The 86013-nt window shown below is 72.7% G+C and carries 75 protein-coding genes, 1 tRNA gene and 1 pseudogene (1 of these 77 cut by a window edge); 55 read left to right on the forward strand and 22 right to left on the reverse strand.

Annotation, left to right across the window (positions count from 1 at the left end):
• The 5 genes in view from fmt to EUS26_RS10735 are tightly spaced (at most 15 nt apart) and all read left to right on the forward strand, a layout consistent with a single transcriptional unit that may run on beyond the window.
• A protein-coding gene (gene fmt / locus EUS26_RS10715; RefSeq protein ID WP_130013835.1) for a methionyl-tRNA formyltransferase crosses the window boundary here: on the forward strand, positions 1–300 show its 3' end. The gene continues 642 nt to the left of window position 1, outside the view; 300 of the gene's 942 nt are visible here — the last part of the coding sequence; its start codon lies off the left edge, out of view; it ends in the stop codon at positions 298–300.
• Complete coding sequence (locus EUS26_RS10720; RefSeq protein ID WP_130013836.1) at positions 293–1816, forward strand: RsmB/NOP family class I SAM-dependent RNA methyltransferase; 1524 nt, start codon at positions 293–295, stop codon at positions 1814–1816. The genes fmt and EUS26_RS10720 overlap by 8 nt, the downstream gene beginning before the upstream one ends.
• A 4-nt stretch (positions 1817–1820) precedes the next feature.
• Positions 1821–2510 carry a ribulose-phosphate 3-epimerase gene (rpe, locus tag EUS26_RS10725; protein WP_130013837.1) on the forward strand — a complete coding sequence of 230 codons (690 nt, stop codon included), beginning with the start codon at positions 1821–1823 and terminating at the stop codon, positions 2508–2510.
• A gap of 15 nt (positions 2511–2525) precedes the next feature.
• Complete coding sequence (gene pnuC, locus EUS26_RS10730) at positions 2526–3251, forward strand: nicotinamide riboside transporter PnuC (RefSeq protein ID WP_130013838.1); 726 nt, start codon at positions 2526–2528, stop codon at positions 3249–3251.
• A complete protein-coding gene (locus EUS26_RS10735) occupies positions 3248–3697 on the forward strand; it encodes a PH domain-containing protein (protein ID WP_130013839.1) in 450 nt (149 codons plus the stop codon). The genes pnuC and EUS26_RS10735 overlap by 4 nt, the downstream gene beginning before the upstream one ends.
• A gap of 40 nt (positions 3698–3737) precedes the next feature.
• On the opposite strand, the gene EUS26_RS10740 is transcribed toward EUS26_RS10735, so the two are convergent.
• Both EUS26_RS10740 and EUS26_RS10745 read right to left on the reverse strand, forming a co-directional pair.
• Positions 3738–4895 (reverse strand): FUSC family protein, encoded by a 1158-nt coding sequence (locus tag EUS26_RS10740; protein WP_130013840.1) that lies wholly within the window; start codon positions 4893–4895, stop codon positions 3738–3740.
• 46 nt (positions 4896–4941) lie between these two features.
• Positions 4942–5589, reverse strand: coding sequence for a TIGR03085 family metal-binding protein (locus EUS26_RS10745; RefSeq protein WP_130013841.1), 648 nt, complete (start codon positions 5587–5589; stop codon positions 4942–4944).
• Positions 5590–5683: 94 nt separating this feature from the next.
• On the opposite strand from EUS26_RS10745, the gene EUS26_RS10750 reads away from it, so the two are divergent.
• The 12 genes from EUS26_RS10750 (at position 5684) to EUS26_RS10805 (ending at position 16812) form a co-directional block, all read left to right on the forward strand.
• On the forward strand, positions 5684–7519 hold the full coding sequence (locus EUS26_RS10750) for an ABC transporter ATP-binding protein (protein WP_165368590.1): 1836 nt from the start codon (positions 5684–5686) through the stop codon (positions 7517–7519).
• Positions 7516–9321 (forward strand): ABC transporter ATP-binding protein, encoded by a 1806-nt coding sequence (locus EUS26_RS10755; protein ID WP_130013842.1) that lies wholly within the window; start codon positions 7516–7518, stop codon positions 9319–9321. Before EUS26_RS10750 ends, EUS26_RS10755 begins: the two co-directional genes overlap by 4 nt.
• A complete protein-coding gene (locus EUS26_RS10760) occupies positions 9294–9965 on the forward strand; it encodes a hypothetical protein (RefSeq protein WP_130013843.1) in 672 nt (223 codons plus the stop codon). The genes EUS26_RS10755 and EUS26_RS10760 overlap by 28 nt, the downstream gene beginning before the upstream one ends.
• An 18-nt stretch (positions 9966–9983) precedes the next feature.
• Complete coding sequence (locus tag EUS26_RS10765; protein ID WP_130013844.1) at positions 9984–10196, forward strand: HGxxPAAW family protein; 213 nt, start codon at positions 9984–9986, stop codon at positions 10194–10196.
• 45 nt (positions 10197–10241) lie between these two features.
• Entirely contained in the window at positions 10242–11075 is an 834-nt protein-coding gene (gene trpC, locus EUS26_RS10770; protein ID WP_202865119.1) for an indole-3-glycerol phosphate synthase TrpC, read from the forward strand.
• Complete coding sequence (trpB, locus tag EUS26_RS10775) at positions 11072–12346, forward strand: tryptophan synthase subunit beta (RefSeq protein ID WP_130013845.1); 1275 nt, start codon at positions 11072–11074, stop codon at positions 12344–12346. The genes trpC and trpB overlap by 4 nt, the downstream gene beginning before the upstream one ends.
• Complete coding sequence (trpA, locus tag EUS26_RS10780) at positions 12343–13128, forward strand: tryptophan synthase subunit alpha (RefSeq protein WP_130013846.1); 786 nt, start codon at positions 12343–12345, stop codon at positions 13126–13128. The genes trpB and trpA overlap by 4 nt, the downstream gene beginning before the upstream one ends.
• Positions 13125–13634: a MauE/DoxX family redox-associated membrane protein gene (locus EUS26_RS10785; RefSeq protein ID WP_130013847.1), complete on the forward strand. Its 510-nt coding sequence runs from the start codon at positions 13125–13127 to the stop codon at positions 13632–13634. Before trpA ends, EUS26_RS10785 begins: the two co-directional genes overlap by 4 nt.
• Before the next feature lies 1 nt (position 13635).
• Positions 13636–14367, forward strand: a complete 732-nt coding sequence (locus tag EUS26_RS10790; protein ID WP_130013848.1) for a DsbA family protein — start codon at positions 13636–13638, stop codon at positions 14365–14367.
• 53 nt (positions 14368–14420) lie between these two features.
• Entirely contained in the window at positions 14421–15881 is a 1461-nt protein-coding gene (pyk, locus tag EUS26_RS10795; protein WP_130013849.1) for a pyruvate kinase, read from the forward strand.
• A gap of 64 nt (positions 15882–15945) precedes the next feature.
• Positions 15946–16031: transfer RNA gene (locus EUS26_RS10800), tRNA-Leu, on the forward strand.
• A gap of 52 nt (positions 16032–16083) precedes the next feature.
• Positions 16084–16812, forward strand: coding sequence for an ANTAR domain-containing response regulator (locus EUS26_RS10805; RefSeq protein ID WP_130013850.1), 729 nt, complete (start codon positions 16084–16086; stop codon positions 16810–16812).
• Between the two features lie 3 nt (positions 16813–16815).
• On the opposite strand, the gene EUS26_RS10810 is transcribed toward EUS26_RS10805, so the two are convergent.
• Together EUS26_RS10810 and EUS26_RS10815 are read right to left on the reverse strand one after the other, a co-directional pair.
• On the reverse strand, positions 16816–17577 hold the full coding sequence (locus EUS26_RS10810) for a DUF554 domain-containing protein (RefSeq protein ID WP_130013851.1): 762 nt from the start codon (positions 17575–17577) through the stop codon (positions 16816–16818).
• An 11-nt stretch (positions 17578–17588) separates the two neighbouring features.
• Positions 17589–18023, reverse strand: a complete 435-nt coding sequence (locus tag EUS26_RS10815; RefSeq protein WP_130013852.1) for a PaaI family thioesterase — start codon at positions 18021–18023, stop codon at positions 17589–17591.
• Positions 18024–18041: 18 nt separating this feature from the next.
• Here EUS26_RS10815 and polA point away from each other — a divergent pair, with 18 nt between their 5' ends.
• The 5 genes from polA to EUS26_RS10840 all read left to right on the forward strand — a co-directional run bounded on the left by polA (position 18042) and on the right by EUS26_RS10840 (position 24878).
• Positions 18042–20762, forward strand: a complete 2721-nt coding sequence (gene polA / locus EUS26_RS10820) for a DNA polymerase I (RefSeq protein WP_130013853.1) — start codon at positions 18042–18044, stop codon at positions 20760–20762.
• Between the two features lie 109 nt (positions 20763–20871).
• On the forward strand, positions 20872–22191 hold the full coding sequence (locus tag EUS26_RS10825; RefSeq protein ID WP_130013854.1) for a branched-chain amino acid ABC transporter permease: 1320 nt from the start codon (positions 20872–20874) through the stop codon (positions 22189–22191).
• Positions 22192–22202: 11 nt separating this feature from the next.
• Complete coding sequence (locus EUS26_RS10830; RefSeq protein WP_130013855.1) at positions 22203–23192, forward strand: branched-chain amino acid ABC transporter permease; 990 nt, start codon at positions 22203–22205, stop codon at positions 23190–23192.
• The gene (locus tag EUS26_RS10835) at positions 23182–24114 is read left to right on the forward strand and encodes an ABC transporter ATP-binding protein (protein WP_202865120.1); all 933 of its coding nucleotides are present in this window, start codon (positions 23182–23184) and stop codon (positions 24112–24114) included. Before EUS26_RS10830 ends, EUS26_RS10835 begins: the two co-directional genes overlap by 11 nt.
• Positions 24115–24161: 47 nt before the next feature.
• Positions 24162–24878 carry an ABC transporter ATP-binding protein gene (locus EUS26_RS10840; RefSeq protein WP_130013907.1) on the forward strand — a complete coding sequence of 239 codons (717 nt, stop codon included), beginning with the start codon at positions 24162–24164 and terminating at the stop codon, positions 24876–24878.
• A 136-nt stretch (positions 24879–25014) separates the two neighbouring features.
• Here the strand turns inward: EUS26_RS10840 and EUS26_RS10845 are convergent, their stop codons facing one another.
• Both EUS26_RS10845 and EUS26_RS10850 read right to left on the reverse strand, forming a co-directional pair.
• Positions 25015–26367 carry an ABC transporter substrate-binding protein gene (locus EUS26_RS10845; protein WP_238148930.1) on the reverse strand — a complete coding sequence of 451 codons (1353 nt, stop codon included), beginning with the start codon at positions 26365–26367 and terminating at the stop codon, positions 25015–25017.
• Between the two features lie 134 nt (positions 26368–26501).
• Positions 26502–27338, reverse strand: coding sequence for a class I SAM-dependent methyltransferase (locus EUS26_RS10850; RefSeq protein ID WP_130013856.1), 837 nt, complete (start codon positions 27336–27338; stop codon positions 26502–26504).
• A gap of 164 nt (positions 27339–27502) precedes the next feature.
• Here EUS26_RS10850 and rpsA point away from each other — a divergent pair, with 164 nt between their 5' ends.
• From rpsA to EUS26_RS10870, 4 genes are all read left to right on the forward strand, one after another.
• Entirely contained in the window at positions 27503–28972 is a 1470-nt protein-coding gene (gene rpsA / locus EUS26_RS10855) for a 30S ribosomal protein S1 (RefSeq protein ID WP_130013857.1), read from the forward strand.
• 162 nt (positions 28973–29134) lie between these two features.
• Positions 29135–30961, forward strand: coding sequence for a BCCT family transporter (locus EUS26_RS10860; RefSeq protein WP_130013858.1), 1827 nt, complete (start codon positions 29135–29137; stop codon positions 30959–30961).
• A gap of 73 nt (positions 30962–31034) precedes the next feature.
• Positions 31035–33146: an excinuclease ABC subunit UvrB gene (gene uvrB, locus EUS26_RS10865; protein ID WP_130013859.1), complete on the forward strand. Its 2112-nt coding sequence runs from the start codon at positions 31035–31037 to the stop codon at positions 33144–33146.
• 172 nt (positions 33147–33318) lie between these two features.
• Entirely contained in the window at positions 33319–34458 is a 1140-nt protein-coding gene (locus EUS26_RS10870) for a TerC family protein (RefSeq protein WP_130013860.1), read from the forward strand.
• 75 nt (positions 34459–34533) lie between these two features.
• Here EUS26_RS10870 and EUS26_RS10875 read toward each other — a convergent pair whose 3' ends face one another.
• The 4 genes from EUS26_RS10875 to gltB are packed head-to-tail and all read right to left on the reverse strand — an operon-like array spanning position 34534 to position 42176.
• Entirely contained in the window at positions 34534–35433 is a 900-nt protein-coding gene (locus EUS26_RS10875) for an EamA family transporter (RefSeq protein ID WP_238148932.1), read from the reverse strand.
• Positions 35427–36113: an MBL fold metallo-hydrolase gene (locus tag EUS26_RS10880; RefSeq protein ID WP_130013862.1), complete on the reverse strand. Its 687-nt coding sequence runs from the start codon at positions 36111–36113 to the stop codon at positions 35427–35429. Before EUS26_RS10880 ends, EUS26_RS10875 begins: the two co-directional genes overlap by 7 nt.
• Before the next feature lie 23 nt (positions 36114–36136).
• On the reverse strand, positions 36137–37597 hold the full coding sequence (locus tag EUS26_RS10885) for a glutamate synthase subunit beta (protein WP_130013863.1): 1461 nt from the start codon (positions 37595–37597) through the stop codon (positions 36137–36139).
• Positions 37590–42176 carry a glutamate synthase large subunit gene (gltB, locus tag EUS26_RS10890; protein ID WP_130013864.1) on the reverse strand — a complete coding sequence of 1529 codons (4587 nt, stop codon included), beginning with the start codon at positions 42174–42176 and terminating at the stop codon, positions 37590–37592. Before gltB ends, EUS26_RS10885 begins: the two co-directional genes overlap by 8 nt.
• Positions 42177–42379: 203 nt before the next feature.
• Between gltB and uvrA the strand changes: the two genes are divergently transcribed.
• The 11 genes from uvrA to EUS26_RS10945 all read left to right on the forward strand — a co-directional run bounded on the left by uvrA (position 42380) and on the right by EUS26_RS10945 (position 54714).
• Positions 42380–45331 carry an excinuclease ABC subunit UvrA gene (gene uvrA / locus EUS26_RS10895; protein ID WP_130013865.1) on the forward strand — a complete coding sequence of 984 codons (2952 nt, stop codon included), beginning with the start codon at positions 42380–42382 and terminating at the stop codon, positions 45329–45331.
• A complete protein-coding gene (locus EUS26_RS10900; RefSeq protein WP_130013866.1) occupies positions 45328–45795 on the forward strand; it encodes a Rieske (2Fe-2S) protein in 468 nt (155 codons plus the stop codon). Before uvrA ends, EUS26_RS10900 begins: the two co-directional genes overlap by 4 nt.
• Positions 45788–47701, forward strand: a complete 1914-nt coding sequence (gene uvrC, locus EUS26_RS10905; RefSeq protein ID WP_130013867.1) for an excinuclease ABC subunit UvrC — start codon at positions 45788–45790, stop codon at positions 47699–47701. Before EUS26_RS10900 ends, uvrC begins: the two co-directional genes overlap by 8 nt.
• A 52-nt stretch (positions 47702–47753) precedes the next feature.
• Complete coding sequence (gene rapZ / locus EUS26_RS10910) at positions 47754–48677, forward strand: RNase adapter RapZ (protein ID WP_130013868.1); 924 nt, start codon at positions 47754–47756, stop codon at positions 48675–48677.
• On the forward strand, positions 48674–49636 hold the full coding sequence (locus EUS26_RS10915; RefSeq protein WP_130013869.1) for a gluconeogenesis factor YvcK family protein: 963 nt from the start codon (positions 48674–48676) through the stop codon (positions 49634–49636). Before rapZ ends, EUS26_RS10915 begins: the two co-directional genes overlap by 4 nt.
• A 92-nt stretch (positions 49637–49728) precedes the next feature.
• Complete coding sequence (gene whiA / locus EUS26_RS10920) at positions 49729–50709, forward strand: DNA-binding protein WhiA (protein WP_130013870.1); 981 nt, start codon at positions 49729–49731, stop codon at positions 50707–50709.
• Positions 50710–50835: 126 nt separating this feature from the next.
• Positions 50836–51840, forward strand: coding sequence for a type I glyceraldehyde-3-phosphate dehydrogenase (gene gap, locus EUS26_RS10925; protein WP_130013871.1), 1005 nt, complete (start codon positions 50836–50838; stop codon positions 51838–51840).
• The gene (locus EUS26_RS10930; RefSeq protein ID WP_130013872.1) at positions 51840–53069 is read left to right on the forward strand and encodes a phosphoglycerate kinase; all 1230 of its coding nucleotides are present in this window, start codon (positions 51840–51842) and stop codon (positions 53067–53069) included. Before gap ends, EUS26_RS10930 begins: the two co-directional genes overlap by 1 nt.
• Entirely contained in the window at positions 53066–53869 is an 804-nt protein-coding gene (tpiA, locus tag EUS26_RS10935; RefSeq protein ID WP_130013873.1) for a triose-phosphate isomerase, read from the forward strand. The genes EUS26_RS10930 and tpiA overlap by 4 nt, the downstream gene beginning before the upstream one ends.
• A 110-nt stretch (positions 53870–53979) precedes the next feature.
• A complete protein-coding gene (gene secG, locus EUS26_RS10940) occupies positions 53980–54222 on the forward strand; it encodes a preprotein translocase subunit SecG (RefSeq protein ID WP_130013874.1) in 243 nt (80 codons plus the stop codon).
• 129 nt (positions 54223–54351) lie between these two features.
• Positions 54352–54714, forward strand: coding sequence for an RNA polymerase-binding protein RbpA (locus EUS26_RS10945; protein WP_130013875.1), 363 nt, complete (start codon positions 54352–54354; stop codon positions 54712–54714).
• 52 nt (positions 54715–54766) lie between these two features.
• Here EUS26_RS10945 and EUS26_RS10950 read toward each other — a convergent pair whose 3' ends face one another.
• The 5 genes from EUS26_RS10950 to tkt are packed head-to-tail and all read right to left on the reverse strand — an operon-like array spanning position 54767 to position 62460.
• Positions 54767–55897, reverse strand: a complete 1131-nt coding sequence (locus tag EUS26_RS10950) for a glucose-6-phosphate dehydrogenase assembly protein OpcA (RefSeq protein ID WP_130013876.1) — start codon at positions 55895–55897, stop codon at positions 54767–54769.
• Positions 55894–57447 (reverse strand): glucose-6-phosphate dehydrogenase, encoded by a 1554-nt coding sequence (zwf, locus tag EUS26_RS10955; RefSeq protein ID WP_130013877.1) that lies wholly within the window; start codon positions 57445–57447, stop codon positions 55894–55896. Before zwf ends, EUS26_RS10950 begins: the two co-directional genes overlap by 4 nt.
• The gene (locus EUS26_RS10960) at positions 57444–59075 is read right to left on the reverse strand and encodes a glucose-6-phosphate isomerase (protein WP_130013878.1); all 1632 of its coding nucleotides are present in this window, start codon (positions 59073–59075) and stop codon (positions 57444–57446) included. The genes zwf and EUS26_RS10960 overlap by 4 nt, the downstream gene beginning before the upstream one ends.
• On the reverse strand, positions 59072–60217 hold the full coding sequence (gene tal / locus EUS26_RS10965; RefSeq protein ID WP_130013879.1) for a transaldolase: 1146 nt from the start codon (positions 60215–60217) through the stop codon (positions 59072–59074). Before tal ends, EUS26_RS10960 begins: the two co-directional genes overlap by 4 nt.
• 41 nt (positions 60218–60258) lie before the next feature.
• Complete coding sequence (gene tkt, locus EUS26_RS10970) at positions 60259–62460, reverse strand: transketolase (RefSeq protein ID WP_130013880.1); 2202 nt, start codon at positions 62458–62460, stop codon at positions 60259–60261.
• A gap of 220 nt (positions 62461–62680) precedes the next feature.
• Between tkt and EUS26_RS10975 the strand changes: the two genes are divergently transcribed.
• The 13 genes from EUS26_RS10975 (at position 62681) to EUS26_RS11035 (ending at position 73783) form a co-directional block, all read left to right on the forward strand.
• Positions 62681–63649, forward strand: a complete 969-nt coding sequence (locus EUS26_RS10975; protein WP_130013881.1) for a heme o synthase — start codon at positions 62681–62683, stop codon at positions 63647–63649.
• Positions 63646–64680: a COX15/CtaA family protein gene (locus tag EUS26_RS10980; protein WP_130013882.1), complete on the forward strand. Its 1035-nt coding sequence runs from the start codon at positions 63646–63648 to the stop codon at positions 64678–64680. The genes EUS26_RS10975 and EUS26_RS10980 overlap by 4 nt, the downstream gene beginning before the upstream one ends.
• Complete coding sequence (locus tag EUS26_RS10985) at positions 64677–65414, forward strand: ABC transporter ATP-binding protein (protein WP_130013883.1); 738 nt, start codon at positions 64677–64679, stop codon at positions 65412–65414. Before EUS26_RS10980 ends, EUS26_RS10985 begins: the two co-directional genes overlap by 4 nt.
• Complete coding sequence (locus EUS26_RS10990) at positions 65411–66187, forward strand: ABC transporter permease (RefSeq protein ID WP_238148934.1); 777 nt, start codon at positions 65411–65413, stop codon at positions 66185–66187. The genes EUS26_RS10985 and EUS26_RS10990 overlap by 4 nt, the downstream gene beginning before the upstream one ends.
• Before the next feature lie 70 nt (positions 66188–66257).
• Positions 66258–67076 carry a helix-turn-helix transcriptional regulator gene (locus EUS26_RS10995; protein ID WP_238148942.1) on the forward strand — a complete coding sequence of 273 codons (819 nt, stop codon included), beginning with the start codon at positions 66258–66260 and terminating at the stop codon, positions 67074–67076.
• Between the two features lies 1 nt (position 67077).
• Positions 67078–68499, forward strand: coding sequence for a Fe-S cluster assembly protein SufB (sufB, locus tag EUS26_RS11000; RefSeq protein ID WP_130013884.1), 1422 nt, complete (start codon positions 67078–67080; stop codon positions 68497–68499).
• Positions 68499–69713, forward strand: a complete 1215-nt coding sequence (gene sufD, locus EUS26_RS11005; RefSeq protein WP_130013885.1) for a Fe-S cluster assembly protein SufD — start codon at positions 68499–68501, stop codon at positions 69711–69713. Before sufB ends, sufD begins: the two co-directional genes overlap by 1 nt.
• The gene (locus EUS26_RS11010) at positions 69710–70048 is read left to right on the forward strand and encodes a non-heme iron oxygenase ferredoxin subunit (protein ID WP_130013886.1); all 339 of its coding nucleotides are present in this window, start codon (positions 69710–69712) and stop codon (positions 70046–70048) included. The genes sufD and EUS26_RS11010 overlap by 4 nt, the downstream gene beginning before the upstream one ends.
• A 49-nt stretch (positions 70049–70097) precedes the next feature.
• Entirely contained in the window at positions 70098–70856 is a 759-nt protein-coding gene (sufC, locus tag EUS26_RS11015; protein ID WP_130013887.1) for a Fe-S cluster assembly ATPase SufC, read from the forward strand.
• A gap of 20 nt (positions 70857–70876) precedes the next feature.
• Entirely contained in the window at positions 70877–72214 is a 1338-nt protein-coding gene (locus EUS26_RS11020; protein WP_130013888.1) for an aminotransferase class V-fold PLP-dependent enzyme, read from the forward strand.
• Positions 72215–72231: 17 nt separating this feature from the next.
• Positions 72232–72720 (forward strand): Fe-S cluster assembly sulfur transfer protein SufU, encoded by a 489-nt coding sequence (gene sufU, locus EUS26_RS11025; protein ID WP_130013889.1) that lies wholly within the window; start codon positions 72232–72234, stop codon positions 72718–72720.
• A gap of 38 nt (positions 72721–72758) precedes the next feature.
• On the forward strand, positions 72759–73082 hold the full coding sequence (locus EUS26_RS11030; RefSeq protein WP_010148516.1) for a metal-sulfur cluster assembly factor: 324 nt from the start codon (positions 72759–72761) through the stop codon (positions 73080–73082).
• 17 nt (positions 73083–73099) lie between these two features.
• Positions 73100–73783: an acVLRF1 family peptidyl-tRNA hydrolase gene (locus EUS26_RS11035; RefSeq protein ID WP_130013890.1), complete on the forward strand. Its 684-nt coding sequence runs from the start codon at positions 73100–73102 to the stop codon at positions 73781–73783.
• A 117-nt stretch (positions 73784–73900) separates the two neighbouring features.
• Here EUS26_RS11035 and EUS26_RS11040 read toward each other — a convergent pair whose 3' ends face one another.
• Positions 73901–75256, reverse strand: coding sequence for a dicarboxylate/amino acid:cation symporter (locus EUS26_RS11040; protein ID WP_130013891.1), 1356 nt, complete (start codon positions 75254–75256; stop codon positions 73901–73903).
• Between the two features lie 95 nt (positions 75257–75351).
• Positions 75352–76230 (reverse strand): KPN_02809 family neutral zinc metallopeptidase, encoded by an 879-nt coding sequence (ypfJ, locus tag EUS26_RS11045; RefSeq protein ID WP_130013892.1) that lies wholly within the window; start codon positions 76228–76230, stop codon positions 75352–75354.
• A gap of 164 nt (positions 76231–76394) precedes the next feature.
• Here ypfJ and EUS26_RS11050 point away from each other — a divergent pair, with 164 nt between their 5' ends.
• Both EUS26_RS11050 and EUS26_RS11055 read left to right on the forward strand, forming a co-directional pair.
• Positions 76395–77993, forward strand: a complete 1599-nt coding sequence (locus EUS26_RS11050) for an ABC-F family ATP-binding cassette domain-containing protein (protein ID WP_130013893.1) — start codon at positions 76395–76397, stop codon at positions 77991–77993.
• A gap of 32 nt (positions 77994–78025) precedes the next feature.
• Complete coding sequence (locus tag EUS26_RS11055; RefSeq protein ID WP_165368591.1) at positions 78026–79879, forward strand: ABC transporter ATP-binding protein; 1854 nt, start codon at positions 78026–78028, stop codon at positions 79877–79879.
• Positions 79880–80010: 131 nt separating this feature from the next.
• Here EUS26_RS11055 and EUS26_RS11060 read toward each other — a convergent pair whose 3' ends face one another.
• Genes EUS26_RS11060 through EUS26_RS11070 form a run of 3 tightly spaced genes read right to left on the reverse strand, consistent with a single transcriptional unit; the run spans position 80011 to position 81540 of the window.
• Positions 80011–80907 (reverse strand): SURF1 family cytochrome oxidase biogenesis protein, encoded by an 897-nt coding sequence (locus EUS26_RS11060; protein WP_130013895.1) that lies wholly within the window; start codon positions 80905–80907, stop codon positions 80011–80013.
• A gap of 1 nt (position 80908) precedes the next feature.
• On the reverse strand, positions 80909–81130 hold the full coding sequence (locus EUS26_RS11065; RefSeq protein WP_130013896.1) for a hypothetical protein: 222 nt from the start codon (positions 81128–81130) through the stop codon (positions 80909–80911).
• On the reverse strand, positions 81127–81540 hold the full coding sequence (locus tag EUS26_RS11070) for a DUF3099 domain-containing protein (protein ID WP_130013897.1): 414 nt from the start codon (positions 81538–81540) through the stop codon (positions 81127–81129). The genes EUS26_RS11065 and EUS26_RS11070 overlap by 4 nt, the downstream gene beginning before the upstream one ends.
• A gap of 28 nt (positions 81541–81568) precedes the next feature.
• Here EUS26_RS11070 and fabG point away from each other — a divergent pair, with 28 nt between their 5' ends.
• Complete coding sequence (gene fabG / locus EUS26_RS11075) at positions 81569–82303, forward strand: beta-ketoacyl-ACP reductase (RefSeq protein ID WP_165368592.1); 735 nt, start codon at positions 81569–81571, stop codon at positions 82301–82303.
• Positions 82304–82359: 56 nt separating this feature from the next.
• Positions 82360–83115, forward strand: coding sequence for an enoyl-ACP reductase FabI (gene fabI, locus EUS26_RS11080; RefSeq protein ID WP_130013898.1), 756 nt, complete (start codon positions 82360–82362; stop codon positions 83113–83115).
• Between the two features lie 43 nt (positions 83116–83158).
• Here the strand turns inward: fabI and glgC are convergent, their stop codons facing one another.
• The gene (glgC, locus tag EUS26_RS11085) at positions 83159–84415 is read right to left on the reverse strand and encodes a glucose-1-phosphate adenylyltransferase (protein WP_130013899.1); all 1257 of its coding nucleotides are present in this window, start codon (positions 84413–84415) and stop codon (positions 83159–83161) included.
• Between the two features lie 64 nt (positions 84416–84479).
• On the opposite strand from glgC, the gene glgA reads away from it, so the two are divergent.
• The gene (gene glgA, locus EUS26_RS11090) at positions 84480–85727 is read left to right on the forward strand and encodes a glycogen synthase (protein WP_130013900.1); all 1248 of its coding nucleotides are present in this window, start codon (positions 84480–84482) and stop codon (positions 85725–85727) included.
• A gap of 45 nt (positions 85728–85772) precedes the next feature.
• On the opposite strand, the pseudogene EUS26_RS16970 reads toward glgA, so the two are convergent.
• A pseudogene (locus tag EUS26_RS16970) lies at positions 85773–86013 on the reverse strand (hypothetical protein); the annotation flags it as partial.

Raw genomic sequence — 86013 nt, forward strand, 5'->3', positions numbered from 1 at the left:
CTGCCGGCCTTCGCGGTGGACCGGCTGGTCCGCGCCTGCACGCCGGACCCCGGCGCCTGGACCACCCTGGGCGCCGACCGGGTCAAGCTCGGCCCGGTGACCCCGGCGGACGATGCGGGCGCGGAGGACCCGGCCCTGCAGCCGGGGCAGATCAGCGTCGGCCGGCGCGCCGTGCTCGTCGGCACCGGCAGCTCCCCGGTGCGTCTCGGCGAGGTGCAGGCCCCCGGCAAGCGGGCCATGCCGGCCACCGACTGGGCCCGCGGCGCCCGGCTGCAGCCGGGGGCGGTCTTCGATGCCTGAGCCGCGACGCCGGCCCGGCGGCGACCGGCAAGGGCGCTCCGGTGGCTCCGGTGGGTCCGGACAGCGGCGAGGCCCGCGGCGCCGCTCCGCGCAGACCCCGGCCCAGCGGGCACGGCACGCCGACCCGGCGCGGGCCGTCGCGTTCCGGGTGCTGCGCCAGGTCGACACCGACGAGGCCTTCGCCAACCTGGTCCTGCCCGGGGCGCTCCGCTCGGCCGGGCTGGGGGGCCGGGACGCTGCCTTCGCCACCGAGCTGACCTACGGGACCCTGCGCCTGCAGGGGCTCTACGACGCGGTCGTGGAGAGCGCCGCGAGCCGGCCGGCCGCGGAGATCGACGGACCGGTGCTCACGGTCCTCCGGCTCGGCGCGCACCAGCTGCTCGGCATGCGGGTGCCCGACCACGCCGCCGTCAGCGCCACCGTCGCCCTCGCGCGTGAGCAGGTCGGTCAGGGCGCGGCCGGTTTCGTCAACGCCGTGCTGCGCAGGGTGAGCGAGCAGGACCGGGACGACTGGGTGGCCCGGCTGGTCGAGCCGGTCGACGACCCGGTCGCCCGGCTGGCCCTGGAGCACTCCCACCCCGAGTGGGTCGTCCGGGCGCTGCGGGCGGCGCTGGTGTCGTCCCGGGGGGCGGAGGTCGGCGACGCCGAGCTGGGGCGGCTGCTGGCCGCGCACAACACGCCGGGTCCGCTCACCCTGGTGGCGCGGCCCGGGCTGGGGGCCGACGGCGAGCTGGGGGAGGTCGGTGCGCGGCCCGCCCCGGTCGCGCCGACCGCGTGGGAGCTGCCCCAGGGCGACCCCGGCGCGCTCGCCGCGGTCCGGGAGGGGCGGGCCGCCGTGCAGGACGCCGGCTCCCAGCTCCTCACGCTCGCCCTGGCCTCCGCGCCGCTGGACGGCCCCGACGAGCAGTGGCTCGACCTGTGCGCCGGGCCCGGGGGCAAGGCGGGGCTGCTCGCGGCCCTCGCGGCCGGTGCGGGGGCGTCGCTGCGGGCCAACGAGGTCAGCGAGCACCGGGCCGAGCTGGTGCGGCATACCCTCGTCGGGCCGGTCCACGCGGGCGCCCGGGTCGAGGTCACCGTCGGGGACGGCCGGGAGGTGGGTGCGGCGCAGCCGGGGACCTACGACCGGGTCCTCGTCGACGCGCCGTGCACCGGGCTCGGGGCCCTGCGGCGGCGCCCGGAGGCGCGGTGGCGGCGCAGCCCGCAGGACCTCACGACCCTCGGGCCGCTGCAGCGCGAGCTGCTCGGCTCGGCCCTCCAGGCCACCCGGCCGGGCGGCCTGGTCGCCTACGCCACCTGCTCGCCGCACCTGGCCGAGACCGAGCTCGTCGTGCGCGACGTCCTCAAGCGGCATCCCGGCGTGGAGCAGGTCGACGTGCGCCCGCTGCTGCTCGACCGCGCGGGGGAGCCCCTCACCGGCCTCGGGCCCGGGCCGTCGGCCCAGCTGTGGCCACACCTGCACGGCACCGACGGGATGTTCGTGGCCCTGCTGCGGCTGCCCGGGCGCTCGTTAGGCTGACGCCATGTCCTCGCCATCGTCCACGTCCCTCGTCCCGCGGATCAGCCCGTCGATCCTCGCCTCCGACTTCGCCCACCTCGCGGACGAGCTGGGTCGGATCGAGACCGCGGACTGGGCGCACGTCGACGTCATGGACAACCACTTCGTGCCCAACCTCACCCTGGGGCTGCCGGTCGTGGAGGCGCTGGCCGCGGTGAGCCCGGTGCCGCTGGACTGCCACCTCATGATCGAGGACCCCGACCGCTGGGCGGCGGACTACGCCGAGGCCGGCGCGGGCTCGGTCACCTTCCACGTGGAGGCGGCGGCGGACCCGGTCGCGACGGCGCGGTCCATCCGTGCCGCCGGTGCCCGGGCCGCCGTCGCCATCAAGCCCGACACCGCGTTCGCGCCCTACGAGGAGCTGCTGGGCGAGGTGGACATGGTGCTCGTCATGACCGTGGAGCCCGGCTTCGGCGGCCAGTCCTTCATGGCCGACCAGCTCGCCAAGGTGCGCGCCGTGCGCGAGGCCGTCCGGCGCCGGGGGAGCGAGATCTGGGTGCAGGTCGACGGGGGCGTGTCCGCCGAGACCATCGGGCGCTGCGCGGAGGCGGGCGCCGACGTGTTCGTCGCCGGCTCGGCCGTCTACGGCGCCGACGACGTGCCCGCGGCGATCGCCGACCTGCGGGACCGCGCCCGGAGCCACCTCTGTGGCTGACGGGGGCCGCTGACCGTGGACACCTGGAACGACCTCTTCTACGCCGAGCTCACGGTCCTCGGCCAGAGCGTCGCCTGGCGCGAGGTGGTCGGCAACGGCTTCGGCTTCGCCTCGGCCGTGCTCGGGATGCGCCGCACCGTCTGGGCCTGGCCGGTCGGCATCATCGGCAACCTGCTGCTCTTCACCGTCTTCATGGGCGTCTGGTTCGCCAACCCGCAGGAGCACAGCCTCTTCGGCCAGGCCGCCCGCCAGGTCTTCTTCATCGCGACCAGCGTCTACGGCTGGTGGCGCTGGCAGCGCTCCCGCCGCGGTCGCGCCAAGGGTGCCCCCGCGATCACCCCGCGCTGGGCCACGCGGGCCGAGCGGACGGCATACCTGCTGGGCGCGGCGCTGCTCGTCGTGCTCGCCCAGGGGGTCTTCGCGCAGGTGGGCGCCGGCTGGCCGGCCCCCCGCTGGTACTACTGGACCGACGCGTGGATCTTCGTCGGGTCGATGCTGGCGACCTACGCCATGGCCCGCGGCTGGGTCGACTTCTGGCTGGTCTGGATCGCGGTCGACCTCGTCGGGGTCCCGTTGCTGTGGCACTCCGGCTACTACCCGTCCGCGGTCATGTATGCGGTGTACGGAGGGCTCGTCCTGTGGGGGTTCGTCGTCTGGCGGGCCGCCGCCCGGGACGAGGCACCACAGGAGGCGGTCACCGGGGGCGGCCCGCCCCCCGAGCGGCAGGAGGTGCCGTCGTGAGCGCCCAGCAGGACCCCTACGCCCCCTTCCGCCCGGTCACCGGCGCGCGGGTCGCCCGGGCGGCCGCGATCGCCTCGGTCGTGGTCTTCGGCCTCATCGCCGTGCTCGGCCCGTCCTACGCCGGCTCGGGCGCCGCGATGTCGGTGCTGAACCGTGCCTTCATCGCCGGTTTCGGGCTGGCCATGGGCGCCTTCCTGTGGCGGTACGCCCTCATCCGCGCGGTGCCGAGCCCCTCCGGCCTGCTCGTCGTGAACCTGGTCCAGCGCCACCAGCTGGACTGGGCGCAGGTGGTCAATGTCGGCTTCTCCGGCGGCTCGCCCTGGGTCGTGCTGGAGCTCGACGACACCGACGAGCTGGCCGTCATGGCGATCCAGCGTGCGGACGGCGCCCGGGCCCGGCGGGAGGCGGCCCGGCTGGCCGCGCTCGTCGAGCACCACCACCGCTGAGAGCTGGTCCGGTCGCGGTTCCCCGGTCGTCGACCTCGGCTCAGCCGGTGGGGTCGATCTCGTCGCGGGTGGGGGGGACGCGGCGCCGGGCCTCCTGCACCGTCATGCCGGAGAGCACGAGCAGGTCGACGACCGTGGAGCGCACCTGGGCCCGCAGCACCTCGGCCGACAGGCCGGCCCGGGAGTGGCCCCAGGTCGACTGCCGGGCCAGGTGCACCAGGTCCTCCTGAGCCGCACCGAGCGGCGCGCGGCGGGCGAGCTGCTCCTGCAGCACGGCGGCCGCCTCGGCCAGACCCTCCACCATGTCGGTGTAGGAGTCGGGCACGAACTCCCGGTTGCCCACGGCCGACTCGGCCCGGCGCGCCAGCACCCGGACGTTGCGGATGGCCAGGTCCAGGGGCTGCAGCAGCCCCTGGATCTCGAGCACCTCCGCGCGGTGCGCTCCGGAGAGCAGGGGGGCCAGTCGGGCCGCCGCGGCCGCCTCCGCCGTCGCGTCCTGCAGCGCCTTCATCTCGGCCGAGAGGCCGCGGGCCGTCGCCAGGGCCCGGGTGGCCCGGCCCTCGTCCCGGTTGCGCAGGGCCTGCGCGGTGTCGGTGAGGACCTCCGCCAGGTGGCCCACCAGGGCGATGATGCGCTCCCGGGGTCGCTGCGTGGTGGAGCGGACGGGCGCCAGCATGGCGATGGTGAGGGCGACGGCCCCGCCCACCGCCGCGTCCAGCCACCGGCTGAACGCCTCGCCGTCGCCCGCGACGAGGGTGGTGATGATGACCCCCTGGATGCCGGCCTGCATCATGAGCAGCTGGCCCGCCCCGGCCAGGACCGCCAGCGACATGGCCACGACGCAGACCGCGAAGATCTGCCACAGGCCGGTGCCGAAGGCGTGCACGAAGACGTCACCGATGGCGACCCCGATGGCGACGCCGACGGTGAGCTCGGCGATGCGGCGCACCCTGTCCCCGTAGGTGATACCCAGGCAGACCATCGCGGTGATGGGGGCGAAGAAGGGCAGCGGGTGCCCCAGCAGGTCGTGCGCGATGAACCAGGCGAGGACCGCGCCGGTGGCGGCCTGCAGGATGAGCCAGGCCCGGGCCCGCAGACGCCGGAGGCGGGTGCGGGTGGCGCTGGTGCTGATCTCCTCGCGCAGCGGGTCCAGCACGACGTGGCCCGCGGCGCGGGCGTGCTCGCGGGCACTGCTCATGGGTCCAGTGTGACCGAACCCGGGCCCGGGCGCCCGCGCTCGGCGGTCAGGCGCTGCGCCGGTGCCGGGCGAGGGCGTCCAGGTCCCGCTCCGCCCCCTCCGCCTCGACCCGCGCGACCCGCTCGCGCCCGAAGGCGTGCAGCAGCAGCTCCAGCGGGGCCCCGGTGAGGACCACCGATCCGGTGCCCTCGGGGGGCCGCCGCAGCGGCACCCGCCCGTGCCCCGGTGCGACGGCGACGACACCGCAGGGCGCCGAGCGGTAGAGCAGGCGGCCGGTGCCGCGCAAGGTCCCCCACAGCTGCTCCTGGGTCGCGGCGGGCAGCGGGGTCGGCTCCCAGCCCGGCTGCGCCCGGGCCATGTCCTCGAGGTGGATGCTGAGCTCGGCGGTGTTGACCGCACGGTCGACGGCCCGCAGCCGGGTCGGCCACCAGGGTGCAGGGCCGCCGCGCACCGTCTCGACGAGCTCGTCGAAGGGTCGCCCGGCGGCCCGGTCCTGCAGCCGCTGGGTGTGCCGCTGCAGGGCCGGCACCGGCAGACCGACGCCGGGGAGCGCGTCGACCCGCGACTCGCGGACCACGAGGTGGCCGAGCAGGTCCCGGACCGTCCACGGGTCGCACAGGGTGGGGGCGTCCGGGCCGAGCCGGGTGGCGGTGGTCGCGACCAGGTCGCGCAGGACGTCGGGGGAGTGCGGCATACCTGTCATCGAACCACGGGAAGGTCTGTCGGGCACGCGTGGTTGGATGGGTGAGTTCACTCCCTTCCCCCCTCTCCCAGGAGGCCCCTTCTCCATGTCCGCCACTGCCTCCAGCGCGCCGGTGCCCCGTCCTGTCGCGGACCGAGCCGTGCTGCGCCGGGGCCTGCGGGTCATCTGGGGCGGGATGGTCGCCCAGAAGCGCCCGGTGGGCGTCGCGGTGGTGGGCTCGGTGCTGTGGGCCGGGGCGACGGTGGCCACCGCCGGGGCCATCGGCTGGCTGACCTCCGAGGTGGTCGAGCCCGCGGTCGGCGCGCGGCGGATCGAGGCGGCGGGCCTGTGGACGATCTTCGGGGTGCTCGTGGCGGTGCTCGTGGTGAACGTCACCGGGGTCATCCTGCGCCGGGTCTACGCCACCGTCGCCGGGTTCAACCTGCAGGCCGACTACCGCCAGCGGGTGACCCGCCAGTACCTCCGGCTGCCGCTGTCGTGGCACCACGCCCACCCCTCCGGGCAGCTGCTGTCCAACGCGCACGCGGACGTGGAGGCCACCTGGCAGGTCTTCAACCCGTTGCCGATGGCGATCGGCGTCATCTTCATGCTCGTCATCGCGGGCACGATGATGGTGCTCGTCGACCCGCTGCTGGCGATCCTGGGTCTGCTCGTCTTCCCGGGTCTGTTCGCCGCCAACCTGGTCTTCCAGCGGGTCATGTCGCCGCGGATCACCCGGGCCCAGCAGCTGCGCGCCGAGGTCGCCGAGGTCGCGCACGAGTCCTTCGAGGCCGGGCTGGTCGTCAAGGCCATGGGCCGGGAGGACCAGGAGACCGAGCGCTTCCGCGCCAAGACCTACGAGCTGCGGGACGCGCTCATCCTCGTCGGCCGCACCCGCGGGGTGTTCGAGCCGGTCATCGAGGCGATCCCCACGCTGGGCACGCTCGCCGTGCTGGGGGTCGGCACCTGGCAGGTGTCCCGGGGCGAGCTGGACGCCGCGGAGGTCGTGCAGATGGCCTACCTCTTCTCCATCCTGGCCTTCCCGGTCCGCGCGCTGGGCTGGGTGCTGGCGGAGATCCCGCGCTCGGTCGTGGGGCACGACCGGGTGCAGCACGTCCTGCAGGCCGAGGGGGGTATGGCGTACGGCACCTCGGCGCTGCCCCGGCGCGCCCCCGCCTCCTCGCGTCTCGCGGGGGTCACCTACGCCCACGCGGGGGAGGAGCGCCCGACGATCCGCGGCGTCACCCTCGACATCCCCTCGGGTGGCACGGTGGCCCTCGTCGGCCCGACCGGGTCGGGCAAGAGCACCCTGGCCAACCTCACCCTGCGGCTCGTCGACGCCGACAGCGGGTCGGTCCGCCTCGACGGCGTCGAGGCCCGGGAGCTCGCCCGGGGCCAGCTGCCGGCCAGCGCCGCGCTGGTCGCCCAGCAGACCTTCATGTTCGACGACACGGTCCGCGGCAACATCACGCTGGGTGCGGACGCCGAGGACGCCGAGGTGTGGGAGTCGCTGCGGATCGCCCAGGCCGACGACTTCGTGCGGTCCCTGCCCGCGGGCCTCGACACCGTCATCGGCGAGCGCGGGGGCAGCCTGTCCGGCGGGCAGCGGCAGCGCATCGCGCTCGCCCGGGCCATCTGGCGCCGGCCGCGGCTGCTGGTGCTGGACGACGCCACCAGCGCCGTCGACCCGTCCGTGGAGCAGGCCATCCTGGCCGGGCTGCGGGAGGCGCGCGGCGGCATGACCGTCCTGGTCGTCGCCTACCGGCTGGCGACCATCCTGCTCGCCGACGAGGTCGTCTACGTGGAGCACGGCGCCGTCGTGGACCAGGGGTCGCACGAGCTGCTGCTGGGCCGGTGCCGGGGCTACGTCGACCTGGTCCAGGCGTACTCGAGGGAGGCGGCCGAGCGGGCCGCCGTGACACGGCAGGAGGAGCCGTCATGAGCACGGCCGCGGCGAGGGAGTCCAGCCGGATCGACGCGCAGTCCGAGCTCGGCGTCGGGGCGACGCTGCGCCGGGGGTTCCAGCTGTCGCCGGAGCTCAAGGTCGGCCTGTGGCTGACCGTCGCGCTGGCCCTGGTCGCGACCGTGGGGCGGGTGGTCATCCCCTTCGTCGTGCAACAGGCCACCGACAACGGCATCCAGGCCGAGGGCGGGCCCGACGTCGGCTTCGTGCTCACCGCGATCGCCGCCGCCGCCGGCGTGGTCGTCGTCACCTCGCTGGCGCAGTTTGCCGTCAACGTCCGCCTCTTCCGCTCGGCCGAGTCGGGGCTGGCCACGCTGCGGCTCAAGGCCTTCCGCCACATCCACGACCTGTCGGTGCTGACCCAGAGCACCGAGCGACGGGGCGCGCTGGTCTCCCGCGTGACCAGCGACGTCGACACCATCTCCATGTTCGTGCAGTTCGGCGGGCTCATGCTGCTCGTCAGCTCGGCGCAGATCGTGCTGGCCACGATCCTCATGGTCGCCTACAGCCCCGTCCTGGCCGGGGTCGTCTACCTCTGCCTGCTCCCGTTGATGCTGCTGGTGCGCCGTCTGCAGCCGGTGCTGGGCCGTGCCTACGGCACCGTGCGGGAGCGGGTCGGCGACCTGCTGGGCGCCATCAGCGAGGCGATCGTCGGCGCCACGACCATCCGCGCCTACGGGGTCGAGGACCGCACCGCGACCCGCATCGACGGGGCGATCGAGGCGCACCGCCGGTCGGCGATCCGGGCGCAGGTGCGCTCGGTCCTGGCCTTCGTCTCGGGGCAGACCTTCGCCGGCGTGACCACCGCGGTCGTGCTCGTCGTGGGCACCGTGCTGGCGGCCCGGGGCGACCTGACGCTCGGCCAGCTGCTCGCCTTCCTCTTCCTCGTCAACCTCTTCACCCAGCCGGTGCTCATGGCCACCGAGATCTTCACCGAGATGCAGAACGCCGTGGCCGGCTGGCGGCGCGTCATCGGCGTCATCGACACCCCGGCCGACGTCTCCGACCCGGGTGCCGACGGCGTCGTCCTCGACCGGGGGCCCATCACCATCGACTTCGACGGGGTGTGGTTCTCCTACCCCGGTGGGGAGCCGGTCCTGCGGGACGTCGACCTGCGCATCGAGCCGCACACCCGGGTCGCCGTCGTCGGCCAGACGGGCTCCGGCAAGACGACCCTGGCCAAGCTGCTGACGCGGCTGATGGACCCCAGCGACGGCGTGGTGCGGCTCGACGGCACCGACCTGCGCGACGTGAGCTTCGCCAGCCTGCGCCAACGGGTCGTGCTCGTCCCGCAGGAGGGCTTCCTCTTCGACGCCGACCTGGCCGACAACATCCGGTTCGCCCGCCCGGAGGCCACCGACGAGGAACTGCGCCTCGCGGTCACCGAGCTCGGGCTCGACGCGTGGGTCGAGGGGCTGCCGCACGGCCTGGCGACCCAGGTCGGCCAGCGGGGCGAGTCGCTGTCGGCGGGGGAGCGCCAGCTGGTGGCCATCGCCCGCGCCTATCTCGCCGACCCCGACCTGCTGGTGCTCGACGAGGCGACCAGCGCCGTCGACCCGGCCACCGAGGTGCGGGTGCAGCGAGCCCTGGAGGGGCTGACCACCGGCCGGACCTCGGTGGCCATCGCCCACCGCCTCTCGACCGCGGAGGCGGCCGACCTCGTGGTCGTGGTGGACGCCGGGCGCATCGTCGAGCTCGGACCGCACCGGGAGCTCGTCGGGCAGGACGGCGTCTACGCCCGGATGCACCGGTCGTGGGCCGCGCAGCAGAGCACGGGCTGAGCGGCGTCGACGTGGCCGCGTCGGGCAGCCGTCGGGCGAGAGGCCGTCCCTCACCCGAGCGCCGTGGGCGCACCGCGGTGGTCGTCCTGCTCGGTGCCAGCACCGGCCTCCTGGCGTCCGGGCAGCCCTGGTCGGTCCGGGCCGGGGTGGACCCGGCCGGGGTGGCCACCCGCGAGACCTGGACCGGGCAGGAGCTGGCGCCCTCCGTGGCGGCCGTCCTGCTGGTCGTGGCCGTGGCCACGCTCGCCGGCGTGGCGTGGCCCGGCCGGCCCGGGACGGTCGGGCGGGTGCTGGCGGGGGTGTCGGCCGCCATGGCCCTGGGTCTGACGGTGACGGCCCGCCCGCCGGACCCGACCTCCTGGTGGTGGGTCGGCCTCGGCGGCGCCGTGGTGGCCTGCGGCGGCGCCCTCACCCTGCTGCTGCCCGCCCGACGGGGCCGCCGGGTGACCGGCGCCCGCCGCGCGCGCCCGGGGCGGACGGCATACCCGTCGGTCGACCCGCACGAACGGGCCCGACGGACCGACAAGGCGTCCTGGTCCGCGCTCTCGCGGGGCGAGGACCCGACGGCCGCGCCTGGTCGGCCGGTGGACGGGACGGCTGGCACAATGGGCCCCGAGGGTCAGGACGACCCGCCCCACCGCTGAGTCGAGGAGCACAGCCACATGCACGAGGACAGCCACGGTCACAGCGTCGCCGCCTGGGTGGGCGTCGGCATCATGCTGCTCGCCAGCGTCATCGGCAGCTGGGGCGTCGTGTTCTCCCCGGACTGGCTCCTCTACGTCGGCCTCGCCCTCGGGGTGGTCGGCGCGCTCGCGTGGTACCTCCTGGACCGCTTCGGCATGGGCGACCCGCACCAGCACGCCACCGAGCACTGACCCTCCCCGTCCTGGGGCGTCCGGGGCGGCGACTACGCTGGAGGCGTGTCCACCGTGCTCGAGGAGATCGTCCGCGGGGTCCGCGAGGACCTCGACCACCGTCGCCTGTCCACGCCCCTGGAGGAGCTGCAGGAGCGTGCCCGGCGCGCCCCGACCTGCCGTGACGCCTGGGCCGCGCTGACCGGGCCGGGCACCCACGTCATCGCCGAGGTCAAGCGCAGCAGCCCGTCGAAGGGGGCGCTCGCGGCGATCGCCGAGCCGGCCTCGCTCGCCGCCGACTACGAGGCCGGCGGCGCGAGCGTCGTCAGCGTCCTCACCGAGGGCCGTCGCTTCGGTGGCTCGCTGGCCGACCTGGACGCCGTACGTGCCGCGGTCGACATCCCCGTGCTGCGCAAGGACTTCGTCGTCGACCCCTACCAGGTGTGGGAGGCCCGGGCGCACGGGGCGGACCTCGTCCTGCTCATCGTCGCCGCGCTGCCGCAGGAGGTGCTGGTCGGGCTCCTCGAGCGCACCGAGGCGCTGGGGATGCAGGCGCTGGTGGAGGTGCACGACGAGCCCGAGCTGGAGCGCGCCCTCGTTGCGGGGGCCCGGGTCATCGGGGTCAACAACCGCAACCTCAAGACCCTCGAGGTCGACCGCGACACCTTCTCCCGGCTCGCCCCCGCCATCCCCGCCGACCGCGTGGCGGTCGCGGAGTCCGGGGTCAGGGGGCCGCTCGACGTCGTCGAGCTCGCGGAGGCCGGGGCCCAGGCCGTGCTCGTGGGGGAGGCGCTGGTCACCGACGGCGCCCCGAGGGAGGCGGTCGCCCGCATGGTGGCGGCCGGATCGCACCCGGCGCTGCACGCCGGCGCCGGCTCAAGGGCAGGAGGACGTCGATGACCGCGACACCCCGCACCACCACCGACCGGTTCGGTGACTTCGGCGGGCGCTACGTGCCGGAGGCCCTCGTCGCGGCCCTGGACGAGCTGGACGCCGCCCGGACCGAGGCCATGGCCGACCCCGACTTCCGGGCCGAGCTGGACCGCCTGCAGCGCGACTACACCGGGCGACCCAGCCCGCTCACCGAGGTGCCGCGCTTCGCCGCGCACGCGGGGGGCCCGCGGATCTTCCTCAAGCGCGAGGACCTCAACCACACCGGCTCCCACAAGATCAACAACGTCCTGGGCCAGGCGCTGCTCGCGGTGCGGATGGGCAAGCGCCGTGTCATCGCCGAGACGGGGGCCGGCCAGCACGGCGTGGCGACGGCCACCGCAGCGGCCCTGCTCGGTCTGGAGTGCACCGTCTACATGGGCCAGGTCGACACCGAGCGCCAGGCCCTCAACGTCGCCCGCATGCGGCTGCTCGGCGCCGAGGTGGTGGCCGTCCCCACGGGCAGCGGCACCCTCAAGGACGCCATCAACGAGGCCATGCGCGACTGGGTGACGAACGTCGGTCACACCCACTACCTGCTCGGCACCGTGACCGGGCCGCACCCGTTCCCCACCATGGTGCGCGACTTCCACGCCGTCATCGGGCAGGAGGCCCGCAAGCAGCTGGACGACGTGGTCGGCGGCCTGCCGGACGCGGTGTGTGCCTGCGTGGGCGGCGGGTCCAACGCGATCGGCATCTTCCACGCCTTCCGCGACGAGCCGTCGGTGGCCCTGTGGGGCTTCGAGGCGGGTGGCGACGGCATCGAGTCGGGCCGCCACGCCGCACGGTTCTCCGGCGGCCAGCCGGGCGTGCTGCACGGCGCCTCGACCTACGTGCTCCAGGACGCCGACGGGCAGACCCTCGAGACCCACTCGGTGTCGGCCGGTCTCGACTATCCGTCCATCGGCCCCGAGCACGCCTTCCTCCACGACAGCGGGCTCGCGCGCTACGCCCCGGTCACCGACGACGAGGCCATGGAGGCCTTCCGGCTGCTCTGCCGCACCGAGGGCATCATCCCGGCCATCGAGAGCGCGCACGCGCTCGCGGGTGCGCTGCGGATCGGTCCCGAGCTCGGCGAGGGCACGGTGCTGCTCGTCAACCTGTCCGGCCGCGGTGACAAGGACGTCGACACCGCCGCCCGGTGGTTCGGCCTCGTCGACGACGAGGGGCAGGCGCGGGTGGACGGCGAGGCCGGACCCGGCGACGCGGACGCGGACCACGAGCAGGGGCCGGACGCATGAGCGTCCTGGACGACGTCTTCACCCGCTGCGGTGAGGAAGGGCGCTCCGCCCTGGTCGGCTACCTCCCGGCCGGCTACCCCGACCTCCCGACCTCGCTCGAGGCGGTCCGCACCCTCGCGAGGGCCGGGGCGGACGTCATCGAGGTCGGGGTGCCCTACACCGACCCGCTCATGGACGGCCCCGTCCTCGAGCGCGCGGCCAGCACCGCGCTGCGGGCCGGCTTCCGGCTGAAGGACGTCTTCACCGTCGTCGAGGCCGCCCGGGACGCCGGGGCGGTGCCGGTCGTCATGACCTACTGGAACCCCGTGCTGCGGTACGGCGTGGACCGGTTCGCCCAGGACCTCGCCGACGCCGGCGGTGCCGGGCTCATCACCCCCGACCTCATCCCCGACGAGGCCGGGGCCTGGCGCTCGGCGGCCGAGGAGCGTGGGCTGGCGCCCGTCTTCCTCGTCGCACCCAGCTCCACCGACGACCGCCTGCGGTCGACCACCCAGGCCTGCCGCGGCTTCGTCTACGTCGCCTCGACCATGGGGGTCACCGGGGTGCGTGCCTCGGTCGGGTCGGACGCCGAACGGTTGGTGGAGCGCACCCGCGCCGTGACCGACCTGCCGCTGTGCGTCGGACTGGGGGTCAGCACCGGCGCCCAGGCGGCGCAGGTCGCCGCCTTCGCCGACGGCGTCATCGTCGGCTCGGCGCTCGTCCGGGCGCTCGGCGGCGAGGACGGCCTGAAGGACCTCGAGCACCTCACCCACCAGCTGGCGGAGGGGGTCCGCGGGGTATGACCGTGGCGCCCGCCGCGCCCGCCACCGGCTCGCGGTCCCGCCGGACCGACGCACTCGACGCCGCCGGCCTCGTGCTGCGCGTCGGTCTCGCCGGGGTCCTGGGCTACGCCGGGTGGACCAAGGTCGTCGACCTCACCGGGTCGGTCCAGAACGTCCTCGCCTACCAGCTGTTCGGCTACGAGGTCTCCCGCGCCGTGGGGATCCTGCTGCCGGTCGTGGAGCTCGCGCTGGCCGCGCTGCTCCTCCTCGGCCTGCTCACCCGGGCCGCCGCGGCGGCCACCGCGGTGCTCATGCTGGTCTTCGTCGCCGGCATCATCTCCGCCTGGGCACGGGGCCTCAGCATCGACTGCGGCTGCTTCGGCACCGGGGGCCAGGTCGCCCCCGAGGAGACGAGGTACCTCGCCGAGATCCTGCGCGACGCGGGCTTCCTCGCCGTGGCGCTCTGGCTGTCCGTCCGGCCGCGCTCCCTGCTGTCCGTCGACCACCACCTCCAGCGAAGGACCTGACATGCCCCGTCCACCCGCTCCCACCGTCACCCCCGTCCCGGCAGGGGGACCCTCGACGGCGCTCGTCGCCGGGGTGGTGCTGCTCGTGGTCGCCCTCGTCGGGGGTCTGGTGCTGTGGGCGGTGTCCCGCGGCGGAGGGCTCGACGGCGAGGGCAGCGCCAACGCGCTGCCGGAGGGCGGCGGGGTCCACGTCGGCGCCGAGCCGTCCGCGGACGTGCCGCAGGTGCACGTCTACGAGGACTTCCAGTGCCCGTTCTGCGGCGTGCTCGAGGAGTCGGTCGGCGACGAGCTGGCCCAGCGGGCGCAGGCCGGGGAGATCGGGCTCACCGTGACGATGATGTCCTTCCTCGACGGCTCGCTGCGCAACGACTCCTCGCACCGGGCGGCCAACGCCGCCCTGTGCGCCGACGACGAGGGGGCGTTCCTGGGCTACCACTCCGCCGTCTTCGCTGGTCAGCCCGCGCAGGAGGGGCAGGGGTGGACCGACGAGCAGCTGCTCGCCTTCGGCTCCGAGGCCGGTCTGGACGGGGCCGGGCTCGAGTCGTTCACCGCGTGCGTGCAGGGCGACGCCTACGGCGACTACGTCGAGGCCATGCAGGAGCGGGCCAACCGCGACGGGGTCACCGGGACACCCCGGCTGCTCGTGGACGGGGAGCAGGTCGACGAGGACCAGATGCGCGCCCTCATGACCGGCCCGGAGGCGCTCGAGGACATCCTGGGTCCGATGCCCTGACCCGGCGGCAGGTGATGCACGAGCGGAGCTCCTCGCCCACTAGGGTGGAGGTCATGCGTCGCGCCAAGATCGTCTGCACCCTCGGCCCCGCCACCGACTCCTACGAGCAGATCGAAGCGCTCGTGACCGCCGGTATGGACGTGGCCCGGCTGAACCTCTCGCACGGCTCCTACGAGGAGCACCACGACCGCTACATGCGGGTCCGTCAGGCCAGTGACGCCACCGGTCACGCGGTCGCCGTGCTCGCCGACCTCCAGGGCCCCAAGATCCGCACGGGCACCTTCGCCGACGGCCCGGTGAAGCTGTCCGCCGGCGACCGCTTCACCATCACCACCCGGACCGTCGCCGGGGACCGCGACGTGGTGGGCACGACCTACCCCGGCCTGGCCGGGGACGTCCGCGCGGGGGACGACCTGCTGATCGACGACGGCAAGGTGCTCCTGCGGGCCACCGAGGTCACCAACACCGACGTGGTCTGCGAGGTCGTCGTCGGTGGCGCGGTCTCCAACAACAAGGGCATCAACCTGCCCGGCACGGCAGTCAGCGTGCCCGCGATGTCGGACAAGGACGAGGAGGACCTGCGCTGGGCCCTGCGCAGCGGCGTCGACTTCATCGCGCTGTCGTTCGTCCGCTCCGGCAGCGACATCGAGGGCGTCCACCGGATCATGGACGAGGAGGGGCGCCGGCTGCCGGTGATCGCCAAGATCGAGAAGCCGCAGGCGGTCGACAACCTCGCGGGCATCGTCGACGCCTTCGACGGCATCATGGTCGCCCGCGGCGACCTGGGGGTCGAGCTGCCCCTGGAGCAGGTGCCGCTGGTGCAGAAGGACGCGATCCAGCTGTGCCGGGAGAAGGCCAAGCCGGTCATCGTCGCGACGCAGGTGCTGGAGTCCATGGTGGACAACCCCCGGCCGACCCGCGCCGAGGCCAGCGACTGCGCCAACGCGGTCCTGGACGGCGCCGACGCGATCATGCTCTCCGGCGAGACCTCGGTGGGGGCCTGGCCGATCCGCGCGGTCGAGACCATGGCCAGCATCATCTCCAGCACCGAGGAGCACGGGCTGCACCGCATCGCGCCCATCGTGCGCAAGCCGAAGACCCCCGGTGGTGCCGTGACCCGCGCGGCCATCTCGCTCGCCGACGCGCTGGGCGACCAGGTGAAGTTCCTCGTGACCTTCACCCAGAGCGGCGACACGACCACCCGTATGGCCCGGGTCCGTCCCGGGACGCCGATGCTCGCCTTCACCACCGAGCAGGCCACCCGCTCACGGCTGGCGCTCACCTGGGGGGTCGAGACCTTCCTCGTGCCGTTCGTGTGGCACACCGACCAGATGGTCAAGCAGGTGGAGGAGACCCTGCTGCGCGAGCGGCGGTGCGAGGAGGGCGACGTGGTCGTCATCGTGGCCGGGTCGCCCCCCGGGGTCTCCGGCACCACCAACGCCCTGCGGATGCACCGCGTCGGTGACGCCATCCTCGGCCAGGCCCCGGCCTACACCCGGGACCCGGAGGTCTGAGGGCCGGCCGAGCCGGTAGACTGACGCCGTCCCCGGTGCGGCCTGGCCCCGTACCGGCACGCCCGCCGGGGTGGTGGAACGGCAGACACGGAGCACTCAAAATGCTCTGCCCGCGAGGGCGTGCGGGTTCGAGTCCCGCTCCCGGCACCAGGTCCCGCGCCGGTGAGGTGCCGATGCGGGTGGACGCGACGAGAGGCTGAGCGTGAGCGAGACGACACCGCAGGACCCGCAGGCAGCACCCGCCGAGCCGGGCGGGCCCGCGGCACAGGACCCGGGCACGACGGGGTCGGCCGCGGCGGGTGTCGACCCCGACACCGGCACGTCGGGTGCTGACCCGGGGCGGGAGAGCGGTCTGCGGATCCTGCTCGCCGAGGACGAGGCGCTCATCCGCATGGACCTCGCCGAGATGCTCACCGACGCCGGCCACACCATCGTCGGCCAGGCCGCCGACGGCGAGCAGGCGGTCGCGCAGACCCAGGAGACCACGCCCGACCTCGTGGTCATGGACATCAAGATGCCCGGGATGGACGGCATCACCGCCGCGGAGCAGATCGGCCGCGAGGGGCTGGCGCCGGTCGTCATGCTGACCGCCTTCAGCGACAAGAACCTCGTCGAGCGAGCCCGCGACGCCGGCGTCATGTCCTACGTCGTCAAGCCGTTCAGCGCCGCCGACGTGCTGCCGGCCATCGACATCGCCCGGGCCCGCTGGGCGGAGCGCAAGGCGCTGGAGGCCGAGGTCGCCGACCTGGGAGAGCGGTTCGAGACGCGCAAGCAGGTCGACCGCGCCAAGGGTCTGCTCATGGCCCAGCTCAAGCTGAGCGAGGCGGACGCCTTCCGGTGGATCCAGAAGGCGGCGATGGACCGGCGGCTGTCCATGCGCGAGGTCGCCGAGGCGGTCATCTCCGGTATGCCCGCGGGCAAGAAGGGCTGAGCCTCACCGCAGCGCGGCGAGCACCGTCACGAGCAGCGGGGCCACCGCCAGGGCCGGCAGCAGGTCACCCACCGGGACCTGCCGGACCGAGAGCAACCGCAGCGCGATGCCCAGCAGGAGCACCCCGCCGACGGCGGTGAGGGCGGCGACCTGCGCCTCGGAGACCACGGCTCCGAGCGCATACCCGGTGACCGTCAGCGCTCCCTGCACCACGGCGACGGAGACCGCGGAGAGCAGCACACCCACCCCGAAGGTGGACGCGAAGGCGAGGGCGGCGAAGAAGTCGAGCGCCGACTTGAGCACCAGCTGGTCGATGCCGCGGCCCAGGCCGTCGGACAACGCCCCCAGGATGGTGAGCGGGCCGACGCAGAAGAGCAGCGAGGCCGACAACCAGCCCTCGACGAAGCGCTCCCGGGCCGCCGACCCGGTTCCCCCGGCGCGCTGCACCAGACGTTGGATCCGCCCGGCCAGCGCCTCCAGCCGCTCCTCGATGCGCAGCAGCGACCCGATCACCCCGCCGAGCACGACGCTGCCGAGCACGACCAGCACGGGAGCACCGGTCCCGACGGCGGCCGCGAGCTCGGGGCTGGTGACCTCCAGCGCCGACAGCAGGGCGACCACCACCGTGACCAGGCCGAGGCAGTCGGTGACCACGGCGCGCACGCGCGCGGGCAGCCGGTGGCCCGCGACGATCCCCAGCCCGGCACCGAGGAGCACGGCGACGACGTTGACGACGGTGCCGGCCCCCGGGAAGAGTCCCTCCATGGGCCGACAGGCTACGTCGTGCCGGGTCGGTCCCGGAGTGCGCAGGTCAGCCGGGCGGTGCAGACGCGTCGGCCGCGGTCGTCGGTGATGGCGATGTCGTAGCTCGCGACCGTGCGCCCGAGGGAGAGCGGCGTGGCCACCGCGGTGACCTCGCCCTCCCGGACGGGCCGGTGGTGGGTCGCGCTGAGGTCCACGCCGACGGCGATCCGCCCCTCGCCGGCGTGCATCGCCGCGGCGACCGAGCCGACGGTCTCCGCCAGCGCCGCGGACGCACCGCCGTGGAGCAGGCCGTAGGGCTGGGTGTTGCCCGCCACCGGCATCGTCGCGACGGTGCGCTCGGGGGAAGCCTCCACGAGCCGCATGCCGAGGCGGGCGGCCAGCGCGCCGCGGGTGTCGTCGTCGTGGGCGGCCGGGGGAGAGGGGCTCGGGGTGGTGTTGTCGGTCATGGGACATAGGCTGCCACCGTGAGTCGCTTGCTGCTGCTGGACGGACATTCGCTGGCCTACCGCGCCTTCTTCGCGCTGCCCGTGGAGAACTTCTCCACGAGCACCGGGCAGAGCACCAACGCGGTCTACGGCTTCACCTCGATGCTCATCAACGTGCTGCGCGACGAGGCGCCGACCCACCTCGCGGTCGCCTTCGACGTGTCCCGGCAGACCTTCCGGACGCAGGAGTACGCCGAGTACAAGGCGGGGCGCTCGGCGACCCCGAGCGAGTTCGTGGGGCAGGTCGACCTCATCAAGCAGGTGCTCGACGCCCTGCGCATCACCCACGTCGAGGTCGACGGCTACGAGGCCGACGACATCATCGCCACCCTCACCGGGCAGGCCCGCGCCCAGGGCATGGAGGTGCTCATCCTCTCGGGCGACCGCGACGCCTTCCAGCTCGTCGACGACAGGACGCTGCTGCTCTACCCGGTCCGGGGGGTCTCCGAGACCTGGCGGATGACCCCCGAGAAGGTCGAGGAGAAGTACGGCGTGCGCCCCGAGCGCTACAGCGACCTCGCCGCCATGGTGGGGGAGAGCTCGGACAACCTTCCCGGGGTCCCGGGGGTCGGCCCCAAGACCGCGGCGAAGTGGCTGGCCGCGCACGGCGACCTGTCGGGCATCGTCAGCGCCGCCGACCAGCTCACGGGCAAGGCCGGTCAGGCCCTGCGCGACCACCTGGACCAGGTGCTGCGCAACCGCCGGCTCAACCAGCTCGTGGGCGACGTGCCCCTCGAGGTCGGCGTCGAGGACCTGCAGGCCAGGGGGTGGGACCGCGAGGAGGTGCACCGCGTCTTCGACGGGCTCGAGTTCCGCGTCCTGAGGGACCGGCTCTTCAGCACCCTGGAGTCGGCCGAGACCGAGGCCGAGGACGGCATCGAGGTCGCCGGGACGCTCCTCGAACCCGGTGCGGTCGCCGCCTGGCTGGAGGAGCACGCGACGCAGGGACGCGTGGCCCTGGTCGTCGACGCCGAGCCGCGGACCGCGGCCGGTCCCGGGGAGGCCACCGGGCTCGCCCTCGCCGGCGCCGAGGACGCGGCATACCTCCCCCTCGCCGGGATGGAGCCGGAGGACGAGGGTGCGCTCGTGGCCTGGCTGGCGGACGGGTCCCGGCCCAAGGCGCTGCACGGGGGCAAGGAGCAGGTCGCCTCGCTCGAGGCGGTCGGGCTGCCCGTGGAAGGTGTGGTGAGCGACACCGCCCTGGCCGCCTACCTCGCCCGCCCGGACCAGCGGTCCTACGACCTGGCCGACCTGGCGCTGCGCTACCTGCGCCGCGAGCTGCGCCTCGACGCCGGCGACGCCTCGTCGGCGGCGTCGCAGGGGGAGCTGGACCTGGGTCTGGACGACGGCGACCAGGACGCCCGGGGTGCCGCGGCGCGCTCGGCCATGGTGCACGCCCGGGCCGTGCACGACCTGGCCGACGCCCTCGACGAGGAGCTGGCCGACGAGCAGGAGCGGCACCTGCTGCGCGAGGTGGAGCTGCCCCTCGTGGGGGTGCTCCGTCGCATGGAGCGCGCCGGCATCGCCGTGGACGTGGACGCGTTGGAGGCCCTGGAGCGGGAGTTCGCCGACGGGGTGGCGCAGGCCCAGCAGGACGCCTGGACGGCGATCGACGACGACACCGTCAACCTCGGGTCGCCGAAACAGCTGCAGACGGTGCTCTTCGAGCGGCTCGAGTTGCCCAAGACGCGGCGGACCAAGACCGGCTACACCACCGATGCCGACGCGCTGGCCGGGCTCTACGCCCAGACCGAGCACCCGTTCCTCGAGGCGCTGCTGCGGCACCGTGACGCCACCCGGCTGCGGGTCACGGCCGAGGGGCTCATCAAGTCGGTCGCCGACGACGGGCGCATCCACACCACCTTCCAGCAGACCATCGCCGCCACCGGGCGGTTGAGCTCGACCGAGCCCAACCTGCAGAACATCCCCATCCGGACGGCCGCGGGGCGGCGCATCCGGGAGATCTTCGTGGTCGGCTCCGACGCCGCCTCCGGCACCCGCTACGCCTCGCTCATGTCGGCCGACTACAGCCAGATCGAGATGCGCATCATGGCGCACCTCTCCGGCGACGACGGTCTCATCGAGGCCTTCCGCGCGGGGGAGGACCTGCACCGGTTCGTGGGGTCCCGCGTCTTCGGGGTGGACCAGGCCGACGTCACGGCCGAGATGCGGTCCAAGGTCAAGGCGATGAGCTACGGGCTGGCCTACGGGCTGTCCGCCTTCGGGCTGTCCAAGCAGCTGGGCATCTCGACGGCCGAGGCCAAGGAGCTCATGGAGGAGTACTTCGAGCGCTTCGGCGGGGTGCGGGACTACCTGCGTGACGTCGTGGCGGAGGCCCGCCGGACCGGTTTCACCGAGACCATCCTGGGCCGTCGTCGCCACCTGCTGGATCTCAGCAGCGACAACCGTCAGCGGCGCGAGATGGCCGAGCGGATGGCGCTGAACGCGCCCATCCAGGGGTCGGCTGCCGACATCATCAAGGTGGCCATGCTGCGGACCGAGGGCGCCCTGCGCCAGGCCGGCCTGGCCTCGCGGATGCTCCTGCAGGTGCACGACGAGCTGGTGCTCGAGGTCGCGAGCGGCGAGGAGGCCCAGGTCGAGGAGCTCGTCCGGCGGGAGATGGGGGCGGCGGCCGAGCTGTCGGTGCCGCTCGACGTCAGCGTGGGGCTCGGGCACAGCTGGCACGAGGCGGCCCACTGAGGGGTCACGCCACCGGGCGCGGGCGACACCCCGGGCCGTGGCACGGGCCCTGCTAGGCAGGTGACCTGACGTGTGCTTTACTCCCGGTGTCCGCGTCGAAGGAGATCCCGTGACCGCCCGCCTGTGGGCAGCGATCGCTGCCGTCCTGCTGGGGATGCTGGTGCTCGCGGCCCCCGCCGGCGCCACCCAGCACCCCGCCCGCCTCGCGGTGCCCGCTGGCGCCTCGGAGGAGGCTGCCGAGTCGGTGCAGGGCACCGTGCGGGACCCTGACCGGGAGCCGCTGGAGGGCATCACGATCACGGTGACCCAGGACGGCGAGGAGGTCGGGTCGGCCGTCACCGACGCCGAGGGTGCCTGGGCGGTCCCGCTGCCCGGCCCGGGGTCCTACACCGTGACGCTGGACGTCGCCGGGCTGCCCGAGGGTGTGGCGCCGCGCGCCGAGGGCGGAGAGGTGCTGGACGACGTGACCGTCCGCCCCGGGGCCTCGCAGGGCGTGATCTTCCAGCTCGGGACCGGTGAGGTGGAAGAGGGCGGTGCCGGCATCCCGGTCGCCCGGGTCCTGCAGCTCGTCGTCGACGGCATCAAGTTCGGCGCCATCATCGCCATCACCGCCGTGGGTCTCTCTCTCGTGTTCGGCACCACCAAGCTCATCAACTTCGCGCACGGCGAGTTCGTCACCATCGGCGCGGTCACCGCATACTTCCTCAGCACCGCACCGGGGAACCTGCCGATCGTCCTGGCCGCCGTCCTGGCCATGGCGGTCGGGGGAGCGGTCGCGGGTGGCGTCGAGGTCGGTCTGTGGCGGCCGCTGCGGCGCCGGGGGGCGGGGCTGATCCAGATGTTTATCGTCGCGATCGGGCTGTCCCTGCTGCTGCGGCACCTGGTGCTCATCGTCTTCGGGTCACGGCGCCAGCAGTACGACGAGTACTCGCTGCAGACCGCGTGGACCCTCGGCCCGGTGCGGATCACCCCGCGCGACCTCGTCATCACCGTGCTGGCCTTCGCGATCATGATCGCGGTGGCCGTGATGCTGCAGCGCACCCGGATCGGGACCGCGATGCGGGCGGTCAACGACAACAAGGACCTGGCCGAGGCGTCCGGCATCGACGTCCAGCGGGTCATCCTCGTCGTCTGGGTCCTCGGGGGTGCGCTGGCCGCGATCGGTGGCGTCTTCTTCGGCCTGACCCAGGCGATCTACAGCGAGATGGGCTTCGAGCTGCTGCTGCTGATGTTCGCCGGCGTCATCCTGGGCGGTCTCGGCAGCGCCTACGGCGCCATGCTCGGGTCGCTCGTCATCGGCCTGGTCTCGCAGCTGTCCACCCTCTGGTTCCCGGCCTCGCTCGCCTACATGTGGGCACTGCTCGTCATGATCATCGTCCTCCTCGTCCGGCCACAGGGGCTCCTGGGCCGTCGCGAGCGGGTCGGCTGAGGAGAGGAACGATGGACGTCCTGGCAGTGCTCTCCGTCGCGATCCGCGGCGCACTCGGCCCCGAGGCCGCGATCTACGCCCTGGCCGCGATCGGGCTCAACATCCACTTCGGCTACACCGGCCTGCTCAACTTCGGGCAGGTGGGCTTCATGCTCGTCGGCGCCTACGGCACGGCCATCTCCGTGCTGTCCTTCGACGCCCCGCTGTGGGTCGGCGTCATCGTGGGTATGGCGTGCGCCGTCGTGCTCGCGCTCATCCTCGGCATACCGACGCTGCGGCTGCGGGGGGACTACCTCGCCATCGCGACGATCGCCGCCGCCGAGGTGCTGCGCTACGTCTACCGGTCCTCCTTCGCCGAGCCGGTCACCGGTGGGGTGTTCGGGCTCGTCCAGTTCGCCGACGGCTTGTACGCGCTCAACCCGTTCAGCGGGCCGCTCGAGCTCGGTCCGCTGCGCTTCAGCGACCGCGCGCTGTGGCTGATGACGGTCGCCTGGGGCACCACCTTCCTCGCGGCCGCGCTCGTCTGGCTGCTGGTGCACAGCCCCTGGGGGCGGGTGCTGCGGGCCGTGCGGGAGGACGAGGACGCCGCCCGGAGCCTGGGCAAGAACGTCTTCGCCTACAAGATGCAGGCCCTCGTGCTCGGCGGTGTCCTGGGTGCGCTGGCAGGGTCCCTGCTCGCGATCAACAGCCAGGCGATCACCCCCGACGCCTTCATCCCCATCATCACATTCTACCTCTGGACCATCATGATCCTCGGCGGCGCGAGCCGGGTGCTGGGCCCGATACTGGGCTCCATCGTCTTCTGGTTCCTGCTCACCTTCCTCGACGCCTTCCTCCGCAGCGCCATGTCGGCCGGGTGGATCCCCGGCACCCTGCTCGTCCCCAGCGACATCGGCGCGGTGCGCTTCGCCGCCGTCGGGCTCGGGCTGATGCTGCTCATGATGTTCCGGCCCGCCGGGCTCATCGGCAACCAGAAGGAGCTGCGTCTCGATGTCCGATGACAGCCACGAGGAGCTGCTCGCCCAGCGCGAGACCGCGCACGACGAGGAGCGTCAGCGCGAGGCGGAGCCCTCCGTCGGCGCCCGGCGCGCCGCCGCAGCACTGGCCGGGGTCGCGAACGTGCCCGGCGTCGCCAAGCCCGACCCCATCCTGGTCGCGGACGACATGTCCCGACGCTTCGGGGGGGTCACGGCGGTGGAGGTGGAGCACCTCGAGGTGCAGCGCGGCACCATCACCGCCCTCATCGGTCCCAACGGGGCCGGCAAGTCGACGTTCTTCAACCTCATCACCGGCTTCGACAAGCCGAACTCGGGGCGCTGGTCCTTCGACGGGAAGGACATCAGCGGCGCCCCCTCCTTCCGGATCGCCCGGCACGGGATGGTGCGGACCTTCCAGCTGACCAAGGCACTGACCCGGCTGACGTCGCTGGAGAACCTCATGCTGGGGGCCACCGGCCAGCGGGGGGAGCGCCTGCTCGCCTCGCTGCTGCGGCCCTCCTGGGCCCGGCAGGAGGCGGACATCCGCGCCCGGGCCGAGGAGCTCCTGGGCCGCTTCAACCTCACCCACATGCGGGACGAGTTCGCGGGCACCATGTCCGGAGGGCAGCGCAAGCTGCTGGAGATGGCCCGTGCCCTCATGGTGAAGCCGGACATGATCCTGCTGGACGAGCCCATGGCGGGAGTCAACCCGGCGCTCACCCAGTCGCTCCTCGGCCACATCGAGGCGCTGCGCGACGAGGGGATGACCATCGTCCTCGTCGAGCACGACATGGACGTCATCATGTCCATCAGCGACTGGGTGGTGTGCTTCGCGCAGGGCCAGGTCATCGCCGAGGGTCGGCCGGACGACATCCGCCGGGACACCGCCGTCATCGACGCCTACCTCGGCACCCATCGATCCCTGCAGGAGGAGGACCCGTCGTGAGCGACGAGACCAGCCCCAGCCCCGGCCAGCCGGGGCACGAGAGGGTCCTGTGGACCGAGGAGCTCGTCGCGGGCTACATCCCCGACGTCGACATCCTCCGCGGGTGCACGGTGGAGGTACGGACCGGCGAGCTGGTCGGGATCATCGGACCCAACGGGGCCGGCAAGTCCACCCTCATCAAGGCGATGTTCGGCCTGGTCCCCATCCGCTCCGGCCGGGTGCTGCTCCAGGGCGACGACATCACCGGCCGGCCGGCGCACAAGCTCGTCGCCGACGGCCTGGGCTACGTCCCGCAGAACAACAACGTCTTCCCCTCCCTCACCGTGGAGGAGAACCTGCAGATGGGTCTCTACCTGAGGCCCAAGGAGTATGCCGAGCGCTTCGGCGAGGTCAGCGACCTCTACCCCCTGCTCGCGGACCGGCGGGCGCAGCGGGCCGGTTCGCTGTCCGGCGGTGAGCGGCAGGTGGTCGCGATGGGGCGTGCGCTCATGACCGGCCCACGCGTGCTCTTCCTCGACGAGCCCTCGGCGGGGCTGTCCCCGCTCATGCAGGACTCCGTGTTCGAGGCCGTGTCCCGGATCAACGAGGCGGGGGTCTCGGTGCTCATGGTCGAGCAGAACGCCCGCCAGTGCCTCGACATCTCGGACCGCGCCTACGTGCTCGACCAGGGCCAGGACGCCTACACCGGGACGGGTGCGGAGCTGGCCCGCGACCCCAAGGTCATCGAGCTCTACCTCGGCACCCTGGCCCGTCTCGACGGCTGAGGGGCGGGGTCTCACCGGCGCCGACGGCCCCGTGCAGGGTCTGTCCCCATCGCGGGTCTCGTGGTCCCGGGGGTCGTGGCGGGCCGGGCCGGTGCGGCGGGTGGCCGGGCGCCGACGCGCCCGGCCACCACCACGCTCACTCGGCCGGGTTCGCCTCGACCGTCTCGACCGACTGCAGCTCGCCGGCGTCGTCGAACTCGTAGACCTCGATGGTGGCCGTCCCGGGCTCACCGGCGTCGGTGAAGTCCAGCGGGCCGCTGGCACCGTTGTAGTCGATGTCCTCGCCGTCCTCCAGCAGGCCCTTGCACTCCTCGAAGGAGGTGCACTCGGTGCCCTCGCTGGTGATGCCGTTCACCTCGGCCTTGAAGTCGGCCGCGTTGACCGAGCCGGCCGCCTCGGCGGCCAGGGCCATGGTCACGGCGCAGTCGTAGACCTGCGGGGCGAACTGGGTCTCCTCCAGGTCCGGGGCGTACTCCTGCAGCCTGCTGATGAAGTCCGGGTTGTCGGCCGAGGCCGGTGCCGTGCCCTTCATCCCGGCGATGACGCTCGGGTCGGACTCGTTGACGATGCTGCCCAGGTCGGCGGACCGCAGACCGTCGGCGCCGTAGACCCCGATCGAGTCCGGGGTGAGGCCGGCCTCGAACATGCCCTGGAGGATCTGGCCGCCCTCCTCGAAGGCGATGACGACGACGGCGTCCGGGTCGGCCGACTCGACGGAGGACACCACGGCGTTGAACTCACGCGCCAACGGGTCGTAGGTCTCGTTGAGCGCCACGGTCGCGCCGGCGTTCTCGAGGGCGGTCGCGGTGGCCTCGGCGAGACCCGAGCCGTAGTCGTCCGCCCGGGCGACGATCGCGACGTTGCTGTAGCCGTCGTTGACGATCGTGTTGGCCAGCACCGGGCCCTGCAGGGCGTCCGAGGGCGCCGTGCGGATATAGAGCCCGTCGTCCTCGTAGTCGGTGAAGGTGGGTGCGGTGTTCGAGCCCGAGCACTGCATGACGTTGGCCCCGGTCACCCGGTCGATGATGGCCAGGGACATGCCGGACGCCGCGGCGCCGACGATGGCGCTGGGCTGCTCGGCCAGGATGCGGTCGGCCGCCTGCTGCGCGGCCGCCTCCTGCCCCGCCTCGTCACCGGCCACCGGCTCGGGGACCTCCTGGTCCAGCACGCCGCCGGCGGCGTTGATGTCCTCGATCGCCAGCCCGAGGGCCTCGATCTGGGGCGGACCGAGGAAGGCGAGCTGCCCCGTCTCCGGGAGCACGTAGCCGAAGGTGAAGGTGTCCGAGGTGTTGCCGTCACCACCGGCGGTGTCGCCCTCGGTCTCCATGGACTCGTCCGAGGTCTCACCTCCCTCGTCCTCGTCGGCGGCGCTCTCCTCCGCGGCGGTCTCCTCGGTGTCCGTCTCGTCGGCGGCGTCGCCTCCGCAGGCGGCCAGCAGGGCCACGGCCGACAGGGCGGCCACGCTCCTCAGGTGCGTCTTCACACGCATGTGTCACCTCTCTGGTGTTCGGGGGGCATCGTTGCCCGGTCCTCGGGACCTCACCCTAGGCTGCGCGGGGGACCGAGGCGCCCATCGTCACCAAACTGTGACCTGCGGGTATACGGGCGACGGACCAGCAGCCCTCAGGCGTCCACCTCGGGCCGGTGCGTCACCAGGATCGCGGTCCCCGGCACGACCCGCCCCCGGACCGGCCCCCAGCCACCCCACACGCGCGTCGACCCCGGTGGCCATCCCGGCTCGACGAGATCCTCCAGGACCAGCCCCGCGTCGTGGACCGCGCGCACCAGCTCACCCACCGTGCGGTGGTGCTCGGTGTAGGTCGCCACCCCCTCGGCGGTCTCCTCCACGTAGGCCTCCTGCGTGAAGTAGGGGTACCGCGCCACGAGGCCCTCCTCGTCCGGAAGGTCCGGGAACACCCAGCGGAACGGGTGTGGCAGGGAGAAGACCACCCGCCCCCCGGGCCGCACGACGCGCGCCCACTCGCGCAGCACGGCGCCGGCGTCCGGGACGAACGCCAGGACGCCGTGGGCCGTCACGACCAGGTCGACGCTCTCGTCGGCGAAGGGCAGGAGCGCCCCGTCGCACTGGACGTAGCCGAGAGGACCCGGGCGGGACGACCGCTCGTCGACCCTGCAGGCCACCCGCAGCATGGCCGCGCTGAGGTCCGTGCTCACCACCCGGGCGCCCTGGCCGGCGCACCAGCGTCCTCCCTGCGCCGCGCCCCCGCCGACCTCAAGGACGTCGCGCCCCCGCAGCTCGCCCAGCAGGCCGAGGTCCTGCTCCGTCCACCCCTCCGGCCCCCACGTCAGCTCCGCGTCGCCCAGGTCGTCCCCGTGCTCGGCGTAGTAGCGGTCGGCCTCCGCGTCCCACCAGGCCCTGCCCGCCCGCACGGACTCGTCGTGGGTGGCCGGCCGACGGACCGCGCGGTCCGGGCTGGGGGAGAGGTCGGAGTCGTCCATCGGGCCAGCATGCCCGTTTTTGACCTGCCTGAGGTGCACCGATAGTCTGTCAGGGCTCGTCACGCGCGCTCATCGTGCCCGGAGTTCTCCGGGTGCCGCAGCGGTCAGACGGGTGCCGCACACATCCATCCATACCTGCTGTCCACAATCGGAGTCCCTACTACATGACTGCCACCACGGCCGAGAAGGCCACCTCCCAGATCGCCGTCAACGACATCGGCTCTGAGGAGGAACTGCTCGCGGCCATCGACGCCACGATCAAGAACTTCAACGACGGCGACATCGTCGAGGGAGTGATCGTCAAGGTCGACCGCGACGAGGTCCTGCTCGACATCGGCTACAAGACCGAGGGTGTCATCCCCTCCCGTGAGCTCGCCATCAAGCACGACGTCGACCCCTCCGAGGTCGTCACCGTCGGTGACGAGGTCGAGGCCCTGGTCCTCCAGAAGGAGGACAAGGAGGGTCGCCTGATCCTGTCCAAGAAGCGCGCCCAGTACGAGCGTGCCTGGGGCTCGATCGAGCGGATCAAGGAGGAGGACGGCGTCGTCACCGGCACCGTCATCGAGGTCGTCAAGGGCGGCCTCATCCTCGACATCGGTCTGCGCGGCTTCCTGCCGGCCTCGCTGGTCGAGATGCGCCGGGTGCGCGACCTGCAGCCCTACGTCGGCAAGCAGATCGAGGCCAAGATCATCGAGCTGGACAAGAACCGCAACAACGTGGTCCTGTCCCGCCGCGCCTGGCTGGAGCAGACCCAGTCCGAGGTGCGGACCACCTTCCTCAAGGAGCTGGCCAAGGGCCAGGTCCGCTCCGGGGTCGTCAGCAGCATCGTCAACTTCGGGGCGTTCGTCGACCTCGGCGGTGGCGTGGACGGCCTGGTGCACGTCTCCGAGCTGTCGTGGAAGCACATCGACCACCCGGGCGAGGTCGTCGAGGTCGGTGACGAGGTCACCGTCGAGGTGCTGGACGTCGACATGGACCGCGAGCGGGTCTCCCTGTCGCTGAAGGCGACGCTCGAGGACCCGTGGCAGACCTTCGCCCGGACGCACGCCATCGGTCAGGTCGTGCCCGGCAAGGTCACCAAGCTGGTCCCCTTCGGCGCCTTCGTGCGGGTCGAGGACGGCATCGAGGGCCTGGTCCACATCTCCGAGCTGGCCGAGCGCCACGTGGAGCTGCCCGAGCAGATCGTCACCGTCGGCGCCGAGGTCTTCGTCAAGGTCATCGACATCGACCTGGAGCGTCGCCGCATCTCGCTGTCGCTCAAGCAGGCCAACGACGCGGTCGCCAACGAGTTCGACCCGACGCTGTACGGCATGGCCGCCGAGTACGACGACCAGGGCAACTACAAGTACCCCGAGGGCTTCGACCCGGAGACCAACGAGTGGCTCGAGGGCCACGAGGAGCAGCGGGAGAAGTGGGAGAAGGAGTACGCCGACGCCCACGCCCGCTGGGAGGCGCACAAGGCGCAGGTCGAGGCCGCCTCGGAGGCCGACTCCACGGCCGGTGTCGAGGTCGCCCCGGCGTCCACGTCCTACTCCTCGGACAACACCACCGGCTCCGACGGCGGCGCCGGCACCGGCACGCTGGCGTCCGACGAGGCGCTCGCCGCCCTGCGGGAGAAGCTCACCGGCAACTGACCCGTCACCCCGGGTCCCCTGACGACGGTCCGTCCTGCCATCCCGGCAGGGCGGACCGTTCGTCGTCCGCCTGCCGCCCGGAAGGCGGATGATACGGTGCCTGGGCCGAGAGCGCGCACTGACACGACACGAGTCCGACGTCAACGAACGAAACCGGAGATCATGGACGACACCGCCGCACGCACCGACCAGGCCTCACCGCCCGGTCCCGCATCCTCGTCCGTGGAGCAGCAGCTGCTGCACCACGGTGTGAAGCTCGGCCCCGGGGGGATCGCCCCGCGGGTCTTCTGGCCGGCGCTCGTGATCGTCGCCGTCGTGGCGGTGTTCTCGGCCGTCTTCACCGACACCGCCGGCACGCTCTGGAACGCCCTCCAGAGCGGGATCGTCACCAACTTCGGCTGGTTCTACACCCTGGCGATCGCCGGCTTCGTGGTGTTCGCCCTGTTCCTCGCCTTCAGCCGGTTCGGCGACATCACGCTGGGGAAGGACGGTGAAGAGGCCGAGTTCGGGCTCATGTCGTGGTTCGCCATGCTCTTCGCCGCCGGCATGGGCATCGGCCTGGTCTTCTACGGGGTGGCCGAGCCCCTGACGTTCTTCACCTCCCCGCCGCCCGGGGTACCGGCCGACGCCTCGAACGCGCAGCTGGCCGAGCGCGCCATGGCCCAGACCTTCATGCACTGGGGCTTCCACCCCTGGTCGGTCTACGCCATCATCGGCCTGGCCCTGGCCTACGCGATCCACCGCAAGGGGCGCCCGGTCTCGATCCGGTGGGCGCTCGAGCCCCTGTTCGGTGACCGCGTCAAGGGCACGGTGGGGGACGTCGTGGACATCCTGGCGATCGTCGGGACGGTCTTCGGGGTCGCCACCTCGTTGGGGCTCGGTGTCACCCAGGTCGCCACGGGTCTGAGCGAGCTGGGCATCGTGGAGGAGAGCTCTGACCGTCTGCTCGTCATCCTCATCGTCGGGATCACCGCTATCGCCGTGGTCTCCGTCGTGAGTGGGGTCGGCAAGGGCATCCGCTACCTGTCCAACGCCAACCTCGTGCTGGCCGGGGTGTTCCTGCTGGCCGTCCTGCTGCTCGGACCCACCCTGTTCCTGGCCCGTGACTTCGTGCAGTCCCTGGGTGCCTACGCCTCCAGCATCATCCCCATCACCTTCGAGGGTTTCGCCTTCAGCGGTGAGGAGGGCATCAGCTGGGCCAGCGGCTGGACCATCTTCTACTGGGGCTGGTGGATCTCCTGGGCACCCTTCGTCGGGGTCTTCATCGCCCGCATCTCGCGCGGCCGGACGGTCCGCGAGTTCGTCACCGGCGCGCTGCTGGTCCCGACGCTGGCCAGCTTCGTGTGGTTCACCGTCATGGGGGGCACCGCCATCATGCGGCAGATCGAGGTCGGCGACCTCGTGGGGGAGGACGGCGTCACGGCCGAGGTGGCGCTCTTCGACACCCTCAACACCCTCCCGCTCGGGACCGTCCTGTCGGGGATCGCGATCATCCTGGTCGTCATCTTCTTCGTCACCTCCTCCGACTCCGGGTCGCTCGTCGTGGACATGCTCGCCTCCGGCGGCCATCCGGACCCGCCCACGTGGAGCCGCGTCCTGTGGGCCTGCCTGGAGGGGCTGGTGGCCATCGGGCTGCTGCTCGCCGGCGGATCGGCCGGGCTGAGCGCGCTGCAGGCGGGTGCGGTGGCGACCGGCTTCCCGTTCGCCGTGGTCATGGTGCTCATCTCCATCTCCCTCTACAAGGCGCTGGCGACCGAGCACCACAAGATCGTCCGGGCGGAGCTGCGGCTGCGGACCCGGGAGCTGGCCGGGGAGCTGCACGAGAACTTCGACGACGTCTTCGGTCCCAAGGTCGACGACCGCATCGACTACGCCCTGTCCCAGACACACGGCGTCAGGTGGCGTCCCGGGCGCCGACGGGGGACCCCGGCACCGGACGGCAACGGTGGGCAGAGCAGGGTGCCGGAGCAGGAGCACCCACGAGCCTGACCGTCGTCCGACGACGGTGGCCCGGCCGACCGGCCGGGCCACCGTTGTCAGACCCGGGGGATACCGTGGGGGTATGCGTCCGACCACCGACCTGCAACGCACGGTCAACCCGTTCCGCGTCGTCTCCGACTTCCGCCCCAGCGGTGACCAGCCGCGGGCCATCGACCAGCTGGCGCAGCGGGTCCAGTCCGGGGAGGAGGACATCGTGCTGCTCGGTGCCACCGGCACCGGCAAGTCGGCGACGACCGCGTGGATGATCGAGCAGGTCCAGCGCCCGACGCTGGTCATGGCGCCCAACAAGACGCTGGCCGCTCAGCTGGCCAACGAGTTCAAGGAGCTGCTCCCGCACAATGCGGTGGAGTACTTCGTCAGCTACTACGACTACTACCAGCCCGAGGCCTACGTCCCTCAGACCGACACCTACATCGAGAAGGACTCCTCGATCAACGACGAGGTGGAGCGGCTGCGCCACTCCGCCACCAACTCCCTGCTGACCCGCCGGGACGTCGTCGTGGTCGCCTCGGTGTCGTGCATCTACGGCCTCGGCACGCCGCAGGAGTACGTCGACCGGATGGCGCGGCTGCGGGTGGGGGACACCGTCGAGCGGGACGAGCTCCTCCGCCGGTTCGTCACGATGCAGTACACCCGTAACGACATGGCCTTCTCCCGCGGCACGTTCCGCGTGCGCGGCGACACGGTGGAGATCATCCCGCAGTACGAGGAGCTGGCGGTGCGGATCGAGTTCTTCGGGGACGAGATCGACCGCCTCTACACCCTGAACCCGCTCACCGGGGAGGTGGTGCGCGAGGAAAAGGAGATGTACGTCTTCCCTGCATCCCACTACGTCGCCGGCCCGGAGCGGATGGAGCGGGCCATCGGCAGCATCGAGGCCGAGCTCGCCGGCCAGCTCGAGACCTTCGAGAAGCAGGGCAAGCTGCTCGAGGCGCAACGGCTGCGGATGCGGACCACCTACGACATCGAGATGATGCGACAGGTCGGCTCCTGCTCCGGGATCGAGAACTACTCCCGCCACATCGACGGGCGCTCTGCCGGCTCCGCCCCCAACTGCCTCCTCGACTACTTCCCGGAGGACTTCCTGCTCGTCCTGGACGAGTCCCACGTCACCGTCCCGCAGATCGGGGCGATGTACGAGGGTGACATGTCCCGCAAGCGCACCCTGGTGGATCACGGCTTCCGGCTCCCCAGCGCGATGGACAACCGACCGCTGAAGTGGGAGGAGTTCCTCGAGCGGATCGGTCAGACCGTCTACCTGTCCGCGACGCCGGGTGACTACGAGATGGCCAAGAGCGACGGCTACGTCGAGCAGATCATCCGGCCCACCGGGCTCGTCGACCCCGAGGTGGTCCTCAAGCCGACGAAGGGGCAGATCGACGACCTGCTGCACGAGATCGGCGAGCGCACCGCGCGCGACGAGCGGGTGCTGGTGACGACGCTCACCAAGAAGATGGCCGAGGACCTCACCGACTACCTCCTCGACAAGGGGGTGCGGGTGCGCTACCTGCACTCGGAGGTCGACACCCTGCGCCGCGTCGAGCTGCTGCGGGAGCTGCGACTGGGGGAGTACGACGTGCTGGTCGGCATCAACCTGCTGCGCGAGGGGCTCGACCTGCCCGAGGTCTCGCTGGTCAGCATCCTGGACGCGGACAAGGAGGGGTTCCTGCGGTCCGCCCGCTCGCTCATCCAGACCATCGGCCGCGCCGCCCGCAACGTCTCGGGGCAGGTCCACATGTACGCCGACACCATCACCCCGTCCATGGAGCAGGCGATCGAGGAGACCAACCGGCGCCGCGACAAGCAGCTGGCCTACAACGCCGCCCAGGGCATCGACCCGACGCCGCTGCGCAAGCGGATCGCCGACATCACCGACATGCTGGAGCGCGAGGACGCCGACACCGAGACGCTCATGGGCAGCGGTCGCAGCCAGTCCCGGGGCAAGGGCGGTGGACGCGGCAAGGGGGCGGCGGTCGCCGTCGGCACGGGCGCTGTCGAGCGGCGGTCGGGTGAGCAGCTCCCGGCGACCGAGCTGGCCGACCTCATCCACGAGCTGACCGAGCAGATGCACCAGGCCGCCACCGACCTGCACTTCGAGCTCGCCGCCCGCCTGAGGGACGAGATCGGGGATCTCAAGAAGGAGCTGCGTCAGATGCGGGAGGCCACCGGGTGACGTGACATCATGAAGGCGTTCGCCGCAGGGGCACGACACCGCCTCGCGGCCTCACCGGCCCCGTCCCGATCACGGCGCCGCTGCGCTCGGCAGGGCACGACCAGTTTTGGTCTCCCTCCCGCGGGACGGTCCGAGCCGTCCCGCCCCCTCGACCGGAAGGTAGTACCTGTCCATGGACGTGCCCGGCTGGGTGTGGATCGTCACCCTGCTCCTCATCACCGTCGTCTTCGCCTTCGACCTGCTGGTCCTCGGGCGCCGACCGCACGAGCCGTCCCGCCGCGAGGTCGGCATCGCGTTGTCCATCTACGTCGGTCTGGCCGTCCTGTTCGGCCTCGGGGTGCTGGTGGTGTCCGGAGGGCAGCTGGCGGCGGAGTTCTACGCCGGCTGGTTGATGGAGTACTCCCTGTCCGTCGACAACCTGTTTATCTTCCTCATCATCATGGCGAAGTTCGGGGTGCCCCGGAAGTACCAGCAGTTCGCCCTCATGGTCGGGATCGTCATGGCGCTGGCCATGCGGGCGGTCTTCATCCTCGTCGGGGCCGCCGCCATCGAGCGCTGGTCCTGGGTGTTCTACGTCTTCGGCGCCTTCCTTATCTACACCGCGTTCCGCCTGGCGCTGGAGAACCTCGGCCACGACGAGCAGGAGGACGACTTCCAGGAGAACGCCCTGCTGCGCTGGGTCGAGAAGCGCTTCCCCGTGACGCAGTCGTGGGACGGCGGGACCAAGCTGCGTGTGGTCGAGAGCGGCAAGCGGGTCCTCACCCCCATGGCGGTCGTGGTGCTCGCGCTCGGGACCACCGACCTCCTCTTCGCCCTGGACTCCATCCCGGCGATCTTCGGGCTCACCCAGGAGCCCTACCTCGTGCTCATGGCCAACGTGTTCGCCCTCATGGGGCTGCGCCAGCTCTACTTCCTCCTGGGTGACCTGCTGAAACGGCTGGTCTACCTCGGGCTGGGGCTCTCGGTGCTGCTGGCCTTCATCGGGGTGAAGCTCGTCCTGCACGCGATGCACGAGAACGAGCTGCCGTTCATCAACGGGGGGGAACACCTCGGGGTGCCCGAGGTGCCGATCTGGCTCTCGTTGACCGCGATCGTCGTCATCCTGGGCGTCACCGCCGTCACCAGCCTGGCGAAGTCGCGGCGTGACGCCGCCCAGGGCCTCGACGTCGAGAGCGAGGACACGCGCCCGCACCCCGACGAGGTGAACGTCCTGGGGAGCTCGCAGCGGGGCTCGTCGTCCTCGGACGAGGCTGCTCCGCGCCCCGGCCGCCCGGAGAACGGACCGGGCGACCCCGGCGGCCGGTCGTCCTGACCCTCCTGACCGGCCGTCGCGACGCGGAGGCCGGCCGTGCCCGCCCCGGCGAACGCGCCGGGTCGGGCCGGGCCGTCAGCTGACCTCCCCCGCGACCTGTGGGGAGCGGCGGCGTCGCACGGGGCGTCCCAGGACGACGATGCTGGCCGTCACCACGAGCACCATCCCCGCCAGCTGCGGCACGGACAGCACCTGACCGAGCACCAGGAGACCCGCCAGCGCGGCCGCGGCGGGCTCCAGGCTGAGCAGGACGCCGAAGGTGCCGGAGCGCAGCCGGCGCAGCGCGAGCAGCTCCAGGCTGTAGGGGATGGCCGAGGAGAGCAGCGCGATGCCCAGCCCGCGCAGCAGGACGTCGGTGGACCACAGGTCCGCCCCTGCCGTCAGCAGCCCCGCCGGCAGCATGACCACGGCGCCGAGGGCCATGCAGATCGCGATCCCGTCGAGCCCGGCGAACCTCTCACCGGTGCGGCGGCTCAGCACGATGTAGGCCGCCCAGCAGGCCCCGGCGGTGGCGGCCAGCAGGATACCCAGGTGGTCCAGCTCGCCCCACGGCGTCGTGAGGGCCTCCGAGATGAGCACCACCCCCACGAGGGCGGCCACCACCGCCACGCCGTCGCGCCACCGCCGGGAGAGCGCTGCCGCGAGGGCCAGCGGCCCGAGGAACTCGATGGTGACCGCCACGCCGATGGGGAGGCGGGCGAGCGAGCCGTAGAACGCGAGGTTCATCGCGGTGAGCGCCACGGCGAACGAGCCGACGACGGCCCAGTCCATGGTCGTCCGTCCCCGCAGGCGCGGGCGGACGACGACGCCGAGGATGAGCGCGGCCAGCACGAGCCGCAGCCCCACCGACCCGACGACGCCGACCACGGGCAGAAGGGTCGCCGCGAGCGCCCCGCCGAACTGGACGGAGACGACGGCCAGGAGGACGAGCAGGACCGGGTGACCGGCTCCGGGTGGGCGGGGGAGGGTCACCACCCGCGTTCGCGCCACTCCGGCAGCGAGCCCCGCTCCGCACCCAGGGTGGTGTTGTCCCCGTGGCCGGGCAGCACGAGGGCGTCGTCGTCGAAGACCGCGAAGACGCGGGTCTCGAGATCATCCATGAGCAGGGCGAAGTCGGCGGGCGAGGTGGTCTTCCCCGGTCCGCCCGGGAAGAGGCTGTCGCCGGTGAAGAGCAGGGTGGTGGTGGAGTCGGCAGCCGTGCTGAGCGCCAGCGCGACCGAGCCGGGGGTGTGCCCGCGCAGCTGGACGACGTCGAGGACCAGGTGCCCCACCCGCAGCGTGTCGCCGTCCCGCAGGCGGTGGTCGACCGGCACGGGGAGGCCGTCGGCGTCCGCCGACCCCGCCAGGGTGACGGCGCCGGTGCGCCCGACCACCTCCGGCAGGGCCCGGTGGTGGTCCCAGTGCCGGTGGGTGGTGAGGACCTGACCGAGCTCGCCCCCACGCGCGCGCCCGTCCTCCTCGAGGAGCCGCAGGATCCGGTCGGCGTCGTCCGCCGCGTCGACGAGGAGCCGGTCGCCGGTCGCCGTGCACGTGATGAGGTAGACGTTGTTGTCCATCTCGCTCACGCTGCACTTGCGCACCACGACCGACCCGAGGTCGTAGGTCCAGCTGTCGCCTCCGGGGGTGACGTGTCCGTGCAGGTCTGTAGGTCTCACCCGCCGAGTCTAGGTGGGCCTCCTCACACCACCAGCGGCCGGTCGGTCGCCTTGATGGGGGCCGGGAGCGTCGTGCTGCCGGAGAGGTAGCGGTCGACCGTGGCCGCGCAGGCCCGACCCTCCGCGATCGCCCACACGATGAGCGACTGGCCGCGCCCGCAGTCGCCCGCCGCGAAGACCCCGGGCAGCGGCGTGGCGAAGCTGTCGTCGCGCTCGTAGGTGTTGCGTGCCGACCGGGGCAGGACGTGCTCGGGGGCGGCCTGGTCGTCCGGGCCGACGAAGCCCATGGCGAGCAGCACCAGCTCGGCCGGGATCTCGCGCTCGCTGCCCTCCGTGGGGACGAAGCGGCCCTCGGTGAACGTCCCGTCCACCATGACCAGGCCGCGCACCCGGCCGTCCTCGTCACCGAGCACCTCGACCGTGGAGACGCCGTAGCTGCGGTCCCCGCCCTCCTCGTGGGCCTCGCTGACCTTGTAGAGCATCGGGTAGGTGGGCCACGGCTGGTTCTCCGGCCGCTCCTGCGGGGGCGTGGGCATGATCTCCAGCTGGAGCACCGACGCGGCGCCGTGCCGGTGGGCCGTCCCGAGGCAGTCGGCGCCGGTGTCGCCGCCACCGATGATGACCACGTGCTTGCCGGCGGCGTCGATGCCGCGCTCGCCACCCAGCGCCTCCTTGTTGGCGGGCACGAGGAAGTCCATGGCGGGATGCACGCCCTCCAGGTCGGCGCCCGGCACCTGCAGCATGCGGGGCACGGTCGACCCGGTCGCCAGGACCACCGCGTCGAACCGCTCGCGCAGCTGGTCCAGCGACAGGTCGTCCGGGCCGGCGCCGCCGACGGTGACGCCGGTGACGAACCGGATGCCCTCACCGCGCAGCTGCACCAGCCGGCGGTCCAGGACCGACTTCTCCATCTTGAACTCGGGTATGCCGTAGCGCAGCAGACCCCCGACGGCGTCGGACCGCTCGTACACGACCACCGTGTGCCCGGCTCGTCCCAGCTGCTGGGCGGCGGCCAGCCCGGCCGGGCCGGACCCGACGACGGCGACCGTCCTGCCGCTGAGCCACTCCGGCTCCTGCGGGGTCACCCGGCCGTTGGAGAAGGCCCGGTCGATGATCGAGACCTCGATCTGCTTGATGGTGACCGGCGGCTGGTTGATGCCGAGCACGCAGGCGGTCTCGCACGGGGCCGGGCACAGACGCCCGGTGAACTCCGGGAAGTTGTTGGTGGCGTGCAGCCGCTCGATGGCCTCGGCGAAGTTGGCGCGCCGCGTCTGGTCGTTCCACTCCGGGATGAGGTTGCCGAGCGGGCACCCGGTGTGGCAGAAGGGGATGCCGCAGTCCATGCAGCGGCTGGCCTGCCGCTGCAGGACGGACGTCTCCTGCTCGCCGTGCACCTCCTGCCAGTCCATGATGCGGACGGGCACCGGCCGTGAGGGCCGGTTCTCCCGCTCGCGGTGGGTCAGGAAGCCTTTGGGGTCAGCCATGGGAGTCCTCCAGGATGAGCTGCCAAGCGTGGGGTCCGTTGGGGTCGTCCCCGCGTTCCTCCGCCTCGCGGCGGATGCGCAGCACGCTGGCGTACTGACGGGGGGTGATGACGGTGAGCCGCAGCGCCCAGTCGGGGTCGGCGAGCAGCGCCTGGGCCACCGTGCTGCCGGTGAGCTCGGCGTGCTCCTCGACGAGGTGTCGCACGGTCTCGACGTGCTCGGTCTCGGCCAGCGGGCTGAGCAGCAGGTCGCCGTTCGCGACGGCGAGCGGGTTGAGGGTGCCGCGGTCCAGGTCCAGCACGACGGCGGTGCCGCCCGACATACCCGCGCCCAGGTTGCGCCCGGTCCGCCCCAGGACGAGCGCCAGCCCGCCGGTCATGTACTCCAGCGCGTGGTCGCCCACCCCCTCCACGACGGCGGTGGCTCCCGAGTTGCGGACGCAGAAGCGCTCACCGACCAGGCCGCGCAGGTTGACCTGCCCGGACGTCGCGCCGTAGCAGATGACGTTGCCGGCGATGACCTGGTCGGTGGCCACGAACGGGGAGTCCTCCTCCGGCCGGACCACGATGCGGCCGCCGGACAACCCCTTGCCGACGAAGTCGTTGGCGTCCCCGACCAGCCGCAGGGTGACGCCCCGGGGCAGGAAGGCGCCGAGGGACTGCCCGGCCGACCCGGTGAGGGTGAGGTCGATGGTGCCGTCGGGCAGCCCGTCCGGCCCCGCCGCGAGCGTGACGTGATGGCCCAGCAGGGTGCCGACGGTGCGGTTGACATTCGTCACCGGGAAGGAGCCGGTGATCGCGGTCCCGTCCTCGAGGGCCGGGGCCGCCAGCTCCACGAGCTGGTTGTCCAGGGCGGCCGCCAGCCCGTGCTCCTGCGTCGTGGTGCACCGGCGGGAGGCGCCCTCGGGGACCTCGGTGAGGTGCAGCACGGGGGAGAGGTCCAGCCCGTCGGCCTTCCAGTGCTCGACCGCCCGGGAGGTGTCGAGCAGGTCGGCCCGGCCGATGACCTCGTCGAGCGACCGGTACCCCAGGCTCGCGAGCAGCTCGCGGACCTGCTGGGCGATGAACTCGAAGAAGGTCACGACGAACTCGGCCTTGCCGGTGTAGCGCTCGCGCAGCTCGGGGTTCTGCGTGGCGATCCCGACGGGGCAGGTGTCGAGGTGGCAGACCCGCATCATGATGCAGCCCGAGACGACGAGGGGGGCCGTCGCGAAGCCGTACTCCTCCGCGCCCAGGAGAGCGGCCACGAGGACGTCCCGTCCGGTCTTCAGCTGCCCGTCGCACTGCACGACGATGCGGTCGCGCAGCCCGTTGAGCAGCAGCGTCTGCTGGGTCTCGGCCAGCCCCAGCTCCCACGGCGTGCCCGCGTGCTTGAGCGAGGTGAGCGGGCTGGCGCCGGTGCCGCCGTCGTGGCCCGAGATGAGCACGACGTCGGACTTGGCCTTGGAGACGCCGGCGGCCACCGTCCCGACGCCGATCTGGCTGACCAGCTTGACGTGGATGCGGGCCCGCGGGTTGGCGTTCTTGAGGTCGTGGATGAGCTGCTTGATGTCCTCGATGGAGTAGATGTCGTGGTGCGGGGGCGGCGAGATGAGGCCGACCCCGGGGGTGGAGTGCCGGGTGCTGGCCACCCAGGGGTAGACCTTGCCCGGTGGCAGCTGGCCGCCCTCGCCCGGCTTGGCGCCCTGCGCCATCTTGATCTGGATGTCGTCGGCGTGCACGAGGTAGGGCGAGGTCACCCCGAAGCGCCCCGAGGCCACCTGCTTGATGGCCGAGCGGCGCTCGGGGTCGAGCAGCCGCTCGACGTCCTCCCCGCCCTCACCGGTGTTGGACTTCCCGCCCAGCCGGTTCATCGCGACGGCCAGCGTCTCGTGCGCCTCCTGCGAGATCGAGCCGTAGCTCATCGCGCCGGTGGCGAAGCGGCGGACGATGGCGCTGACCGGCTCGACCTCGTCGATGTCGACAGGCTCACGGTCCGGCCGCAGCCGGAAGAGGCCGCGCAGCGTCATGAGGCTCGCCGACTGCCCGTCCACGAGGTCGGTGTACTCGGTGAAGACGTCGTAGCGGCCCTGGCGGGTGGCGTGCTGGAGCCGGAACACCGCCTCGGGGCTGAAGAGGTGCGGAGGACCCTCGCGACGCCACTGGTACTCGCCGCCGATGTCCAGGGTGCGGTGGTAGGGCGGGATGCCGGACAGCGGGTAGGCGACCGCGTGACGACGGGCGACCTCCTCGGCGATGACGTCCAGGCCCACCCCGTCGATCTGGCTGGTGGTCCCGGTGAACCACCGGGTCACGACGTCCTGGGACAGGCCGACGGCCTCGAAGGTCTGCGCCCCGCGGTAGGACGCGATCGTCGAGATGCCCATCTTGGACATCACCTTGAGCACCCCCTTGCCGAGCGCCCTGATGAGGTTGCGGATGGCGGCGTCAGGGTCCAGACCGTCCAGCACCTTGCCCGCGGCGCAGAGGTTCTCCACCGTCTCCATCGCGAGGTAGGGGTTGACGGCGGCGGCGCCGTACGCGACGAGCAGGGCGACGTGGTGCGTCTCGCGGACGTCCCCGGCCTCGACGAGCAGGCCGACGCGGGTCCGGGTGTTGTTGCGGACGAGGTGGTGGTGCACGGCGCTGGTGAGCAGCAGCGAGGGGATGGGCGCCCGCTCCCGGTCGGCGTGCCGGTCGGAGAGCACCACGAAGAAGGCGCCCTCGGCGATCGCCGCGTCGACCTCGGCGCAGATCTCCTCGAGCCGCTGCTCCAGGGCGACCGCGCCGCCGTCGACCCGGTAGAGCCCACGGACCACCACGGCGTCCAGCCCGGGGTGCTCCCCGTCGGCGTTGATCCGGCGCAGCTTGGCGAGCTGGTCGTTGTCGATGACGGGGAACGGCAGGACGACCTGCCGGGCGTGGGCGGCTGTCTCGTCGAGCAGGTTCGGCTCGGGGCCGCTCGAGGCCTCCAGCGAGGTGACGATCTCCTCGCGGATGGCGTCGAGCGGCGGGTTGGTCACCTGCGCGAACGCCTCGACGAAGTAGTCGAAGAGCAGCCGCGGCCGGTCGGAGAGGACCGCGATGGGGGTGTCGGTGCCCATCGCGCCCAGCGGCTCCGCACCGGCCTGCGCCATCGGCGCCAGGATGATCCGCAGCTCCTCCTCGGTGTAGCCGAAGATCTGCTGGCGGCGCGTCACCGAGGCGTGGGTGTGCCGCACGTGCACCTGCGTGGGCAGCGAGTCCATGTGCACGAGCTCCTCGTCGAGCCACTGCCGGTAGGGCTGGCGCGCGGCGAGCTCCCGCTTGACCTCGGTGTCGTCGAGGATCTCCCCGCGCGACAGGTCGACGAGGAACATCCGCCCGGGAGCCACCCGCCCCTTGCGCACCACCTTCTCGGGCGGCAGCGGCAGCAGGCCCGTCTCCGACCCGAGCACGACGAGGCCGTCATCGGTGACCCAGTAGCGCGAGGGCCGCAGCCCGTTGCGGTCGAGCACGGCGCCCACCTGGGTGCCGTCGGTGAAGACGAGGTTGGCCGGCCCGTCCCACGGCTCCATGAGCATCGAGTGGTACTCGTAGAAGGCGCGGACGTCGGGATCCATCGTCTCGTCGTTCTCCCACGACTCCGGGATCATCATGAGCACGGCGTGGGGGAGGGACCGGCCACCGAGGCTGAGCAGCTCCAGCACCTCGTCGAAGGTAGCGGAGTCGCTGGCGTCGGGGGTGCAGATGGGCAGGGCGTCGGCGAGGTCGCCCGGGAAGAGGTCGCTGCGCAGCTCGGACTGCCGGGCCCGCATCCAGTTGCGGTTGCCCTTGACGGTGTTGATCTCCCCGTTGTGGGCGATGACCCGGTAGGGGTGCGCCAGCGGCCACGAGGGGAAGGTGTTGGTGGAGAAGCGGGAGTGCACCACGGCCAGGGCGCTGGTGTAGCGCTCGTCGGTCAGGTCAGGGAAGTAGGCGGGCAGCTGGTCGGTCGTCAGCATGCCCTTGTAGGTGATGGTGCGCGTGGAGAGGGACACCGGGTATGCCGGCGTGCGCCGCTCGATGCGCTTGCGGGCGAGCCAGACCCGCCGTTCCAGCTCCAGCCCGGACTCCTGCGGCGCCGCGTCGCCCGCCGCGACGATGAGCTGACGCATGACCGGCATCACCGACAGCGCGGTGGGTCCGACCAGACCCGCGTCGACCGGCACCTCGCGCCACCCGAGCACGCGCAGACCAGAGCTCTCGACGATCTCCTCGACCTGGGCGGCCACCTCGTCGGTCTGCCCCTGGGCCGGGAGGAAGACGATGCCCACGGCGTAGGACCCGGGAGCGGGCAGCTCGAACGGCAGCACCTCCCGCAGGAAGGCGTCCGGCACCTGCGTGAGGATGCCCGCGCCGTCGCCGGTGTTCTCCTCGCTGCCGACCGCCCCCCGGTGGTCCAGGTTGTGCAGCGCCGTCAGGGCCTGCGCCACGATGTCGTGGCGGGGGACGCCGTCGAGGGTCGCGACGAAGGCGACGCCACAGCTGTCGTGCTCGTGGGCCCCGTCGTAGAGGCCCTGGGGTGCGGCACCCGCGACGGGACGCAGGGCAGAGGAGGTCGGGTCGATCGACTCTGTCATGGGATCACCGGGTTTCAGGACGGGGCGCGCGGCACGCGACGGGGTCGGGGAGGGCACGCTCGGGACGGCGACGGCCCGCAACGGTTTCATGCAGGGTTCAGCATACCTATGCAGTTGCCCCGGCGGAAAAGTCGCCGAGGGAGAGGAGTGTCGGTGGCGGGACCTACAGTGGTGGGGTGCCATCCTCCTCCCCCGCTCCTGCCGTGTCACGCGCCCGTCACGACCGACTCGTGGTCCAGGGCGCGCGTGAGCACAACCTGTGCGACATCTCGGTCGACATCCCGCGCGACGCGCTGGTGGTCTTCACCGGCCTGTCCGGCTCGGGCAAGTCCTCGCTGGCCTTCGACACCATCTTCGCGGAGGGGCAGCGGCGCTACGTGGAGTCCCTGTCGGCCTACGCCCGGATGTTCCTGGGCCAGATGGACAAGCCCGACGTCGACTTCATCGAGGGACTCTCCCCGGCGGTGTCCATCGACCAGAAGTCGACCAACCGCAACCCCCGGTCGACCGTCGGGACCATCACCGAGGTCTACGACTACCTGCGGCTCCTGTTCGCGAGGGTCGGGCGCCCGCACTGCCCCGTGTGCGGGGAGCCGGTCGAGCGGCAGACCCCCCAGCAGGTGGTCGACCGCCTCCTGCAGCTCCCCCCGGGGGTGCGGTACCAGCTGCTGGCCCCCGTCGTGCGGGGACGCAAGGGCGAGTTCGTCGACCTGTTCGCCGAGCTGCAGTCCAAGGGCTTCGCCCGGGCCCGGGTGGACGGCGAGCTGGTGACGCTGACCGACCCGCCGACCCTGGAGAAGCAGAAGAAGCACAGCATCGACGTGGTCGTCGACCGGCTGGTCAGCAAGACCGCCGACGGGGAGCCGGCCGGGACCCCCGACCGGGCCTACGCCCGGCGGCTGACCGACTCGGTCGAGACCGCCCTGTCGCTGGCCGGCGGCATCATGGTCGCCGAGTTCGTCGACGTCGCCGCGGCCGACGGGGAGGCCCGTGGCCGGCCGGCCCCGGTGGACGAGGACGGTCAGCCGCTGCCGCGGGAGCGTCGGTTCTCCGAGCGGATGGCCTGCCCCAACGACCACCCGTTGTCGATCGACGAGGTGGAGCCTCGCTCCTTCTCCTTCAACAGTCCTTTCGGCGCGTGCCCGGACTGCACCGGCATCGGGGTGGAGCTGGAGGTGGACCCCGAGCTCGTCGTCCGTGAGGACCTCAGCATCCTCGGTGGGGCGCTCGTGCCCTGGTCCACCGCGTCCGGCCTGAGCGACTACTTCCTCCGGGTCCTCGGCGGTCTGTCCGACGACCTGGGGTTCCGGATGGACGTCCCGTGGAAGGAGCTGCCGGGCCGGGCCCGGGACGCCATCCTCGAGGGTTATAAGCACAAGGTGCACGTCCGCTACCGCAACCGCTTCGGCCGTGAGCGCAGCTACTCCACCGGGTTCGAGGGCGTGCTGCCCTACGTCAAGCGCAAGCACGCCGAGACGGAGTCGGAGAGCAGCCGGGAGCGCTACGAGGGCTACATGCGGGAGGTGCCGTGCCCCACCTGCCGCGGGGCGCGGCTCAAGCCGGAGATCCTGGCCATCCTCGTCGGCGGCCGCAGCATCGCCGAGGTGTGCGCGATGCCCCTGGACCAGTGCGCGGAGTTCCTCTCCGGGGTGGACTACACCACCCGCGAGGCGGCCATCGCCGGCCAGGTGAGCCGGGAGATCGACGCCCGGCTCGGCTTCCTCCTGGACGTCGGTCTGGACTACCTGTCCCTGGACCGTCCGGCCGGGACCCTCTCGGGCGGCGAGGCGCAGCGCATCCGGCTGGCGACGCAGATCGGCTCGGGGCTGGTCGGTGTCCTCTACGTCCTCGACGAGCCCAGCATCGGGCTGCACCAGCGCGACAACCACCGGCTCATCGAGACGCTCACCCGGCTGCGCGACCTCGGCAACACCCTCATCGTCGTGGAGCACGACGAGGACACCATCGCCACCGCGGACTGGGTCGTGGACATCGGGCCCGGGGCGGGCGAGCACGGCGGTCACGTCGTGCACAGCGGCTCGGTCGACGACCTGCTCAGCCACCCCACGTCGCTGACCGGCCAGTACCTCTCCGGGCGCAAGGCGATCGACACGCCGGTCGACCGCCGTCCGCAGGACGGCCGCCGGGTCGTGGTGCGCGGAGCGCGCGAGCACAACCTCCAGCAGGTGGACGTCGGGTTCCCGCTCGGCAACCTGGTGGCGGTGACCGGGGTCAGCGGCTCGGGCAAGTCCACCCTGGTCAACGACATCCTCTACCGGGTCCTCGCCAACCAGCTCAACGGCGCGCGGCACGTGCCGGGGCGGCACCGCAAGGTGGAGGGTCTGGACCATCTCGACAAGGTCGTGCACGTCGACCAGAGCCCCATCGGACGCACCCCGCGGAGCAATCCGGCCACCTACACCGGGCTGTTCGACCACATCCGCAAGCTCTTCGCGACGACGACCGAGGCCAAGGTGCGCGGCTACCAGCCCGGACGGTTCTCGTTCAACGTCAAGGGAGGGCGCTGCGAGGCGTGCTCCGGCGACGGCACCCTGAAGATCGAGATGAACTTCCTGCCCGACGTCTACGTCCCCTGCGAGGTGTGCCAGGGCAAGCGCTACAACCGGGAGACGCTGGAGGTGCACTTCAAGGGGCGCACCATCTCCGACGTCCTCGAGATGCCCATCGAGGAGGCGGCGGACTTCTTCTCGGCGGTGCCGGTGCTCGCGCGCCACCTCACGACGCTGGTGAAGGTGGGCCTGGGTTACGTCCGGCTGGGGCAGCCCGCCACCACCCTCTCAGGCGGTGAGGCGCAGCGGGTCAAGCTCGCCGCCGAGCTGCAGAAGCGGTCGACGGGCCGCACCATCTACGTCCTCGACGAGCCGACCACCGGACTGCACTTCGAGGACATCCGTCGGCTGCTGGGCGTGCTCCAGGGCCTCGTCGACAAGGGCAACACGGTGCTCGTCATCGAGCACAACCTCGACGTGATCAAGTCGGCCGACTGGGTGGTCGACCTCGGCCCCGAGGGCGGCCGCGGCGGCGGCACGGTCGTGGCCGAGGGGACACCCGAGCAGGTCGCCCGGGTGGACGCCAGCCATACTGGTCGCTTCCTCGCCCCCGTCCTCGGTCTCGATCGGAGGTCCACGGCATGACCAGCACACCCGAGGTGGACACCGTGGTCGGCGCGTGCGTCGGCTGCGCGGCGCCCGGGGTGGCGCGGCGCCGCTTCCTGGCCGCCGGCGGGGGCGTCGCCGTGGCGGGGACGCTGGCCGGCTGCTCCTCCGGTGAGACCGGTGGCGGTGCCGCCACGACGGGCGCCGACGGCTCGACCCGGGTGCCGCTCGCCGACGTGCCGGTCGGCGGCAGTCTCTACCTCGACGAGGCCGAGGTCGTCGTGGCGCAGCCGGTCGAGGGGGAGGTGGTCGCCTACGACGCCACCTGCCCGCACCAGGGCTGCATGGTGTCCAGCACGGGCGCCGACGACACGCTGGTCTGCCCGTGCCACGGCAGCGCGTTCGCCGCGGCCGACGGCGCCGTCGTCCAGGGGCCCGCGACCACCGGGCTCACCGTCCTGTCGGCCCGGGTCGACGGCACGGAGATCGTCATCAGTGGCTGATCCGCGCAGCTACCGGCCACGGCCGGGCGAGATCCCCACCGACCCGGGGGTCTACCGGTTCCGGGACCAGCACGGCCGGGTCATCTACGTCGGCAAGGCCAGGTCGCTGCGACCGCGGCTGTCCTCCTACTTCCAGGATCTCGGCGCGCTGCACCCGCGGACGGCCCAGATGGTCACCACCGGGGCCAGCGTCGAGTGGACGGTCGTGCGCAACGAGGTCGAGGCGCTGCAGCTGGAGTACTCCTGGATCAAGGAGTTCGACCCCAGGTTCAACGTCAAGTACCGCGACGACAAGTCCTACCCCTATCTCGCGGTGACCATGGGGGAGGAGTTCCCCCGGGCCCAGGTCATGCGGGGCAAGAAGCGCCCCGGCACGCGCTACTTCGGCCCCTACACCCACGCCTGGGCCATCCGCGAGACGATGGACACCCTGCTGCGCGTCTTCCCGGTCCGCACCTGCTCGGCAGGCGTGTTCCGCCGGGCAGAGCAGGTCGGGCGCCCCTGCCTGCTGGGCTACATCGACAAGTGCTCCGCACCGTGCGTCGGGCGGGTCGACGCGGAGGAGCACCGGGCGATCGCCGACGACTTCTGCGCCTTCATGGCGGGGGACAGCGCCCGCTTCGTGCGGTCCCTCGAGGAACGGATGCGCCAGGCGTCGGCCGACCTCGACTTCGAGACCGCCGCGCGGCTGCGGGACGACGTCGGCGCCCTGCGCAAGGCGCTGGAGCGCTCGGCGGTCGTGCTGTCCGACGCGACCGACGCGGACGTCTACGCCCTCGCCGAGGACGAGCTCGAGGTCGCCGTGCAGGTCTTCCACGTGCGGGGCGGACGCATCCGGGGACAGCGGGGCTGGGTGAGCGAGAAGGGCGCCGAGTCCACTCCCGAGGTGGTCGAGCACCTGCTCCAGCAGGTCTACGGCGCCGAGCGGGGGGAGGACGTGCCGCGCGAGGTGCTCGTCCCGATGCTGCCCGCCGGCCACGAGGAGGTGCAGGAGTGGCTCAGCGGGCTGCGTGGCGCCCGGGTCGGCGTGCGCGTCCCGCAGCGCGGCGACAAGCGCACGCTGCTGCAGACCGTCGGGCGCAACGCCGAGCAGGCGCTGGCACGGCACAAGGTCGCCCGCTCGGGCGACCTCACCCTGCGGTCGCAGGCCCTCCAGGAGCTGCAGGAGGTCCTCGAGCTGGACGACGCGCCGCTGCGCATCGAGTCCTTCGACATCAGCCACGTCCAGGGCAGCGACGTCGTCGGCTCCATGGTGGTGTTCGAGGACGGGCTGGCACGCAAGGGGGAGTACCGCCGGTTCATCGTCCGCTCCGGGACCGGCGACGACACCGCCGCCATGCACGAGGTGCTCACCCGTCGCTTCCGCCACCTCGCCGACGCACCGACGCCGGGGGCGGACGAGGACGGCCGTCCGGCGAAGTTCGCCTACCCGCCGAACCTGGTCGTCGTGGACGGCGGGCGCCCTCAGGTGCGGGCCGCCCAGGCCGCCCTGGCCGAGGTCGGGGTGACCGACGTCGCCGTGATCGGGCTGGCGAAGCGGCTGGAGGAGGTGTGGAACGCCGACCAGGACTACCCGGTCGTCCTCCCGCGCACCAGCGAGGCGCTGTACCTCCTCCAGCGGGTGCGCGACGAGGCCCACCGTTTCGCCAACACCTTCCACCGGCAGCGCCGGTCGCGCAGCATGACGACCAGCGCCCTGGACGGCATCCCCGGCCTCGGCCCGTCCCGCCAGCAGGCGCTGCTGCGGCACCTGGGCTCGGTCAAGGCGGTCCGCTCCGCCACCGTCGAGCAGCTCCAGGAGGTGCCCGGCGTCGGCCCCGCCCTGGCCGCGGTCGTCCACGAGCGGCTCTCCGGCGACAGCACGGCGCCTGCGGTTAACCTGAGCACGGGAGAGGTCCTCGAGTGAGCCGGTGCCGGGCCGGCCGCCGCTCCCGGCACGACCGACGGGAGGAGCCATCATGACCTCACGCCGATCCGACCTGGGGGAGCAGCCGCCGACCCCCACCGACGCGACGGGACGCTCCGACGTGGTCATTCTCACCGGGATGTCGGGGGCCGGGAGGACCACCGCGGGCGACGTCCTCGAGGACCGCGGCTGGTACGTCGTGGACAACCTGCCACCGGCGATGATCGTCCACCTCATGGACACCACCGCCGACGACCCCCAGCGACAGCGGGTGGCCGTGGTCGTCGACGTCCGCAGCCGGGACTTCACCGCCGAGCTCGCCGTCGCCCTCGACACGCTGGCCGAGCGCGGGTGGCGTCCTCGGGTCGTCTTCGTCGACTCCTCCGACGAGACCCTGGTGCGCCGTTTCGAGGCGGTGCGCCGCCCCCACCCCCTGCAGGGGGAGGGCCTGCTGCTGGACGGCATCCGCCGGGAACGCCGCATGCTGGGCGACCTGCGCTCGGACTCCGACCTCGTGCTCGACACCTCCAGCTACAACGTCCACGAGCTGGCCGCCAAGATCGACGCGCTGCTCAACGTGGACGAGGACGTGCGGCTGCGCCTGGCGGTCATGGCCTTCGGCTTCAAGTACGGCATCCCGCTCGATGCCGATGTGGTGCTCGACCTGCGGTTCCTCCCCAACCCCTACTGGGTCCCGGAGCTGCGGCCGTTCACCGGCAAGGACGCGGCCGTCCGCGACTTCGTGCTGGGCCAGGACCTCGCGCAGAGCTTCGTCGAGCACGCGACGCAGATGCTGCGGACCGCCCTGCAGGGCTACCTGGCGGAGGGGCGACGCTACGTCACCGTGGCCGTGGGCTGCACCGGCGGGAAGCACCGGTCGGTCGCCACCGCCGAGGAGCTCACCCGCCGGTTGTCCGACCTCGAGGAGGTCGGCGTCCAGCTGTCGACCTTCCACCGGGACCTGGGGCGCGAGTGAGCGGCCCACGCGTCGTGGCCCTGGGGGGCGGCCACGGCCTGGCCGCGTCGCTGCGCGCGCTGCGCCACCTGACCGAGGCCATCACGGCCGTGGTGACGGTGGCCGACGACGGGGGGTCCAGCGGCCGGCTGCGGCAGGAGTACGACATCCTGCCCCCGGGCGACCTGCGGATGGCGCTGGCCGCGCTCTGCGAGGACACCACGTGGGGCCACCAGTGGACGGCGGTCCTGCAGCACCGGTTCGGCGGCTCGGGCGAGCTCTCCGGGCACGCGCTGGGCAACCTGCTCATCATGGCCCTGTGGGACCTGCGACCGCACGAGCAGGTGCGCGGTCTCGATCTGGTGGGCCGCCTGCTCAACACCCGCGGTCGGGTGCTCCCGATGGCGCTGGAGCCCCTGGAGATCGAGGCCGAGATCGAGGCGGAGACGGCGGTCGGCACCACCGCCACGAGCACGGTGCGGGGCCAGTCCACGGTCGCGCGTCAGCCCGGGATCGTGCGCTCGGTGCGGCTCATCCCGGAAGCACCCCGGGCCTGTCCGGAGGCCCTCGAGTCCATCAAGCTCGCCGACCTCGTCGTGCTCGGGCCCGGGTCCTGGTTCACCTCGGTGATGCCGCACCTGCTCGTGCCCGAGCTGCGCCGGGCCCTGTGCGAGACCCCGGCCCGCCGCATCCTCACCCTCAACGTCAGCCTCAGCGACGACGAGGCGAACGGCTACAGCCTGGCCGAGCACGTGGGGGCGATCGCCGCCCACGCCCCGGACCTCACCTTCGACCACGTCATCGCCGATCCGCAGGTGGTGCGCTCCCCCGAGGAGCGGGCGGCGCTGGACGCCGCGGTCGACCGCGTGGGGGCCAGCCTCGTGCTGACCGCCGTGGGCAGCCCCGGCCGCCCCGGGGTCCACGACACCCTGCGGCTGGCGGCCGCCTACCGTGACGTGATCCAGGAGCAGGGTCTGTGAGCGCGGCACCGGTCCCAGCAGATAACCTTCCCGGGTTGTCCGGGGAGACCGCCCCGGGCTCCGGGACCGGCCGACCGAGGAGGATGAGTGCGGTGGCGATGACCGCGAAGGTCAAGGACGAGCTCAGCCGGCTGCCCGTCACCAAGACCTGCTGCCGCAAGGCCGAGGTGTCCACCATGCTGCGCTTCGCCGGGGGCCTGCACATCGTCGGGGGACGCATCGTCATCGAGGCCGAGCTGGACACCGCCCAGAGCGCCCGGCGGCTGCGGACGTTCATGGCCGAGGTCTACGGCACCAGCAGCGAGCTGGTCGTCATGAGCCCCGGCGGGCTGCGCAAGCAGACGAGGTATGTCGTGCGCGCCACCTCCGACGGCGAGGCGCTGGCACGGCAGACCGGCCTCATCGACCACCGGGGGCGCCCGGTGCGCGGCCTGCCCCCCAGGGTGGTGGGCGCGGCGGCCTGCGACGCGGAGGCCGCCTGGCGGGGCGCCTTCATCGCCCACGGGTCCATCACCGAGCCGGGACGCTCCTCGGCGCTCGAGGTCACGTGCCCCGGGCCGGAGGCCGCCCTCGCCCTGGTCGGCGCGGCGCGCCGCCTCAGGGTGCAGGCCAAGGCGCGCGAGGTGCGCGGCGTGGACCGCGTCGTCATCCGCGACGGCGACGCGATCGGGGCCATGCTGACCCGGCTGGGGGCCCACGACGCCGTCCTGGCGTGGGAGGAGCGCCGGATGCGCCGGGAGGTCCGCGCGACCGCCAACCGGCTCGCCAACTTCGACGACGCCAACCTGCGCCGGTCCGCCCGGGCCGCGGTGGCGGCGGGCGCCCGGGTGGAGCGCGCCATGGAGATCCTCGGGGACGAGGTCCCGGACCACCTCCGGGTGGCGGGCGAGCTGCGCCTCGAGCACAAGCAGGCCAGCCTGGAGGAGCTGGGCCAGCTGGCCGACCCGCCGATGACCAAGGACGCGGTCGCCGGACGGATCCGGCGGCTGCTGGCCCTGGCCGACAAGCGGGCCGAGGAGCTGGGGGTGGACGGCACCGAGGCCAACATCACCCCCGACATGCTGGAGGACTGACGCCGGTCGGCCGGTGTGGTGCGGCGCTCGCCGGGCCGATAGGTTGGGGGCCGGACGACGGCGTCTGACCGACGAGCGGCGGGCGCCTGTCCGCCGCCGACCAACCAAGGAAGAAGGGTGTCCTCCATGACCGTCCGCGTAGGGATCAACGGCTTCGGGCGCATCGGCCGCAACTTCATGCGGGCCGTGCTGGCCTCGGGGGCCGACATCGAGATCGTCGCTGTCAACGACCTCACCGACAACGCGACCCTGGCCCACCTGCTGAAGTACGACTCGATCCTGGGCCGCCTGGACGGTGAGGTCACCAGCACCGAGGACGAGATCAGCGTCGACGGCAAGGCGTTCAAGGCGTTCGCCGAGAAGGACCCGACCGCGCTGCCCTGGGGCGACCTGGGAGCGGACGTCGTGGTCGAGTCCACGGGCATCTTCACCGACGCGACCAAGGCGAAGGCGCACGTCGACGCCGGGGCGAAGAAGGTCATCATCTCCGCGCCCGCCAAGAACGAGGACATCACCGTCGTCATGGGCGTCAACGAGAAGGACTACGACCCGGCCGCCCACACCATCATCTCCAACGCGTCCTGCACCACGAACTGCCTCGCGCCGATGGCGAAGGTCCTCAACGACGAGTTCGGCATCGTCAAGGGCCTCATGACCACCATCCACGCCTACACCGCGGACCAGAACCTGCAGGACGGTCCGCACAGCGACCTCCGCCGGGCCCGGGCCGCCGCGCTCAACATCGTCCCCACCAAGACCGGCGCCGCCCAGGCGGTCGCCCTGGTGCTGCCCGAGCTCAAGGGCAAGTTCGACGGCTACGCGCTGCGGGTGCCGACGCCGACCGGGTCGGCCACCGACCTGACCTTCCAGGCCTCCCGGGAGGTCACGGTCGACGAGGTCAACGCGGCCGTGAAGAAGGCGGCCGAGGGTGAGCTCAAGGGCATCCTCACCTACACCGCGGACCCCATCGTGTCCAAGGACATCGAGACCGACCCGGCCTCGTGCATCTTCGACTCCGGACTCACCAAGGTCATCGGCGACCAGGTCAAGGTCGTCGGCTGGTACGACAACGAGTGGGGCTACTCCAACCGGCTCGTCGACCTCGTCGCACTGGTGGGCAGCTCGCTCTGATGCGGACGGTCGAACAGCTCAGCGAGGACCTGGGCGGGCTGTCCGGTCGGACGGTGCTGGTCCGCAGCGACCTCAACGTGCCCCTGGACGGGTCCACCATCACCGACGACGGCCGGGTGCGCGCCTCGGTGCCCACCATCGACGGGCTCCGCGAGCAGGGCGCCCGGGTCGTCGTGTGCGCCCACCTGGGCCGGCCCAAGGGCTCACCCGACCCGGCCTACTCCCTGGCCCCGGTCGCTGCGCGGCTCGGCGAGCTGCTGGAGCAGGACGGGCGTGGCGGGACGGTCTCGTTCGTGGAGGAGACGGTGGGCGAGCGGGCCGCCGCCGCCGTGGCCGCGCTCGACGACGGTGACGTGCTCGTCCTGGAGAACCTCAGGTTCCATCCCGGCGAGACCGCCAAGGCCGACGAGGACCGGGCGGACTTCGCCCGCCAGCTCGCGGACCTCGCCGACGCCTTCGTCTCCGACGGCTTCGGCGTGGTCCACCGGGCTCAGGCCTCCGTCTACGACGTGGCCCGGTTGCTCCCGCACGCGGCGGGCGGTCTGGTCCGGTCCGAGGTGGAGGTGATGCGGGCCCTGCGCGAGGACCCGCAGCGTCCCTACGCCGTGGTCCTCGGTGGGGCCAAGGTCAGCGACAAGCTGGGCGTCATCGAGTCGCTGATCTCGGTCGCCGACCGGCTGCTGGTCGGCGGCGGGATGGTCTTCACCTTCCTCAAGGCCCAGGGCCACGAGGTGGGCACGAGCCTGCTGGAGGAGGACCAGGTCGACACGGTCAAGGGCTACCTCGACACGGCCGCCGAGCGCGGCGTCGAGATCGTGCTCCCCACCGACATCGTGGTGGCCGACGCCTTCTCCGCCGACGCGGCGCACGAGGTCGTGGCGGCGGACGCGATGCCGGCCGACCGGATGGGCCTGGACATCGGACCGGACTCCCAGGAGCTCTTCGCGCAGCGGCTCGCCGACGCGCGCACCGTCTTCTGGAACGGGCCCATGGGCGCCTTCGAGATGGCACCCTTCGCCGACGGCACCCGGGCCGTGGCCGCGGCTCTGGTGGAGCGCACCCGGGAGGGTGCCATGACCGTCGTGGGTGGCGGCGACTCCGCCGCGGCGGTCCGCGAGTTCGGGTACGCCGAGGACGACTTCGGCCACATCTCGACCGGCGGTGGAGCCAGCCTGGAGTACCTCGAGGGCAAGGACCTCCCCGGACTGTCGGTGCTGGAGGACGCATGAGCGACACGCGACGTACCCCCCTGATGGCGGGGAACTGGAAGATGAACCTCGACCACCTGCAGGCGACCCACCTCGTGCAGAAGCTCGACTGGACGCTGCGGGACGCGAAGCACGACCCGGCCGCGGTCGAGGTCGTCGTGCTCCCGCCGTTCACCGACCTGCGCTCGGTCCAGACCCTGGTGCAGGGCGACCAGCTGTTCCTGCGGTACGGCGGGCAGGACCTCAGCCCGCACGACGAGGGGGCCTACACCGGTGACATCTCCGGCGCCTTCCTCGCCAAGCTGGGCTGCACCTACGTCGCCGTCGGGCACAGCGAGCGTCGGGAGGGCCACGAGGAGTCCGACGAGCTCGTCGCGGCCAAGGTGCGGGCCGCGCTGCGGCACGACCTCACCCCCATCCTGTGCGTCGGCGAGCCGTTGGAGGTGCGCCGGTCCGGCACCCATGTCGAGCACGTGGTCAGCCAGCTGCGGGCCGCCCTCGACGGCCTGGACGCCGACCAGGTCGCCCGGGTGGTCGTGGCCTACGAGCCGGTCTGGGCCATCGGCACCGGTGAGGTGGCGACACCGGACGACGCGCAGGAGGTCTGCGCGGCGATCCGGTCGGCGGTCGCCGAGCTGGCGGACGACGCGACGGCCGGCGCCCTGAGGGTCCTCTACGGCGGCTCGGTGAAGCCGGGCAACGTCGCCGAGCTCATGCGGCGTCCGGATGTCGACGGGGCCCTCGTCGGGGGCGCCTCGCTCTCGGTCGAGGACTTCGCCTCCATCTGCCGCTACCAGGCGCACGCCGGCTCCTCGGGCTGACGCGCGGCGGTTCGTCCTGCCGACCTGGCGTCGGTTAGGCTATCTGGTGCTCTGCGGCGTTGCGCCGCAGGGCACCGGACCCGCCCCTTCGACGACAAGGTTGTGCCCACGTGGAGTACGTCCGCTGGTTCCTGGACGCCCTGCTGGTGATCACCAGCTGCTTCCTCGTGCTCCTCATCCTCATGCACAAGGGCCGCGGCGGGGGGATGTCGGACATGTTCGGCGGGGGCATGAGCAGCAGCCTCGGGGGCAGCTCGGTCGCCGAGCGCAACCTCAACCGGATCACCGTGGCGATGGCCCTGGTCTGGGTGTCCGTCATCGTCGGCCTCGGGGTGTTGGTCCGCTTCAGCTGACGGGCCACCTGTGGCGCCGGACGGGGGGCAGACTCCGGTCCGGGTCGGCGGGGGCCGCGTGGGGCCTCACCCCTGCGGGAGGAGGGGCGTAGGGTATGCCTCACGTGACGTCAGGCGAAACGAGGCACCATGGTCAACACCAATGCCATCCGCGGCTCGCGGGTGGGCTCCGGCCCGATGGGGGAGAGCGAGCGGGGGGACACCGCCCCCCGCATCCGCGTCAGCTACTGGTGCGCGCACGGGCACGAGACGCGCCCCAGCTTCGCGGACGACGGCGAGGTCGACATTCCCGACACGTGGGACTGCCCCCGCTGCGGGCTGCCGGCCGGCCGTGACCGTGGCACCCCGCCCGAGGCGCCGCGGACCGAGCCGTACAAGACCCACCTCGCCTACGTGAAGGAGCGGCGCAGCGACTCCGACGGGGCGGCGCTCCTGGACGAGGCGCTGTCCCGGATGCGCGAGCGGGGCGTGGGGAGCGGCGCCACGCCCTAGCCCTGCGCCACCCACGACGTGGCGGCGGCCCCGACGACGTCGGGACGTGCCGTCAGCCGCCCGACGTCGAGGAGTCCTCCGTCTGCGCCAGGCCCTCCTGCACCGCCTCCTCGACCGCGTCCGCGCCCGGTGACTCCTCGGGCTCGTCGGCCCGCTCCAGGGTCCGGCTGGCCACGGCCGCACGGTCCGACCCGTCCACCGTGGCCGGCCCGGTCGGCGTCGTCCCGGCGCGGGCAGCCGCCGACCGGGTGCCGCCGCGGCGGACGGCCGGCAGACCCGTGCACAGGGCCCGCGAGTAGACCTCGTCGGCGTCCAGCCGCCGGAGCTCGGCGGTGAGCGCCTCGAAGGTCGACGGTGAGTGGAGGGCGACCAGACGGGGTTGGCTCCCCGGGACCGCCAGCGTCGCGGTGTCCTTGCCGTCGTCGGTGCGGACCAGGTCGATGGGGCCCGAGGCCCGGCTCAGCCGGACGCTCTGCAGGCCGGAGCCCGCCGGGGAACGGACCACCTCGACGGGGCAGCGCAACGAGGCCGCCAGCCAGCCGGCCAGCAGGTCGCAGCTCGGGTCGTGCGCCTCGCCCGCCACCGTGACGGACCGCACCGGCTCGAACGGCTCGCTCTCCAGGGCGGCGGCCAGCAGGGCCCGCCAGCGGGTGACCCGGGTCCAGGCCAGGTCGGTGTCGCCGGGTCGGTAGTGCTTGCCCCGGCGGCGCAGCTGGGTGCCGGCCTCCACGTCGGGCGAGGCGGCCGCGTCGGTGATGCGGCGGTGCGCCATCTGGCCCAGGGGCGACCCGGCGACGTCCGCCTCGACCCGGCCCGGCCACCACGCGACGACGGGGGAGTCGGGCAGCAGGAGCGGGGTCACCACCGAGCTGCCGTGGCGGGTGAGCTCGCCGTAGAGGCGCAGCACCACGATCTCCGACGCGCCGGCGTCGCCGCCCACCCGGATCTGGGCGTCCAGCCGGCCGCGTCCCCGCGCGTTCGCGGACACGACGACGAGGATGCGCGCCGGGTGCTGGCGCGTGGCGCGCGTGGCGACGTCAACCGCCTCGTCGGCCTGCTCCTCGTCCACCACCACGATGAGCGTGAGCACCCGGCCCATGGCCATCGCGCCGACGTCGTTGCGCAGCCGGACGAGGTTCTTGGCGACGTCAGCCGCGCTGCAGCTGGGAAGGTCGATGATCATGGCAGCCTCCACTCGCGTCCGTCACGCCGCATGAGCTCGTCGGCGTCGGCAGGCCCCCACGTGCCCGCGGGGTAGTCCTGGGGTGGGGAGGCCTGCTGGTGCCAGTGGTCGATGACCGGGTCGAGGATGCGCCAGGACTGCTCGACCTCCGCGTGCCGGGGGAACAGCGGTGGTTCGCCCAGCAGCACGTCGAGGATGAGCCGCTCGTAGGCCTCCGGGCTGGACTCGGTGAAGGAGGATCCGTAGCCGAAGTCCATCGACACGTCCCGCACCTCCATCTGGCTGCCCGGCACCTTGGAGCCGAAGCGCATGGTCATGCCCTCGTCCGGCTGCACCCGGATGACGATGGCGTTGGCACCGAGCTCCTCGGTCGCGGTCGAGCTGAACGGCAGGTGCGGGGCCTTGCGGAAGACCACGGCGATCTCGGTCACCCGCTTGCCCAGCCGCTTGCCCGTGCGCAGGTAGAACGGCACGCCCGCCCACCGGCGGGTGCGCACGTCCACCTTGAGCGCGGCGTAGGTCTCGGTGTGGTGGTCCTCCTCGACCCCGTCCTCGTCGAGGTACCCGCGCACCTTGTCGGTGCCCTGCCAGCCGGCGGCGTACCGGCCGCGGGCCGAGGCCGCGTCCAGGTCCTCCGGCAGCCGTACCGCGGCCAGGACCTTCTCCTTCTCGGCCCGCACGGCGTCCGCCGTGAACGCGACCGGCTCCTCCATGGCGGTCAGGGCGAGGAGCTGGAGCAGGTGGTTCTGGATCACGTCGCGCGCCGCACCGACCTCGTCGTAGTACCCCGCCCGACCGCCGATGCCGATGTCCTCGGCCATGGTGATCTGCACGTGGTCCACGTAGTTGGCGTTCCAGACCGGCTCGAAGAGCTGGTTGGCGAAGCGCAGCGCCAGGATGTTCTGGACGGTCTCCTTGCCGAGGTAGTGATCGATCCGGAAGACCGAGTCGGGCGGGAAGACCCCCTCGACGATCTCGTTGAGCTCCTGGGCGCTCTCCAGGTCGTGGCCGAAGGGCTTCTCGATGACCACCCGGCGCCACGTCCCCGGTCGGGGGTCGGACAGCCCGGACTCCTGCAGCCGGGTGCACACCGCGGCGAACCAGGACGGCGGGATCGACAGGTAGAACGCATGGTTGCCGCCGGTGCCCCGCTCCTCGTCCAGCGAGCGGACGGTGCGGGCCAGCAGCTCGAAGGCGTCCGGGTCGTCGAACGCGCCGGGGACGAAACGGAAGCCCTCGGCGAGCGAGCGCCATACCTCCTCCCGGAACTCGGTGCGGGCGTGCTGTCGCACCGAGTCGTGCACCACCTTGGCGAAGTCCTGGTCCGCCCAGTCCCGGCGCGCGAAACCCACCAGCGAGAAGCCCGGCGGCAGCAGGCCACGGTTGGCCAGGTCGTAGATGGCCGGCATGAGCTTCTTGCGGGCCAGGTCACCGGTGACGCCGAACATCACCATGCTGCACGGCCCGGCGATCCGGGGCAGACGCTTGTCGTCGGGGTCGCGCAGCGGGTTGGCGTCAGCGGTGACGGGGGCGGGTCCGGAGCCGCTCACCGGGTGAGCGCGGCGCGCAGCTGGCTCAGCCCCTGCGCCTGGTCGGTGAGGTGCAGGCGGAGCACGGGGCGGCCGTGGTCCGCGAGCACGGCGGCGTCACCGGCGGCCTGGGCCGCGATGAACTCCCCGAAGCTGAAGTCCTTGCCCGGGACCGGCAGGTCCGCAGCGGGCGCGCCGGTGACCTGCAGGTAGACCCCCTGGGCCGGACCACCCTTGTGGTACTGCCCGGTGGAGTGCAGGAAGCGGGGTCCCCAGCCGAAGGTGACGGGCCGACCGGTCCGCCGGACGAGGCCCCCCTGCACCTGGGCGAGGTCGGCGTGCTCCACCCGGTCCAGGTAGACCATGAGGGAGAGGTAGCCGCTGCGGGGGTCGAGCTGGTCCAGCAGCGCGTCGACCGCGCCCTCGAGGGTGCTGACACCCTCCGGCATCCACCCGTCGCCGCCGGCACGGATCTCCACCGCGTCGTCGACGAGGTCGGGGTCGCCCGCGCCGTCCGCGCCGTCCTCCATGATCTCCCGCGCCGCCTGCTTGGCGCTCTCGACGTCGGGCTGGTCGAAGGGGTTGATGCCCAGGAGGCGGCCGGCCACCGCGGTGGCGACCTCCCACAGCAGCAGCTGGGCGCCCAGCGACCCGGAGACCCCGACCACGGAGCCGGCGCCGTCGACGGCGGGGGGCTCCTCCTGGTCCTGCGGGGACAGGACGACGACCGTGCAGTCGTCGGTGCTGTCCAGGCCGTCGGTGGGGAATCCACCCGCCGGGGTCACGACGGGGAGCACGCCGGTGCCCTGCTTGCCGGTCGACTCGGCGATGAGCTGCTCGGCCCAGTCCGCGAGCCCGGCGATGCCCGAGCCCGCATCGGTGAAGAGCAGCTTGTCCCGCAGCGGCCGGGTCCCGGCCAGCGCGGCTCCGAGCCGCAGGCCGGGGTTGGCCCCGTCGTCCTCGGCCAGCAGGTCGGCCACCTCCTCCGCCTCGTCGAGCAGGGCGCCGATGTCGGCGCCGGCCAGCCCGGAGGGCACGAGGCCGAAGGCGGTGAGGGCCGAGTAGCGGCCACCGACCTCCGGGTCGGCGTTCACCACGCGGTAGCCGTCGGCCCGCGCCTGCTCGTCGAGCGGGCTGCCCGGGTCGGTGACGATGACGATCCGCTCGGTCGGGTCGATGCCGGCCTCGGTGAAGGCGTGCACGAAGGCACGCCGCTGGCTGTCCGTCTCCAGGGTGGACCCGGACTTGGAGGAGACCACCACGGCGCTGGCGGCGAGGTCCTCCTCGAGGGCCGACCGGACCATGTGGGGGTCCGAGCTGTCCAGGACCACCAGCTCGACGCCGGCGGTGCCCGTGATGACTTCGGGCGCGAGGGACGAGCCGCCCATGCCGCACAGCACGACGCGCCGGACACCGCGCTCGCGCAGCTGCTCGCGCAGTGCCTCGACCTCCCCCACGAGCGGACGCGAGCTGCGGTGCAGCCCGACCCAGGACAGCCTGATGGCCGCCTCGGACTCGGCCTCGGGTCCCCAGAGCGTGGCGTCGCGGGCGAAGAGCCGTGAGGCCACGGCCTCCTCGACGAGACCGGGCAGGTGGCGCTCGACCGCCTCCGCGGCGGCGCCCAGGGCCTGGACCGCGAGGGCGCTCACCGGGAGCCCTCCTGCCCGCTCCCACCCTGGCCGGCCTTGTCCAGCTCGTCCTGCACGGTGCCGAGCAGCTCGGACCAGGACTTCTCGAACTTGTCCACGCCCTCGACCTCGAGCTGCTCGACGACGTCGGTGTAGGACACGCCCACCCGCTCCAGGTCGTCGAGCACCTGCTGCGCCTCGGCGTAGGCGCCGGTCACCGTGTCGCCCTGGAGCTCGGCGTGGTCGACGGTGGCCTCGAGGGTCTTGGCCGGCATGGTGTTGACGGTGTGCGGAGCCACGAGCCCGGTGACGTACATCGTGTCCTCGTAGTCCGGGTTCTTCACCCCGGTGGAGGCCCACAGCGGCCGCTGCAGGTGGGCGCCGTCGTCGGCGAGATTCTGCCAGCGCGGGGTGCCGAAGACCTCCTCGAAGGCCTGGTAGGCCAGCCGGGCGTTCGCCAGACCGGCGCGGCCGCGCAGCGCGAGCGCCTCGTCGGTGCCGATCTCCTCCAGGCGGGAGTCGATCTCGCCGTCCACGCGCGAGACGAAGAAGCTCGCCACGGAGTGGATGGAGGACAGGTCACGTCCCTGCTCGCGGGCCTGCTCGAGACCGGTGAGGTAGGCGTTCATGACCCCGCGGTAGCGGTCGAGGGAGAAGATGAGGGTCACGTTGACGCTGATGCCGCTGGCCAGCGTCTGGGTGATCGCCGGCAGGCCCTCGACGGTGGCCGGGATCTTGATGAACAGGTTGGGGCGGTCCACGGTGGACCACAGCTGCTGCGCGATCTGCACGGTGCGCTCGTCGTCCTTGGCGGCGCCCGGGTCCACCTCGATGGACACCCGGCCGTCGACACCGCCGGTCCTCTCGTAGACCGGCAGCATGACGTCGCAGGCGTTGCGGACGTCCTCGGTGGTGAGCGCGAACACCGTGCTGTCGACGTCGGCGCCGTCGGAGGCCAGGTCGCGGACCTGGTCGGAGTAGGCCTCACCCTCGGCCAGCGCGGCCGCGAAGATGGTGGGGTTGGTGGTGATCCCGAGGACACCGCGGTCGACGTAGGACTGCAGCTCCCCGGAGGAGATCATCGGACGGTTCAGGTCGTCCAGCCAGACGGAGACCCCGGCGTCGGCCAGGTCGTGGAGGGTGGTGCGGGCGTGGTCGGTCATGACACTCCTCAGATGGTGGTGGGCAGGGTGGTCGCTGCGGGTCAGGCGCCGACGGTCTCGGAGCCGCCGTCGTCGGGCACCTCGGCACCACCGGGGACGGGTGCGCCGGAGGCGTCCTCGATCGAGTCGCGGGCCGCAGCGGCGACCGCCTCGGCGGTGATGCCGAACTCGCGGTAGAGGGTCTGGTAGTCGGCGGAGGCACCGTAGTGCTCGAGGCTGATGAGCCGACCGGCGTCACCGACGACCTCCCGCCAGCCCTGACCGACCGCCGCCTCGACGCTGACGCGGGCCCGCACGGTGGGCGGCAGCACCGACTCACGGTAGGCGCGGTCCTGGGTGCTGAACCACTCACGGCAGGGCATCGAGACGACCCGGGCGTGGATGCCCTCGGCCTCGAGCTGATCGCGCGCCTCGACGGCGAGCTGCACCTCGGACCCGGTCCCGACGAGGATGACGTCGGGGGTCCCGCCCTCGGCCTCGAGCAGCACGTAGGCACCACGGGCGGTGCCCGCGGCGGGACCCATCCGGTCCCGGTCGAAGACCGGCAGGTTCTGCCGGCTCAGGACCAGGGCCGCCGGGTGGTCGGTGATCCCCAGCACGGTGCGCCAGGCCACCGCGGTCTCGTTGGCGTCCGCCGGGCGGATGACGTCCAGGCCCGGGATGGCGCGCAGCGCCGCCAGGTGCTCGATCGGCTGGTGGGTCGGTCCGTCCTCACCCAGGCCGATGCTGTCGTGGGTCCAGACGTAGACGGGGTTGGCCTGCTGGATGGCGGCCAGGCGCAGCGACGGGCGCATGTAGTCGGAGAAGGTGAGGAAGGTGCCGCCGTAGGGCCGGGTCAGGCCCTCGAGGCAGATGCCGTTGAGGATCATCCCCATGGCGTTCTCGCGGATGCCGAAGTGCAGCGTGCGGCCGTACTCGTCGCCGGGGAACATCTCGGTGGACTTGCCGCTCGGCACGAACGAGGGAACGTTCGACATGGTCGTGTTGTTGGAGCCGGCCAGGTCGGCGGAGCCGCCCCACAGCTCGGGCATCACGTCGGCGAGAGCGTTGAGGACCTCCCCGGACGCCTTCCTCGTGGCCATCCCCTTCTCGTCGGCGGGGAAGGTCGGGATGGCTGCGTCCAGGCCCTCGGGCAGCTCGTGGCTCTGGAGCCGGTCGAGCAGCTGCGCCCGCTCCGGGTTGGCCTCGCGCCAGGCCTGGAAGCGCGTCTCCCAGGCCGCGTGCGCCTCGGCGCCCCGCTCACCCACCCGGCGCGCGTGGCTCAGGACCTCGTCCTCGACGGCGAAGGTGCGGCGGGCGTCGAAACCGAGCAGCTGCTTGGTCGCCGAGACCTCCTCGGCGCCGAGGGCGGAGCCGTGCGCGGCACCGGTGTCCCGGGCCTCGGGGGCCGGCCAGGCGATGATGGTGCGCAGCAGGACCAGCGTCGGGCGGTCGGTCCGGGCGCGGGCCGCCTGGAGCGCGGCGTACAGCTCGTCGATGTTCTCGGTGTAGGGGGCCTGGTCGCGCCAGTCCACGACCTCGGTCGCCCACCCGTACGCCTCGTAGCGACGCGCGACGTCCTCGCTGAACGAGATGTCGGTGTCGTCCTCGATGGAGATGAAGTTCTGGTCGTAGATGACGGTGAGGTTGGACAGCTCCTGGTGGCCGGCCAGCGAGCTCGCCTCGGACGTGACGCCCTCCATGATGTCGCCGTCGGACGCGATGACCCAGATCTGGTGGTCGAAGGGGGACTCGCCGGGAGCGGCGTCCGGGTCGAGCATCCCCCGCTGGCGGCGCTGCGCCATGGCCAGCCCGACGGCGGAGGCCATCCCGGAGCCCAGGGGGCCGGTGGTCATCTCGACGCCGGTCGTGTGGTGCACCTCGGGGTGCCCCGGGGTGGCCGAGCCCCACGTGCGCAGCTGCTGCAGGTCCTCCAGCTGCATGCCGTAGCCGGACAGGTACAGCTGGATGTACTGGGTCAGGGCGGCGTGGCCGGCCGACAGCACGAACCGGTCGCGGCCGAGCCAGTGGGGGTCGGCGGGGTCGTGCACCATGACGTTCTGGTAGAGCAGGTAGGCGAGCGGGGCCAGGCTCATGGCGGTGCCCGGGTGCCCGCTGCCGCACTTCTCGACGGCGTCGGCGGCCAGGACGCGGGCGGTGTCGACCGCCCGGACGTCGGCGTCGGTCCAGCCGACCTGCGAGCAGACGGGCCGCGCCAGCGCGCTGTCGCGGCCGGCGGTGTAGGTCTCGGTGGAGGTGGTCACTGGTTCATCTCCTGACGGTGCGGGGGCACGTGACGACGCGGCGCCGCGAGGACGCCCCGGTACACCACGACCATAGTCCCTGGGGGGTCGGGCGCGAGCCGGGCCGCCCCCGTCCCGGTCCGCGGCGCGGGCCACCACCCGGGGCGGCTACGATGGACGGTGCGACGTGAGCCCCTGAGCGCTCCTCGCGCGACCCGCACCACGACCGTCGAAGGATGCCGTGACCACGCTCCACCCACGCCCCGCCCGTCCCGGACGGACGCGGCCCGGGACCGCGGGTCGGGGCGCCCGGCCGTGGCGGCGGGTGGTGGGCGACTACGTCTCGCTGACCAAGCCGCGCATCATCGAGCTCCTGCTGGTCACCACCTTCCCGGTGATGTTCCTCGCCGAGCGCGGGGTCCCGCCGGTGTGGCTCATCGTGGCCACCCTCGTCGGGGGCACCCTCGCGGCGGCCTCGGCGAATGTCCTCAACTGCTACCTCGACCGCGACATCGACGCGCAGATGCACCGCACCTCCACCCGGCCGCTGGTCACCGGCGCGATCTCGCCGCGCTCCGCGCTCGTCTTCGGCGCCGTCCTGGGGGTGGCCTCGGTGCTGTGGCTGGGGCTGGTCGTCAACTGGCTGTCCGCCTGGCTGGCGCTGGGCGCGATCACGCTCTACGTCGTCTTCTACACGATCGTCCTCAAGCGGCGCACCAGCCAGAACATCGTCTGGGGCGGGGTCGCGGGGTGCATGCCCGTGCTCATCGGCTGGTCGGCGGTCACGGACGGGCTGTCCTGGGCCGCGCTGGTGCTGTTCCTCGTCGTCTTCTTCTGGACGCCGCCGCACTACTGGCCGCTGTCGATGCGCTTCAAGGAGGACTACGCCGCGGCCGGCGTGCCGATGCTCCCGGTGGTCGCCGAGGACATCGCCGTGGGCCGCCAGGTCGTGGCGTACGCCTGGGTCACCGTCCTCACCTCGCTCGTGCTCGTCCCGGTCGCCCCGATGGGATGGGTCTACACCGTCGTCGCGGTGGTCGCCGGCGCGGTCTTCGTCGTGGAGTCGCACCGGCTGCTGGGCCGGGCCCGGGCCGGGGTGACCGGCCCCCCGCTCGGGGCGATGCGGCTGTTCCACTTCTCCATCAGCTACCTCACCCTCCTCTTCCTGGCCGTGGCGGTCGACCCGCTGCTGCACCTGCCGCTGACATGACCACCTCGCCCCCCCGTCCTCGTCCCTCGGCGGCCGCGCCCAGGGCATACCTGGTGGACCGGCTGCTGCCGCGCACCCCGGGACGGTGGCTGCGGACGACGGCCTGGGCCTCGCTGATCGCCAACTCGCTCCTCGTCCTCACCGGGGGGCTGGTGCGGTTGACCGGCAGCGGGCTGGGCTGCCCGACCTGGCCGCGCTGCACGGACGCCTCGTGGACCAACACCCCGGAGATGGGGGTGCACGGCGTCATCGAGTTCGGCAACCGGGTCCTCACCTTCCTGCTCGCGGCGATCGCGATCCTCACCTTCCTCGCCGTGTGGCGGCTGCGTCGCCGGCACCGCGACCTGTTCGTCCTCGCGCTGCTCATGGGACTCGGGATCCCGCTGCAGGCGGTGCTCGGCGGCATCACCGTCCTCACCGGGCTCAACCCGTGGGTGGTCGGCATCCACTTCCTCGTCTCCGGAGTCCTCATCGCGCTCGGGGCCGTCCTCGTCACCCGGGCACGACGGGTGAGCCTGCCGCGGGTGGCGCACGCCCATCGTCCGGGCCAGGTGCGCACCGACCGTCGCGTGGTGCGGGCGCTCGCCGCGGTCATCGCCGTCAGCACCGCGCTGACCGTCTACCTCGGCACCCTCGTGACCGGCACCGGCCCGCACTCCGGCGACTCCGGCGAGGTGGCACGGCACGCCTTCGACGCCTATCTCGTGACCCGGGCGCACGTCGTGCCGGTCTACGTCCTCGTCCTGGCGACCGGCGCCGCGCTGCTCGGCGCCTACACCCGGCGCTGGCCGGCCGCCGTACGCCGACGGCTCGTCGCCCTGTCCGTCGTGCTCGTGGCCCAGGCCGCGGTCGGCTACTACCAGTTCTTCACCGGGCTCCCGGTCGCCGCGGTGGCGCTGCACCTCGTCGGCGCCGCCACCCTCGTCGCGGTGAGCGCCACGACGGTCCACACCCTGTATGCCGTCAGCGCCCCCGCGCCCCTGGCGCCGCAGGGCGCGGCCGCGGTGCGGGAGCCGGAGCGCCGGCGGTGAGCCAGGGCGCCTCCCGCCCCTGCGCCGTCGAGCTGCACGACCTGACCCGCAGCTTCGGCGGGACCACGGCGCTGCGGGGCCTGACGCTGGACGCCCGCGGCGGCGAGGTGACCTGCGTGCTCGGACCGAACGGTGCGGGCAAGACCACCGCGGTGGAGATCGCGGTCGGCCTGCAGCGGCCGGACGGCGGGCAGGCGAGGGTGCTCGGGCGCGACCCCTGGGGTGCCGGTGCCGCCCACCGGGACCGGGTCGGGGTCATGCTGCAGGACGGCGGGCTGCCGCAGGCGGTGACCCCCCAGGCCCTGCTGCCGCACCTGGCCCGGTTGTACTCCCGGCCGCTCGACGTGCCGGAGCTGGCCGGACGGCTGGGCATCCCCGCGTTCGGGCGCACGCCGGTCCGCCGCCTCTCGGGAGGACAACGGCAACGGGTGGCGCTGGCCGCGGCCCTGGTGGGGGACCCGGACGTGGCCTTCCTCGACGAGCCGACCGCCGGTCTGGACCCGCACGCCCGGCGCGAGGTGCACACGCTCCTGCGCGAGGTGGCCGGGCACGGCACCGCGACGGTGGTGACGACCCACTCCTTCGAGGAGGCCCAGCGGCTCGCCGACCGGGTGGCGGTGGTGGTCGACGGCCGGGTGGCGGCCCTGGGCAGCGTCGAGGACGTCTGCCTCGGCGCCGGCGCCACCGGCCTCGAGGAGGCGTACTTCGCGCTGACCGACGGGGCGGCCCGGTGAGCGCCGCCCCCACGACGACCCGGGTCGAGGCCCCCGCGGCCCGGCGGGTGCTGGCCCAGGCACGGTTCGAGGCGCTCGGCCTCCTGCGCCACGGGGAGCAGCTGCTCGTCTCGGTCGTGCTGCCCGTCCTCGCGCTGGTCGGGCTCAGCCTCGTGGCCTTCCCGGAGCTGGCCGTCGGGCGGTGGTCGGGCGCCGCCCGCATCGACGTCCTCACGCCCGGGGTCCTCGCGCTCACCGTCCTGTCCACCGCCTTCACCGGCCAGGCCATCCTGCTCGGGTTCGAGCGGCGCTGGGGCGTGCTGCGGCTGCTCGGCACGACGCCGCTCGGCCGCGGCGGGCTGCTCCTCGCGAAGACGACCGCCGTGCTCGCGGTCCTGACCCTGCAGCTGCTGCTCGTCGGGGCGGTGGCCCTGGTGCTCGGCTGGCGGCCGGCCCTCGCCGGGGTGCTGCCCGCCGTCCTCGCCGTCGGCCTGGGCGCGCTGGCCCTGGTGGCACTCGCGGCCTGCGTCGGCGGGGCCCTGCGGGCCGAGGCGGTCCTCGCGCTGGCCAACCTCGTATGGGTGCTGCTCGCCGGGTTCGGCGGCACCCTGCTGCCGGCGGCCGCGCTGCCCGCCGGCCCGCTGCTCTCGCTGCTCCCCACGGCGGCGCTCGGGGACGCCCTGCGCGACGCCTTCGTCCTCGGCTCCTGGAACTGGCCGGCGCTCGGTGTGCTGCTGCTCTGGGGGCTGCTGGCGGGGCTGCTGGCCCGTCGGCTGCTGCGCTGGTCGGACTAGGTCGCGCCGGTCCGCGCGGTGAGGGTGCCCTACCTTGGCACCCGGCGCGCGAATACGTCACACTGACGTGGTGAATATCGCACAGGTGCCTGACGCCATGGCGGAGGTGCACGACGAGTCCCGGACGCGGGACCGGGTGCGTCGCGCCGTGGGCGAGCAGGCGCCGGTGACCGCCAGCGCGCTGGCCAAGGACCTCGGCCTCACCCCCGCCGCGGTCCGCCGCCACCTGGACGCCCTGGACGAGGCCGGGCTCATCGCCGAGCACGACGGGCCCCTGCCGGGCCGTCGCGGCCGGGGCCGCCCCGCGCGGGCCTACGTCCTCACCTCCCTCGGGCAGGAGCAGTTCAGCACCAGCTACGACGGGGTGGCCAACGCGGCCCTGCACTACCTCGCCGACCGGGTAGGGGTCGCGGCCGTCGAGGCCTTCGCCGAGGCCCAGATCGAGCAGCTCGAGCAGCGGCTGCGCGAGGCGGTGGACCGAGCGGTCGAGGACGCGGGGGACGACGACCTGCAGACCCGCACCGCCGCGCTCGCGAAGGCCCTGTCGCACGAGGGGTATGCCGCGTCGGCCCGCCCCGTGGGGGAGGGGACCGGGCTGGCCGGCCTGCAGCTGTGCCAGGGCCACTGCCCGGTGCGTGAGGTCGCCACCGAGTTCCCGCAGTTCTGCGAGGCCGAGACCAAGGCCATCGCCCGTATCCTCGACGTGCACGTGCAACGGCTGGCGACGCTGGCCGGCGGCGAGCACGTCTGCACCACCTTCGTGCCGATCGGCGCCCTGGGGACCGCACCACCGAGTGCGGAAGAAAGAGCGAGTGCCCCGCCGTTCGTCATACCGAGGACTTCTGACCGCACAGACCCCACCGACCACACGACCGACGAGAGGACGTGACATGAGCACCAACATCGAGGAGCTCAACCCGGGCCTGAAGGACCTGGGCAAGTACGAGTACGGCTGGGCCGACCGCGACGAGGCCGGAGCCTCGGCACGGCGCGGGCTCTCCGAGGCCGTCGTGCGCGACATCTCGGACAGGAAGAACGAGCCCGAGTGGATGCTGGACCAGCGCCTGAAGGCGCTGCGCCTCTTCGGCAAGAAGCCGATGCCCCACTGGGGCGCGGACCTGTCGGACATCGACTTCGACAACATCAAGTACTTCGTGAAGTCGACGGAGAAGCAGGCCACCAGCTGGGAGGACCTGCCGGAGGACATCCGCAACACCTACGACCGGCTCGGCATCCCCGAGGCCGAGAAGCAGCGGCTCGTCGCCGGTGTCGCGGCGCAGTACGAGTCGGAGGTTGTCTACCACCAGATCCGCGAGGACCTGGAGGAGAAGGGCGTCCTGTTCCTGGACACCGACACCGCCCTGCGCGAGCACGGCGACCTGTTCCGTGAGTACTTCGGGTCGGTCATCCCCTCGGGCGACAACAAGTTCTCCGCCCTCAACACCGCCGTGTGGTCGGGCGGGTCGTTCATCTACGTGCCCAAGGGTGTCCACGTCGACATCCCGCTGCAGGCCTACTTCCGGATCAACACCGAGAACATGGGCCAGTTCGAGCGGACCCTGATCATCGCCGACGAGGGCTCCTCGGTGCACTACGTCGAGGGCTGCACCGCCCCGATCTACAAGACCGACAGCCTGCACAGCGCGGTCGTCGAGATCGTGGTGAAGAAGAACGCCAAGGTGCGCTACACCACCATCCAGAACTGGTCGAACAACGTCTACAACCTCGTCACCAAGCGGGCGACCTGCGACGAGGGCGCGACCATGGAGTGGATCGACGGCAACATCGGCTCCAAGGTCACGATGAAGTACCCGGCCGTCTTCCTCCTCGGCGAGCACGCCAAGGGCGAGACCCTGTCCGTCGCCTTCGCGGGCGAGGGCCAGCACCAGGACGCCGGCTCCAAGATGGTGCACGCCGCGCCGCACACCTCCTCGACCATCGTGTCGAAGTCGGTGGCCCGTGGTGGCGGCCGGTCGTCCTACCGCGGCCTGGTCCAGATCAACGAGGGCGCGCACCACAGCCGCTCCTCGGTCGTCTGCGACGCGCTGCTCGTCGACCAGATCTCCCGGTCCGACACCTACCCCTACGTCGACGTCCGCGAGGACGACGTGCAGATGGGTCACGAGGCGACCGTCTCCAAGGTGTCCGAGGACCAGATGTTCTACCTCATGTCCCGAGGCATGTCCGAGACCGAGGCCATGGCGATGATCGTGCGCGGCTTCGTGGAGCCGATCGCCCGCGAGCTGCCCATGGAGTACGCCCTCGAGCTCAACCGCCTCATCGAGCTGCAGATGGAAGGAGCCGTCGGCTGATGTCTCTGCTTGTCGACGACAAGACTCATCAGGACCCCCAGGCCCAGATCGGCGGGGACCACCGCATCCCCGACCAGTCGCGGGCCGCGCGCACCCGGTCCTTCGACGTGGGCGCCTTCGGTCTCCCGACCGGTCGTGAGGAGGAGTGGCGGTTCACCCCCGTCGACCGGCTCGGTGCCGTGTTCAGCGACGCCGCCACCGACGACCGGGACGGCGACGCGGCGGCCGACCATGCCGTCACCGCCGGTGACCACGTCACGGTCGGCACGCTGGCCCCCGGCCAGGCGCCGCGCGGCACCGTGCTCGTCCCCGAGGACCGCGGCGCGGCCGTCGCCTCGGCCAACACCGAGCAGGCCCTGCACGTCGCGATCGACGCCGAGGCCGAGCTGGCCGAGCCGGTCCGGGTCGACGTCACGGGCCGGGGCGCGGGCCGCCGCTCCAACGCGCACGTCGTGCTGGAGGCCGGCGCGCACAGCAAGGCCCTGGTCATCCTCGACCACACCGGGGCGGCGGACCACACCGGCAACCTCGAGGTCCTCGTCGGGGACGGCGCGGAGCTCACCGTGGTGTCGCTGCAGCGCTGGGACGACGAGGCCCTCCACCTGGCCCAGCACGAGGCGCTCGTGGGTCGGGACGCGACCTACAAGCACATCGCGGTCTCCATCGGCGGCGGCATCGTGCGGATGAACTCCAACGTCCGGTATGCCGGGCCCGGCGGCGACGCGACGCTGCTCGGGGTCTACTTCGCCGACTCCGGCCAGCACCTCGAGCACCGTTCCTTCGTGGACCACAACGCCCCCCGGTGCACCTCACTGGTGACCTACAAGGGTGCGCTGCAGGGCGACACGGCCCGTACCGTGTGGGTGGGTGACGTGCTCATCCGGGCCGAGGCCGAGGGCATCGACACCTACGAGCTCAACCGCAACCTCGTGCTCACCGACGGCGCCCGCGCCGACTCGGTCCCCAACCTGGAGATCGAGACCGGTGACATCGCCGGCGCCGGCCACGCGAGCTCGACCGGCCGGTTCGACGACGAGCAGCTCTTCTACCTCATGTCCCGCGGGATCACCGAGGACGAGGCACGGCGTCTGGTCGTGCGGGGCTTCTTCGCCGACATCATCGCCAAGATCGGGGTCCCCGAGGTCGTGGAGACCCTCATGACCGCGATCGACGAGGAGCTCTCGCTCACCATGGGGAGGACCCCCGCCGCATGAGCGAGCCCGTCCGTGTCTGCTCGGTCGACGAGCTGCCCTCCGAGGTGGGGGCGGTCGTCGCCGAGATCGAGGGTCGTCGGGTGGCCATCGCCCGGGACAGCGCGGGCGACCTGCACGCCTTCGACGACACCTGCAGCCATGCCAACGTCAGCCTCGCCGAGGGCGAGATCGAGGGCCAGCACATCGAGTGCTGGCTGCACGGCTCGCAGTTCAACATGACCACCGGGGCCCCGGAGCAGCTGCCCGCGACCATCCCGATCGCCGTCCACGAGCTGAGGGTCGACGAGGACGGCAGCGTCCTCGTCACCCTCCGCACCACCGCGGCCGGCGTCTGACACCGGCCCCGGCCCCACGACATACCCACCCGTTGCACCAAGGAGAGACATGACCACCCTGGAGATCAAGAACCTGCAGGTGAGCGTCGAGACGGAGGACTCCGCCAAGGAGATCCTCAAGGGTGTCGACCTCACCATCAACTCCGGCGAGACGCACGCCATCATGGGCCCCAACGGCTCGGGCAAGTCGACCCTGGCCTACGCGGTCGCCGGCCACCCGAAGTACACCGTGACCGGCGGCCAGGTGCTGCTGGACGGTGAGGACGTCCTGGCGATGGGCGTCGACGAGCGGGCGCAGGCGGGGCTCTTCCTCGCGATGCAGTACCCCGTCGAGGTGCCCGGCGTGACCGTCTCCAACTTCCTGCGGACGGCCAAGACCTCCATCGACGGCGAGGCCCCCAAGCTGCGCCACTGGGTCAAGGACGTCAAGGTCGCCATGGAGTCGCTGCGCATGGACCCGGCGTTCGCCGAGCGCAACGTCAACGAGGGCTTCTCCGGTGGTGAGAAGAAGCGTCACGAGATCCTGCAGATGGAGCTCATCGAGCCCAAGATCGCCATCCTCGACGAGACCGACTCCGGGCTCGACGTGGACGCGCTCAAGGTGGTCTCCGAGGGCGTGAACCGGATCAAGGACAAGACCGGGCTGGGCGTCATGCTCATCACCCACTACACCCGCATCCTGCGCTACATCCAGCCGGACTACGTGCACGTCTTCATCAACGGCCGGGTGGCCGAGTCCGGCGGCCGCGACCTCGCCGACCGGCTCGAGGAGGAGGGCTACGACCGCTTCCTCCCCGCCGGCGTCTGAGCGCGGGAGGAGACCGGAGCATGACGACAGGACAGCTGGCGGCGCAGCCGCTGAGCGAGGTGGAGATCGCCCGCATCCGGGCGGACTTCCCCCTGCTCAGCCGCACCGTGCGCGGCGGCCGTCCCCTCGTCTACCTCGACAGCGGCGCCACCTCGCAGAAGCCCCGGGTCGTGCTCGACGCCGAGCGGGAGTTCTACGAGCGGCACAACGCCGCCGTCCACCGCGGCGCCCACCAGCTGGCCGAGGAGGCCACCGACGCCTTCGAGGCGGCGCGGGCGACCGTGGCCCGGTTCCTCGGCGCCGACGCCGGTGAGGTCGTCTTCACCAAGAACGGCACCGAGGGGCTCAACCTGCTCGCCTACGCCTTCTCCAACGCCGGCGCCCCTGGCGCGCTGGACGGCGTCGACGAGTCCTGGGCGCAGCGGCTCCGGCTCGGCCCGGGCGACGAGGTCGTGGTCACCGAGATGGAGCACCACGCCAACCTCGTGCCGTGGCAGGAGCTGTGCCGGCGCACCGGGGCCACGCTGCGCTGGGTCGGGGTGACCGACGACGGTGAGCTCGACCTGGAGACCCTCGACGACGTGGTGGGGGAGCGGACCCGCGTGGTCGCCGTGACCCACGTGTCGAACGTCCTGGGGACGGTGAACGACCTCGGCCCCGGGTCGCGGCTCGTCGCGGCCGCCCGCGCCGTCGGAGCCCTCGTCGTCGTGGACGCCTGCCAGTCGGCCCCGCACACCGACATCCGCGAGCTCACCGATCCGCACTCCGGGGTGGACGCCCTGGTGTTCACCGGCCACAAGACGCTCGGCCCCAGCGGGGTCGGGGTCCTGTGGGCCCGGCGCGGGCTGCTCGAGGCGATGCCCCCCTTCCTCACCGGCGGCTCGATGATCGAGGTCGTCCGCATGGAGGGGTCCACCTGGGCCCCGCCCCCGGCGAAGTTCGAGGCGGGGGTGCCCATGGCCGCCCAGGCCGTCGGCCTGGCCGCCGGTCTCGACTACCTCACCGAGGTGGGGCTGGACCGCGTGCACGCGCACGACCAGCAGCTCATGCGGCATACCCTCGACCGGCTCGCCGAGCGCCCCTGGCTGCGCGTGCTGGGTCCGCAGGACCCGTCGCGACGGATCGGGGCGGTGGCCTTCGTCGCCGACGGCGTCCACCCGCACGACGTCGGGCAGGTCCTGGACGACTCCGGGGTCGCGGTCCGCACCGGCCACCACTGCGCGTGGCCGCTGCACCGGCGGCTGCGGGTCCCCGCGTCGACCCGCGCCAGCTTCGGGGTCTACACCAGCCTGGAGGAGGTCGACGCCCTCGCCGAGGCGCTCGACCGGGTGCCGGACGTCTTCGGACTGGCCGGCTGAGAGGAACGGAGGCGCTGATGGACCTGTACGGCGAGCTCATCCTCGACCACGCGAAGCGGCCCCAGCACGCCGGGCTGCGCGAGCCCTACGACGTCGAGGTCAACCACGTCAACCCGACCTGCGGCGACGAGATCAGCCTGCGGGTGCACCTCGACACCGTGACCGGGGGCGCGCAGGACGGCGCGCCGGTGCTGCGCGACCTGTCCTACGACGCGCTCGGCTGCTCGATCTCGGTGGCGTCCGCCTCGGTGCTCGCCGAGGAGTCCCTCGGCCGGCCCGTGGCCGAGACGCTGGAGACCTACCGGCACCTGCACGCCATGCTCACGAGCCGCGGCGAGGACCCCGGCGACCCGCAGCAGATCGGCGACGCCGTCGCCTTCGCGGGCGTCGCGAAGTATCCCGCCCGCGTCAAGTGCGCCCTGCTGCCCTGGACCGCCTACCTCGACGCCCTGGCGCGCGCCGGCGCGGACATCTCCGCCGCCAGCGAGCGACCGCAGGGCGCCTGACCGACCACCCGACCCGACGCCCACCTCTGGAGGAACGCATGACCACCACCACCCCGCCCAACGTCGCCGACGTCGAGGAGGCCCTGCGCGACGTCGTGGACCCCGAGCTCGGGATCAACGTCGTCGACCTCGGCCTCGTCTACGGCGTCACCGTCGACGCGGCCAGCCACGCCGTCATCGACATGACCCTCACCTCGGCCGCCTGCCCGTTGACCGACGTCATCGAGGACCAGGTCGCGCAGAGCCTCGAGGGCCTGGTCACCAGCCACCGCATCAACTGGGTCTGGATGCCGCCGTGGGGTCCGGACAAGATCACCGAGGACGGCCGCGAGCAGCTGCGCGCCCTCGGCTTCAACGTCTAGAGGCGCGAGCCTCACCGATGCCCTCGACCCACCTCGTCGACGTCGCCCCCGAGCGGCTGGCGGGGTGGGTCGAGCGGTTCACGGCCTCGCACGGACCGGTCACCTGGGCGGTCGTGGGCGAGGACGACGGCGCCGGTGGAGGGGGCAGGGCCACGGGGGACGGGGGGACCGCGTGGGAGGCGCGGGCTCACGACGGGTCCTGGGCGCGGCTGCGCTCCTGGCAGGCGGTGACGGCGGGAGGCACCGGGGGCCCGGCGCCGGGGTGGGAGCGGCCGCCGAGGTTGCTCGTGGTGCTCGTGCGTCGGGGAGGGTATGCCGTGGCGGTCGTGGGGGAGGACGGTTCGCTGGTGCGGCACAAGGTCGGCACGCGGCACGTGCAGTCGCGCACGGCAGCCGGTGGCTGGAGCCAGCAGCGCTTCGCCCGGCGCCGCGGCCACCAGGCGGACGCGCTCGTGGAGGCGGTGGCGGGGCACACCGACCGGGTGCTGGGGGAGGCGCCGGTGGGCGTGGCGGGGCTGGTGCTCGGCGGCGACCGTGCCCTGGTCGAGGCCGTCGTCGAGGCGTTGCCGACGGACCGTGCGGCCCAGGTGCGGCGGCTGCCGCGGCGTGGGCTGTGGGACCTCGCGGACCCGCGCCGGACCGTCCTCGACGAGGCCGTGCGGCGCGGCCGCGCGGTGCGGGTGCAGGTGCACAACGCCTGACGACCGAGCGTCGCAGATGGTCGCCCCACGCGCCACCGAGCGCCGCCCGTGGTGGTGGACCAGCCACGAGCGGCGCTCGGTGGGTGTCGCGGGGGTGCCGCGGTCAGGCGCTCGCCGTCAGGCGGTGGTGGCCGTGGGGGTCGTCTCCCGGGGGGCCGGCTCGTCGGGCCGGTCCTGCGACCACGGCAGCCCGCGGCGGTCGCCGTTGTAGACGTCCAGGTCGAGGATGCCCTCGCGCTTGGCCACGATGGTCGGGACCAGCGCCTGGCCGGTGACGTTGGTGGCGGTGCGGCCCATGTCCAGGATCGGGTCCACGGCGAGCAGCAGGCCGACGCCCTCCAGCGGCAGGCCCAACGTCGACAGGGTCAGCGTGAGCATGACCGTCGCGCCGGTGACGCCCGCGGTGGCGGCCGAGCCCAGGACCGAGACGAAGGCGATGAGGAGGTACTCCGTCACGCCGAGGTCCACGCCGAAGAACTGCGCCACGAAGATCGCGGCGACGGCGGGGTACACCGCGGCGCAGCCGTCCATCTTGGTGGTCGCGCCCAGCGGCACGGCGAAGGCGGAGTACGCCCGGGGCACGCCGAGGTTGCGCTCGGTGACGGACTGGGTGACCGGCAGGGTGCCGATGGAGGAGCGCGACACGAAGCCCAGCTGCATGGCGGGCCACACGCCGGTGAAGAACTGCTTGATCGACAGCCCGTGCAGGCGCAGCAGGACCGGGTAGAGGACACCGACGACGAGCAGCAGGCCGGCGTAGATGGCCAGGGTGAACCGGCCCAGCGAGCCGATGGTCTCCCAGCCGTAGGACACGATGGCGTTGCCGAGCAGGCCGACCGTGGCGAGCGGTGCCAGCAGGATGACCCACCAGAGGACCTTCTGGACGACCGTGAGGGCCGAGCGGGTGAAGGCGAGGAAGGGGTCCGCGTCCTTGCCGACCTTGACCACGGCGACGCCGACGGCGATGGCCAGGATGAGGATCTGCAGGACGTTGAAGGACAGGCTCACGCCGTCGTCGCCCTCGCGGGCGTAGATCCCGAGGCTGTTGGCCGGGATGAGGCCGGTGAGGAAGTCCAGCCACCCACCGGTGCTGGACGGGGCGGCGGCGTCTGCCGCGCTGACCCCGGCGCCACGCGCCGGGTCGACGACCCAGCCGACGACCATACCGATGGACACCGAGACCAGGGCGGTGACGGCGAACCACAGCAGCGTCTGCCACGCCAGCCGGGCCGCGTTGGTGACCTCCCGCAGGTTGGCGATGGAGGACACGATCGCGAGGAAGACCAGCGGCGGCACGATGGTGCGCAGCAGGGTGACGAACGAGGAGCCGATGATGGCGAGGGTCTCGGACAGCCAGGTGGGGTCGTCGGCGCTGGCCCCGGTCGCGCGGGCCACCAGGCCCAGCACGACGCCGAGGACCAGGCCGATGAGCACCTGGGTGCCGAAGGACACCCGGCGGAGACGGGACAGCACAGCGGGAACCTTCCGGTGGGGGATGAGGTGAAGCAACCCTCGTCCCAACGGGGCGTTATGGCAGCGCTATTCCGCCACCCGCCGTGTGACCTCGCTCACCCCTCGTAGTCGTCGACGCTGCCTGCGTTGAGGGTGTCGCACCGGTTGGCGTCACCGGACTCGTAGCCCCGCATGAACCAGCCCATGCGCTGCTCGGAGCTGCCGTGGCTCCAGGTGTGCGGGGTGACCTGACCCTGCACCCGCTCCTGGATGGAGTCGTCTCCGACCGCGGAGGCGGCCGACAGCGCGGACTCGACGTCCTCGCGGGTCAGCTCCTCCAGCAGGGCGTTGCCCTCGTCGTCCTCGGTGCGGGTGGCGTTGCCGGCCCAGGCGCCCGCGAAGCAGTCCGCCTGCAGCTCGACCCGGACCGCGCCGGACTCCGGGCCGCGCGGGTCCTGCTGGGAGTACTGCAGCGCCCCGGTCCAGTTCTGGACGTGATGGCCGTACTCGTGGGCCAGCACGTACATCTGGCTGAAGCTGCCCCCGTCCGCACCCAGCTGTCCCTGCAGCTGGTCGAAGAACCCGGTGTCGAGGTAGATGCGCCGGTCCAGCGGGCAGTAGAACGGCCCGACCGCGCTCGACGCCGACCCGCACTGGGTCTGCACCGACCCGGAGAAGAGGATCGCGGTGGTCGGCTCGGCGTCGGGGAGCACGGCGGTCCAGTAGTCCTCGAGCGAGACCATGGTGGCCTTCATCCGGCAGTCGACATCGGCGTTGGCGTCGGCCCCGGTCCGGCACTCGGCCAGGTCGACGTTCTGGGCCTGCGGCGCCTGCTGCTCCTGCTGGCCCAGCACCTGGCCCGGGTCGCCGCCCAGCAGCATGACCACCAGGGCCAGCACCAGGGCGCCGAGGCCGCCCCCCACCGCGACCTTGCCGCCGCCGCCGGCCCTGCTGGCCCGCCCGCTGCCGATGTTGGCGTTCTCCCTGAAGGTCATGATGCTCCGTCCGCTCGTCCCGCGCCGGTCGGGGGACCGGAGCCTCAGCGCGTAGACTAGTGAACCGGCCTCCCGGACGCACGCCTCGGCTCCCGGACGCGCCGCCATACCTCTCCCGCAGCACCCACCTCGGTGCTGCCCGTCGCCCAGTGAAGGAGCCTCCCGTGATCAGCGCAGCCGGTGTCGAGGTCCGCGTGGGCTCCCGCCTGCTCATGGAGGACGTGACCTTCCGCGTCGGTCCCGGCGACCGGGTCGGGCTGGTGGGGCGCAACGGGGCGGGCAAGACGACCCTGACCCGGCTGCTCTCCGGCGAGGGCCAGCCCGCGGCCGGCACCATCAGCCGCACCGGTGAGATCGGCTACCTCCCCCAGGACCCGCGCACCGGCGACCTGGAGGTCCTGGGCCGGGACCGCATCCTGTCCGCGCGCGGCCTCGACGAGATCATCCGCGGTCTGCGCCGGGCGGAGGAGACCATGGCCACCGCCGACGGGGAGGAGCGCGACCGGGCGATGGCGCGGTACACCCGCCTGGACGCCGAGTTCAGCAGCCGCGGTGGGTATGCCGCGGAGTCCGAGGCGGCCTCGATCGCCAGCAGCCTGGGCCTGCCCGACCGGGTGCTGGAGCAGCCGCTGCGGACCCTCTCGGGCGGTCAGCGACGCCGCATCGAGCTGGCCCGGATCCTCTTCTCCGGCGCCGACACCCTGCTGCTCGACGAGCCGACCAACCACCTGGACGCCGACTCGGTCGTCTGGCTGCGCGAGCACCTCAAGAGCCACACCGGCGGGCTCATGGTGATCTCGCACGACGTCGACCTCATCGAGACGGTCGTCACCAAGGTGTTCTACCTCGACGCCAACCGGCAGGTGCTGGACGTCTACAACATGGGGTGGAAGGCCTACCTGGCGCAGCGGGAGGCCGACGAACGGCGGCGGCACCGCGAGCGGGCCAACACCGAGAAGAAGGCGTCCGCGCTGCTGGCGCAGGCCGACAAGATGCGGGCCAAGGCGACCAAGGCGGTGGCCGCGCAGAACATGGCCCGGCGGGCCGAGCGGATGATGGCCGGGCTGGAGGGCGAGCGGCAGGCCGACCGGGTGGCCAAGCTGCGCTTCCCGACCCCCGCGTCCTGCGGCCGCACCCCGCTCACCGCGGAGGGGCTGTCCCGCTCCTACGGCAGCCTGGAGATCTTCACCGACGTCGACCTCGCCATCGACCGCGGGTCCAAGGTCGTCGTGCTCGGCCTCAACGGCGCCGGGAAGACGACGCTGCTGCGCCTGCTGGCGGGCATCGACGACCCGGACACCGGTGAGGTGCAGCCGGGGCACGGCCTCAAGCTGGGCTACTACGCCCAGGAGCACGAGACCCTCGACGTGCAGCGCAGCGTCCTGGAGAACATGAAGTCCGCCGCCCCGGACCTGGACGAGACCGAGACGCGCAAGGTGCTCGGCTCCTTCCTCTTCTCCGGCGACGACGTCGACAAGCCCGCCGGCGTGCTCTCCGGCGGGGAGAAGACCCGGCTGGCCCTGGCCATCCTCGTGGTCTCCGCCGCCAACGTGCTGCTGCTGGACGAGCCGACCAACAACCTGGACCCGGCGTCCCGGGAAGAGGTCCTCGCCGCGCTGCGTTCGTACGAGGGCGCGGTCGTCCTGGTCAGCCACGACGAGGGCGCGGTGCAGGCGCTCGAGCCCGAGCGGGTCCTGCTCCTCCCGGACGGTGTCGAGGACCTCTGGGGACGCGACTACGAAGAACTCATCGCCCTGGCCTGAGGGCGTCGGAAGGTGGCTCAGTGACGGTCGGTATGCGTGGTGGCACGTTCCGCAGCTTCGCCAAGGACCGCAGCGTGCAGGACCACCGCCTCGAGCGGGACACCGCGCGCCGGGTGGCGTCCTACGGACGGCCGTTCGTCGGCCGCATCGTCGCCTACCTCGCGCTGACCGTGCTGGCGGGGGCCCTCGTCACCGCGGTGCCGCTGCTGCTGGGACGCATCATCGACGACGGCGTGGACGTCGGGAACCGGGACCTGGTGGTCCGGCTCTCCCTCGTGGTCGCCGGTCTCGCGTTCCTGGAGGCGGCGGTCACCGTCGTCTCCCGCTGGTTCGGCTCCCGCATCGGTGAGGGGCTCATCTACAACCTGCGGCGCGAGGTGTTCAGCCACGTGCTGCGCCAGCCGATCGCCTTCTTCACCCGTGCCCAGACCGGCGCCCTCGTCTCCCGCCTCAACACCGACGTCATCGGGGCGCAGACCGCCTTCACCTCGATCCTGTCCGGCTTCGTCAGCAGCCTCGTGCAGCTGGTGCTCATCCTCGTCGCGCTGTTCTCGATGAGCTGGCAGATCACCGTGCTCGCGCTGCTGCTGGTGCCGCTGTTCATCGTGCCCGCCCGCTTCATGGGCGACCGGCTCTCCGCGCTCACCCGACGCCAGATGGGGCTGAATGCCGACATGCAGGCCCGGATGACCGAACGCTTCAACGTGGGCGGCGCGCTGCTCGTGCGCCTCTTCGGGCGGCCGGCCACCGAGGACGACGAGTATGCCGAGCGCGCCGCCGGGGTCCGCGACTCCGGCATCTCGATCGCGGTCAACCGGGTCTTCTTCACGGCCGCGCTCGGCCTCGTGGCCGCGCTGGCCACCGCGCTGGTCTACGGCATGGGCGGCGTCATGGTCGTGGAGGAGGTCGGGTCGATGACGACCGGGACGCTGGTCGCCATGTCGACCCTGCTCACCCGCATGTACGGCCCGCTCACCGCGCTGTCCAACGTCCGGATCGACATCATGACGGCCCTGGTGAGCTTCGAGCGGATCTTCGAGGTCCTCGACCTGCGCCCGCTGGTCGCAGAGGCCGACGAGCCCCGCGGTATACCCTCCGGGCCGGTATCGGTCGAGCTGGACGGGGTGAGCTTCGCCTACCCGGGTGCCGACCAGGTGTCGATCGCCTCGCTCGAGCAGCGTCCGGAGGCCGAGACCCGAGACGGTCACCGCGTGCTGGAGGACATCAGCGCGACGGTGCCGGCCGGGTCGATGGTGGCCCTCGTCGGACCCTCCGGGGCCGGCAAGACGACGCTCACCACCCTCGTGGCGCGGCTCTACGACCCCACGGCGGGGAGCGTGCGGATCGGGGGCGTGGACCTGCGGGAGGCGTCCTTCGACTCGCTGCGCGAGACGGTGGGCGTGGTGACCCAGGAGGCGCACATGTTCAACGACACGGTGCGCGCCAACCTGCTCTACGCCCGGCCCCACGCCGACGACGCCGAGGTGTGGCGGGCGCTGGAGGGCGCCCAGATCGCCGACCTCGTGCGGCGGCTCCCGGACGGCCTCGACACCGTCGTAGGGGACCGTGGTCACCGGCTCTCCGGTGGCGAGAAGCAGCGCCTGGCGATCGCCCGCCTGCTGCTCAAGTCACCCGCGGTGGTCGTGCTCGACGAGGCCACCGCCCACCTCGACAGCGAGTCGGAGGTCGCCGTGCAGCGCGCTCTGGACGAGGCCCTGCACGGGCGCACGTCCCTCGTCATCGCCCACCGGCTGTCGACGGTGCGCGACGCCGACGAGATCCTCGTGCTGGAGCGCGGCCGCGTCGTCCAGCGGGGCACGCACGAGCAGCTGCTCGCCGACGGCGGCCTCTACGCCGCTCTGTACCGCACCCAGTTCCGCGACTGACCCGGGCCCCCTCCTCCCTGCCCACCGCACACAGGACGCGCGCTGAGGGCGCGTCCTGTGCGCGCTGGGCGCGCGTCCGGTGTGCGCTGGGCGCGCGTCCTGTGCAGAGGGGACCGGCGCCAGAGGGACGGTCAGGCGTCCTCCTCGTCCCAGATGCGCACCTTGCGTCCGCGGGGTCGGCGTCCCGGTGGCGTCGTGGAGGCACCGGAGGGGGCGCCGGGCGCGGCACCCACCAGCGGTCGGTCCTGCCGGTCGTCGTCCGGCGGGCCACCCGCCGGGGCGACGCGACCCCTGCCGGACCCCGGGAGTCCCTCGTCCTCGGCCTGGCGGCGGGCCATGACGAGCACGAGGAGCAGGCCCACCGGGACGGTCAGCCACCACTGCAGGGCGTAGGCGAGGTGGGAGCCCAGACCGGTGTCGGGGGCGGGCAGCGGTGCCGGGCTGTCGGCCGGGGCCGGGTCCTCGGCACCGAGCACGAGGTAGGCCGGGCGCAGGTCGAGCCCGGTCGCCTCCTCGAGGCCGGTCAGGCTGATCGACGCGAGCTGGCCCTCGACCGGTGCGCGGCCCAGGTCACGCTCGGAGGGCATCAGCCAGCCCGTGACGGTCACCTCCCCACCGGGGGCGGCCGGCACGTCCGGCAGCTGCTGGGCGGTGGGGGCGTTCGGGACCCAGCCCCGGTCGACGGCGACGGCGGTCCCGTCCGGCAGGAGGAGGGGCACCAGCACCTCGTAGCCGAAGACCCCCTCGTAGGGCCGGTTGCGGACCAGGTGCTGCGCGTCCGCCAGGTAGCGCCCGGTCGCCTCGACCCTCGTCCACCGCTGCGACGCCGGCAGCCCGTCCTGACCGGCCAGCGCCTCGTCTAGCGGCACCGGGTCCTGGCCGTAGTTGGCCTCGACCACGGCCCGCCGCTCGACCTTGGTCTCGTGACGGTGCCACTGCCAGGACCCCAGCCCGGCGGTGATGACGCCGAACAGCACGGCGAGCGTCAGGTAGCCGAGCCAGCGCGGCCGGCGCAGGACCTGCCACACCTCAGCCGTCCGCCTCGGTCAGCTCGTCCACCCCGACGACCTCGAGCAGGAACCCGCGCAGCTGGAGGAAGTCGCGCAGGTGGTCCTCGTGCGACGGGCACGCCAGCCACACCTTGCGGCGGTCGGCCGTGTGCAGCCTCGGGTTGCGCCACACCACCGCCCGTTCAGCCTGCGCGCGGCAGGCCTTGGCGCTGCAGACGAGCCCGGGAGCGGCCGCGGTCACGACGCGTCAGGACCGCGCGGGGTATGCCGGTCGCTCACGACGGTGCCGCTGATGACCGCCCCGCCGCGGGGGCCGTCCTGGGGCGGGGAGTCCTGGCTGGGACCGGTGCCCAGGCCACGGGTGGGTGCCTGCGGCGCCGACGCGGGCCCGCGCCGCTGGTCCACGGCGTTGGCGATCATGACCGCGAAGGCGGGGATGACGACGGCGAGGAACACGGCGATCCAGGCCAGGACGTACCGCTGCGTCGTGAACGCCCAGACCGCGACCGGGAAGGACACGGTCCGGATGCCCATCGCGGTGAGGTACTGCCACATCCGGCGGCGGCGGTCGTCCTCGACGGAGCGTCGGGCGTTCGTCACCCCCTGGGCGGGCCGGCGGGCGCCGGCGCGCGAGGCGGAGGAGGTGGGCACTCCTCCACGATACGACTACGGTGGCCCCGTGACGAATCACAGCGCCCCCTCGACACCCCCCGCCGCCGTGCTCGTGACCGGCGGCAACCGCGGCATCGGCCTGGCCATCGCCCGGGCCTTCGCCGACGCCGGTGACGACGTCGTCATCACCCACCGCAGCGGGGAGGCCCCCGAGGGGCTGAGGGGCGTGCGCTGCGACGTCACCGACTCGGCCAGCGTGGACGCCGCCTTCACCGAGGCCGAGCAGATCCTGGGGCGCCCCGTCGACGTGCTCGTCGCGAATGCCGGCATCACCAAGGACACGCTCCTCATGCGGATGAGCGACGAGGACTTCGACGCGGTGCTCGACACCAACCTGGCCGGCGCCTTCCGGTGCGCCCGCCGCGCCTCGAAGGGGATGATCAAGGCCCGCGCCGGGCGGATCATCCTCATCTCCTCCGTCGTCGGTCTCTACGGCTCCCCGGGCCAGACCAACTACGCCGCGTCCAAGGCCGCACTCGTCGGGCTCGCCCGCTCCATCACCCGTGAGCTCGGGGGCCGGGGCATCACCGCCAACGTCGTGGCACCCGGCTTCATCGAGACCGAGATGACCGAGCAGCTGCCCGAGGACCGACGCGCCACCTATCTCGCGGGCATCCCTGCCGGCCGGTTCGCCAGGCCCGAGGAGGTGGCCGGGGTGGTGCGCTTCCTCGCCGGCCCGGACGCGGGATACGTCAACGGTGCCGTCATCCCCGTGGACGGCGGCCTGGGGATGGGCCACTGAGCGACACGACGCCGGGGACGACCGGCCCCGGCCGGACGACGCACTAGAGTTCCCCCATGCTCCTCGAGGGAAAGAAGCTTCTGGTCACGGGTGTGCTCATGGACACCTCCATCGCCTTCCACGTGGCCCGGCTGGCCCAGGAGCAGGGCGCCGAGGTGGTGCTCACCTCCTTCGGCCGCACGATGCGGATCACCCAGGCGATCAGCCGTCGCCTCCCGCAGGCCGCCCCGGTCATCGAGCTGGACGTCCAGGACACCGGCCACCTCGACACGCTCGCCGAGCGGGTGGGCGAGCACGTCGACCACCTCGACGGCGTGCTGCACTCCATCGGCTTCGCCCCGCAGGGCGCCTTCGACTTCCTCGGTGCCTCCTGGGAGGACGTGGCGACGGCCATGCAGGTCAGCGCCTACTCCCTCAAGGCCCTGGCGGTGGCGGCACTGCCGCGGATGAGCGCCGGCGGGTCGGTCGTCGGTCTGACCTTCGACGCGCAGTACGCCTGGCCCGTCTACGACTGGATGGGGGTCTCCAAGGCCGCCTTCGAGGCGACCAGCCGCTACCTCGCCCGCGACCTGGGCCCCCGGGGCATCCGCTCCAACCTCGTCTCCGCCGGACCCATCTCGACCACGGCCGCCAAGTCCATCCCCGAGTTCGACCAGTTCGCCCGGTGGGGCGAGCACTCGCCGCTGGGCTGGGACGTCAAGGACCCGGTGCCCGCAGCCCAGGCCTGCGTGGCGCTGCTGTCCGACTGGTTCCCCGCCACGACGGGCGAGATCGTCCACGTGGACGGCGGCTTCCACGCCACCGGGTTCTGACTCGGGGATCGGTACGACCCTGACCCGGAGGTCCGGGTGAGCCTCACCCCGAGATGACGGTGCCCTTGCCGACGACGACGATGCCCGAGTCGGTGACCGTGAAGCCCCGCTGCCGGTCGTGCTCGTGGTCGACGCCGATGTGCACCCCGGCGGGCACCCGGACGTCCTTGTCGATGATCGCGCGGTGGATCTGGCACGAGCGCCCGACCTCGACCCGGTCCATGAGCACGGAGCCGGTCACATGGCTGAAGCTGTGCACCATGACCCGCGGTGAGAGGACGGAGTCGGTGACCGTCGCGCCGGAGATGACGCACCCCGGGGACACCGCGGAGTTCACGGCGTGCCCGACCCGGTCGCCGGAGCCGTGCACGAACTTGGCCGGCGGGTGCGGGCCGTAGTTCGTGAAGATCGGCCAGGCCTCGTTGTAGAGGTTGAACACCGGGTGCACCGACACCAGGTCCATGTGCGAGTCGTAGTAGGAGTCGATGGTGCCGACGTCGCGCCAGTACCCGCGGTCCCGGTCGGTCGCCCCGGCGATCTCGTTGTCCTTGAAGTCGTAGACCCAGGCGTCGCCCTTGTCCACGAAGGCCGGGACGATGTCACCGCCCATGTCGTGCTTGGACCCCTCGTTGAGGGCGTCCATCCGCACCGCGGCCTCGAGCGCCTCGGTCGTGAACACGTAGTTCCCCATCGAGGCCAGCACCTCGTCCGGGGCGTCGGGCAGCCCCCGCGGGTCGGCCGGCTTCTCCAGGAACTCGCGGATCTGCCGCGGGTCCTCCTGGTTGACGTCGATGACCCCGAACTGGTCGGCCAGGCTGATCGGCTGCCGGATCGCCGCGACCGTGCAACCGGCGCCGGTCTCGACGTGCTGCTCGACCATCTGGGCGAAGTCCATGCGGTAGACGTGGTCGGCGCCGACGACGACCACGATGTCCGGCCGCTCGTCGTGCACGAGGTTGAGGCTCTGGTAGATCGCGTCCGCCGACCCGGAGAACCAGCTCTTGCCGAGCCGCTGCTGGGCCGGGACCGGCGCGACGTAGTTGCCCAGGAGCGTCGACATACGCCACGTCTTGGTGATGTGCGCGTCCAGGCTGTGCGACTTGTACTGCGTGAGCACGACGATCTTGAGATAGCCGGAGTTGACCATGTTGGACAGGGCGAAGTCGATGAGCCGGTAGATGCCCCCGAACGGGACGGCCGGCTTGGCGCGGTCCGCGGTCAGCGGCATCAGCCGCTTCCCCTCGCCCCCCGCCAGGACGATGGCCAGGACCTTCCGCCGACTGCCTCGTTGCGCTGCCATGGGACCAACCTAGACGCCGCGTCAACCCCTGGCGAGGGGAGGGGGCAGCGGCTACGTTGAGGGCGTGCGCATCGACATCCTCACCCGCGAGTACCCCCCGAACATCTACGGCGGGGCCGGCGTCCACGTCGCCGAGCTGACCCGGGCCCTGCGGGCCCTCGAGGGGACGGAGGTGCAGGTCAGGGCCTTCGACGAACCCACCGACGAGCCCGGCACGACGGGGTATGCCGTGCCCGAGGACCTCGCGGGCGCCAACGGCGCCCTGCGCACCCTCGGGGTCGACCTGCTCATGGCCCGCGACGTCGCCGAGGGCGGCGCGGACCTCGTGCACAGCCACACCTGGTACGCCAACATGGGCGGTCACCTGGGGGCGGCGCTCGCGCAGATCCCGCACGTCGTCAGCGCGCACAGCCTGGAGCCGCTACGCCCCTGGAAGGCCGAGCAGCTCGGCGGCGGGTATGCCGTGTCCTCCATGGTCGAGAAGGTCGCCTACGAGGCAGCGGCCGGGGTGATCGCCGTCTCGGCCGGGATGCGCCGGGACATCCTCGCCGCCTACCCCGACGTCGACCCCGACCGGGTGCACGTGGTGCACAACGGCATCGACGCCGACCTGTGGCAGCGGGACACCTCGCCCGAGGCCGCCGAGTTCGTCCGGTCGCGGGGCATCGACCCGCACGCCCGCAGCGTGGTCTTCCTCGGACGCATCACCCGGCAGAAGGGGCTGCCGTTCCTGCTCAAGGCGCTGCGCGCGCTCGACGACGACGTGCAGGTGGTCCTCCTGGCGGGCGCACCGGACACCGAGGAGATCAAGGCCGAGGTCGTCGCGCTGGTGGACCAGCTGCGGACCGAGCGGGGCGAGCAGGCGGCGCCCGTCGTGTGGATCGACGAGATGCTGCCACGCGCCCAGGTCATCGCGGTCCTCTCGCACGCCACCGTCTTCGTCTGCCCCTCCGTCTACGAGCCGCTCGGCATCGTCAACCTCGAGGCCATGGCCTGCGGGGCCGCCGTCGTCGCCACCGCGACGGGGGGCATCCCGGAGGTCGTCCTCGACGGCGAGACCGGGTGGCTGGTCCCCATCGAGCAGGTGCAGGACGGCACCGGCACCCCCGTCGACGAGGACGCCTTCGTCGCCGACCTGGGGCGGGCGCTGGTCGAGGCGTGCTCGGACGCCGACGAGGCGCTGCGGCGCGGCGAGGCGGGCAGGGCGCGCGCCGTCGAGCAGTTCAGCTGGACCACGGTGGCCGAGCGCACCGTCGAGGTCTACCGGGCCGTCCTGGAGGGGCGCGCCCCGGTCCTGCCCGAGCTGGGCTGAGGCCCGCCGCCGTCGGGCGCCCCTGACCCGGCCGCGCCGGGGCCCTCAGCGCCAGCCGGCGAGGTGCAGGACGGCGGTGTTAGTCGCGTCCGCCAGGGCCGTGGCGGCGACGGACTGCAGCCGGCGCAGCGTCTGACCCCGGGCGCTCGTGGTGGCGAGGTCGACCGACTGCAGGTCTGGGTCGAGCCCGGCGTCGGTGAGGGTGAGCACGCCCGCGGCCAGGGCGATGAGCCGCTCGGCCCGGCCCGGCAGCCCGGGCGGCAGCCCCCAGGCCCCGGCCTGCGAC

The organism is Serinicoccus sediminis (assembly GCF_004153545.1).
Classification (GTDB): Bacteria; Actinomycetota; Actinomycetes; order Actinomycetales; family Dermatophilaceae; genus Ornithinicoccus; species Ornithinicoccus sediminis_A.

Bases quoted from the DNA above. Each gene is read 5' to 3' on its own strand.
- gltB (WP_130013864.1), bottom strand. From the start codon at position 42,176: ATGACAGAGTCGATCGACCCGACCTCCTCTGCCCTGCGTCCCGTCGCG.
- EUS26_RS10850 (WP_130013856.1), bottom strand. From the start codon at position 27,338: ATGGACGACTCCGACCTCTCCCCCAGCCCGGACCGCGCGGTCCGTCGG.
- EUS26_RS11020 (WP_130013888.1), top strand. From the start codon at position 70,877: ATGACGACAGGACAGCTGGCGGCGCAGCCGCTGAGCGAGGTGGAGATC.
- trpB (WP_130013845.1), top strand. From the start codon at position 11,072: ATGACCGCGACACCCCGCACCACCACCGACCGGTTCGGTGACTTCGGC.
- EUS26_RS10900 (WP_130013866.1), top strand. From the start codon at position 45,328: ATGACCAGCACACCCGAGGTGGACACCGTGGTCGGCGCGTGCGTCGGC.
- EUS26_RS10740 (WP_130013840.1), bottom strand. From the start codon at position 4,895: ATGAGCAGTGCCCGCGAGCACGCCCGCGCCGCGGGCCACGTCGTGCTG.
- sufD (WP_130013885.1), top strand. From the start codon at position 68,499: ATGTCTCTGCTTGTCGACGACAAGACTCATCAGGACCCCCAGGCCCAG.
- EUS26_RS10720 (WP_130013836.1), top strand. From the start codon at position 293: ATGCCTGAGCCGCGACGCCGGCCCGGCGGCGACCGGCAAGGGCGCTCC.
- rpsA (WP_130013857.1), top strand. From the start codon at position 27,503: ATGACTGCCACCACGGCCGAGAAGGCCACCTCCCAGATCGCCGTCAAC.
- pyk (WP_130013849.1), top strand. From the start codon at position 14,421: ATGCGTCGCGCCAAGATCGTCTGCACCCTCGGCCCCGCCACCGACTCC.
- rapZ (WP_130013868.1), top strand. From the start codon at position 47,754: ATGACCTCACGCCGATCCGACCTGGGGGAGCAGCCGCCGACCCCCACC.
- EUS26_RS10860 (WP_130013858.1), top strand. From the start codon at position 29,135: ATGGACGACACCGCCGCACGCACCGACCAGGCCTCACCGCCCGGTCCC.
- EUS26_RS11055 (WP_165368591.1), top strand. From the start codon at position 78,026: ATGCGTGGTGGCACGTTCCGCAGCTTCGCCAAGGACCGCAGCGTGCAG.
- glgC (WP_130013899.1), bottom strand. From the start codon at position 84,415: ATGGCAGCGCAACGAGGCAGTCGGCGGAAGGTCCTGGCCATCGTCCTG.
- EUS26_RS10835 (WP_202865120.1), top strand. From the start codon at position 23,182: ATGTCCGATGACAGCCACGAGGAGCTGCTCGCCCAGCGCGAGACCGCG.
- EUS26_RS10845 (WP_238148930.1), bottom strand. From the start codon at position 26,367: ATGCGTGTGAAGACGCACCTGAGGAGCGTGGCCGCCCTGTCGGCCGTG.
- sufU (WP_130013889.1), top strand. From the start codon at position 72,232: ATGGACCTGTACGGCGAGCTCATCCTCGACCACGCGAAGCGGCCCCAG.
- fabI (WP_130013898.1), top strand. From the start codon at position 82,360: ATGCTCCTCGAGGGAAAGAAGCTTCTGGTCACGGGTGTGCTCATGGAC.
- trpA (WP_130013846.1), top strand. From the start codon at position 12,343: ATGAGCGTCCTGGACGACGTCTTCACCCGCTGCGGTGAGGAAGGGCGC.
- EUS26_RS10750 (WP_165368590.1), top strand. From the start codon at position 5,684: ATGTCCGCCACTGCCTCCAGCGCGCCGGTGCCCCGTCCTGTCGCGGAC.
- EUS26_RS10930 (WP_130013872.1), top strand. From the start codon at position 51,840: ATGCGGACGGTCGAACAGCTCAGCGAGGACCTGGGCGGGCTGTCCGGT.
- EUS26_RS10885 (WP_130013863.1), bottom strand. From the start codon at position 37,597: ATGGCTGACCCCAAAGGCTTCCTGACCCACCGCGAGCGGGAGAACCGG.
- EUS26_RS11030 (WP_010148516.1), top strand. From the start codon at position 72,759: ATGACCACCACCACCCCGCCCAACGTCGCCGACGTCGAGGAGGCCCTG.
- EUS26_RS10810 (WP_130013851.1), bottom strand. From the start codon at position 17,577: ATGGAGGGACTCTTCCCGGGGGCCGGCACCGTCGTCAACGTCGTCGCC.
- EUS26_RS10950 (WP_130013876.1), bottom strand. From the start codon at position 55,897: ATGATCATCGACCTTCCCAGCTGCAGCGCGGCTGACGTCGCCAAGAAC.
- gap (WP_130013871.1), top strand. From the start codon at position 50,836: ATGACCGTCCGCGTAGGGATCAACGGCTTCGGGCGCATCGGCCGCAAC.
- sufB (WP_130013884.1), top strand. From the start codon at position 67,078: ATGAGCACCAACATCGAGGAGCTCAACCCGGGCCTGAAGGACCTGGGC.
- EUS26_RS11035 (WP_130013890.1), top strand. From the start codon at position 73,100: ATGCCCTCGACCCACCTCGTCGACGTCGCCCCCGAGCGGCTGGCGGGG.
- EUS26_RS10765 (WP_130013844.1), top strand. From the start codon at position 9,984: ATGCACGAGGACAGCCACGGTCACAGCGTCGCCGCCTGGGTGGGCGTC.
- EUS26_RS10815 (WP_130013852.1), bottom strand. From the start codon at position 18,023: ATGACCGACAACACCACCCCGAGCCCCTCTCCCCCGGCCGCCCACGAC.
- EUS26_RS10745 (WP_130013841.1), bottom strand. From the start codon at position 5,589: ATGCCGCACTCCCCCGACGTCCTGCGCGACCTGGTCGCGACCACCGCC.
- rpe (WP_130013837.1), top strand. From the start codon at position 1,821: ATGTCCTCGCCATCGTCCACGTCCCTCGTCCCGCGGATCAGCCCGTCG.
- tal (WP_130013879.1), bottom strand. From the start codon at position 60,217: ATGACCGACCACGCCCGCACCACCCTCCACGACCTGGCCGACGCCGGG.
- EUS26_RS10790 (WP_130013848.1), top strand. From the start codon at position 13,636: ATGCCCCGTCCACCCGCTCCCACCGTCACCCCCGTCCCGGCAGGGGGA.
- EUS26_RS10870 (WP_130013860.1), top strand. From the start codon at position 33,319: ATGGACGTGCCCGGCTGGGTGTGGATCGTCACCCTGCTCCTCATCACC.
- sufC (WP_130013887.1), top strand. From the start codon at position 70,098: ATGACCACCCTGGAGATCAAGAACCTGCAGGTGAGCGTCGAGACGGAG.
- EUS26_RS10945 (WP_130013875.1), top strand. From the start codon at position 54,352: ATGGTCAACACCAATGCCATCCGCGGCTCGCGGGTGGGCTCCGGCCCG.
- EUS26_RS10980 (WP_130013882.1), top strand. From the start codon at position 63,646: ATGACCACCTCGCCCCCCCGTCCTCGTCCCTCGGCGGCCGCGCCCAGG.
- EUS26_RS10755 (WP_130013842.1), top strand. From the start codon at position 7,516: ATGAGCACGGCCGCGGCGAGGGAGTCCAGCCGGATCGACGCGCAGTCC.
- EUS26_RS11010 (WP_130013886.1), top strand. From the start codon at position 69,710: ATGAGCGAGCCCGTCCGTGTCTGCTCGGTCGACGAGCTGCCCTCCGAG.
- tpiA (WP_130013873.1), top strand. From the start codon at position 53,066: ATGAGCGACACGCGACGTACCCCCCTGATGGCGGGGAACTGGAAGATG.
- uvrB (WP_130013859.1), top strand. From the start codon at position 31,035: ATGCGTCCGACCACCGACCTGCAACGCACGGTCAACCCGTTCCGCGTC.
- EUS26_RS10830 (WP_130013855.1), top strand. From the start codon at position 22,203: ATGGACGTCCTGGCAGTGCTCTCCGTCGCGATCCGCGGCGCACTCGGC.
- ypfJ (WP_130013892.1), bottom strand. From the start codon at position 76,230: ATGACCTTCAGGGAGAACGCCAACATCGGCAGCGGGCGGGCCAGCAGG.
- EUS26_RS10785 (WP_130013847.1), top strand. From the start codon at position 13,125: ATGACCGTGGCGCCCGCCGCGCCCGCCACCGGCTCGCGGTCCCGCCGG.